The sequence below is a fragment of the Rahnella contaminans genome, assembly GCF_011065485.1.
Classification (GTDB): domain Bacteria; phylum Pseudomonadota; class Gammaproteobacteria; order Enterobacterales; family Enterobacteriaceae; genus Rahnella; species Rahnella contaminans.
The window spans coordinates 57,672-173,014 of the sequence record NZ_JAADJS010000002.1 but is presented as its reverse complement, the minus strand read 5'-3'; the positions used below and the strand labels follow the sequence as shown (position 1 = coordinate 173,014).

At 53.1% G+C, this 115,343-nt stretch carries 102 protein-coding genes and 2 tRNA genes (1 of these 104 only partly in view); 47 read left to right on the top strand and 57 right to left on the bottom strand.

Annotation, left to right across the window (positions count from 1 at the left end; translation table 11 throughout):
• Positions 1 to 505: 505 nt before the first annotated feature.
• Together malQ and malP are read right to left on the bottom strand one after the other, a co-directional pair.
• Complete coding sequence (malQ, locus tag GW579_RS10005) at positions 506 to 2,593, bottom strand: 4-alpha-glucanotransferase (RefSeq protein WP_165058897.1); 2,088 nt, start codon at positions 2,591 to 2,593, stop codon at positions 506 to 508.
• Between the two features lie 9 nt (positions 2,594 to 2,602).
• Positions 2,603 to 5,005, bottom strand: coding sequence for a maltodextrin phosphorylase (malP, locus tag GW579_RS10000; protein ID WP_165058895.1), 2,403 nt, complete (start codon positions 5,003 to 5,005; stop codon positions 2,603 to 2,605).
• Positions 5,006 to 5,325: 320 nt separating this feature from the next.
• On the opposite strand from malP, the gene malT reads away from it, so the two are divergent.
• The 4 genes from malT (at position 5,326) to pdeR (ending at position 13,564) form a co-directional block, all read left to right on the top strand.
• Positions 5,326 to 8,052 (top strand): HTH-type transcriptional regulator MalT, encoded by a 2,727-nt coding sequence (gene malT, locus GW579_RS09995; protein WP_152325241.1) that lies wholly within the window; start codon positions 5,326 to 5,328, stop codon positions 8,050 to 8,052.
• 243 nt (positions 8,053 to 8,295) lie between these two features.
• Positions 8,296 to 8,580: a YjcB family protein gene (locus GW579_RS09990; RefSeq protein ID WP_152325242.1), complete on the top strand. Its 285-nt coding sequence runs from the start codon at positions 8,296 to 8,298 to the stop codon at positions 8,578 to 8,580.
• Between the two features lie 381 nt (positions 8,581 to 8,961).
• Positions 8,962 to 11,259 (top strand): beta-glucosidase BglX, encoded by a 2,298-nt coding sequence (gene bglX, locus GW579_RS09985; protein WP_152325243.1) that lies wholly within the window; start codon positions 8,962 to 8,964, stop codon positions 11,257 to 11,259.
• A gap of 286 nt (positions 11,260 to 11,545) precedes the next feature.
• The gene (pdeR, locus tag GW579_RS09980; protein WP_152325244.1) at positions 11,546 to 13,564 is read left to right on the top strand and encodes a cyclic di-GMP phosphodiesterase; all 2,019 of its coding nucleotides are present in this window, start codon (positions 11,546 to 11,548) and stop codon (positions 13,562 to 13,564) included.
• Between the two features lie 29 nt (positions 13,565 to 13,593).
• Here the strand turns inward: pdeR and GW579_RS09975 are convergent, their stop codons facing one another.
• Positions 13,594 to 14,460, bottom strand: a complete 867-nt coding sequence (locus tag GW579_RS09975) for a crotonase/enoyl-CoA hydratase family protein (protein WP_152325245.1) — start codon at positions 14,458 to 14,460, stop codon at positions 13,594 to 13,596.
• Between the two features lie 395 nt (positions 14,461 to 14,855).
• Between GW579_RS09975 and GW579_RS09970 the strand changes: the two genes are divergently transcribed.
• Positions 14,856 to 16,892 (top strand): oxidoreductase, encoded by a 2,037-nt coding sequence (locus tag GW579_RS09970; RefSeq protein ID WP_165058893.1) that lies wholly within the window; start codon positions 14,856 to 14,858, stop codon positions 16,890 to 16,892.
• A gap of 60 nt (positions 16,893 to 16,952) precedes the next feature.
• Here the strand turns inward: GW579_RS09970 and rlmG are convergent, their stop codons facing one another.
• On the bottom strand, positions 16,953 to 18,104 hold the full coding sequence (gene rlmG, locus GW579_RS09965) for a 23S rRNA (guanine(1835)-N(2))-methyltransferase RlmG (protein WP_152325247.1): 1,152 nt from the start codon (positions 18,102 to 18,104) through the stop codon (positions 16,953 to 16,955).
• Between the two features lie 171 nt (positions 18,105 to 18,275).
• Between rlmG and GW579_RS09960 the strand changes: the two genes are divergently transcribed.
• From GW579_RS09960 to GW579_RS09945, 4 genes are all read left to right on the top strand, one after another.
• On the top strand, positions 18,276 to 18,782 hold the full coding sequence (locus GW579_RS09960; protein WP_165058892.1) for a M48 metallopeptidase family protein: 507 nt from the start codon (positions 18,276 to 18,278) through the stop codon (positions 18,780 to 18,782).
• A gap of 31 nt (positions 18,783 to 18,813) precedes the next feature.
• Entirely contained in the window at positions 18,814 to 19,800 is a 987-nt protein-coding gene (locus GW579_RS09955; protein ID WP_165058890.1) for a Gfo/Idh/MocA family protein, read from the top strand.
• A 26-nt stretch (positions 19,801 to 19,826) separates the two neighbouring features.
• A complete protein-coding gene (locus GW579_RS09950) occupies positions 19,827 to 20,573 on the top strand; it encodes a glutamine amidotransferase (RefSeq protein WP_152325249.1) in 747 nt (248 codons plus the stop codon).
• A 294-nt stretch (positions 20,574 to 20,867) separates the two neighbouring features.
• Positions 20,868 to 21,839: a TerC family protein gene (locus GW579_RS09945; RefSeq protein WP_152325366.1), complete on the top strand. Its 972-nt coding sequence runs from the start codon at positions 20,868 to 20,870 to the stop codon at positions 21,837 to 21,839.
• Between the two features lie 60 nt (positions 21,840 to 21,899).
• Here the strand turns inward: GW579_RS09945 and GW579_RS09940 are convergent, their stop codons facing one another.
• Positions 21,900 to 24,302 (bottom strand): beta-N-acetylhexosaminidase, encoded by a 2,403-nt coding sequence (locus tag GW579_RS09940; RefSeq protein ID WP_165058888.1) that lies wholly within the window; start codon positions 24,300 to 24,302, stop codon positions 21,900 to 21,902.
• Positions 24,303 to 24,433: 131 nt separating this feature from the next.
• Positions 24,434 to 27,136 carry a magnesium-translocating P-type ATPase gene (gene mgtA, locus GW579_RS09935; RefSeq protein ID WP_206738855.1) on the bottom strand — a complete coding sequence of 901 codons (2,703 nt, stop codon included), beginning with the start codon at positions 27,134 to 27,136 and terminating at the stop codon, positions 24,434 to 24,436.
• Positions 27,137 to 27,501: 365 nt separating this feature from the next.
• On the opposite strand from mgtA, the gene treR reads away from it, so the two are divergent.
• The 5 genes from treR (at position 27,502) to nrdG (ending at position 34,647) form a co-directional block, all read left to right on the top strand.
• Positions 27,502 to 28,452 carry a trehalose operon repressor TreR gene (gene treR, locus GW579_RS09930; protein ID WP_165058887.1) on the top strand — a complete coding sequence of 317 codons (951 nt, stop codon included), beginning with the start codon at positions 27,502 to 27,504 and terminating at the stop codon, positions 28,450 to 28,452.
• Between the two features lie 155 nt (positions 28,453 to 28,607).
• Positions 28,608 to 30,026 carry a PTS trehalose transporter subunit IIBC gene (treB, locus tag GW579_RS09925; RefSeq protein WP_165058885.1) on the top strand — a complete coding sequence of 473 codons (1,419 nt, stop codon included), beginning with the start codon at positions 28,608 to 28,610 and terminating at the stop codon, positions 30,024 to 30,026.
• 22 nt (positions 30,027 to 30,048) lie between these two features.
• The gene (treC, locus tag GW579_RS09920) at positions 30,049 to 31,692 is read left to right on the top strand and encodes an alpha,alpha-phosphotrehalase (protein ID WP_165058883.1); all 1,644 of its coding nucleotides are present in this window, start codon (positions 30,049 to 30,051) and stop codon (positions 31,690 to 31,692) included.
• Positions 31,693 to 32,039: 347 nt separating this feature from the next.
• The gene (gene nrdD, locus GW579_RS09915; protein ID WP_152325367.1) at positions 32,040 to 34,178 is read left to right on the top strand and encodes an anaerobic ribonucleoside-triphosphate reductase; all 2,139 of its coding nucleotides are present in this window, start codon (positions 32,040 to 32,042) and stop codon (positions 34,176 to 34,178) included.
• A gap of 4 nt (positions 34,179 to 34,182) precedes the next feature.
• The gene (gene nrdG, locus GW579_RS09910) at positions 34,183 to 34,647 is read left to right on the top strand and encodes an anaerobic ribonucleoside-triphosphate reductase-activating protein (protein WP_165058881.1); all 465 of its coding nucleotides are present in this window, start codon (positions 34,183 to 34,185) and stop codon (positions 34,645 to 34,647) included.
• Between the two features lie 36 nt (positions 34,648 to 34,683).
• On the opposite strand, the gene GW579_RS09905 is transcribed toward nrdG, so the two are convergent.
• Together GW579_RS09905 and GW579_RS09900 are read right to left on the bottom strand one after the other, a co-directional pair.
• The gene (locus tag GW579_RS09905; protein ID WP_165058879.1) at positions 34,684 to 34,998 is read right to left on the bottom strand and encodes a CcdB family protein; all 315 of its coding nucleotides are present in this window, start codon (positions 34,996 to 34,998) and stop codon (positions 34,684 to 34,686) included.
• Positions 34,999 to 35,160: a type II toxin-antitoxin system CcdA family antitoxin gene (locus GW579_RS09900; protein WP_165058878.1), complete on the bottom strand. Its 162-nt coding sequence runs from the start codon at positions 35,158 to 35,160 to the stop codon at positions 34,999 to 35,001.
• A gap of 269 nt (positions 35,161 to 35,429) precedes the next feature.
• Here GW579_RS09900 and phnF point away from each other — a divergent pair, with 269 nt between their 5' ends.
• Genes phnF through GW579_RS09850 form a run of 10 tightly spaced genes read left to right on the top strand, consistent with a single transcriptional unit; the run spans position 35,430 to position 43,024 of the window.
• Complete coding sequence (gene phnF / locus GW579_RS09895; protein ID WP_152325259.1) at positions 35,430 to 36,155, top strand: phosphonate metabolism transcriptional regulator PhnF; 726 nt, start codon at positions 35,430 to 35,432, stop codon at positions 36,153 to 36,155.
• Entirely contained in the window at positions 36,156 to 36,599 is a 444-nt protein-coding gene (gene phnG, locus GW579_RS09890; protein ID WP_152325260.1) for a phosphonate C-P lyase system protein PhnG, read from the top strand.
• A 3-nt stretch (positions 36,600 to 36,602) separates the two neighbouring features.
• The gene (gene phnH / locus GW579_RS09885) at positions 36,603 to 37,184 is read left to right on the top strand and encodes a phosphonate C-P lyase system protein PhnH (RefSeq protein WP_165058876.1); all 582 of its coding nucleotides are present in this window, start codon (positions 36,603 to 36,605) and stop codon (positions 37,182 to 37,184) included.
• Positions 37,184 to 38,266 (top strand): carbon-phosphorus lyase complex subunit, encoded by a 1,083-nt coding sequence (locus tag GW579_RS09880; protein WP_165058875.1) that lies wholly within the window; start codon positions 37,184 to 37,186, stop codon positions 38,264 to 38,266. The genes phnH and GW579_RS09880 overlap by 1 nt, the downstream gene beginning before the upstream one ends.
• Positions 38,256 to 39,131, top strand: coding sequence for an alpha-D-ribose 1-methylphosphonate 5-phosphate C-P-lyase PhnJ (locus GW579_RS09875; protein WP_152325263.1), 876 nt, complete (start codon positions 38,256 to 38,258; stop codon positions 39,129 to 39,131). Before GW579_RS09880 ends, GW579_RS09875 begins: the two co-directional genes overlap by 11 nt.
• Positions 39,131 to 39,922: a phosphonate C-P lyase system protein PhnK gene (gene phnK, locus GW579_RS09870; RefSeq protein ID WP_152325264.1), complete on the top strand. Its 792-nt coding sequence runs from the start codon at positions 39,131 to 39,133 to the stop codon at positions 39,920 to 39,922. Before GW579_RS09875 ends, phnK begins: the two co-directional genes overlap by 1 nt.
• A gap of 27 nt (positions 39,923 to 39,949) precedes the next feature.
• Complete coding sequence (phnL, locus tag GW579_RS09865; protein ID WP_152325265.1) at positions 39,950 to 40,657, top strand: phosphonate C-P lyase system protein PhnL; 708 nt, start codon at positions 39,950 to 39,952, stop codon at positions 40,655 to 40,657.
• Positions 40,654 to 41,790, top strand: a complete 1,137-nt coding sequence (phnM, locus tag GW579_RS09860) for an alpha-D-ribose 1-methylphosphonate 5-triphosphate diphosphatase (protein WP_165058873.1) — start codon at positions 40,654 to 40,656, stop codon at positions 41,788 to 41,790. The genes phnL and phnM overlap by 4 nt, the downstream gene beginning before the upstream one ends.
• An 11-nt stretch (positions 41,791 to 41,801) precedes the next feature.
• Positions 41,802 to 42,377 (top strand): ribose 1,5-bisphosphokinase, encoded by a 576-nt coding sequence (phnN, locus tag GW579_RS09855; protein WP_165058871.1) that lies wholly within the window; start codon positions 41,802 to 41,804, stop codon positions 42,375 to 42,377.
• An 8-nt stretch (positions 42,378 to 42,385) separates the two neighbouring features.
• Positions 42,386 to 43,024, top strand: coding sequence for a DapH/DapD/GlmU-related protein (locus GW579_RS09850; protein WP_165058870.1), 639 nt, complete (start codon positions 42,386 to 42,388; stop codon positions 43,022 to 43,024).
• A gap of 84 nt (positions 43,025 to 43,108) precedes the next feature.
• On the opposite strand, the gene GW579_RS09845 is transcribed toward GW579_RS09850, so the two are convergent.
• Together GW579_RS09845 and GW579_RS09840 are read right to left on the bottom strand one after the other, a co-directional pair.
• On the bottom strand, positions 43,109 to 43,750 hold the full coding sequence (locus tag GW579_RS09845; protein ID WP_152325271.1) for a Rossmann-fold NAD(P)-binding domain-containing protein: 642 nt from the start codon (positions 43,748 to 43,750) through the stop codon (positions 43,109 to 43,111).
• Positions 43,751 to 43,849: 99 nt separating this feature from the next.
• Positions 43,850 to 44,302 carry a YhbP family protein gene (locus GW579_RS09840; RefSeq protein WP_152325273.1) on the bottom strand — a complete coding sequence of 151 codons (453 nt, stop codon included), beginning with the start codon at positions 44,300 to 44,302 and terminating at the stop codon, positions 43,850 to 43,852.
• Positions 44,303 to 44,415: 113 nt separating this feature from the next.
• Here GW579_RS09840 and GW579_RS09835 point away from each other — a divergent pair, with 113 nt between their 5' ends.
• Positions 44,416 to 44,745 carry a GIY-YIG nuclease family protein gene (locus tag GW579_RS09835; protein ID WP_165058868.1) on the top strand — a complete coding sequence of 110 codons (330 nt, stop codon included), beginning with the start codon at positions 44,416 to 44,418 and terminating at the stop codon, positions 44,743 to 44,745.
• A 43-nt stretch (positions 44,746 to 44,788) separates the two neighbouring features.
• On the opposite strand, the gene GW579_RS09830 is transcribed toward GW579_RS09835, so the two are convergent.
• The gene (locus GW579_RS09830) at positions 44,789 to 45,292 is read right to left on the bottom strand and encodes a GNAT family N-acetyltransferase (RefSeq protein WP_152325275.1); all 504 of its coding nucleotides are present in this window, start codon (positions 45,290 to 45,292) and stop codon (positions 44,789 to 44,791) included.
• On the bottom strand, positions 45,286 to 45,807 hold the full coding sequence (ubiT, locus tag GW579_RS09825; RefSeq protein ID WP_152325276.1) for a ubiquinone anaerobic biosynthesis accessory factor UbiT: 522 nt from the start codon (positions 45,805 to 45,807) through the stop codon (positions 45,286 to 45,288). The genes GW579_RS09830 and ubiT overlap by 7 nt, the downstream gene beginning before the upstream one ends.
• Before the next feature lie 314 nt (positions 45,808 to 46,121).
• Here ubiT and ubiU point away from each other — a divergent pair, with 314 nt between their 5' ends.
• Complete coding sequence (gene ubiU / locus GW579_RS09820) at positions 46,122 to 47,117, top strand: ubiquinone anaerobic biosynthesis protein UbiU (RefSeq protein ID WP_152325277.1); 996 nt, start codon at positions 46,122 to 46,124, stop codon at positions 47,115 to 47,117.
• A gap of 14 nt (positions 47,118 to 47,131) precedes the next feature.
• Complete coding sequence (locus GW579_RS09815; RefSeq protein WP_152325278.1) at positions 47,132 to 48,010, top strand: U32 family peptidase; 879 nt, start codon at positions 47,132 to 47,134, stop codon at positions 48,008 to 48,010.
• 58 nt (positions 48,011 to 48,068) lie between these two features.
• On the opposite strand, the gene GW579_RS09810 is transcribed toward GW579_RS09815, so the two are convergent.
• Genes GW579_RS09810 through GW579_RS09800 form a run of 3 tightly spaced genes read right to left on the bottom strand, consistent with a single transcriptional unit; the run spans position 48,069 to position 51,372 of the window.
• Positions 48,069 to 49,232, bottom strand: a complete 1,164-nt coding sequence (locus GW579_RS09810; RefSeq protein ID WP_152325279.1) for an ABC transporter permease — start codon at positions 49,230 to 49,232, stop codon at positions 48,069 to 48,071.
• Entirely contained in the window at positions 49,229 to 50,401 is a 1,173-nt protein-coding gene (locus tag GW579_RS09805; protein WP_101078331.1) for an ABC transporter permease, read from the bottom strand. The genes GW579_RS09810 and GW579_RS09805 overlap by 4 nt, the downstream gene beginning before the upstream one ends.
• On the bottom strand, positions 50,398 to 51,372 hold the full coding sequence (locus tag GW579_RS09800) for an HlyD family secretion protein (RefSeq protein WP_152325280.1): 975 nt from the start codon (positions 51,370 to 51,372) through the stop codon (positions 50,398 to 50,400). Before GW579_RS09800 ends, GW579_RS09805 begins: the two co-directional genes overlap by 4 nt.
• Before the next feature lie 326 nt (positions 51,373 to 51,698).
• On the opposite strand from GW579_RS09800, the gene GW579_RS09795 reads away from it, so the two are divergent.
• Positions 51,699 to 52,724 carry a luciferase-like monooxygenase gene (locus tag GW579_RS09795; RefSeq protein ID WP_152325281.1) on the top strand — a complete coding sequence of 342 codons (1,026 nt, stop codon included), beginning with the start codon at positions 51,699 to 51,701 and terminating at the stop codon, positions 52,722 to 52,724.
• Positions 52,725 to 52,814: 90 nt separating this feature from the next.
• Here the strand turns inward: GW579_RS09795 and GW579_RS09790 are convergent, their stop codons facing one another.
• The 17 genes from GW579_RS09790 to rlmE form a co-directional block, all read right to left on the bottom strand.
• On the bottom strand, positions 52,815 to 54,737 hold the full coding sequence (locus GW579_RS09790) for a DEAD/DEAH family ATP-dependent RNA helicase (RefSeq protein WP_152325282.1): 1,923 nt from the start codon (positions 54,735 to 54,737) through the stop codon (positions 52,815 to 52,817).
• Entirely contained in the window at positions 54,727 to 54,801 is a 75-nt protein-coding gene (gene yrbN / locus GW579_RS23955) for a protein YrbN (RefSeq protein ID WP_223499600.1), read from the bottom strand. Before yrbN ends, GW579_RS09790 begins: the two co-directional genes overlap by 11 nt.
• Positions 54,802 to 54,922: 121 nt before the next feature.
• Complete coding sequence (gene nlpI, locus GW579_RS09780) at positions 54,923 to 55,807, bottom strand: lipoprotein NlpI (protein ID WP_112286786.1); 885 nt, start codon at positions 55,805 to 55,807, stop codon at positions 54,923 to 54,925.
• A 129-nt stretch (positions 55,808 to 55,936) separates the two neighbouring features.
• On the bottom strand, positions 55,937 to 58,060 hold the full coding sequence (gene pnp / locus GW579_RS09775) for a polyribonucleotide nucleotidyltransferase (RefSeq protein WP_165058866.1): 2,124 nt from the start codon (positions 58,058 to 58,060) through the stop codon (positions 55,937 to 55,939).
• 273 nt (positions 58,061 to 58,333) lie between these two features.
• Entirely contained in the window at positions 58,334 to 58,603 is a 270-nt protein-coding gene (rpsO, locus tag GW579_RS09770; RefSeq protein WP_014333706.1) for a 30S ribosomal protein S15, read from the bottom strand.
• Between the two features lie 122 nt (positions 58,604 to 58,725).
• A complete protein-coding gene (gene truB / locus GW579_RS09765; RefSeq protein WP_165058864.1) occupies positions 58,726 to 59,670 on the bottom strand; it encodes a tRNA pseudouridine(55) synthase TruB in 945 nt (314 codons plus the stop codon).
• Positions 59,671 to 60,084, bottom strand: a complete 414-nt coding sequence (rbfA, locus tag GW579_RS09760) for a 30S ribosome-binding factor RbfA (RefSeq protein ID WP_101078324.1) — start codon at positions 60,082 to 60,084, stop codon at positions 59,671 to 59,673. It abuts the gene before it with no gap.
• Between the two features lie 78 nt (positions 60,085 to 60,162).
• Positions 60,163 to 62,856: a translation initiation factor IF-2 gene (gene infB / locus GW579_RS09755; protein WP_152325285.1), complete on the bottom strand. Its 2,694-nt coding sequence runs from the start codon at positions 62,854 to 62,856 to the stop codon at positions 60,163 to 60,165.
• 24 nt (positions 62,857 to 62,880) lie between these two features.
• Positions 62,881 to 64,389, bottom strand: a complete 1,509-nt coding sequence (gene nusA, locus GW579_RS09750; protein WP_152325286.1) for a transcription termination factor NusA — start codon at positions 64,387 to 64,389, stop codon at positions 62,881 to 62,883.
• 23 nt (positions 64,390 to 64,412) lie between these two features.
• Positions 64,413 to 64,865: a ribosome maturation factor RimP gene (gene rimP, locus GW579_RS09745; protein ID WP_147243271.1), complete on the bottom strand. Its 453-nt coding sequence runs from the start codon at positions 64,863 to 64,865 to the stop codon at positions 64,413 to 64,415.
• 231 nt (positions 64,866 to 65,096) lie between these two features.
• Positions 65,097 to 65,173 (bottom strand) — tRNA-Met (locus GW579_RS09740).
• Positions 65,174 to 65,232: 59 nt separating this feature from the next.
• Positions 65,233 to 65,319, bottom strand: a tRNA-Leu gene (locus tag GW579_RS09735).
• An 84-nt stretch (positions 65,320 to 65,403) separates the two neighbouring features.
• Entirely contained in the window at positions 65,404 to 65,739 is a 336-nt protein-coding gene (secG, locus tag GW579_RS09730; RefSeq protein WP_101078321.1) for a preprotein translocase subunit SecG, read from the bottom strand.
• Between the two features lie 258 nt (positions 65,740 to 65,997).
• Positions 65,998 to 67,338 (bottom strand): phosphoglucosamine mutase, encoded by a 1,341-nt coding sequence (gene glmM / locus GW579_RS09725; protein WP_152325287.1) that lies wholly within the window; start codon positions 67,336 to 67,338, stop codon positions 65,998 to 66,000.
• Positions 67,339 to 67,340: 2 nt separating this feature from the next.
• Positions 67,341 to 68,180, bottom strand: coding sequence for a dihydropteroate synthase (gene folP, locus GW579_RS09720; RefSeq protein WP_165058862.1), 840 nt, complete (start codon positions 68,178 to 68,180; stop codon positions 67,341 to 67,343).
• A 123-nt stretch (positions 68,181 to 68,303) separates the two neighbouring features.
• A complete protein-coding gene (gene ftsH, locus GW579_RS09715) occupies positions 68,304 to 70,247 on the bottom strand; it encodes an ATP-dependent zinc metalloprotease FtsH (RefSeq protein WP_165059684.1) in 1,944 nt (647 codons plus the stop codon).
• Between the two features lie 56 nt (positions 70,248 to 70,303).
• A complete protein-coding gene (gene rlmE, locus GW579_RS09710) occupies positions 70,304 to 70,933 on the bottom strand; it encodes a 23S rRNA (uridine(2552)-2'-O)-methyltransferase RlmE (protein ID WP_152325290.1) in 630 nt (209 codons plus the stop codon).
• 182 nt (positions 70,934 to 71,115) lie between these two features.
• Here rlmE and yhbY point away from each other — a divergent pair, with 182 nt between their 5' ends.
• The gene (gene yhbY, locus GW579_RS09705; RefSeq protein ID WP_095923662.1) at positions 71,116 to 71,412 is read left to right on the top strand and encodes a ribosome assembly RNA-binding protein YhbY; all 297 of its coding nucleotides are present in this window, start codon (positions 71,116 to 71,118) and stop codon (positions 71,410 to 71,412) included.
• Between the two features lie 181 nt (positions 71,413 to 71,593).
• Here the strand turns inward: yhbY and greA are convergent, their stop codons facing one another.
• On the bottom strand, positions 71,594 to 72,070 hold the full coding sequence (gene greA / locus GW579_RS09700; RefSeq protein WP_152325291.1) for a transcription elongation factor GreA: 477 nt from the start codon (positions 72,068 to 72,070) through the stop codon (positions 71,594 to 71,596).
• A 282-nt stretch (positions 72,071 to 72,352) separates the two neighbouring features.
• Between greA and dacB the strand changes: the two genes are divergently transcribed.
• Genes dacB through pmrB form a run of 3 tightly spaced genes read left to right on the top strand, consistent with a single transcriptional unit; the run spans position 72,353 to position 75,551 of the window.
• Positions 72,353 to 73,786: a serine-type D-Ala-D-Ala carboxypeptidase gene (gene dacB, locus GW579_RS09695; RefSeq protein WP_152325292.1), complete on the top strand. Its 1,434-nt coding sequence runs from the start codon at positions 72,353 to 72,355 to the stop codon at positions 73,784 to 73,786.
• 20 nt (positions 73,787 to 73,806) lie between these two features.
• Complete coding sequence (gene pmrA, locus GW579_RS09690) at positions 73,807 to 74,469, top strand: two-component system response regulator PmrA (protein ID WP_152325293.1); 663 nt, start codon at positions 73,807 to 73,809, stop codon at positions 74,467 to 74,469.
• A complete protein-coding gene (gene pmrB / locus GW579_RS09685; protein ID WP_165058860.1) occupies positions 74,466 to 75,551 on the top strand; it encodes a two-component system sensor histidine kinase PmrB in 1,086 nt (361 codons plus the stop codon). The genes pmrA and pmrB overlap by 4 nt, the downstream gene beginning before the upstream one ends.
• A 70-nt stretch (positions 75,552 to 75,621) precedes the next feature.
• On the opposite strand, the gene cgtA is transcribed toward pmrB, so the two are convergent.
• From cgtA to rplU, 4 genes are all read right to left on the bottom strand, one after another.
• Positions 75,622 to 76,794: an Obg family GTPase CgtA gene (gene cgtA / locus GW579_RS09680; RefSeq protein WP_152325295.1), complete on the bottom strand. Its 1,173-nt coding sequence runs from the start codon at positions 76,792 to 76,794 to the stop codon at positions 75,622 to 75,624.
• Between the two features lie 33 nt (positions 76,795 to 76,827).
• A complete protein-coding gene (locus GW579_RS09675) occupies positions 76,828 to 77,784 on the bottom strand; it encodes a DMT family transporter (protein ID WP_165058858.1) in 957 nt (318 codons plus the stop codon).
• 85 nt (positions 77,785 to 77,869) lie between these two features.
• Positions 77,870 to 78,127: a 50S ribosomal protein L27 gene (gene rpmA, locus GW579_RS09670; protein ID WP_013573805.1), complete on the bottom strand. Its 258-nt coding sequence runs from the start codon at positions 78,125 to 78,127 to the stop codon at positions 77,870 to 77,872.
• Positions 78,128 to 78,145: 18 nt separating this feature from the next.
• The gene (gene rplU, locus GW579_RS09665; RefSeq protein WP_013573804.1) at positions 78,146 to 78,457 is read right to left on the bottom strand and encodes a 50S ribosomal protein L21; all 312 of its coding nucleotides are present in this window, start codon (positions 78,455 to 78,457) and stop codon (positions 78,146 to 78,148) included.
• Between the two features lie 259 nt (positions 78,458 to 78,716).
• Between rplU and ispB the strand changes: the two genes are divergently transcribed.
• A complete protein-coding gene (ispB, locus tag GW579_RS09660) occupies positions 78,717 to 79,688 on the top strand; it encodes an octaprenyl diphosphate synthase (RefSeq protein WP_152325297.1) in 972 nt (323 codons plus the stop codon).
• A gap of 54 nt (positions 79,689 to 79,742) precedes the next feature.
• Here the strand turns inward: ispB and GW579_RS09655 are convergent, their stop codons facing one another.
• The gene (locus GW579_RS09655) at positions 79,743 to 80,102 is read right to left on the bottom strand and encodes a DNA-binding protein (protein ID WP_152325298.1); all 360 of its coding nucleotides are present in this window, start codon (positions 80,100 to 80,102) and stop codon (positions 79,743 to 79,745) included.
• Positions 80,103 to 80,780: 678 nt separating this feature from the next.
• On the opposite strand from GW579_RS09655, the gene GW579_RS09650 reads away from it, so the two are divergent.
• Positions 80,781 to 81,050, top strand: a complete 270-nt coding sequence (locus GW579_RS09650) for a helix-turn-helix domain-containing protein (RefSeq protein ID WP_152325299.1) — start codon at positions 80,781 to 80,783, stop codon at positions 81,048 to 81,050.
• Positions 81,051 to 81,100: 50 nt separating this feature from the next.
• On the opposite strand, the gene mdh is transcribed toward GW579_RS09650, so the two are convergent.
• Positions 81,101 to 82,039, bottom strand: a complete 939-nt coding sequence (gene mdh, locus GW579_RS09645) for a malate dehydrogenase (protein ID WP_165058856.1) — start codon at positions 82,037 to 82,039, stop codon at positions 81,101 to 81,103.
• 464 nt (positions 82,040 to 82,503) lie between these two features.
• Here mdh and argR point away from each other — a divergent pair, with 464 nt between their 5' ends.
• The 3 genes from argR to yhcN (GW579_RS09630) all read left to right on the top strand — a co-directional run bounded on the left by argR (position 82,504) and on the right by yhcN (GW579_RS09630) (position 84,172).
• Complete coding sequence (gene argR / locus GW579_RS09640) at positions 82,504 to 82,974, top strand: transcriptional regulator ArgR (RefSeq protein WP_152325301.1); 471 nt, start codon at positions 82,504 to 82,506, stop codon at positions 82,972 to 82,974.
• A 466-nt stretch (positions 82,975 to 83,440) separates the two neighbouring features.
• Entirely contained in the window at positions 83,441 to 83,704 is a 264-nt protein-coding gene (gene yhcN / locus GW579_RS09635; RefSeq protein ID WP_152325302.1) for a peroxide/acid stress response protein YhcN, read from the top strand.
• 204 nt (positions 83,705 to 83,908) lie between these two features.
• Positions 83,909 to 84,172, top strand: a complete 264-nt coding sequence (gene yhcN / locus GW579_RS09630; protein ID WP_152325303.1) for a peroxide/acid stress response protein YhcN — start codon at positions 83,909 to 83,911, stop codon at positions 84,170 to 84,172.
• 300 nt (positions 84,173 to 84,472) lie between these two features.
• Here yhcN (GW579_RS09630) and mpl read toward each other — a convergent pair whose 3' ends face one another.
• Positions 84,473 to 85,852: a UDP-N-acetylmuramate:L-alanyl-gamma-D-glutamyl-meso-diaminopimelate ligase gene (mpl, locus tag GW579_RS09625; RefSeq protein WP_152325304.1), complete on the bottom strand. Its 1,380-nt coding sequence runs from the start codon at positions 85,850 to 85,852 to the stop codon at positions 84,473 to 84,475.
• Between the two features lie 167 nt (positions 85,853 to 86,019).
• On the opposite strand from mpl, the gene fbp reads away from it, so the two are divergent.
• Entirely contained in the window at positions 86,020 to 87,024 is a 1,005-nt protein-coding gene (gene fbp, locus GW579_RS09620) for a class 1 fructose-bisphosphatase (protein ID WP_152325305.1), read from the top strand.
• Positions 87,025 to 87,150: 126 nt separating this feature from the next.
• Here fbp and GW579_RS09615 read toward each other — a convergent pair whose 3' ends face one another.
• Positions 87,151 to 88,722: a methyl-accepting chemotaxis protein gene (locus GW579_RS09615; RefSeq protein WP_165058854.1), complete on the bottom strand. Its 1,572-nt coding sequence runs from the start codon at positions 88,720 to 88,722 to the stop codon at positions 87,151 to 87,153.
• A gap of 316 nt (positions 88,723 to 89,038) precedes the next feature.
• Between GW579_RS09615 and ppa the strand changes: the two genes are divergently transcribed.
• Positions 89,039 to 89,569 carry an inorganic diphosphatase gene (ppa, locus tag GW579_RS09610; protein WP_152325307.1) on the top strand — a complete coding sequence of 177 codons (531 nt, stop codon included), beginning with the start codon at positions 89,039 to 89,041 and terminating at the stop codon, positions 89,567 to 89,569.
• Between the two features lie 101 nt (positions 89,570 to 89,670).
• On the opposite strand, the gene GW579_RS09605 is transcribed toward ppa, so the two are convergent.
• From GW579_RS09605 to tamA, 3 genes are read right to left on the bottom strand one after another with little or no spacing between them, the layout of a single operon-like run.
• Entirely contained in the window at positions 89,671 to 90,024 is a 354-nt protein-coding gene (locus GW579_RS09605; protein ID WP_104923512.1) for a gamma-glutamylcyclotransferase family protein, read from the bottom strand.
• 31 nt (positions 90,025 to 90,055) lie between these two features.
• On the bottom strand, positions 90,056 to 93,871 hold the full coding sequence (gene tamB / locus GW579_RS09600) for an autotransporter assembly complex protein TamB (RefSeq protein ID WP_165058853.1): 3,816 nt from the start codon (positions 93,869 to 93,871) through the stop codon (positions 90,056 to 90,058).
• Complete coding sequence (tamA, locus tag GW579_RS09595) at positions 93,868 to 95,547, bottom strand: autotransporter assembly complex protein TamA (protein WP_206738883.1); 1,680 nt, start codon at positions 95,545 to 95,547, stop codon at positions 93,868 to 93,870. The genes tamB and tamA overlap by 4 nt, the downstream gene beginning before the upstream one ends.
• A gap of 325 nt (positions 95,548 to 95,872) precedes the next feature.
• Between tamA and msrA the strand changes: the two genes are divergently transcribed.
• Together msrA and paeA are read left to right on the top strand one after the other, a co-directional pair.
• A complete protein-coding gene (msrA, locus tag GW579_RS09590; protein ID WP_165058849.1) occupies positions 95,873 to 96,511 on the top strand; it encodes a peptide-methionine (S)-S-oxide reductase MsrA in 639 nt (212 codons plus the stop codon).
• A gap of 228 nt (positions 96,512 to 96,739) precedes the next feature.
• Positions 96,740 to 98,089 (top strand): polyamine export protein PaeA, encoded by a 1,350-nt coding sequence (paeA, locus tag GW579_RS09585; RefSeq protein ID WP_152325310.1) that lies wholly within the window; start codon positions 96,740 to 96,742, stop codon positions 98,087 to 98,089.
• Between the two features lie 105 nt (positions 98,090 to 98,194).
• Here the strand turns inward: paeA and GW579_RS09580 are convergent, their stop codons facing one another.
• Entirely contained in the window at positions 98,195 to 98,401 is a 207-nt protein-coding gene (locus GW579_RS09580) for a DUF1107 domain-containing protein (RefSeq protein WP_013573785.1), read from the bottom strand.
• A 311-nt stretch (positions 98,402 to 98,712) separates the two neighbouring features.
• Between GW579_RS09580 and GW579_RS09575 the strand changes: the two genes are divergently transcribed.
• Positions 98,713 to 99,270, top strand: a complete 558-nt coding sequence (locus GW579_RS09575) for a YtfJ family protein (RefSeq protein WP_165058847.1) — start codon at positions 98,713 to 98,715, stop codon at positions 99,268 to 99,270.
• 36 nt (positions 99,271 to 99,306) lie between these two features.
• On the opposite strand, the gene cysQ is transcribed toward GW579_RS09575, so the two are convergent.
• Positions 99,307 to 100,053, bottom strand: coding sequence for a 3'(2'),5'-bisphosphate nucleotidase CysQ (gene cysQ / locus GW579_RS09570; protein WP_165058845.1), 747 nt, complete (start codon positions 100,051 to 100,053; stop codon positions 99,307 to 99,309).
• Between the two features lie 223 nt (positions 100,054 to 100,276).
• On the opposite strand from cysQ, the gene GW579_RS09565 reads away from it, so the two are divergent.
• Together GW579_RS09565 and ytfE are read left to right on the top strand one after the other, a co-directional pair.
• Positions 100,277 to 102,226, top strand: coding sequence for a bifunctional 2',3'-cyclic-nucleotide 2'-phosphodiesterase/3'-nucleotidase (locus GW579_RS09565; protein ID WP_165058843.1), 1,950 nt, complete (start codon positions 100,277 to 100,279; stop codon positions 102,224 to 102,226).
• Between the two features lie 123 nt (positions 102,227 to 102,349).
• Complete coding sequence (gene ytfE, locus GW579_RS09560) at positions 102,350 to 103,015, top strand: iron-sulfur cluster repair protein YtfE (protein ID WP_165058841.1); 666 nt, start codon at positions 102,350 to 102,352, stop codon at positions 103,013 to 103,015.
• Positions 103,016 to 103,104: 89 nt separating this feature from the next.
• Here the strand turns inward: ytfE and fklB are convergent, their stop codons facing one another.
• Positions 103,105 to 103,725, bottom strand: coding sequence for a BamJ family beta-barrel-assembly machinery protein (fklB, locus tag GW579_RS09555; RefSeq protein WP_095923686.1), 621 nt, complete (start codon positions 103,723 to 103,725; stop codon positions 103,105 to 103,107).
• A gap of 255 nt (positions 103,726 to 103,980) precedes the next feature.
• Here fklB and GW579_RS09550 point away from each other — a divergent pair, with 255 nt between their 5' ends.
• The gene (locus GW579_RS09550; protein WP_152325315.1) at positions 103,981 to 104,688 is read left to right on the top strand and encodes an OapA family protein; all 708 of its coding nucleotides are present in this window, start codon (positions 103,981 to 103,983) and stop codon (positions 104,686 to 104,688) included.
• Here GW579_RS09550 and GW579_RS09545 read toward each other — a convergent pair.
• The 6 genes from GW579_RS09545 to yjfP form a co-directional block, all read right to left on the bottom strand.
• Positions 104,685 to 105,056, bottom strand: coding sequence for a DUF488 domain-containing protein (locus tag GW579_RS09545; RefSeq protein ID WP_152325316.1), 372 nt, complete (start codon positions 105,054 to 105,056; stop codon positions 104,685 to 104,687). The genes GW579_RS09550 and GW579_RS09545 overlap by 4 nt on opposite strands.
• Positions 105,057 to 105,159: 103 nt before the next feature.
• A complete protein-coding gene (gene rplI, locus GW579_RS09540; protein ID WP_013573778.1) occupies positions 105,160 to 105,612 on the bottom strand; it encodes a 50S ribosomal protein L9 in 453 nt (150 codons plus the stop codon).
• Between the two features lie 39 nt (positions 105,613 to 105,651).
• Positions 105,652 to 105,879, bottom strand: a complete 228-nt coding sequence (gene rpsR, locus GW579_RS09535) for a 30S ribosomal protein S18 (protein WP_002210155.1) — start codon at positions 105,877 to 105,879, stop codon at positions 105,652 to 105,654.
• Positions 105,880 to 105,883: 4 nt separating this feature from the next.
• Positions 105,884 to 106,201 (bottom strand): primosomal replication protein N, encoded by a 318-nt coding sequence (gene priB, locus GW579_RS09530; RefSeq protein ID WP_152325318.1) that lies wholly within the window; start codon positions 106,199 to 106,201, stop codon positions 105,884 to 105,886.
• A 5-nt stretch (positions 106,202 to 106,206) separates the two neighbouring features.
• The gene (rpsF, locus tag GW579_RS09525) at positions 106,207 to 106,599 is read right to left on the bottom strand and encodes a 30S ribosomal protein S6 (RefSeq protein ID WP_013573776.1); all 393 of its coding nucleotides are present in this window, start codon (positions 106,597 to 106,599) and stop codon (positions 106,207 to 106,209) included.
• A gap of 151 nt (positions 106,600 to 106,750) precedes the next feature.
• Entirely contained in the window at positions 106,751 to 107,500 is a 750-nt protein-coding gene (gene yjfP / locus GW579_RS09520; protein ID WP_165058839.1) for an esterase, read from the bottom strand.
• Between the two features lie 281 nt (positions 107,501 to 107,781).
• Here yjfP and GW579_RS09515 point away from each other — a divergent pair, with 281 nt between their 5' ends.
• Together GW579_RS09515 and bsmA are read left to right on the top strand one after the other, a co-directional pair.
• On the top strand, positions 107,782 to 109,731 hold the full coding sequence (locus GW579_RS09515) for a methyl-accepting chemotaxis protein (protein WP_165058837.1): 1,950 nt from the start codon (positions 107,782 to 107,784) through the stop codon (positions 109,729 to 109,731).
• 95 nt (positions 109,732 to 109,826) lie between these two features.
• Positions 109,827 to 110,138 (top strand): biofilm peroxide resistance protein BsmA, encoded by a 312-nt coding sequence (bsmA, locus tag GW579_RS09510; protein ID WP_165058835.1) that lies wholly within the window; start codon positions 109,827 to 109,829, stop codon positions 110,136 to 110,138.
• Here the strand turns inward: bsmA and GW579_RS09505 are convergent, their stop codons facing one another.
• The 4 genes from GW579_RS09505 to nsrR form a co-directional block, all read right to left on the bottom strand.
• Positions 110,139 to 111,770, bottom strand: coding sequence for an isovaleryl-CoA dehydrogenase (locus tag GW579_RS09505; protein ID WP_152325322.1), 1,632 nt, complete (start codon positions 111,768 to 111,770; stop codon positions 110,139 to 110,141).
• A 136-nt stretch (positions 111,771 to 111,906) separates the two neighbouring features.
• Positions 111,907 to 112,650, bottom strand: coding sequence for a 23S rRNA (guanosine(2251)-2'-O)-methyltransferase RlmB (gene rlmB / locus GW579_RS09500; RefSeq protein WP_014411562.1), 744 nt, complete (start codon positions 112,648 to 112,650; stop codon positions 111,907 to 111,909).
• 92 nt (positions 112,651 to 112,742) lie between these two features.
• The gene (rnr, locus tag GW579_RS09495) at positions 112,743 to 115,241 is read right to left on the bottom strand and encodes a ribonuclease R (RefSeq protein WP_165058833.1); all 2,499 of its coding nucleotides are present in this window, start codon (positions 115,239 to 115,241) and stop codon (positions 112,743 to 112,745) included.
• A gap of 41 nt (positions 115,242 to 115,282) precedes the next feature.
• Positions 115,283 to 115,343, bottom strand: partial view of a nitric oxide-sensing transcriptional repressor NsrR gene (gene nsrR, locus GW579_RS09490; protein ID WP_165058831.1) — the end only. It continues 365 nt past the right edge of the window; the window shows 61 of its 426 coding nt (coding positions 366–426); its start codon lies off the right edge, out of view — the gene reads right to left on this strand; it ends in the stop codon at positions 115,283 to 115,285.

Here is a 115,343-nt window from a genome sequence, read left to right as displayed (position 1 = left end):
ATAATTAACATAGGTAAGACGGGCGACAAAGTGAAAATTCAGAAAGTTCCCTATAAGAAAAAGATATATACGGATTAATAATTCGACATTATTATTTTTAAATGTAACGCCAAAAAACAAAATGTATACTTTAGTGCAAATAACATCCGAATTGTTTGTAATACAACCAAATGTAAATTCAACGGTATTGAGATTCGAAATATTTAATAACAATTATCGGATAAAAATAGCACCTATAATTAAATCATGCCTGCGTGACAATTACATTACGTTATAACCACTTTATATCATTATTGCGATCACCGTTATAATCCCTGCTGACAGAATAATATTTTGCAAAGCCAGTTATTTATTAATCGATTTCATTTTTTATTTCTTTAATGCCTTTTTGATGAGGGGAAATGCACGGTTTGGTGGATTTCAGGCAGGTCTGATAAATGAGGTTCAAAGCCCAAAAAAGGGTTCCTCCGTACCGGCAGAAACCCTTTTCTCGCTTTCGGTGTTATCAGCTCACCGACACTTTCCGGCGGCGTTTATCGAGGTCTTTGATGAGTTTATTCACCTGATCGTCAGCAAACATTTCTTCAAGAGTGCAGGAAAGTTTGCGGCGCCAGTTCGGGTACTCATCGCTGGTGCCGGGGACGTTGACCGGCGCGTCCATGTCGAGCCAGTCTTCCGGTTGCAGGCCGAGTAGCGCACAGGCACTGTCGGCGACGTAGCGTTGCAGGCCGCGGTTGAGCACCGGCGTCATTTCCATTAATGCGGCTTTGTGTCCGGTTTTCTTCGGGATGCAGTCGTAATGATGCAACCCGTCGAGCAGCCCCTGACGCGCCCGCGCACGGTCGGCGTACAGTTCCTGTAAAACGTCTTCGTCACGGTAAAGTCCGAGCGTTTTACCGAGCGCCAGATCGTCGCTTTGCCAGTAACCGCGCAGCGTCGGCAGGTCGTGCGTGGTGATGGTTGCCATCGCCTGAACCGGGTACGACTGCGGCGCACGGAAGTTGTTTTCCTCATCGCGCTCGAAATACAGCACTTTGTAGGAATACACACCGCCCTCGCGCAGCTTGCTGACGATCTCCACCGGCACGGTGCCCAGATCTTCGCCGATAACCATGCAGCGGTGACGCTGACTTTCCAGCGCCAGAATCGCCAGCAGGTCGTCTACCGGATATTGCACATATGCGCCTTTATCCGCCGTTTCTCCGGCCGGGATCCACCACAATCGCAACAGCGTCATCACATGATCGATACGCAACGCGCCGCAGCTGGTCATGTTCGAACGCAGCAAATCGATAAACGGCTGATAACCGCGCTTCACCATCACATGCGGATCCATCGGGCGCAGATCCCAGTTCTGTCCGAGCGGCCCGAGAATGTCCGGCGGCGCGCCGACCGAGGCTTTCAGGCAATACAGCTCGCCGTCGCCCCAGGTTTCAGAACCGCCTTCGACGACACCCACCGCTAAATCGCGGTATAACCCCATCGGCATGTCCTGCTGCTGGCTGGTGCGATAACAGTTTTCGAACTGGATTTCAGCCAGCCATTGCAGCCACAGATAAAACTCCACATCTTCAGCGTGTTGCTCGCAGAATGCGCGAACAGCCGGGCCACGGGCATCGTGATATTTTTCCGGCCAGCGGTTCCAGCCGAGCGCAACATCCGTTTCTTTCGCCAGATGCTCATACAGCGCATCAAACGCCGCCTGCAAATACAGGCTTTCACCGCCCTGTTTCACGAAACTGGCCAGCGATTTCACCTGCGGATCCTGCGTTTTGCGGCCACGAAAATGCGTATACGCCAGCCGTAATCCTTCGAGTTTCAGCGGCATCACGTCGGCGTAATCCACCCATTCACTGGCGCGGACGGCCTGCAAACGCTGCTGCGTCAGCGGCTGGTTCCACCAGATTTGGGCTTCCTGACTCTGCTTAAAATCGTCTACCGCGCTGACGTCGATATAAATGACGTTCAGCCAGCGGCGCGAAGAAGGGCTGTACGGGCTGGCCGCCACCGGATTTGCCGGATACAGCGCGTGAATCGGATTGAGCCCGACAAAAGCGCCGCCGCGCCGGGCGACATTTTCGAGCATCAGGTTGAGATCGCCGAAATCGCCGATGCCCCAGTTATTTTCTGAGCGCAGCGTATAAAGCTGCACGCAGGCGCCCCACAGTTTTTTACCGGCCAGCAAGGCGTCCGGTTCATAGCAACGTTTCGGGGCGACAATCACCCGGCAATCCCACTGCTGCGCGTCCTGCGTCAGCGTCAGCTGGTGATAGCCAGCGGGAATTTTCCCCGGCAGCGCCAGCGTCATTTTGCCGCTGATACGCCCCTGCTGGGTTGCGCCGTTTTCCAGCTGCAACGTCCAGCCGAATTCACCTTCTCCGCTGACCGGCAGCGCCAGACGGCTGCCGGAGACAAAGACTTTGACCGGCGGAACCGGTGTTGCAGCCGGACGATGCCCGGCCTTCCAGCCCATAGCTGACAAGAGGTCGCGCTTGGTTTCCGGCGCGATGGCCTGCTGCTTGCCATGTGCATTAATGAAACCAGAGGAAATACCCGCCTCCCTGGCGGCCTGCTCCAGTACTTTGTTCTCCATGCGGGCTCCTTAACGTTTCGCCTGCCAGATCCGCTGCTGATAATCGCGAATCGATCGGTCGGAACTGAACATCCCGACGCGGGCAGTATTGAGTATAGTTTTGCGCGTCCACTCGTCCTGATCACGGTACAGTGCATCGACTTTTTGCTGTGCCGCGCAGTAATCCGCGAAGTCCGCCAGCACCAGATACGGATCACCGCCGCCGAGCAGGCTGTCGAGCATCAGGCTGAACGCCTGTTTGTCGCCGTTGCTGAAGAAGCCGTTTTCCAGCTCTTTCAGGATCTTATCCAGATGCTTGTCTTTCTTACGGATTTTGAGCGGATCGTAGCCTTTGGCCTGCAACGCTTTCACCTGATCGACGGTATTGCCGAAGATGAAGATATTCTCTTCGCCGACCTGTTCCGCAATCTCGACGTTTGCGCCATCGAGCGTGCCGACGGTCATCGCGCCATTCAGCGCCAGCTTCATGTTGCCGGTGCCGGAAGCTTCTTTCCCGGCAGTAGAAATCTGCTCAGAAACGTCTGCCGCCGGGATCATCAGCTCCGCCACCGACACGCGGTAATCCGGGATAAACACCACTTTGATGCGGTCGCGCACCAGCGGGTCGTTATTCACTTTTTCGGCCACCTGATTGATGGCGTAGATAATATTTTTCGCCAGGTAATAACCCGGTGCGGCTTTCGCGCCGAACAGGAACACACGAGGCACCATGTCCATTTCCGGGTTATCACGCAGCTGGCGGTACAGCGAAAGAATGTGCAGCAGGTTCAGGTGCTGACGTTTGTACTCGTGCAGGCGCTTGATCTGCACGTCGAAAATCGCGTCCGGGTTCAGCGTCAGGCCCATCGTGTGTTTGACGTACTCCGCCAGACGCACCTTGTTTGCGCGCTTAATCTGCTGATAACGCTGGCAGAACGCCGTATCTTCAGCGGAACTTTCCAGCCCTTTCAGCGCGTCCAGATTGTTCACCCATTCAGTTTTCAGAGTGTCATCGATCAGCGCGGACAGCGCCGGATTACACTGTTTTACCCAGCGGCGCGGCGTGATGCCGTTGGTGACGTTGTGGAATTTGTTTGGCCACAGCTGGTGATATTCCGGGAACAGATCTTTGACCACCAGCTCGGAATGCAGTGCTGCAACGCCGTTCACCGCAAAACCGCTGACCACGCACAGATTAGCCATGCGCACCTGTTTGTTCTGATGAACTGAAAGTTTTTCCCACACCGCTTTGTCGCCCGGCCACTGTTTTTCGACCACTTTTTTGAAGCGCGCGTTAATGGCTTTGATCAGCGAGAAGTGGCGAGGCAACAGGCTGCGGACCAGTTTTTCATCCCAGCATTCGAGCGCTTCCGGCATCAGAGTATGGTTGGTGTAAGCGAACGTCTGGCTGGTGATGGCCCATGCGGCGTCCCAGTCCAGCTGATGTTCATCCAGCAAAATGCGCAGCAGTTCAGGGATAGCGATCGTCGGATGCGTATCGTTTAGCTGAATCACTTCGAACTTCGGCAGATCCTGAATTTTGCGGCCCAGGAAATGGTGACGGCGCAGAACATCGGCCACCGAGCACGCGCACTGGAAATACTGCTGCATCAGGCGCAGGCGCTTACCCGCTTCGTGGTTGTCATTCGGATACAGCACTTTGGTCAGTTTAGCGGCATCGATGCCTTTCTGTTCCGCTTTAAGGAATTCGCCGTCGTTAAATAAGGTCAGGTCAAAAGGATGCACGTCGGTGGCCTGCCACAAACGCAGTGGCTGCGTAAGACCATTTTTATAGCCGACTACCGGCAAATCCCAGGCTTCGCCGCGCAGGGAAAACGCCGGATGCCATTGCTCGGTGCCCAGCTCATTTTTGACCAACTTGCCGCCAAACTGAACGTCCACGGATAACGCGCTGTTGTGGGTAAACCACGGGTAGCTTTCGCGGTGCCAGTTATCCGGCGCTTCCTGCTGCTGGCCTTCGCTGAATGACTGACGGAATAAGCCATACTGATAGTTCAGGCCGTAGCCGGTCGCCGGTTGCCCGACGGTCGCCATCGAATCGAGGAAACAGGCCGCCAGACGCCCTAATCCGCCATTACCCAGCGCCGGATCGGTTTCCTGTTCCAGCACATCGGCCAGTTCAACGCCCTGCTCTTTCAGTGCCTGGTTGACGGTTTCATACCAGCCGAGATTAATCAGGTTATTCGCGGTCAGACGCCCGATCAGGAATTCCATCGAAATGTAGTTAACGTGCCGTTGCGGCTGTTTCGTCGCTTTCGGCGCGGGTTGCGCGCTGAGTTGTTCTGACAGTGCGGCGCTGGTGGCCTGCCACCACTGATGTGGCGTCATGTCCTGCGCCTGCTGTAAACCGAATCCCTGCCACTGGCGTTTTAGCGCGGCTAAAAACTGCGTCTTATCCAAAGTCACCTGCATCACATGCCTCTTTATCCGGGAATTTGTGGGAAAAGTTTTAGGTTGATAATCACTATGCTGAAGCTTCTCCGGAAGAGCAGCATCATCCCGCCAAAGATTAGGCAGGGAGGAGAAACGGGGCGTAGCCGGATGAGACGGGCGCTCAGAGGGGAGGGCTGAAAATTTGTATTAAGAAGTGTGATGCAGAGCAACTTAACGACATGTAAAAACGTAACATTCTTGCAATCAATGTTTCAAAGGAGGACTTTAGAAAAAGTGATTAATTACACGCTGTGAAATAAAGATCGCCCCTCTGTTCACCGTCAAAAGAATCGTAAAAAATGCTGATCCCTTCGAAATTGAGCCGCCCGGTGCGGCAGCAAAATACAGTGGTTCGCGATCGTCTGCTGACGAAGCTGGCGACTGCGCCAAATTACCGTCTGACTCTGGTCGCCAGCCCGGCAGGCTATGGGAAAACGACGCTGGTGGCGCACTGGGCAGCGGGAAAAAGCGATCTCGGCTGGTACTCTCTTGATGAAAGCGATAATCAGCCAGAGCGTTTTGCCAGCTATCTGATTGCGGCCGTGCAGCACGCCTGCGGCGGCCATTGCGTGAAAAGTGAGGCACTGAGCCAGAAGCATCAGTACGCGAGTTTGTCCGCACTGTTCGCTCAGCTGTTCGTGGAACTTTCCGACTGGCACCGCCCGCTTTTGCTGGTGATCGACGATTATCACCTCATTTGCAACGATGCAATCCACGAAGGGATGCGTTTCTTCCTGCGTCATCAGCCGGAAAATATGTCTCTGGTGGTGCTTTCACGCACCCTGCCGCCGCTGGGCATCGCCAATATGCGTGTGCGCGAGCAACTGCTCGAACTCAATGCCTCGCATCTGGCGTTTACACACCCGGAAACGCAGCAGTTTTTCGATAACCGCCTTAAAGATCCGATTGATCAGGCTGACAGCAGCCGCCTGTGCGATGACGTCGCAGGCTGGGCCACGGCGTTGCAGCTGATTGCGCTCTCGGCGCGCCAGTCGGCCACCTCTTCGCAACAATCGACGCAGCAATCGGCGCGCAAACTGGCCGGCCTGAACGCCAGCCATTTATCCGAATATCTGGCGGACGAAGTGCTGGATCGCGTTGATGCGCCAACCCGTGATTTCCTGCTGCGCTGTTCGTTGCTGCGTTCGATGAACGACGCCCTGATTGTGCGGCTGACCGGAGGCGACAACGGTCAGCAACGGCTGGAAGAGCTGGAGCGTCAGGGGTTGTTTATTCACCGTATGGATGACACCGGCGAATGGTTTAACTTCCACCCGCTGTTTGCCACTTTTTTGCGTCAGCGCTGCCAGTGGGAACTGGCAACCGAGCTGCCGCAGATTCACCGCGCGGCCGCCGAAGGCTGGCTGGCTCAGGGTTTCCCGGCCGAAGCCATCCATCATGCGCTGGGCGCGGAAGACACCGATATGTTGCGCGATATTCTGCTGCAACATGCCTGGGCGTTGTTTAATCAGAGCGAACTGGCGCTGCTGGAAGAGTGCCTCGCCGCACTGCCTTACGACCGTCTGATTCAGAATCCAAAACTGGTTCTGTTGCAGGCCTGGCTGGCACAAAGTCAGCACCGTTATGCCGAAGTGGAAGCGCTTCTGGCGCGTGCTGAAAGCGAAATGCAGCAGCGCAATATCGTGATGGAACAGGATCTGACGGCAGAATTTGATGCCTTGCGTGCGCAGGTGGCGATCAACGATGGCCGTCAGGATGAGGCCGAAAAACTGGCCGCCGACGCCCTGCGTTTCCTACCGTATGAAAGCTACTACAGCCGCATTGTTGCCACGTCGGTGACGGGCGAAATCCAGCACTGCAAAGGTGATTTAACCCGTGCGCTGCCGCTGATGCAGCAAACCGAACAAATCGCGCGGCGCTACGAGGCCTATCACTACGCCTTATGGGCGCTGCTGCAACAGAGCGAAATTCTGATTGCTCAGGGCTTTTTGCAGGCCGCATTTGAAATGCAGGATCGTGCTTTTGAACTGGTGCGTGAACAGCATCTTGAACAGCTGCCGATGCATGAATTTTTACTGCGTCTGCGTTCGCAATTGTTGTGGTCGTGGTCCCGTCTCGATGATGCCGAAGACGCGGCGCGTCAGGGGCTGGACGTGCTGACCAACTTCCAGCCACAGCAGCAATTGCAGTGTCTGGCGATGCTGGCGAAATGCTCTCTGGCACGCGGTCAGCTCGACAATGCGCATCATCATTTGCAGCGTTGTGAAAGCCTGCTCAAAACCGGCCAGTATCACATCGACTGGATGACCAATACCGATAAGCCGCGGGTGATTTACTGGCAGATGATCGGAGATAAAACCGCCGCGCGGCAGTGGCTGCAACAGGCGCGTAAACCGGACATGGCGGACAACCATTTCCAGCAGGGTCAGTGGCGTAATATTGCCCGCGTGCAGATTTTGCTGGAACAGTTTGATGAAGCCGAAGTGGTGCTCGACGAGCTGAATCAGAACGCCCGTCAGCTGCGCCTGACCAGCGATCTGAACCGTAACCTGTTGCTGAGTAACCTGCTTTACTGGCACACCGGGCGCAAAAGTGATGCGCAGCGCGTATTGATTGAAGCGCTCGGGCTGGCAAACCGCACCGGATTTGTCAGCCATTTCGTGATTGAAGGGGAAATGATGGCGCAACAGCTGCGTCAGCTGATTCAGCTCAATCTGTTGCCGGAGCTGGAACAGCGCCGTGCGCAGCAAATCTTGCGGGAAATTAATCAGCACCATCGCCATAAATTTGCGCACTTCGACGAAGGTTTCGTGAATAAATTGCTGACCCATCCGCAGGTGCCGGAGCTCATCCGCACCAGCCCGCTGACCCAACGTGAATGGCAGGTGCTCGGGTTAATTTATTCCGGCTACAGCAATGATCAGATTGCCGGCGAGCTGGACGTTGCCTCCACCACCATCAAAACGCATATCCGCAATTTGTACCAAAAACTGGGCGTCGCCCACCGTCAGGAAGCCGTTCAGCAGGCTCAGCATCTGCTGCAAGTCATGGGCTACGGCGCCTGAAATCCCTTCATTCCCACTTTTCATAACACACCGACTATTTATGGCGGTGTGTTATGCCTATTTTGCATGAGTACAGGCGAACATTTTTTGCTCACGACGAAAAACCGGTGATATAATGTGACCGTCGTCACACTATTTAACTTCACCATTTTCTTCAGTAAAGCCCATTGCCAACCAGCGGTAGCAGCCTTCAGGCTGATTTGGCTTCGTGCAAACGGCTGTAGTGAGTAAGGATTTATATCGATGGGTACTTTAACTGCCGGATTCATCATGATGCGCTGGGAACTGCTGAGCGCCTTTTTAATGTTCTGCACCAGCCAGCTTAATATTGTTTGCCGCCAGTCCAGCCGGAATACCATGGCGTTTGTTTGCAGTGGTATCGGCCTCACCGTCACCTGTTTCTTCGTGATGAGCCTGATGGGAATGAGCTATAACGCCGTGGCGATTGCTCAGTTCTGGTCCACGACGAAAGAGGTGTTCTTTGACGTCATGAGCAAAACCCCTACCGATATGTCTTACTACTATTAATCTTATTCTCTGATCGGTATTTACGATTTAAAGAGGGCAGAACGTCATGTTCTGCCCTCTTTATTTCGCCTTTTCTTTCACCCTGCCGCGATTTTGTTGCTTATTTGCGCACCGCTCCCTCATCTAATCCTAAATTTTAAAATTTGCGGGATGCATCGACTGTCTTTTTGTACCTATCTGCATGATTACCTGTAAATTGCGCACTGTCCCGAAGGATAAAAAGATAATGTGCGAACGCCCTAAACTATTCATTGCTAATAGTTGAACGGTCGTATTAGATTCTCACACTATACTTTTCCCAGAATGATCATTGTTTTGTTTGCTTCAGGCTGCTGAATTTCCACTATTTTGGCACCCCTGCTTATGGCTGAAGGAATTCCGATGAATACGCATCACGTGCTTGGCGCGTTAGTGTTACTGGTAAGCTCTGCCTCGTCACTCGCCGTTGAAACAACGGGTATCCCGCAGGATCAGGTAAAAGAACGCAACGCGTTCATTGCCGATCTGATGAAGAAAATGACCCTTGATGAAAAAATTGGTCAGCTGAATCTGGTCACCGTTGGTCCGGATTATAAAAAAGAAGCCATCATGGCGGATATCCAGGCCGGTAAAGTCGGCGGGGTATTTAATACGGTCACGAAGCCAGACATCCGCCGTATGCAGGATGAAGTCAAAAACAGCCGTCTGAAAATTCCTCCTTTTTATGCCTATGACGTTGTCCACGGACAGCGCACGATTTTCCCGATAAGCCTTGGCCTCGCCGCCAGCTGGGATATGCAGGCCGTCTTCACCAGCGCACATATCGCTGCCGTGGAAACCGCCGCCGATGGCCTGAACATGACCTTCGCGCCGATGGTGGATATCACCCGTGATCCGCGCTGGGGCCGTGTGTCCGAAGGCTTTGGCGAGGACACTTATCTGACCTCACGCCTCGCGCATGAAATGGTCACCGGCTTCCAGGGCAAAGATCCCTCTGCACCCGATGCCGTCATGGCTAACGTGAAACACTACGCGCTCTACGGCGCGGTCGAAGGTGGCCGCGAGTACAACACCGTCGATATGAGCCTGACCCGCATGTTCAACGATTACATGCCGCCGTACAAAGCCGCAATTGATGCCGGTGCCGGTGGTGTGATGGTTGCGCTCAACAGCGTTAACGGGATCCCGGCGACGTCCAATACCTGGCTGCTGAAAGACATTCTGCGCGATGACTGGCAGTTTAAAGGCCTGACCGTCAGCGATCATGGCGCGATTGGCGGGCTGGTGAAACATGGCGTGGCCGAAGACGATCGCCAGGCCGCCGCGATGGCGCTGAAAGCGGGCGTGGATATGGACATGGCCGACAACATGTACGGTAAGTATCTGAAAGGATTACTCGCCGACGGTCTGGTCAGCCAGCAGGATATCGATCGCGCCGTGCGTGACGTGCTGGCCGCCAAATGGGACATGGGCCTGTTTGTCGATGAGTACCGCCATTTAGGGCCACAGTCGAGCGACCCGGCCGACACCAATGCCGAAAGCCGCCTGCACCGCAGCGAAGCGCGCGAAGTCGCACGCACTTCTCTGGTTCTGCTGAAAAATAACAACCAGACATTGCCGCTGGCGAAGAAAGGCACCATCGCCGTGGTCGGTGCGCTGGCTGACAGCAAACGTGACGTGATGGGTAGCTGGTCTGCCGCCGGTAAAGCCGATCAGGCCGTGACCGTATTGCAGGGCATGAAAGATGTGCTCGGCGATAAAGGCACCGTTCTCTACGCGCGCGGGGCAAATGTCACCGACGATCAGGCAATGGTCGATTTCCTCAATTCCTACGAAAAACAGGTGATCAACGACCCGAGAAAACCACAGGACATGATCGACGAAGCGGTGAAAACTGCTGAGAAAGCCGATGTCGTGGTGGCCGTGGTCGGCGAAGCACAGGGCATGGCGCACGAGGCTTCCAGCCGTTCTGAGCTGAACATTCCGCAAAGCCAGCGCGACCTGCTGAAAGCCCTGAAAGCCACCGGAAAACCGCTGGTTATCGTGCTGATGAACGGTCGCCCTCTGACGCTGACGTGGGAAAACGAAATCTCTGATGCGATGCTGGAAACCTGGTTCAGCGGTACCGAAGGCGGCCATGCGATCGCCGACGTTCTGTTTGGCGATTACAATCCATCCGGCAAACTGCCGATGACTTTCCCGCGCGCTGTCGGCCAAATTCCTTTGTATTACAGCTTCCTGAATACCGGGCGTCCGTTTAATCCGCAGCATCCGGACAAATACACCACCCGCTATTTTGATATCACCAATGGTCCGCTGTTCCCGTTTGGCTATGGCCTGAGCTACACCCGTTTCAGCGTGTCTGACGTGAGTTTGTCTTCTACCACCATGGATGCCAAACACCCGCTGACCGCCAGCGTGACGGTGAAAAACACCGGTAAAGTCAGCGGCGCAACGGTGGTTCAGCTGTATCTTCAGGACGTCGCAGCTTCAATCAGCCGCCCGGTTAAAGAGCTGAGGAATTTTGAAAAGATCACCCTGCAACCGGGTGAAGAGAAAATCGTTACATTTGCGATCAATGAAAAGGATTTACGTTTCTTCAACGACAAGTTGAAATGGGCTTCTGAACCCGGAAAGTTCAACGTATTCGTAGGTTTAGATTCTCAGGACGTGAAACAAACCAGCTTCCTGCTGAAATGATTTTCCGGGCTCTGTTTGGAGCCCGGCGTGAAGTCTGAAATTGAGTCTCGCACAGGCGGGTTACCGGTAACGGCACCCGCCTCTTCTGAGCAGTAATTTCTGCCTGGCGACTGGATATCTAACCGACAGTTGCTAACCTTAAATTCAATGTGTTACGCGCCCTCGCCCTTTATCCGTTCGTTACGGAGCGTTGCGAATGTGCTGAACAGAGTAAGCTCCGTCTGTGCTGACTGTTGCCCTGTCGCCACACTGGCGGCGTATAGCGTTCTTTGCGGAGAAACATTTCATGGTCGATTCTCAAGATGCCTCCATTTTGTACCTACATTTCGGCACACCCCGCCCCTACTGGCGGCTGGGTTCCGACAGCAATGCACTGGAGCTGTCCGCTGAGAAAGGCATCGTCAACGTCGCGATTTCCCTGACCCAATGGCAGGCGGGAAAAATCAGGCAACTGACCGGGATCACCTCAAGTTTCACACTCGATATCACGCTGTTCGGATCTCCCGTTCGCCTGTATCTGGTGGGCCGCAAAATTGACAGCAAAGCCTGGGCAGGCACCGCGTCGGCTTATCAGGATACTGAATCCGTCGCGCACGATCTGGAAGTCGGCCTGACATTTGCCGAGCAGGTGGTGTCTGAGGCCAACTCGGTCATCGTGATTATCGATCAGGAAGGAAAAATCCATCGTTTCAACCGCTTAAGCGAAGAATATACTGGCCTGCGCGAAGAAGATGTCATCGGGCGCAGCGCCTATGACCTGTTTATGTCGATGGAAGAAGGTCTGGCGTCGCGCCAGAACATCAACGGTTTTTTTCAGCATCAGCAATCCTATGAAGTCGAACGCTGGATCAATACGGTTAAAGGTCAGCGGCTGTTCCTGTTTCGCAATAAATTTGTCCACAGCGGCAGCGGCAAACAGCAAAAATATCTCATTTGCTCCGGTTCCGACATTACCGATGAACGCAAAGCGCAGGAGCGTTTACGCGTTCTGGCCAACACCGATTTAGTCACCGGTTTCGCTAACCGCAACGCCTTGCAGGAATCGCTGGCAAAGGCGCTGAAAGAGCGCGGTGAGGACAAAGTCGGCCTGATTTATCTGGATCTGGATAACTTCAAAAAGGTCAACGACGCCTACGGGCATATGTTTGGCGATCATCTGCTGCGCGCGGTTTCAGATGCGATTCAGGATTGCCTGTCGCCCAACGATAAGCTCGCGCGTTTAGGCGGCGATGAATTCATTATTCTCAGCACGCATGCCGAAATCGACACGCTCGAAGCACTGAGCCAGCGCGTGTTGCGCCGTCTGGGCTTACCCTTCCGCATCGGGCTGATTGAAGTCTACACCGGCTGTTCCGGCGGCATTGCGATTTGCCCGGAACACGGCACTGACGGCGATACGCTGTTGCAAAACGCCGATACCGCCATGTATGTGGCAAAGGAAAAAGGCAAAAACGCGCACTGCGTTTTCTCGCCGGACATGAATGAAAAAGCCTCAGAATACATGTGGCTGGATACCCATCTGCGTAAAGCGCTGGCCGTAAAGGATCAGCTGGTTTTGCACTATCAGCCGAAAGTCTCGCTTTATGGCACCGTGCAAAGCGTGGAAGCGCTGCTGCGCTGGAATTCGCCGGAACGCGGGCTGATCCAGCCGCAAAGCTTTATCCCTTACGCCGAAGAATCCGGCCTGATTACTCCCATCGGAAAATGGGTCATTGAAACGGCGACGCGTCAGGCGACAGAATGGCAAAAAAAAGGTCTGAATCTGCGCGTTGCGGTGAATCTTTCCGGACGCCAGCTTAACAACGGTTCCTTCATCACCACGCTGTCTGATGCGATGAAAAAAGCCGGAATGAAAGGCTGTATGCTTGATTTCGAGCTGACAGAAAGCTGCCTGGTGGAAGATGAAAGCGCTGCCGTCACCATGATTAATCAGCTGCATAAATTGGGTGCGCAAGTGCATCTGGATGATTTCGGTACAGGTTATTCCTCGCTGTCGCAACTGGCGCGTATTCCGCTCGACTGCATCAAGCTGGATCAGAGTTTTATTCGTGGAATCAATGACAATCCGGTTTCACAGGCACTGGTACGGGCTATTGTCGCGGTGGCAAAAACCCTGCAACTGACGGTGGTCGCGGAAGGTGTGGAAACGGCTGAAGAAGAAAAGCTGGTGGATGAAATCGGTGTGGACAGCAAACAGGGCTTTCTTTACGCCAAGCCAATGCCCGCGATTGAGCTGGAGCACTGGCTTGAGGAAAAAAGAGTTGCTTCACCCAATGTTTTTAAACATAAAGCAAAACAGAAATAGCGCCAGTGACGGGCTGCTTCTGTCTGTTATTAACCGGTTTTACGCAATGATGCGGTGTGCCGGTTTTGCAGCATGACCAGACGCTCCATATAACTCAGATCCTTCTCCTCCAGCGTAAATGCGGCATCCACCCAATCTTCCGTAATATCCATCAGCTCTGAACGGGACAGCTGCAACACGCGCTGACGCGCCCGGATCATCGCCCTGATCCCGTTGAGTTTTGGCCTCAGGACATCCATGAAAGTACGCGTGGCGTTGAAGCCTTCGCCGGGCTGGAACAAAACATCCACCAGACCGCGGCTTTCAAACCACTCCGCCGTATGCGATTCGCCGGTGGAAATCAGCTCCTCCGCCAGTTTCATTCCGGCCTTGCGCGATACAAGCGAGTAACCGCCCATTCCCGGAAACAGGTTGAACGCAATTTCCGGGAACCCCATGCGCGCGGTGTTCTGCGCAAGAACGTAATGATGCGCCAGCGCCGCCTCGAATCCGCCGCCCAGCGCGGTGCCTTCGATCATCGACAAGCTGATTGCACCAACATCAAAACCCCGCGCCGCCGCATGGACACAGTCAACACAAGCGCGGGCATACGAACGTAAGGCCTCACGTTTGTTATTGATGATGGCTTCAACAAAGAAACTCAGATCACCCCCCACGTTGTACATATTGGGCACAAGCGATCCGGTCACCCAAAAATCAAAACGCAGCCCCGATGCCTTCGCGGCGTAAGTCAGCGTCATGATGTCTTCAATAAGCTCCTGATTAAAACAAGGACGTGGATAAGACCTGAGCATCATCCACATGACATTACGGCCCTCTTCATAATAGGCTGCAATCTGGGACAAATGCCCGGCTTCGGTAAACGGGCGGCAGGCTGTATGGTCATTAAGATTCATAGTATATATCCAGGTTAGAAATGAATTTTTAGGGTGAAGCAGCTCCAGCCTAGTCCAGCTCTAACCCGAACTGAATCGATTCGAGATCCTTTTATAAAAATAATCCTAGTCGTAACGACTCAGGAAAAAAATGTTAAAAATAAACAACCTGCGCATAATCAATATTGTGTAAAAACAAAGAAATATTTATTTTATCTGCTACAACCTGGTGTTTACCGGTCGCCTTAATAACCCGGCTAATTAAAGAGCCCACCTTAATAATATACGTAATAGTTAATTAACTCTCAGCGAGAGCCTCAGAGTGACGCCTATCACAATCATCGCGCGCTAACTTTCCAATTGCCCTGCCAGACGCTAAATTGAAATTATCTCATCCGACCACTTAAGAGAATTCCATGACTGAACGCGCGTTGCCGTTTTATCCGCACCTGCTGGCGCCCCTGGATTTAGGTTTTACGCAGCTGAAAAACCGCGTGCTGATGGGGTCCATGCACACCGGCCTTGAAGAGCTGGAAGACGGGCCGGAGCGTCTGGCGGCCTTTTATGCCGAACGCGCGGCGGCGGGCGTCGGGCTGATTGTCACCGGCGGGATTTCGCCGAATGCCCGGGGCGTCGTTTATCACGGCGGTTCGGTTCTGGCGGAGCAGGAACACATCACGCATCACCGCGTGGTGACGCAGGCCGTTCACGACGCGGGCGGTAAAATTGCGCTGCAAATCCTGCACGCCGGCCGTTATAGCTATCAGCCTCACCCCGTCGCGCCGTCTGCCCTTCAGGCGCCGATTAACCGCTTTACGCCGCATGCCCTGAGCGAAGAAGAAATTGAATCGACGCTGGAGGATTTCGCCCGCTGCGCCAGTCTGGCGAAAGAATCTGGCTACGACGGCGTGGAAATCATGGGCTCAGAAGGCTATCTGATTAATCAGTTTCTCACCGTCCGCACCAATCAGCGCACCGACCGCTGGGGCGGCAGCGTGGAAAACAGAATGCGTTTCGCCACGGAAGCCGTCCGGCGTGTGCGTCAGATTTGCGGTGAGGAATTCATCATTATTTACCGCTTATCGATGCTGGATCTGGTGGAGGAAGGCTCGGACTGGCAGGAAGTCGAAATGCTTGCGCAGCGCATCGAACAGGCCGGGGCCAGCATTATCAATACCGGCATTGGCTGGCACGAGGCACGCATTCCGACCATCGCCACAATGGTGCCGCGCGGCGCATTCAGTTGGGTGACGCAAAAACTCATGGGCAGAGTCAGCATCCCGCTCATCACTACTAACCGCATCAACGACCCTGACGTCGCGGAGAAAATTCTCGCCGAAGGCTGCGCCGATATGGTCTCAATGGCGCGCCCGTTCCTCGCCGATCCGGCATTTGTTGAGAAAGCCGCGCAAGGCCGTGCGGACGAAATCAACACCTGCATCGGTTGTAATCAGGCCTGTCTGGATCAGATTTTTGCCGGCGAAGTAACGTCCTGCCTGGTGAATCCGCGTGCCTGCCACGAAACACAAATGCCGGTCGTACGTGCGCAGCATTTCAAACGCCTGGCTGTGGTCGGCTCTGGCCCGGCCGGTCTGGCCTTTGCGACAACTGCCGCCAGCCGCGGGCATCACGTCACGCTGTTTGACGCCAATACTGAAATCGGCGGCCAGTTTAACGTCGCCAAACAAATCCCCGGCAAAGAAGAGTTTTATCAGACGCTGCGCTACTACTCGCGCCAGCTGACACTGCTGGGCGTCACACTGCGCCTCGGTGAAACCGTGAATGCCAGCCAGCTAAACGGTTATGACGAAGTGATCCTCGCCTGCGGAATTTCGCCGCGCCTGCCGGACATACCGGGGATCAATCATCCGCGCGTACTGACTTATCTCGACGTCCTGCGCGATAAAAAACCGGTCGGCCAGCGGGTGGCGATTATCGGCGCAGGCGGGATTGGTTTTGATACCGCCGAGTACCTCATCCACAACGACCCTTCACCGAGCCTGAGCAGCAGCACGTTCAGCCAAGAATGGGGCATTGATCAGACACTGACGCATCGCGGCGGCCTTGCGCCACAAGGCCCGCAGCCGGAACCTGCCGCGCGCGATATTGTTTTGCTGCAACGTAAATCCACCAAAGTCGGCGCAGGACTGGGCAAAACCACCGGCTGGATCCACCGCGCCAGCCTGTTACAGCGCGGCGTAAAAATGCAAAGCGGCGTCAGTTACGAACGCATTGATGACGCGGGTTTGCACCTCATCATGAATGGCGAACCGGTGTGTCTGGAAGTGGATAACATCGTTATCTGCGCCGGACAGGAGCCGCAGCGCGCGCTGTATCAGCCGTTGGTGGACGCCGGAAAAACCGTGCATCTGATTGGCGGCGCGGACGTCGCGGTAGAGCTGGATGCGCGGCGCGCTATCGGCCAGGGAACGAAACTGGGACTCGAGATCTGAACGAATATTCAGGCGAAAAAAAAGCCGCGAGAGCGGCTTTTTCATAGGGGCTGACTTAAATCAGTGCTGAGCTGCCGTTTTCACCGCGCGCAGGATCACGAATTTCTGGTTGGTGGCGATAGTGGTGCAGTTGCCAAACAGACGACGCAGCTTCTGGTAGTAATCCAGATGACGGTTGCCCACGATACGCAGTTCACCGCCGGTTTGCAGACAACGTTTTGCGTCGCAGAACATGCGCCACGCGGTGTCATCGCTGATAACCGTGCCCTGATGGAACGGCGGGTTACACAATACGGCGTGAAGGGTTTCGCGTTCAACTCCCGCCAGCATGTTGTTCACTTCGAAATGACAACGGCTGACATCCTGCGGCAAATTGTTTTCGACGTTAATCCGGCTCGATTCCACCGCCATATAAGACTCATCGACGAACAGCATTTCAGCATCCGGGTTCAGCGCCAGCGCGGTCATGCCGATTACGCCGTTGCCGCAGCCCAGATCTGCCATGCGGCCTTCGATGCCTTCCGGCAAATGCTGCATGAAGAAGCGCGCGCCGATATCCAGCCCGCCGCGTGAGAACACGTTCGCATGGTTGGAGATACGGAATTCACTGTCATCCAGCGCCCATTCGGAAATCACCGGTTCAGCGGTTTGCGCAGGCAACGTTGCTTCGCAATGGATCAGACGGGCTTTTTTCCACGCCAGACTGGTTTTGGTCGGGCCGAGGATTTTCTCGAACAGCTGCAAGGTCGAGGTGTGAATATCACGGGCTTTGGCACCGGCGATAATCTGGGTGTCCGGCGTGACGACTTCACGCAGCGCCAGCAGTTGTTGTTCCAGCAGCGCCAGCGTTTTTGGCACTTTGATGATGACCAGACCCGGATTGATCGGCAACGGCACCAGACTGCTTTGCGCCGCCACGCTGTCTTCGTCAAAACCGTTAATGCGCAGGTTATGGCGCATCGCCAGCTGGCTCATGAAAGAATCATTGATGCTGGTCGGATTGTATGGCTGCAAGGCGCAGGCCAGCGTGCCAAACGCATCGTTAAAAATCAGCAGCGGACGGCCGTTGAGCGCGCCGGTGTTCAGGTTTTGCAGCAGATACTCATCAGCCGCTTCCCATGCCTGCAACTGCGTTGCCGCTTCTTCCAGCGGATAACGTTCCAGACGCAGTTGCAATAACTGACCACCTGTTTCGGTTTCAAATTGGCTCATTGGCCCTCCTCAATATTCAATTTGCGCTGTTTATCCCTTAATTTGGTCTATCAGTAAAACGTTTTTTCAGTTAAAAAGGGGTTTATCTGCCGGACTGGCGCGATCGTAACGAAAACCCCGCTTACCGGTATGGCATCTTTTCCCCGTCAATAAGAGACAAAGCAAACAGTTATGCCTGAATTGACCTATCTGCAAGGCTATCCCGAGAATCTTCAGGCTCAGGTGCGCCAGTTAATCGAACAGGAACGTTTAGGTAAAGTGTTGCTGACGCGATACCCCGAGCCGCACGAGCTGACCACTGACAAATCGCTCTATCAGTATACGATGGACCTGAAAAACCAGTTTTTGCGCAGTTCGTCGCCGTTAAGCAAAGTGGCTTATGACAATAAAATCCACGTGATGAAGCATGCGCTGGGCCTGCATACGGCGATTTCCCGCATTCAGGGCGGCAAACTGAAAGCCAAAGCGGAAATTCGCGTCGCCACCGTTTTTAAAAGCGCGCCGGAAGCTTTCCTCAAAATGATCGTGGTTCACGAACTCGCGCACCTGAAAGAAAAAGAACATAACAAAGCGTTCTACAGCCTTTGCTGCCACATGACGCCGGACTATCATCAGTTAGAATTTGATACGCGCATGTATCTGACGCATCTCGAAATATTCGGCAAGTTATATCAATAATGAATTATCCACTTATCTATAGGGAATACATATGATTCGCTTTGCAGTCGTCGGCACCAACTGGATCACCCAGCGTTTCATTGATGCCGCACACGAAAGCGGTAAGATGAAACTGACCGCGATTTACTCCCGCACGCTGGAAGGCGCGAAAAAACTTGGCGAGGATTATCCGGTCGAGCATTATTTTGATTCCCTTGAGGAAATGGCCGCGTCTGACTTAATTGATGCCGTCTACATCGCCAGCCCGAATTCCCTGCACTGTCCGCAATCCCTGCTGTTTCTCAGCCATAAAAAACACGTGATTTGCGAGAAACCGCTGGCCTCAAATCTGGCAGAAGCCGAAAGCCTGATTGCCTGCGCGAAAGAAAATAACGTGGTGCTGTTCGAAGCGTTTAAAACAGCCTATCTGCCGAATTTCCTGCACATGAAAGGCGCGCTCAGCCGTATCGGTACGCTGCGCAAAGCCATTCTGAATTACTGTCAGTATTCATCACGTTATCCGCGCTATCTGGCCGGTGAAAACCCGAATACTTTCAACCCGGCGTTTTCTAACGGGTCGATTATGGATATCGGTTATTACTGCCTGGCGAGCGCCATTTCGCTGTTTGGCGAGCCGGGATCCGTGAACGCCACCGCCGTCCTGCTGGAAAGCGGCGTCGACGGTCAGGGCACGGTGATTTTGTCTTATGCGGATGATTTCGAAGTGGTGATTAACCATTCCAAAATCAGTGATTCCCTTCTGCCGAGTGAAATTCAGGGCGAAGAAGGAACGTTGCAGATGGAGAAACTGTCTGAATGCCAGACGCTCAGCCTGACGCCACGCGGCGGCCAGAAGCTGGATCTGACGCAGCCACAACACATCAATACCATGCTGTATGAAGCAGAAACTTTTGCGATTCTGGTCGATAACCAGTTCGTCGCGCACCCGGGGCTGGAAGTCTCGCGCATCACCGCCAAAGTGCTGACGGAAATCCGTCGTCAGACCGGTGTGGTGTTTCCGGCCGATAATCAGCCTTAATGTTCCGCAGGTCACGGGAGTAACAGATGATAGCACCCGGTCAGAAACCGCTGTTGATTTTACAAACCGGCCACGCGCCGGAGCCCATCCGCCGCGCGCACGATAACTTCCCGCAGATGTTTATCCGCCAGGGGGATATCGATCCGCAGCAGGTAGTGATTGTGGATTTGCAGGCGGGCGAACGTCCGCTGCCGCCGGAAAACTATTGCGGAGCCATCATTACCGGTTCGCGCAGCATGGTGACGGAACATCTGGCGTGGAGCGAAGAAGCCGCCGACTGGGTGCGTCTGGGCATGTTGCAGGAATTACCGATGTTCGGTGCCTGCTACGGCCATCAGCTGATGGCATATGCACTGGGCGGCGAGGTGGATTACCATCCGCAGGGCATTGAAGTCGGCACGCACGAAGTCACGCTGACGCCTGCGGGACATCTCGATCCGCTGGTGTCGCAGCTTCCGGCGCAGTTCGCGGCCAATCTGATCCATCTGCAAACCGTTATTACGCCGCCCGCCACGGCGACGGTGCTGGCGAAAACGCAGCATGATCCGCATCAGATCCTGCGTTACGGCCCGAATGCAGTCAGCACCCAGTTCCATCCGGAGTTCAGTCTGGCGGTGATGAAAACGTATCTGTCATGGCTGGGTTCCATTGCAGAAGATGATCGCGTGGACTTTGCTCATCAGGCTCAGCAACTTAGCGAAACGCCGCTCAGTCAGGGGCTGCTGCTCTCCTTCGTGGGGGCGCTCGGTAAGCGTCAGGCACTGGCGGGATAATGACCCATAATGTTTCTGAATGTTTGACATTCGACACATTTTGCATTAATTTGCGAGCTGCAAAGGGGAGTAACTTCTTCGTCGGATAATCGTCATTACGGTGTCTGGACCCGCGCTTAGCGCCGTCTCAGCCACCCGGTTACCGGGCAACCAGATCTGTATTCTTCATGAATACATCTCGTTGTAAGTGAGACCTTGCCGGAAGGCGAGGTTTGCTTACAGCTCAGAGAGAGCGGCTAACGTCTTCCGACGCTGGCCGTTTTTTTTTGATGTTTTTTCGAGGATACCGCAATGATGAACTCCGTTGGCAACCCGATGTTATGGGGCTCTTTTGCCGTGGTCGTGATAATTATGCTCGCGTTCGACCTGCTGTTACAGGGTCGCAAAGGCGCGCAAACCATGAGCATGAAAAGTGCTGCGATGTGGTCGCTGGTGTGGATTGGCCTGTCATTACTGTTTAACTTCGGCTTCTGGTGGTATCTGAACGGCGAGTTTGGCCGCGAAGTGGCAGATGCCAAAGCAACAATGTTCCTGACCGGTTACCTGCTGGAAAAAGCGCTGGCAGTGGATAACGTCTTCGTCTGGCTGATCCTGTTCAGCTACTTCTCCATCCCGGCTAACCTGCAACGTCGTGTGCTGGTTTACGGCGTGCTCGGCGCCATCGTTCTGCGTACCGGTATGATATTCGCAGGCAGCTGGCTGGTGGGGCAATTCAGCTGGATTTTGTACGTGTTTGGCGCGTTCCTGTTGTTCACCGGTATCAAGATGGCGCTGGCGAAAGACGATGACGGCGAAGTGGGCGAGAAACCGATGATCCGCTGGCTGCGCAGTAAGATGCGTATGACCGACGATTTGCAGGGCGAGAAATTCTTCGTACGCCGCAACGGTATCTTGTTCGCCACACCGCTGTTGCTGGTGCTGATTATGGTTGAACTCAGCGACGTGATTTTCGCGGTCGACAGTATTCCGGCCATCTTCGCCGTGACCACTGACCCGTTCATCGTGCTGACGTCTAACCTGTTCGCGATCCTCGGCCTGCGTGCAATGTACTTCCTGCTGGCGGGCGTGGCGGAACGTTTCTCCATGCTGAAATACGGTCTGGCGGTGATCCTGATCTTCATCGGTATTAAAATGCTGCTGCTGGATGTGTTCCACATTCCGGTAGGGATTTCGCTCGGTGTGATCGCGTCGATTCTGATTATCACCCTGCTCATCAACACCTGGGTGAACCGTCGTAACGACCGTAAAAACAAAGCGCAGTCGTAAGATTCAGGCGGAATAAAACAAAAGCGCGGCCGCTTCACCGGTCGCGCTTTTTTTATGGGATTACTTCTGAACCGGTACCGTGCCCAGTAATTTCTCCAGCGGATAGACTACCGCCAGCACCAGTTCATCCTGCACTTTGGCGGCATCGTCCAGCGCGGCCTGCGCCTGCTGGCGTTCCTGCACACTCAGCGTTTCCCCTTTTTGCAGTTTCTCCAGCCAGATCAGCCCTTGCGAAGACAGCGCACCCAGCTGTTCCGCCACCGGCTGCAATGGTCTGAGCACAGAGTTTTGCACCAGCACCGGTTTTACCTGTTCCGCGCTGCGTTGCCAGTTCTCTAACTGCCCGCGCGCCGCGTGAGCTGCCTGCGGATTTTTCGGATCCGCCACCAGCGTTTCGATCTGCGCGGCGAACTCGCGTACCGCATTACTTTCCGCCGGTAATGCATCCGCCAGACGGTTCAGCGGTTCGGCCTGCGTGTAATGTCCGGCCTGGAATTTGATGTGCTGGCGGGTGTAATACTGCGCCGGTTCGAGCGCGGTCGAGAAACTCAGCAACGGTGCAATATCCGTACTGTCAGAAAGCCGCGTCATCAGCCGCGCCGCCTCGGCGTGCTGTTGCAGCCCGACCGACACCACCGACCAGGCGTCGATTTTCGCCAGACGCTGATACATGTTGCGGGTATCTTTGACGTCCTGCGCCGACCACAGGCGCTCTGCGACCACAAATCCGCGTGGCCAGAGTTTCAGATCGAGAATTTGCGACGTGATGTTTTCCTGCCACAGCGCCGCTTCACCGCCGAGAATATTTTTCATATTTTCAGCGTCTGGCACCACCGGCGGCTGGCCGTCCGGCACCGTGCTGAGCGGGCCACCGGTCACCGGATAACGCGCGTTACCAATAATGAAATAGCCGCTGAATTTACCGTCTTTCAGGGTCAGCACCGGGCGCGTGTCGCCCATCCAGGTATCGACGGCGAAACTGACTTTGCCGTCGTCCTGCCAGACAATATCGCGCACCTCACGGCGGGTTTTTCCGGTGAAATCGATGAATCCGCGCCAGCCGTTTTTACCTTCAATCAGCGTAAAGCTACCGTCCACCGGTTTGCCTTTCAGGCGCGGCATGTTGAATTTCCAGCTTTGCGCTTTTTCACCGTCAGCAACGTTCTGATCAACGCCAAGCGGCTGCGGCAGAATTTCATTGCGATAGTGATACGCGGCGCTGTGCGGCTGATCAAGATAGAAGCCGGTCGACAGAATGCCCTGATAACCTTTCTGCGCGCTGGCTCCGAGGGAATCCGGGCCCTGCCATGACTGGATCACAATGTCGTGCGGCAGATCAGGGTGGAAGATTTCGTCCCAGCCGACCATTTTGCGCTGATGCTGGTGCAGGATCGTCTGGAGCCGGGTGTTGAAATACGCCTGCAACGCGTGCGTATCAGCGATGCCTTTTTCTTTCATAAATGCCTGGATCGGTTTGGACGTTTTCCACTGCGTGGCGTCCACTTCATCACCGCCGATGTGCAAATACGGATCGGGGAAGATCTGCGTCAGTTCGCCGACGATGGCATCCGCAAAGGCATAGACTTTTTCATTGGACGGATCGAGTGTCGGTTCATGCACGCCCCAGGATCGTTCCATTTTGTACGGCCCCGGCGCGCTGAGCAGTTCCGGATACGCCACCGCAATTGCCGACGCGTGACCCGGCATGTCGATTTCCGGCACCACGCGGATCCCAAGCTGCGTGGCGTAAGCCACCACGTCTTTCATCTGCGCGACGGTATAAAACTGCCCGTCACTGGCCAGTTCCTGCAATTTTGGATACTTCTGCGATTCGAAGCGCCAGCCCTGATCGTCACTCAGATGCCAGTGCAGGACGTTAAATTTTGCCGCCGCCATGCCGTCGAGCTGGCGTTTGATATCCGCGACCGGCAGGAAATGACGGGCGGAATCGAGCAGAACGCCACGCCAGGCAAAGCGCGGCTGATCGTGAACGGTAACCAGCGGAATAAAGGTATTTTCACCGTCGTTCTGCACCAGCTGTAGCAACGTTTCCATGCCGCGCATCGCACCGAAACGGGTATTGGCGGTGAGCGTAGCGCCCTGCGGCGTCACGGTTAACTGGTAACTTTCGTCGCTGTCCGGCATGGGCTGCGCGGCAACTTTCTGTTTGATCTCAATGCTGATTGCGGGATGTTCGCCCGCGCTGCCGGTATTTTGCGGCAACAGATACCAGCCGGTTTGCTGCGCCAGACGCTCGCGCCAGTGGTTCACTTCCGGCATCAGTGCGTCGCCTTTAACCTGAAGTTGCAGCGCATCGTTTAGCACAAATTTGCCCGCAGGCGAGGTTATTTCTACCTGCTGCGGCCACGGCATCAGCGGCAGATCCCCTGCCGGAGCAGCGAAAGCGGAGGCGGTCAGAAATAATGAAGTCACGAGAAGGGTACGGCGAAAAGGCAATAACATCGGTGAAATTCCTCAAAGATAAAAGCTGGCCTTCATAGCCCGCTGAAACGTAAAGGAATAACTATAGACGACGGATAAAAAAAGACGGTGACTGTGTTAACAATCACCGTCTTCCGGTTACCGCTCAGTTTTTACTGCCAGCCGTAACGGCGCACAAACCAGCCTTTCACGCACTGTGTCAGCACCATGTAACCCGCCAGGATTGCGATAAGCCACGGGAAGTAGCTCAGCGGCAGCGCCTGCAGTTGCAGGAATCCGGCGACCGGCGAGTAGATCAGCGCGATACCGGTAATCACCACCATCAGCGTCATGATGCACAGCGACCAGGATGCGCGGCTCTGAATAAACGGCACTTTGCGCGTGCGGATCATATGCACAATCAGCGTCTGTGAAAGCAGCCCTTCAATGAACCAGCCGGACTGGAACAGCGTCTGCGCTTCAACGGTATTGGCTTTAAACACCCACCACATCAGGCTGAAGGTCAGAATGTCGAACACGGAGCTGATCGGCCCGAAGAACACCATAAAGCGGCCGATATCCCCGGCGTTCCAGCGCTGCGGTTTCGCCAGCTGCTCTTCATCGACGTTATCAAACGGGATCGCCACCTGAGACACATCGTAAATCAGGTTCTGAATTAACAGGTGCAGCGGCAACATCGGCAGGAACGGCAGGAAGGCGCTGGCAACCAGCACGCTGAACACGTTACCGAAATTAGAACTGGCGGTCATTTTTATGTATTTCAGCATGTTGGCGAACGTTCTGCGCCCTTCCGTCACGCCCTGTTCCAGCACCATCAGGCTTTTTTCCAGCAGGATAATGTCGGCGGCCTCTTTGGCGATATCCACCGCGGAATCCACAGAAATACCGATATCCGCCGCACGCAGCGCCGGTGCATCATTAATGCCATCGCCCATAAATCCGACCACATGCCCTTCACCGCGCAGCACGCGCACAATGCGCTCTTTGTGCATTGGTGTCAGTTTGGCAAACACCGTGGTCTGACGTGCCACGTGCAGCAGCTGTACGTCGTCGAGTTCGTCGATATCGCTGCCCGTCAGTACGTTATCCGCCTTTAAGCCGACATCTTTACAGACTTTACGTGCCACCAGCGGATTGTCGCCGGTAAGAATTTTCACGGTCACGCCTTTGCGTTGCAATGCTTCCAGCGCCGGTGCAGTGCTCTCTTTTGGCGGATCGAGGAACGCGATATATCCGGCCAGAATCAGGCTGGATTCGTCCGTCACGCCGTAACCCTGCGTGCGGGAAGGCATGACTTTATGAGCAACCGCGACCACACGCAGCCCCTGCTGATTGAGGTCGTCAGTAATACGGCGGATGCGCGCGAGCAGCACATCGGTCAGTGGCACAATCTCACCATTGAGCTGCACCAGGGTACAAATCGACAGCATTTCTTCCAGCGCGCCTTTACAAATCAGGCGGTGATTCTGGTCGTTTTCTGCCACTACCACGGACATGCGGCGGCGATCGAAATCAAACGGAATTTCATCAACTTTCAGGGAATTGTGTGCCTGGCTGGCATCACCGGCTTCCAGCACTGCCACGTCGAGCAGATTTTTCAGGCCGGTCTGGTAATGGCTGTTCAGCCACGCCAGGTGCAGCACGTCATCGCTGGTCACGCCAAGCACGTCGGTGTGGCGTTCGAGGACGATTTTATCCTGCGTCAGCGTGCCGGTTTTGTCGGTGCAGAGAATGTCCATCGCGCCGAAGTTCTGGATCGCGTCCAGACGTTTGACGATGACTTTCTGGCGCGACAGTTTCACCGCCCCTTTCGCCAGCGTGGACGTCACAATCATCGGCAGCATTTCAGGCGTCAGCCCGACCGCGACGGACAGCGCAAACAGCGCCGCTTCCCACCAGTCGCCTTTGGTGTAGCCGTTGATCACCAGAACGACGGGCGTCATCACCATCATAAAGCGGATCAGCAGCCAGCTGACTTTGCTGATACCCGCCTGAAAAGCGTTCGGCTGGGTATCTTCCTGCACCACGCGTTCGGCAAGCTGGCCGAACCAGGTTTTGTTGCCGGTCGCAATCACCATCGCGATTGCCGTGCCGCTCACCACGTTGGTGCCCATGAAGCACAGGGTATTCAGTTCAAGCGGATCGTTAGCAATGGGTTTCTTTTCGCAGGCGTGTTTTTCCACCGGCAGGGATTCACCGGTCAGTGCGGCCTGGCTGATAAACAAATCTTTGGCGGAGAGAATACGCAAATCCGCCGGGATCATATCGCCCGCCGACAGCTTAATCAGATCGCCCGGCACCAGGTGGCTGATGGCAATTTCGACCGTTTCACTGCGGCCGGTTTGCGCATCACTGCGCAGCACGGTCGCGGTGTTGCTGACCATCGCTTTCAGCGCATCGGCCGCTTTATTGGAACGCGCTTCCTGGATGAAGTGCATGAACGTCGAGATAAACACCATCGCGCCGATGACCAGCGCGGCGGTCAGATCGTCGGTGGCGTAAGACACCATGCCGAGGACGGTCAACAGCAAATTGAACGGGTTGCGGTAGCAGTGCCACAGGTGCAGCCACCACGGCGCAGGTTGCTGATCGCCGGTCTGATTCAGGCCGGAGACTTCGCGGATCGCCTCAGCTTCCTGCTCGGTCAGCCCTTCAGGATGGCTGTCAAACTGCAGGTAGAGCTGGTCTTCTGTCGCACGGGCACAGGCCTGACAATGCGCGGCCATCGCCGCAGGTACCGCCTGTGCGGCGCGGCCTGGAACGGTTTCAAGCATCGGGTCGCGACGAACTAAACGACGCGGAAGGTTGCGGCTGAGCGCATCGAGCAGCCGGGAAGTTATATTTTTGAACATCATTCGCACCTTTGTTGCGCCCACGGCTAAGCCGCCATAAGCATGGCAAAAGGATTTCTAAAAACAGGGCGAACGAAAAAACGTGCACCACTGCTCACCAGATAACGTCACGGCAAGCAGCAGCAAAAGGCGGGTGCTTACCGGATCACAACGGACTTACAGAGTTGGGGTCGGGTTCCATCAGGTTTTCACCTCCGGTAAGGAACAATTTGGAAATTCATAGCCGTCGGGCAGGAAAATCCGTTAGGGTAATCAGGAATAAGTGGATATACCTTCGATAATTCGCGCAGTATACGCTGGTGAACTGCAACCAAAATTAAACCTGATCAAGTTATTAATCATTCATCAAACAACCATACTAAATAACTATGCAAAATCGCCTGACCATCAATGACATTGCCCGCCTGAGCGGCGTCGGAAAATCCACGGTATCGCGCGTGCTGAATAATGAAGGCAATGTCAGCCCGCAAACCCGTGAGCGCGTTTTGCAGGTGATTGAGCAGGAGCATTTCAGCCCGTCAAAATCGGCACGCGCTATGCGCGGTTTCAGCGACAAAATTGTGGCAATTATCGTTTCGCGTCTGGATTCCCCTTCCGAGAATCAGGCGGTGCGCGCCATGCTGCCGTTGTTTTATCAGCAGGGCTACGACCCAATTGTGCTGGAAAGCCAGTTCAGCGCCGAACGCGTGAAAGAGCATTTGCAGGTGCTGAAGCAGCGTAATATCGACGGCGTGGTGTTGTTTGGTTTTACCGGATTGTCCGCGCAAATGCTGTCGCCGTGGAAAGATAAGCTGGTGATGCTGGCGCGCGATATGCCGGGGTTGTCTTCGGTCTGCTACGACGATGCGGGCGCGGTTCAGCTGCTGATGCAAAAATTGCTGGCGCAGGATATCCGGTCGGTTGGCTTTATCGGCGTTTCGCCGCACGACACCACCACCGGGCAACGGCGCAGCGAGGCGTACCGGGCTTTTTGTCAGGAACATCATCTCACGCCGCACATTGCGCTGGGTGAACTCACCTATCAGAGCGGTTTTGAGCTGATCTCGCAACTGCTCCGCCGCAATATTCAGGCGGTAATTTGCGCCTCCGACACCATTGCGATTGGTGCGCAGAAATACCTGCAACAACAGCAAATCCGCGACGTACAGGTTTGCGGTATCGGGAATAACCCGTTGCTGCATTTTCTGTTTCCGCAATCCCTGTCGGTTGAACTCGGCTATGGCGCGGGTGGAGAAGCCGCCGCGAAGCAGCTTCTGGCGCAGCTCGACGGTTCCGCGACGCTGCAACAGCTGATTATTCCCTGCCAGCTCGCCGTCTGATTTTCCCCTCTTTGATTTTCTGAATAACAGAAACTTTGTGATCGTCCCGGCAAAACCGGGAACGTTCCCGGACAAGTTCCCACCGGCTTCGCTATGCTTGAACCGTTCCCTATCTCAACAACAAATTTACGCATATCGATAAAAGGCCACCTCCTATGAGTAAGGTAAAACAACAGGATGTTGATCAGCTGATCGCCCTCGTGGGCGGCAGTGACAATATCGCCATGGTGACTCACTGCATCACGCGTCTTCGCTTTGTCCTCAATGATCCGTCCAAAGCTGATCCGAAGGGCCTCGAAACCCTGCCGATGGTGAAAGGTTGCTTCACCAACGCCGGTCAGTTTCAGGTCGTCATCGGCCCGGAAGTGGACGATTACTACAAAGTGCTGATCGCCAGCACCGGCAAAAGCGAAGCCGGCAAAGAACAGGCGAAAGTGGCCGCACGCCAGAATATGAGCTGGTTCGAACGCAGCATTTCGCATTTCGCTGAAATCTTCTTCCCGCTGTTACCGGCGCTGATCAGCGGCGGTCTGATCCTCGGTTTCCGTAACGTTATCGGCGATATTCCGATGAGCGGCGGGCAGACGCTGGCGCAGATGCACCCGCTCTGGCAATCCATTTACGACTTCCTGTGGTTGCTGGGCGAGGCGGTGTTTATGTTCCTGCCGGTGGCCGTATGCTGGTCAACCGTGAAGAAAATGGGCGGAACGGAAATTCTCGGCATCGTACTGGGGATCACGCTGGTTTCGCCGCAGCTGATGAACTCCTACAACCTCGGTCAGCAAATTCCTGAAGTGTGGAATTTCGGCTGGTTCACCATCGAAAAAGTCGGTTATCAGGCGCAGGTTATTCCTTCCGTTCTTGCCGGTATGGCGCTGGCGATGATTGAAAATGGCCTGAAACGCATCGTGCCAAATTACCTGTATCTGGTGATTGTGCCTGTTACATCGCTGATTATTGCCGTCTTCCTGGCGCATACGCTGATCGGACCGTTTGGCCGTATGATCGGCGACGGAGTGGCCTTTGCGGTGAAATTCGTGATGACCGGCAGCCTCGCGCCAGTCGGTGCCGCGCTGTTTGGTTTCCTGTATGCGCCGCTGGTGATCACCGGTGTACATCAGACCACGCTCGCCATCGACATGCAGATGGTACAAAGCACGGGCGGAACCCCGGTCTGGCCACTGATCGCGCTGTCCAACATTGCGCAGGCCGCGGCCGTTGTCGGCGTGATTATTGTCAGCCGTAAACACAACGAGCGTGAGATTTCCGTGCCTGCGGCGATTTCCGCCTTCCTTGGCGTGACCGAACCGGCGATGTACGGGATCAACCTGAAATACCGCTTCCCGATGCTCTGCGCGATGATCGGCTCGGCGTTTGCCGGTCTGATTTGCGGCCTGTTCCACGTGACCGCTAATGGCATTGGTGTCGGCGGATTGCCGGGCATTTTGTCCATCAAGCCACAGTTCTGGAGTATCTACGCGCTGGCGATGCTGGTGGCGATTGTGGTGCCGATTATCCTGACTGTGCTGGTTTATCAGCGCAAAGCCCGCCGTGGCGAACTGGCAGTGGTGTAAGACATTTAAGAAGGAAAATGGAATGAACAGCGAATTGCCGTGGTGGAAAAACGGCGTGATTTACCAGATTTATCCAAAGAGTTTTCAGGACACCACGGGCAGCGGTACCGGTGATATTAACGGCATCACGCAGCGTCTGGATTACCTGAAAACGCTGGGCGTCGATGCGATTTGGCTGACGCCAATGTACCTTTCACCGCAGATTGATAACGGTTACGACGTAGCAGATTATTGCGCGATTGACCCGGCTTACGGCACGCTGGACGATTTCGAGCGGCTGACCGCCGGGGCGCATCAGCGCGGGATCCGCATCGTAATGGATATGGTGTTTAACCATACGTCGACTCACCACGAGTGGTTCCGCCAGTCACAGGATCCGGGCAGCGCGTTCCGCCCGTTTTATATCTGGCGCGACAGCGCAGCCGAAGGCGGCCCGCCAAATAACTGGCGTTCTAAATTTGGTGGCGGCGCCTGGCAGTGGCATGAAACCAGCGGACAATATTATCTGCACCTTTTCGCCACCGAACAGGCCGATCTTAACTGGGAATACCCGCCGGTACGCGAGGCGCTGAAAAAAGTCTGCCAGTTCTGGGCAGATAAAGGCGTCGACGGTTTGCGTCTGGATGTGATCAATCTGGTTTCCAAACAGCAGGATTTTCCGGCTGACGACACCGGCGATGGCCGCCGTTTTTACACCGACGGCCCGCGCATTCATGAGTTTTTGCAGGAATTCAGCCGCGATGTGTTTACACCCCTCGGGCTGATGACAGTCGGTGAAATGTCATCGACAAAACTGGAACATTGCCGCCAGTACGCCGCCAATGACGGCAGCGAACTGTCGATGACGTTTAACTTCCATCACCTGAAAGTTGATTACCCTGACGGGCAAAAATGGACCGACGCGCCGCCGGATTTCGTGCAGCTCAAGCAGATTTTCCGCGAGTGGCAGCAGGGAATGCACGGCCACGCCTGGAACGCGTTGTTCTGGTGTAATCACGATCAGCCACGCATTGTCTCGCGCTTTGGCGATGAAGGCGCACTGCGCACGACGTCCGCAAAAATGCTGGCGATGGTGCTGCACGGTTTGCAGGGCACGCCGTACATCTATCAGGGTGAAGAAATCGGCATGACCAATCCGGGCTTTAAACACCTCGAGCAATACCGCGATGTGGAAAGCCTGAATATGTTTGCCGAACTGAAATCCGACGGGCGCAGCAACGAAGAGCTGCTGCGTATTCTGGCAAAGAAATCTCGCGATAACAGCCGCACACCGATGCAGTGGAACGCCGGGGAACAAGCCGGATTTACCACCGGCACGCCGTGGATTTCTGTCAGCCATAATGCGCAGGATATTAATACCGAACAGGCGCTGGCGGATAAAGATTCGGTGTTCTATCTCTATCAGCAACTGATCGCGCTGCGCAAAACCGTGCCGGTGCTGACGGAGGGCGATTATCAGGATTTGCTGCCTGAACACCCGCAGTTGTGGTGCTATAAGCGTGAGGCTGACGGCCAAACGTTGCAGGTGATGGCGAATCTGAGCGGTGAAAATCAGGTCGCCGGTCTGCCCGATTTCGGGGGCAAAACGCTGCTGAGCAACTATGGTGATGAACCGGTTTCCGGCAGCCTTCGTCCTTATGAATGCCGCTGGCAACTCCTCGAATAATCTGAATTTTCATCTTTGTCGGGTCAGTCACATCAGTGGCTGACCCGTTTGTTTTTTATGCATCTCCTTTAAAAACAACACGCAAAAAACAGGCCAGAATTAACATTTGTTCACCTATTCTTCCGACGAAAAAATTCTTTGTTTCAGGTCAATAAAATGACAATTAACGCTCGCGCAGATCCTACATCTAGTGTGTATAGTACACACCCAACCCAATATGTAGCGATTCCTCGCCTATCCCCCACAACCGGCCTGTAAGCCTTGCGGGGCGCGGGAATGAGCGTAAAAGGAGTGTCATTGTGAAGGCAGACAGACTGGAATCCGTACCCGCAAAATCCAATAACAAAATGCAACCCATCGTGATCAAGCGGGATGGTTGTCAGGTCCCTTTCGATGAAGTTCTGATTAAACAAGCCGTGCAACGCGCAGCCGCTGCCGCCGGTATCGACAGCGAGGATTATTGTGCGCAGGTTGCCCGCGTTGTGGCTGAAAGTCTGCAAGATCAGACGCGCGTCGATATTCATGACATACAGGATGCGGTCGAAAATCAGCTGATGGCCGGCCCGCATAAAAAACTGGCACGCGCCTATATCGAATACCGCCACGACCGTGATGTGAAACGCGAAATGCGGGGACGCCTGAATCAGGAAATCCGCGGCCTGGTTGAACAAAGCAACATGGCGTTGCTCAACGAGAATGCCAACAAAGACAGTAAAGTGATCCCGACCCAGCGTGATCTGCTGGCGGGGATTGTCGCCAAGCATTACGCCAAACAACATATTTTGCCGCGTGACGTGGTGCTGGCGCATGAGCGCGGTGAAATCCATTACCACGATCTGGATTACTCGCCGTTCTTCCCGATGTTCAACTGTATGCTGATCGACCTCAAAGGCATGCTGAATCACGGTTTCAAAATGGGGAATGCGGAAATTGACACCCCGAAGTCCATTTCGACCGCAACCGCCGTTACCGCCCAGATTATCGCGCAGGTCGCCAGCCATATTTACGGCGGCACCACCATTAACCGTATCGATGAAGTGCTGGCTCCGTTCGTCACCGCCAGTTTTAACAAACATCGCCAGACTGCCGGAGAATGGCAGATTGCCGATGCGGATGCTTTTGCCCGTAACCGCACCGAAAAAGAATGTTATGACGCTTTTCAGTCGCTGGAATATGAAGTCAACACGCTGCACACCGCCAATGGTCAGACCCCGTTCGTTACTTTCGGTTTTGGTCTCGGCACGTCGTGGGAATCGCGCCTGATCCAGCAATCCATTTTGCGCAACCGCATTGCCGGTTTGGGTAAAAACCGCAAAACGGCGGTGTTTCCAAAACTGGTGTTTGCCATCCGCGACGGCCTGAATCATAAAGCCGGTGATGCCAATTACGACATCAAGCAACTGGCTCTGGAATGCGCCAGCAAGCGTATGTATCCGGACATCCTCAATTATGATCAGGTGGTGAAAGTCACGGGTTCGTTCAAAACGCCGATGGGCTGCCGCAGCTTCCTGGGCGTGTATGAAGAAAACGGGGAAATGATCCACGAAGGCCGCAATAACATCGGCGTGATCAGCCTGAACCTGCCGCGTATTGCGCTGGAAGCGAACCGCGATGAAGCCGCATTCTGGACGCTGCTCGACGAACGTCTGCTGCTGGCCAAGAAAGCGCTGATGACCCGTATTGCGCGTCTCGAAGGCATCAAAGCCCGCGTCGCCCCCATCCTGTATATGGAAGGCGCGTGCGGTGTGCGCCTGAAAGCCGACGATGATATTTCCGGCATCTTCAGGAATGGCCGCGCCTCGATTTCGCTCGGCTACATTGGCGTGCATGAAACCATTAACGCGCTGTTCGGCGACGAGACGCATGTGTTCGATGCCAGCCAGTTACGCGAAAAAGCCGAGGCGATTGTTGCCCGTCTGAAAGCCGCCACGGAAAGCTGGAAAGACGAAACCGGCTACGGCTTCAGCCTGTACAGTACGCCAAGCGAAAACCTGTGCGACCGTTTCTGCCGTCTGGATAAAGCCGAATTCGGGCTGGTGGCAGGTGTGACCGATAAAGGTTATTACACCAACAGCTTCCATCTGGACGTCGAGAAGAAGGTGAATCCTTATGAAAAACTCGACTTCGAAGCGCCGTATCCGCCACTAAGCAACGGCGGTTTTATTTGCTACGGCGAGTATCCGAACCTGCAACACAACCTGAAAGCGCTGGAAGATGTGTGGGATTACAGTTACACCCGCGTGCCGTATTACGGCACCAATACGCCGATTGATGAGTGCTACGATTGCGGCTATACCGGCGAATTCGAGTGCACCAGCAAAGGTTTCACCTGCCCGAAATGCGGCAATCACGAACCTTCACGCGTGTCAGTCACCCGCCGCGTCTGTGGCTATCTCGGCAGCCCGGATGCGCGTCCGTTTAACGCTGGCAAGCAGGAAGAAGTGAAGCGCCGGATTAAACATCTGGGTAACGGACAGCTGGGATAATGCAGTGAATTTTCATCAGTATTACCCGATAGATGTGGTCAACGGGCCGGGAACACGCTGCGTGCTGTTCGTTTCCGGCTGCGTCCATGAATGCCGCGGGTGCTATAACAAAAGCACCTGGCGGCTGGATTCCGGCAAGCATTTTACGCAGGAAGACGAAGACCGCATCATCGCCGATCTGCAAAACACGGTGATCCCGCGTCAGGGTTTGACGCTTTCCGGCGGCGACCCGCTGCATCCGCAGAATCTGTCTGCGGTGCGTCAGCTTTTGTTACGCGTACAGGCGCAATGTCCGGGTAAAGACGTGTGGATGTGGACCGGTTATACGCTCGGCGAACTGAGTGCTGAACAGCAGGAAGTGACGGCATTGATCAACGTGCTGGTCGACGGGAAATTCGTGCAGGAACTGAAAGACCCGTCGCTCATCTGGCGTGGCAGCGGCAATCAGGTGATTCATTATTTACGATAGACGCTTTTAAGAGGGGAAATCATTCCCCTCTTTTCTCTAAATTCCATTCAGCAAAAAATCAAATGCGTTTTTCACTTCATAGATTTCACCGTCGAGCTGCATGACGTGATCGCCAATTTCCCGTGGCGGGATCCCGCCGGGAATGTGTGTCATCAGCACATAATGTTTGTGCTGAACCTTGAGTAACGGGCACAGTTTTTTAGGTGGAGAGTTCGTCATCCTCGCCAGGGGAACCAGTGGCACCATGACGCTATTTCCAAAGCCACTTGCCGCCGGATGGAGAACATTAAGCAGATAAGGGTAAGCCGCTTTCTTAACACCTATATTTTTATAAATAGCGTATTGCTCCATTTATAATTTCCGTGGCGGATGAGTCAGAGTCCCATGTTTTTCCACATATTTCTTTATAGCCTCAAGCCCGGCCCGGTTTTCACGTCGCCATTGCTCAACGGCTGTTTCCTGAACGGGTTGCTGCGCAGACATTTTAAAATCCCTCTTATTTTCTACTGACATAACAGTTCCTTTTACGAGTTTTAGTATAAAAAACAATCAACTAAAACAAAGTGTATTCCTTCTCACTCATTGCGTAAATAACCGCTGTTAATTCCTGCGAGACATCTTCCAACTCTTCACTTTCCTGCAACCAGACCTTCACCCAATTGTCACTTAGCACGCCCAAGATGATGCCAACGCCACACTGAGGTTTGCATCATGACCCTTTCAGACTGCTATCAATTTTCCCCTGCCACTGCCCGTTTATCCCGTGCGAGGTATTCATTGTGATGAACTTATCTAGACATCCGACCAGTCACACCACGGTTTATCAACAAATCGCTGCTGAACTGGAACAGGAACTGCGCAACGGTTACCGCTGCGGCGATTATCTGCCGCCGGAACAGCAGCTTGCCGAGCGCTTTAAGGTCAACCGCCACACGCTGCGCCGTGCGGTGGATGAGCTGGTTGATCGCGGATGGCTGCAACGCCGTCAGGGCATTGGCACGCTGGTGCTGATGCGCCCTTACGATTACCCGCTGCATTCACAGGCACGTTTCAGCCAGAACCTGCTGGATCAGGGCAGTCACCCGACCAGCGAACGTCTGCTGGCGGTGCTGCGTCCGGCGACCGATCACGTGGCGGCGGCGTTGTCCCGTCAGGAAGGCGACACCGTTATTCACCTGCGCACGCTGCGCCGCGTTAACGGTGTACCGGTCTGTGTGATTGACCACTATTTACCTGATCTCGACTGGTGGCCTGCGTTGCAAAACTTCCATAACGGCTCGCTGCACGATTTTATCCGCGAAGAGATTAAGCAAAAGCTCAGCCGCCGCACCACCCGCATCAATGCCCGCCGCGCGCTGGCAAAAGAGAGCAAATTGCTCGAAATCGTCCCGCAGGCACCGCTGCTGTGTGTCCGCACCCTGAACATTTGTGAAGGCAGCGAGTCGGTGGCGGAATATTCCGTTAGCCTGACGCGCGCCGACATGATCGAACTGACCATGGAGCACTGAATGGATCACCTGCAAACCCGCCAGCGCTGGATGTCGGTGCTGGCTCACAGCCGCCCGGATGAACTGCTCGCGCACTGGCAACCGCTGAATCTGTCTCCGCAATTTGAACGCATCCGCGCCGCCGAAACCGGCCTGACGCAACTTCAGGGTCGCATGGGCGGCACCGGAAAACGTTTTGTGATGGGCGATATGACTGTCACCCGCGCCGTCATTCAGCTGGAAGGCGGTATCTATGGCTATAGCTACGTCAGCGGACGCAATAAAGCCCACGCTGAACTGTGCGCCGTTATCGATGGTTTATTGCAAATGCAGGGCATGGACGAACTGCTGCATAAACGCGTGATAGCCCCGCTGGCTGCACTGCAACAGGAACGTCGTCAGCAGCGCGCACGTGAAGTGGCTGCCAGTCGCGTCGATTTCTTTACTCTGGTTCGCGGAGAATAATTCATGTCACTTGTTGCCAGTTTTCAAAATCCGGTTGCCGATGCACAGTACAGCTTCCGTCGTATTCTCAAAGCATTAAGCGAACCCGGTGTCAGCGTGCAGTTGCCTGCCATGCCCGGCTTCGGGGCGTTAGGTTCCGCCAGCGCCTGCGTGCTGCTGACGCTTATCGACAGCGACCCCCCTCTTTGGCTTAGCGCTTCACTCAACGATGAAATCCTGCGGAAAAATCTGCGCTTTCATACCGGCGCGGTGCTGACCGATGACCCTTCCGCTGTCAGTTTTGCCCTGGCGGATCCGGCCCTCGACAGCGCGACGTTACTGGCTTTCCCGTGCGGTGATGAAATGTCGCCGGAACTGGCGACCAGCGTGATTGTTCAGCTTGATGCTCTGACCGGCGGCACGCCGCTGCGTCTTCGCGGGCCGGGCATTGAAAGCAGCCGCATGATCTCCCCGCAGCTGCCTGATTGTGTCCGGGATTATCTGCTCAACCGCCCTCACCGTTTCCCGCTCGGCCTGGACTTTATGTTCACCTGCGGCGAAGAACTGATTGCCGTACCGCGCACCACGCGCGTGGAGGTGTTCTGATGTACGTCGCCGTTAAAGGGGGTGAGAAGGCCATTGCCGCCGCCCATCAGCTGCTGGCGCACGAACGCCGTGGCAATACGCAAGTGAATGAACTGGGCTGCGAACAGATTGAGCAACAGCTGGGTCTGGCAGTCGATCGCGTGATGAGCGAAGGCGGAATTTACGACCGTGAACTGGCTGCGCTGGCGATTAAGCAGTCCGGCGGCGATCTGGTGGAAGCCATTTTCCTGCTGCGCGCTTACCGCACAACCTTGCCGCGTCTGGCAACCAGCGAGCCGCTGAACACTCAGGCGATGCGCCTTGAGCGCCGTATTTCCGCCATCTATAAGGATTTGCCGGGCGGACAGGTACTCGGCCCGACTTACGATTACACCCACCGTCTGCTGGATTTTGCACTGCTGGCCGAAGGCGAAGCGCCGTTCACGCCGATTGCCGATGAACCGCAGCCGGAGAATTGTGGCCATGTGTTTGATTTACTGGCAAATCAACAGCTGGCAGTGCGTGAAGAAGATGACGGCGCTGAGCCGGAAGATATCACCCGCACACCGCCGGTGTTTCCGGCTTCCCGCGCGGCACGCCTGCAACAACTGGTGCGCGGTGACGAAGGTTTTCTGCTGTCGCTGAGTTATTCCACCCAGCGTGGCTACGGGCGTAATCATCCGTTCGCCGGGGAAATTCGTACCGGCTGGCTGACCGTCGAAATCGTGCCTGAAGAGCTGGGCTTTGCGATTGATATCGGCGAAATCCTGCTGACCGAATGCGAAATGGTGAACGGTTTTGTCGATCCGCAGGACAGGCCGCCGCACTTTACCCGGGGTTACGGACTGGTGTTTGGCCGCGCCGAGCGCAAGGCGATGTCGATGTCGCTGGTCGATCGTGCACTGCAAACCCGCGAATACAACGAGCAGATCAGCAGTCCGGCGCAGGATGAAGAATTTGTCCTGTCCCACGCCGATAACGTCGAAGCTGCCGGTTTTGTCTCGCATCTCAAACTGCCGCACTACGTCGATTTCCAGGCCGAACTGGAATTGCTCAAACGCCTGCGCGCCGCGAAAGAACAGGATTCCGCCAATGAACAATAATGCCGCCCGAACCCTGACTGGTTACAACCACGGTTATCTTGACGAGCAAACCAAACGCATGATCCGCCGCGGGATCCTCAAAGCTGTCGCGATCCCCGGTTATCAGGTTCCGTTCGCGGGCCGTGAAATGCCGATGCCGTACGGCTGGGGCACCGGTGGGATCCAGCTGACCGCCAGCGTAATCGGCGAAAAAGATGTGCTGAAAGTGATCGACCAGGGAGCGGATGACACCACCAATGCCGTGTCGATCCGTAAATTCTTCCAGAGCGTTGCGGGGGTGAAAACCACCGAGAAAACGGCAGATGCCAGCCTGATCCAGACCCGTCACCGCATTCCGGAAACGCCGTTACAGGAAGATCAGATCCTGATTTTCCAGGTGCCGATCCCTGAACCGCTGCGCTTTATCGAACCACGCGAAACCGAGACCCGAAAAATGCACGCGCTGGAGGAGTATGGCGTGATGCAGGTGAAGCTTTACGAGGACATCGCGCGCTTCGGGCATATCGCCACGACTTATGCCTACCCGGTAAAAGTGAATGATCGCTACGTAATGGATCCGTCGCCGATCCCGAAATTTGATAACCCGAAAATGAACATGATGCCCGCTTTACAACTGTTCGGTGCCGGACGCGAAAAACGCATTTACGCCCTGCCGCCATTCACCAAAGTCGAAAGTCTGGATTTTGACGATCATCCTTTCACCGTCCAGCAATGGGATGAACCTTGCGCGATCTGCGGTTCGCACCAAAGCTATCTTGATGAAGTGGTGCTCGACGATCAGGGCAACCGCATGTTCGTGTGCTCCGACACCGATTTTTGTGCTCAGCAGGTAGAGCAACAGGCTTCCAACGAGGTTAACCGCTGATGAACACTCCCTTAAATCTCGCCGCCGAACCGCTGCTGTCGGTGAATAACCTGACTCATCTTTATGCGCCGGGCAAAGGTTTTAGCGATGTGTCTTTCAACCTGTATCCGGGTGAAGTGCTGGGCATTGTCGGGGAATCTGGTTCGGGTAAAACCACGCTGTTGCAGTCAATTTCTGCCCGCCTCGCGCCTCAGCAAGGGCAGGTGATTTACAACAACGGGCAGGTCGGCGCGCAGTCGCTGTATGACATGGCCGAAAGCGACCGCCGTCGTCTGCTGCGCACCGACTGGGGCGTGGTGCATCAGCATCCGATGGACGGTTTACGCCGTCAGGTTTCTGCCGGTGGCAATATCGGCGAACGTCTGATGGCGGTCGGCGAGCGGCATTACGGCGATATCCGCAAGAAAGCCGGTCAGTGGCTGGAAGATGTCGAAATTCCGGTTTCGCGCATCGATGACCTGCCGACCACGTTTTCCGGCGGTATGCAGCAGCGTCTGCAAATCGCCCGCAATCTGGTGACACATCCGCGGCTGGTGTTTATGGATGAGCCGACTGGCGGCCTCGACGTTTCGGTTCAGGCGCGGTTGCTGGACTTGCTGCGCACGCTGGTGGTGGAAATGCAGCTGGCAGTGGTGATCGTCACCCATGATCTGGGTGTCGCCCGCCTGCTGGCGCACCGTCTGCTGGTGATGAAGCAAGGTCAGGTAGTGGAAAGTGGTTTAACAGACCGCGTGCTCGACGATCCGCATCATCCGTATACGCAGTTGCTCGTTTCTTCCGTGCTGTCCTAACCTAATTTCAGAGAAAGAGTGACCAAAATGACGACGAAGCTCAGGGTCGAAAATCTCAGTAAAACTTTCGTTCTGCATAACCAGAACAGCGCCAGATTACCGGTTTTCAGCAACGCCAGCCTGACAGTGAATGCCGGAGAATGCGTAGTGCTGCACGGGCATTCCGGCAGCGGAAAATCTACCCTTCTGCGCTCGCTGTACGGTAACTATCTGCCGGACAGCGGCAAAATTTGGGTGGAACACCAGGGCCAGCAGATTGATATGGTCAGCGCCGAGGCGCGTGAAATTCTGGCCGTACGCCGTCATACCGTCGGCTGGGTCAGCCAGTTTCTGCGCGTGATCCCGCGTATCAGTGCGCTGAATCTGGTGATGCAGCCGCTGCTGGAGCTGGGCGTGGATAAAGCACAAAGCGAAGCCCGTGCCAGTGCCCTGCTGCGCCATCTGAATGTGCCGGAACGTCTGTGGCATCTCGCGCCTTCCACGTTTTCCGGCGGTGAACAGCAACGCGTCAATATCGCGCGCGGTTTCGTGGTCGATTATCCGGTGCTGTTGCTCGATGAGCCGACCGCCTCGCTGGACGCCACTAACCGTGCCGCCGTCGTCACGCTGATTGAGCAGGCGAAAGCCCGCGGAGCCGCCGTGGTCGGCATTTTCCATGATGGAGATGTGCGCGAACGCGTTGCCGACAGGCTGTATGAAATGAGTCCAGAAACTGCTCCGGAGATGTCCGCATGATCATAAATAACGTCAGACTGGTCCTCGACGATCAGGTTGTTGAAGGATCGCTTGAAATGCAAGACGGCGTGATCAGCGCCTTTGCCGACAGCCGCAGTCAGTTGCCGCAGGCGCTGGATGCTCGAGGCGGCTGGCTGCTGCCGGGGTTCATCGAGCTGCATACGGATAATCTGGATAAGTTTTTCACGCCGCGCCCGAAAGTGGACTGGCCGGCGCATTCCGCCATGAGCAGCCACGACGCGCTGATGGTCGCCAGCGGGATCACCACGGTGCTTGACGCCGTGGCCGTGGGCGATGTGCGCGACGGCGGCCATCGTCTGGAGAATTTGCAAAAGATGATCGACGCCATCGTCAACAGTCAGAACGCCGGGCTGAACCGCGCTGAACACCGTCTGCATCTGCGCTGCGAACTGCCGCACGACACCACGTTGCCGCTGTTTGAAAAGCTGATGGATACGTCAGTTCTCTCGCTGGTTTCCCTGATGGATCACTCGCCGGGCCAGCGCCAGTTCGCCACTCCACAGAAATACCGCGAGTATTATCAGGGCAAATATCACATGAACGATGAGCAGATGGACGCGTATCAGGAAGAGCAAATCGCCCTGTCGCGCCGCTGGGCACAGCCAAACCGCGAAGCGATTGCCGCCCATTGCCGCGCCAGGAATATTTCGCTGGCCAGCCACGATGACGCCACGGCGGCACACGTTGAGGAATCTCTGGCGCTCGGCAGCGTGATTGCAGAATTCCCGACTACCGAAGAAGCGGCACGCGCCTCACACGCCAGCGGGCTGGCGGTACTGATGGGTGCACCGAATATCGTGCGCGGCGGTTCGCATTCGGGCAACGTCGCGGCGCATAAACTGGCATCACTGGGCCTGCTGGATATCTTGTCCTCCGACTATTATCCCGCCAGCCTGATGGACGCCGTTTTCCGCATCGCCAATGATGAAACAAATGCCTTCAGTTTGCCGCAGGCGGTGAAACTGGTAACGCGCAATCCGGCGAACGCGCTGGGCTTGCAGGATCGCGGTGAAATTGCTGAAGGCAAACGCGCCGATCTGGTTCTGGCACGTGCGCATGGCGATCATCACTATGTGCAAAACGTCTGGCGTCAGGGCATTCAGGTGTTTTAAACGGAGAGAAAATGAGTCGTTTACTTTATCTGATGGGCGCTTCAGGTTCGGGAAAGGACAGTCTTCTGGACGCGCTGCGCCAGCATTTACCGGCGGATGTCGCCGTGGCGCATCGCTACATTACGCGCCCCGCTGACGCAGGATCTGAGAATCATATTGCACTGAGCGATGCCGAATTTATTCAGCGCCGCCAGCACGGATTATTTGCGCTGGAATGGCACGCGCATCAGTGCCGGTACGGCGTGGGAATCGAAATCGACACCTGGATGCAGCTCGGTTGCCACGTGGTGGTCAACGGTTCGCGGGCGCATCTGGAGAAAGCGCAACAGCGTTACGGCCAGCGGCTGGTGCCGGTGTGTTTGCAGGTTTCAGACGAAGTGCTGGCTGCGCGTTTATTGCGGCGCGGACGTGAAGACGCCGGGCAAATTGCCTGCCGTCTGGCGCGTGCCCGTGAGTATGACAGCGCCTTGCCCGCGAGCTGCCACCGGCTGCATAACGACGGTGCGTTACAGGACACGTTACGGCATTTGCTGGCCATTCTTTCTCTGCCGGTCAGCGCCTCTTTTTATTCCGTCACTTCAACATGAGCGAGATTATGACAGACATCATTTCCCCGTTTTCTTTAGCTGACGAACAGGATTATTCACGTCCGAAAATCGGCCAGCAGGTCGAATTGAACCGTTCGCAGCTCGGGCAATACGTGCATATTGCCGATAACGCGATCATCGAAGAAACGCAGATCGGCGATTATTCGTATACGGCGGGCAACAATCAGATCTTCTACGCGACCATCGGCAAGTTTGTGTCGATCGCCACCTATGTCCGGATCAATCCGGGTAATCACCCGACGTATCAGCGCGTTGCGCAGCATCATTTCACCTACCGCAGCTCGGTTTACGGGCTGGGTGAAGACGATCAGGACTTTTTCGACTGGCGTCGTGAACATCACGTCACCGTCGGCAACGACGTGTGGATCGGCCATAACGCCGTGATTATGCCGGGGGTCAGCGTCGGGAACGGCGCGGTGATTGGGACATCGGCCGTGGTAACTAAAGACGTTGAGCCGTATTCCATCGTGGCGGGCGTGGCCGCGAAAAAGATCGGCATGCGTTTTGATGATTCAATGATCGAAAAGATCGAGAACAGCCAGTGGTGGAACTGGGATCACGATACGCTGAAAGAGAGAATGCCGGATTTTCGAAATCTGGATGTGTTTGCGGAGAAATATCTGTAAGGATCGGGACGATCCTTGCGGGGCAAAATTCGCGTTTTTTGCTGATACCTTATCATAAGGATCCCTGTCAGCAGAGAACGCGGATTAAAGTTCTTCAATGCTGGCGGCGATTTGATCGGATTCCAGCACGGTGACGCCGCCCAGTCCTGCGTTAAACGCCTGTTCCTGCAACGCTTTGGCGACAACGTCCGAATCGATGGCTTTCCATTTTCCCGGCAACAGTTTAAACAGCGGCGCACTGAGTTGTTCAAGCAGGCGCGGCGGATGGCGTTTCCCGACCAGCAGCGACGGCCTGACCAGCGTGAGCAAAGTCCAGCCCTGGTGCATCAGCGCCTGTTCCATGTCCCCTTTCGTCCGGTTATAGAGAAATCGTGAGTGCGCATCCGCACCGTTGGCGCTGACCGCCAGACAATGACGCGCACCGAGTTCCTTCGCGGCTTTGGCGCAATCCACCACCAGATCGTAATCTACAGCGCGAAACGCTTCCGCGCTGCCCGCCTCTTTACGCGTGGTGCCAAGGCAGCAGAACAGCAGGTCGATCGGCTCATCCAGCGCGACCACCAGCGACGTGAGATTCGCCCCGAGCGGGTTGATCAGTTTATTACCCGGCGGCAGCGGGCGGCGGCTCGGCGCAACAATCCGGCTAACGCGCGGATCCAGCTGCAACAGACGCAAAAGCTCACGCCCAATCAGACCACTTCCGCCCAGAAGAAGAACTTTTGCCATATCACTTCCTTTTAAAAAACGGCCTTTACATGGAATTTCAGAAACAGATAAGTTCAAGTGTTACCCGATTGTAAATTCCCCGCTATAAGACAGTTCCTGTTACTCAGGCTTATCAGAAAGCGCGCGATCCCACAGCAGCTTTTTGCCAAATCCCAGGGCGTTATCCGTCATCTTGATGCTGTTAAGTTTCAGCGCCCAGACCGGCGCTTTCATGGCGATCGCCACCGGGAAGTGTTTGCAGTACAGACGGCGCGCGTGGCTCTCTTCTTCACCGGAAAGGATCGTCGCCTCACCGCGATACTGAATGCCTTTGATCAGCGCAATGGTTTTCGGATGCGGCGCGATCGTGCCCACCACCTGCGGCGATTTTGCCATCAGCGTGCCGTGCAACGTTTTCAGTTCGGTCATGAAATATAAAGACAGGGTTTCAGCATCGGTGACGTAAAAGCAATTAGCGCTCCACATCTCGCCGTCGGCGGCGGCACACAGCGCCAGCACATGATTTTTGGTCAGGAATTTAAGAATGTGTTTCAGGTCTTCGGGGTTATTCATCGGAGGATCCTTGTCGTCTTTGCCCCAGTGTACCGTGACACACCGATGTTTTACGTCATTCTGCCGTGCGGTTCAGGTAAACTTACGCAAACTTTTCCAAATACGATGCCTCTATGTCCACTTCTCCCGTCTGGTTTTTATACATGTTGAGAACGCCCACCGGCATGCTTTATACCGGCATCACGACCGACGTGACGCGGCGTCTTGCACAGCATCAGACCGGTAAAGGGGCGAAAGCATTACGCGGAAAAGGTGCACTGGAGCTGGTGTTCCACTGCGTGGCGGGGGATCGTTCTCTGGCCTCAAAGCTGGAAATCCGGGTGAAAAAGCTGAGTAAGCCTCAGAAGGAATTGCTGGTGAAATCCGCACCGGTATCCCTGCAACGTTATTTTGGATTGCCGGAAAGCGGGAGTCAGGAACACAAGGCGCGGGAAGAAAACTAACGGGCCTGAAATCAGACCCGTTAGAAGTCAGACCCGCTGAAAATCAGAACCGGTCAAACGGCGGGGAGAATTCCACCTGCCCGCTGGCGTCGATGAGGGCATCGTCGGACAAGGTAAAGAGCTGGAATGCCGCTTCGGTGTCCGGCCAGCGGCACTGCAAATTATGAACTGCCGCTGGTTTAAAACCAAAACGCCCGTAATACGCCGGGTCGCCAAGCACCACGACGGCGGCGTAGCCAAATTCGTTCAGGGAATCGAGCCCTTCGTACACCAGCTTTTCGCCCAATCCCTGACGACGCAAAGACTCGTCAACCGCCAGCGGTGCCAGCGCGACCCAGTTGCGATCTTCGCCCTGAATATCAACCGGGCTGAAGGCGACATAACCGACCACGCCACCTTCGTCATCGGTGGCAACAACGCCCAGCGTCAGCAGGCCGTCTTCGCGCAATTGCTGCACCAGGTCGGCTTCGGCACCACCGGGAAACGCGCGGCGCAACAGACGGTCAATGCCCGCGGCATCTACCGGAATTTCAGTGCGAATTAGCATGGCTCAGCTACCGGAGCTTTCGGCTCACGGTCCTCTTGCAGTCCCGCTTCGACAAAATCGGCCAGGCGCAGCAGCCCATTTTTCAGCAGCAGCGGCATAGTATCGAGATCGATAGAATCCATCAGATTCTTCACGTACAGACCGAGTTCCGTGTCACCCTCAATACGCAGACGACGTTGGAAGAACAGCGTATCCGGATCTTCTTTGCGCGCAGCAATCAAAATCAGATCGTTGGCGTTACCACTAAAGCTGACATCCGCGTCGCCTTTTTCTGCAACGATCAACTTGCCTTCGTCCACTGACATCAGCCAGCTCAGGCTGAGATCACTGACGTCAATTTTCAGCCAGCGGCCTTCGAGGAAATCCAGTTCGCCATCGGCCAGCGCCTGACGAAGCTGCCCGCTCAGTACCTGTTGCAAGACCTGACGCTGTAGCGCAAAAGGCGTGAATTTCAAAGGCACACTCAACAGGGATGGTCCCTGACGAACCAAACGTGCACGTAGTTTTTGCAACACTGGCACTACTCCTTTCGGTAACATTTTCGGCAATTTATTGGCAACTATTTGTACTATTTTGCCACATCGCCCGTAACGTTCAGCGGTCTACATCAATAAATACTGCAACAGAAAAACCTCCCGTACAACCTCCCCGACGGTTGCTGCGCCTTCAACACCCCAGAAACTGCCTCAAATCAAAATATTGCATCTATAGCTTCTCTAAAATAGTTCGCCAATCAAAGCCCTGACTGATGAATGAATAACGTCGGCAACTGGCTTTTCATCACCCACAACCCTTTCGCCACGGCGTGCGGTTGCAGTAAGGAACGAGAATGGAGCTACTTTGCCCGGCAGGGAATTTACCTGCGCTAAAAGCGGCCATCGATAACGGTGCTGATGCGGTATATATCGGCCTGAAAGATGACACCAATGCACGCCACTTTGCAGGCCTGAACTTCACGGAGAAGAAATTGCAGGAGGCGGCAAATTACGTTCACCGCCACCGCCGTAAGTTGCATATCGCCATCAATACATTTGCGCACCCTGACGGCTATCAGCGCTGGGAACGCGCCGTGGATATGGCCGCGCAGCTCGGTGCCGATGCGCTGATCCTCGCCGATATTGCCATGCTGGATTACGCCGCAACGAAATATCCGCACGTCGAGCGCCACGTCTCCGTTCAGGCTTCCGCCACCAACGACGAAGCAATCCGTTTCTACAAAAACAATTTTGACGTCGCCCGCGTGGTGCTGCCGCGCGTGCTTTCGATGCATCAGGTACGCCAGTTGTCTCGCACCACCGTCGTGCCGCTGGAAGTATTCGCGTTCGGCAGCCTGTGCATTATGGCCGAAGGCCGCTGTTACCTTTCTTCCTATCTCACCGGCGAATCGCCCAATACCGTGGGTGCCTGTTCTCCGGCGCGTTTTGTGCGCTGGCAACAAACCGCACAGGGCATGGAATCACGGCTGAATGATGTGCTGATTGACCGCTATGACGAAGGCGAAAACGCCGGTTATCCGACGCTGTGCAAAGGCCGGTATCTGGTGGATGGCGCGAAATACCACGCGCTGGAAGAACCGACCAGCCTGAATACGCTGGAATTACTGCCGGAGCTGTTCGCCGCCAATATTGCTTCGGTGAAAATCGAAGGGCGCCAGCGCAGCCCGGCGTATGTCAGCCAGGTGGCACGCGTGTGGCGCATGGCTATAGACCGCTGCATGGCCGATCCGCAAAACTACAAAACCGACGAAGCCTGGATGAAAGCGCTGGGCGCGATGTCTGAGGGTACGCAAACGACGCTCGGTGCCTATCACCGTAAATGGCAGTAATTAAAGAGATCATCATGAAATATTCATTAGGAGCCATCCTTTATTACTGGCCGAAAGCGCAGGTTGAAGACTTTTATCAGGCAGCGGCAAACAGCAGCGCCGACATCATTTACCTCGGCGAGAATGTGTGTACCAAACGGCGCGAAATGAAGGTCAGTGACTGGATGGATGTCGCCCGTGAACTGGCGTCAGCCGGAAAGCAGGTGGTGATTTCCACACTGGCGTTGTTGCAGGCGCCGTCCGAACTTAATGAGCTGAAACGCTACGTCGAGAACGGTGAGTTCCTGCTGGAAGCCAACGATTTTGGCGCGGTCAATATGGCGTCTGAGCGCAGGCTCCCGTTTGTCGTCGGCCACGCGCTGAACTGCTACAACGCCGTCACGCTGAAACTGCTGCAAAAACAGGGGATGGTGCGCTGGTGTATGCCGGTTGAGCTTTCCCGCGACTGGCTGGTGAATCTGCTGAATCAGTGCCAGGAGCTGGGCATCCGGGATAAATTCGAAGTGGAAGTGCTGTCTTACGGGCATCTGCCACTGGCCTATTCCGCGCGCTGTTTCACGGCTCGTTCTGAAAACCGTGGGAAAGATGAATGCGAAACCTGCTGCATCAATTATCCGCAGGGCCGGAAAATGCTGTCGCAGGAAAATCAGCAGGTGTTTATCCTCAACGGCATCCAGACACAAAGTGGCTATTGCTACAATCTGGGCAATGAACTGACGTCGATGCAGGGGCTGGTTGATATCGTGCGGCTGTCGCCGGAAACTCACGAGACGCTTTCCACTCTCGAGGAATTCCGCGCCAATGAACGGGGTTTGCATCCGTTAATGCTGACAGACAAAGCCGACTGCAACGGTTACTGGCAGCGCATTGCCGGGTTGGAACTGCGTCGCTGAGCGCTAAAATGACACCATGAAAAAGGGATATTACTTTTCGGTAATATCCCTTTTTTTATCAGACGCCTTTGCGCCGCGGCCTGAAAATCGCCCGCAGACGCACGCCGTCGCGCAGCATCCCCACGGCGATACCAATGAACGTATAAAACGCGCATAAAAGCAGAAGCATCAGGATGTCGCCGCCAACATCTTTAAACGGCAGCCCCATCTGATTTACCCCCGCAATCGCTTTGGTCGCCCAGGTCGAGGGCAGCATCGAAGATACCGCCCTGACCCACGCGGGCATCGCCTGCAACGGCCAGATGGTGCCGGAAATGTAAAAGACCGGCGTCGTCACAAAGGCCAGCGTCAGGTAAATCAGTTCCACGCTGCGCAGGCATTCCGTGACCAGTTTGCCTAATCCGAGCACGGCCAGTAAAAACGGGAACGTCAGCAGCAGAATTTCAGGAATGCTGGCCGTCTGCCGGTATCCCAACACCCAAGGCCATAGCACGAACAGGACAATCGACAGGAATAACCAGACCGGGATCAACGCTGAAATCCCGCCAAGAAAGGCCGGTATCGCCGGTTTTCCGGAAGGCCCGCTGTTGAGCACAATGCTGACACGCACGCTGGCGATCAGCAGTGAGTGCTGCAATAACATGACCAGAAGACCGGGAAAGATAATCGCCGCGAAGCTGATGCCGGGGTTAAAGACATCCAGCGACTGCCCGATTATCGGCGACAACACCACGCTGGCCTGGCGCTCGCTGAAGCCGTTGCTGAGCAGTAAATCCGTGTTGTATTGCGTGAGGATCGCCTGATACGCCGCCAGCACATCCTGCTGGATCTGCCCGTTCGCCAGCCGGTTGGTCGCATCGCCGTACACCGGGATCACAATGTTTTGCCCGGCGAGGATCTTCTTCTCAAGATCCACCGGCATGATGATCACCGCGAACAATTTACGCAACGCCAGATCGCGTTCGGCATCGGCGAGATTATCGTAGTGGTTAGTTTCAACTTTCGACGTGGCATCCAGCTGACGGGTCAGCATGCGGCTGGCGGTGCTGTGATCCTGATCGATAACAGCGACTGGCAGATCCCAGACTGTGCGGTTAGCGTAAACCAGGCTCATCACACATAGCGAAAGCAGCAACATCATCCACATCGGTTTATCAAGCAAACCGGTAAGCACTTTGCTGAAGGTTCCCCACCAGGTTTTGAACCACTCGCGACGGGTCATTGCCCTGGCTCCTGTTGTTTCATGCGCATATACAGACGCTTGCGCACCAGCACACCGGTTAGCAACGGATAAATCAGCAGAATGCAGCACACCATCAGAATGCCGCGCAGCGATACCTGACGCAGGAAAACATCAAACATTGCCGCCAGCGCGTAACTCAGGGGTTCGATGCCGGAAATAATACGCGCCGGCAGCGGCATTGATAACACCGGAACGGCCATCCCGGAGAAGGTGAGCGCAATACTGACGAAAATCCCCATCATGGTATAAGCGGTGATGGTCGTTTTCGTGAAGGTAAATAACAGCAGCCCCAGGCTTTGCGCGGCAATCACATAAAAGAAGCCGATCACCAGCATATACAATGGATTACCGCTCACCCGTGCGTCGAAAAAGCCCACGAGCATGGCGATTTCCACCATCAGCAAGGTGGTGAAACACAGCGTGTACGGCGCGAGTTTCCCGAGCAGCGCGAGTGTAAATGACGGCGCACTGAGCAGCGCCTGACTGCGCGCCATCACGTAAATCATACAGGTGACGGTGAAAAGTTGCAGAAGGTGGATGGTGGCGGCAAATTGCTGATAATAAATGTAGCTGCCGCTGGCGTTGAACAGGCTACCGTAAGAGAGATCGACGCTGGCCAGTGACGGCAACGTTTTGCCGATTTCTGTCGCGATAATCGACCGGTAGCTGGTGTTCAGCTCAGTGATAAGCCCGCTGAAATCTTGCGTGGAATACAACCCGGCACCGTAAAACAGAGCGTTGTAATACAGAACCGCGCTCGGCTGTTTACCGGCCAGTACGTCCGCTTCGAAGTTCACCGGAATATACAATAATGCGTAATCCTGCGCGGTTCGCAGACGGTATTCCGCTTCCGGCAATCCGCCTTCAAAGGCCTGAACGTGCGCATGAGAACCCGCGTCGAGTTTACGGGTCAGCGTTTTGGATAGCGTGCTGTGATCGTTATCCACCACCGAAACGGGCAAATCAAGCAAGGTGCCTTCTGAGAAGTTGCTGCTGATCAGGCCAAACAGAAGTAAAGGGAAAATCCAGCACAGCCAGTGGATCACCGGCTTACGAAAGGCGTAATTTGCCTCGCGGGTAAAAGCACGACTGAAACAGCGCCATGCGGCTTTTATCCTTTCACTGCGCGGCGCTTTGACCGGCTTCACTTCGCCTTCCACTGCCAAAGTGCGCTCATGCCCTGACGTAATCCGGGAACCGGTTTGGCAGGATAAAGGCGCACTTCAAAGGTTTTTAAATCGAAGTCACCGGTCGCGCGCGTAGCACGTTTGGTGGCGTAATCACCGAGCGGCGCGATATAACGCACTTCGGCTTCAATCATTTCATTATTCAGCGCAGGCACGCGCATCTGCACTTTGTCGCCTTTGCGCACGCCCGCCAGAATGTCTTCACGCAGGTTAAAAACGAAATAGGCATCAGGCAGACGGACTAACGTCAGCAACGGGCTGGACGCACTTTGCAGCTCGCCAACTTCCACCGGGATCGGCCCGACTTCGCCGTCTACCGGCGCTTTCACCTGTAAATCATCGGTCTGAGCTTTCACTTCCAGTAAGTCTTCTTCCGCCTGACGCAGCTGCGCGGCGTAACTCTCGCGTTGTTCCACGCGGTCGCCGTTGATGCCTTCATCAAGATTGGCTTTAGCAACGAGAACTTGTGCATACGCGCTGTCACGCGCGCGGCGGGAATCTTCTAAGTCGGAGGCGGAGATAAAGCCTTTCCCGGCGATTTTCGCATTGCGGTTGTATTCATCGCGGGCGTTGACGTATTCGGCCTGAGATTGCGCCAGTGTCGCTTTCAGGTTGCGGATGCTTTCTTCACGCGTCCCGTTAACAGAAAGTTCGAGCTGGGCTTTGGCCTGATCGCGTGCGGCTTCCAGCGCGCGGAGCTGCGCCATCATTTCCGGGCTGTCGAGGGTAATCAGCAACTGGCCCGCTTTTACGTCATCGCCACGTTCGACATGACGTTCAATCACGCGGCCTTTGGCTTTCGACGCGACAATGACTTCAGGCGCATCGACTTCGCCCTGAAGCAGGAGATCTTCGTTATGCGCACGAAATAAAACAGCCAAAGAAACCGCAACCGCCACCAGCAGCAGGGTTAATAACATTCGTTTACTCATTGATACCACGTCCTTTTTGTTCGCCTGAATTATTTACCGGCATTGGTTTTCCCTTCCATCATTTTCCCTGCCTGCTTTCGCAGCCTTTTCAGGCGCATTTTTTACTTCAATGAAATCATAGCGGGATGAGCAGAGACTTTTTAACACAAAACAACATATTGGCTAAAATTATAGTTTAGGCGATTCCAATCTATTTTAAGCATGTTCAAACGGAAATTAAGGGCACAAATGCCGTATTCAATGAACGCGTAATGGGTAATACTCGGTTTAATTATGAGCGGAATGCACCCTTTCCCCTCCTCTTCATCAACGAGTGAGCCGTGATTATGTCTGATAAAAACACCGTTCCCCTTTCCGTGCTCGATCTGGCACCCGTCCCGCAAGGTGCTGATCCGGCGAAGGCTTTTCAATGTTCTCTGAGTCTGGCGCAAAACGCCGAGAAATGGGGCTATCAGCGCTACTGGATGGCAGAACACCACAACATGACCGGCATCGCGAGCGCAGCGACGTCCGTTTTACTGGGTTATATTGCGGGCGGGACGAAAACAATACGCGTGGGTTCCGGTGGCGTGATGCTGCCAAACCATTCGCCCTTGGTGATTGCTGAACAATTCGGAACGCTGGCGACGCTGTATCCGAACCGTGTCGATCTCGGCCTGGGCCGCGCACCGGGAACCGATCAGCGCACGATGATTGCGCTGCGCCGTCATCTTTCCGGGGAGATTGATAATTTCCCGCAGGATGTTCAGGAATTGCAGATGTATTTCGGCGACGTTCAGCCGCAGCAGGCCGTTCAGGCCGTGCCGGGACAAGGTTTGCATGTGCCAATCTGGCTGCTGGGTTCCAGCCTGTACAGCGCGCAACTGGCGGCGGCGTTAGGCCTGCCATTTGCCTTCGCCTCACATTTTGCCCCAGACATGCTCTATCAGGCACTGGCGATTTATCGCAGCAAATTCCAGCCTTCCGCGCAGCTCGAAAAGCCGCACGCGATGGTGTGCATCAACGCGATTGCGGCCGATACCGATGAAGAGGCGCGCCGGATGTTTACCTCCAATCAGCAGCAGTTCATTAATCTGCGCCGCGGGATGCCGGGTAAACTCCCTGCGCCGGTCGATAACATTGAAAGCCTGTGGTCAGCACAGGAACGCTTTGGCGTCGACAACGCACTGCGCATGTCAGTGGTCGGTAATAAAGAGACGGTGCGTCAGGGGCTGCAAAATATTCTGCGTGAAACTGAGGCCGATGAGCTGATGATCAACGGTCAGATTTTTGATCACCAGGCGCGTCTGCATTCGTTCGAGATTGTTTCTCAGCTTCAGGGGGATTTGGTGAAAGAACAGCGCATCGGATAAACGTTGCGGTAAATGGCAGACGAAAAAAAACCAGCCTGTTAAAAGGCTGGTTTTTTATTATCTGAAATTCAGCGAACTGAAATCAGAATATTATGCGTCGGTAGTACGACGTGGTGCGCGGCTTGGCGGACGACGGTCGCCAGCGGCTGAAGAACCTTCACGACGGTCGCCGTTGAAAGAACGTGGAGCACCGTTACCACGGCCACCTTCACGACGTTCGCCATTGAACGGACGCGGAGCACCGTTACCACGACGCTCACCACCAGCACCTGCCGGACGGTCGCGACGCGGAGCTTGTGGCTGCGCATCACCGATCAACTGCATGTTCATCGGTTTGTTCAGGATACGGGTACGGGTGAAGTGAGACAGAATCTCGCCCGGCATCCCCTTCGGCAACTCGATAGTAGAGTGCGTACCGAACAGTTTGATGTTACCGATGTAACGGCTGCTGATATCGCCTTCGTTAGCGATAGCGCCAACGATGTGACGAACTTCAACACCATCATCGCGGCCCACTTCGATACGATACAGTTCCATATCGCCAGCATCACGACGCTCACGACGTGGGCTGTCGCCATCACGTGCAGGGCGGTCGCTGTTACGCGCCGGGCGGTCACGACGATCGCCACGGTCACCGCGGTCGCCACGATCTTCGAATTCGCGACGTGGTGGACGGCTTTTGAACGGCTGATCAGCAGGAACGATCAGAGGGCGTTCGCCCTGTGCCATTTTCAGCAGTGCAGCGGCCAGCGTTTCGATGTCCAGCTCTTCTGCAGGTTGCAGTTTTGCCAGCAAGCCACGGTATTGATCCAGATCGCTGCTTTCCAGTTGCTGTTGAACTTTGGCTGCGAATTTAGCCAGGCGACGTTCGCCCAGCACTTCTGCAGTTGGGATTTCAACTTCTGGAATGGTCAGCTTCATGGTGCGTTCAATGTTACGCAGCAGGCGACGCTCACGGTTCTCAACGAACAGCAATGCGCGACCTGCACGGCCAGCACGACCGGTACGACCGATACGGTGAACGTAAGATTCTGAATCCATCGGGATGTCGTAGTTAACAACCAGGCTGATACGTTCTACGTCGAGACCACGTGCTGCCACGTCGGTTGCGATCAGAATATCCAGACGGCCATCCTTCAGACGTTCCAGAGTCTGCTCACGCAGGGCCTGGTTCATGTCACCGTTCAGTGCAGCGCTGCTGTAGCCGCTACGTTCCAGTGCTTCTGCCACTTCCAGCGTTGCGTTTTTGGTACGAACGAAGATGATCGCCGCATCAAAATCTTCTGCTTCCAGGAAACGAACCAGCGCTTCGTTTTTACGCAGGCCGTATACAGACCAGTAGCTCTGGCTGATGTCTGGACGCGTTGTCACGCTTGACTGGATGCGCACTTCCTGAGGCTCTTTCATGAAGCGACGGGTAATGCGACGGATAGCTTCTGGCATGGTTGCAGAGAACAACGCGGTCTGATGTTCAGCCGGGATCTGCGCCATGATAGTTTCGACGTCTTCGATGAAGCCCATACGCAGCATTTCATCAGCTTCGTCCAGCACCAGGCCGCTCAGGTTAGAGAGGTTCAGGGTGCCGCGTTTCAGGTGATCCAGCAGACGGCCCGGGGTACCGACAACAACTTGTGGTCCCTGACGCAGTGCGCGCAGCTGAACGTCATAGCGCTGGCCGCCGTAAAGGGCAACCACATTCACGCCATGCATGTGTTTAGAGAAATCAGTCATTGCTTCAGCAACCTGAACCGCCAGTTCGCGGGTTGGTGCCAGAACAAGAATTTGTGGTGCTTTCAGAGAAGCATCAATGTTGTGCAGCAAAGGTAAAGAGAATGCTGCTGTTTTACCGGAACCTGTCTGAGCCATGCCCAGAACGTCGCGGCCATTTAACAGGTGAGGAATACACTCAGCCTGGATTGGTGAAGGTTTTTCGTAGCCCAAATCAGTCAGGGCAGAAATGATCGGAGCAGACAGCCCCAGGTCAGCAAAAGAGGTTTCAAGCTCAGTAGTCATGTACACGTGCCTCATTAATAATGGCAGCCAGTCTACATAACTCGTCGAGAAAATTTTCAGTCATTTTCATTGAAAAGTGTGAACCGGCTCAAATTAGATTATAAAACGAACAAAGCAACCCTCGCCCGTTAAGGCGCTTAAAAATGGCAGATACCATGATTAAAAAGGCTGATTGGTGTCGTCAGCTATTGCTGGTCCGATTCTGATAGGTCGTCTTGCTCATGGCCCAAAAGCGCCAATTCCAACAATGCATAGCGGTGCTCAACGAAGTTATGGACGTTGTTAGCTACCGTCAGTTTGAACAGTGCCGCGGCGCTGTTCTTGTCCCCCAGACTTAGGTAATGCTTACCTAAATAGAAGTCAGTTTCACTGAGATGCTCAGCGAGCGAAGTGTTATCCGTTGCTTCTGCCTTGAGGCGTTCCATCAGCGTAGATTCGCTGATTTTGCCCAGGTAGAATTCGACGATATTCCATCCCCATTGCCCTCTGTCCGCTTTGTCATAACGCTCCTGGAGCGCTACTTCGGCATTCTTCGGATTGATTTCTCGCTCCGCAAGATAAAGCCATAACGAACGGAAGGGATCATTTGGATCGTCTCGATAAAACGCCTGCAGATCATCCTGCGCTAACGAGAATCGGCCACCGTAATACAGTGCGATACCTCGGTTCAAACGCGCGTAGTTGTAAGTTGGATCAAGCTCTAGTACAGAATCAAACGCTTCATAGGCAGCATCGAAATTGCCTGCCTGCGTTAGGTAAATCCCCAGGTAGTTAAAAACTTCTGGCATATCAGGACGAATAGACAGCGCTTGTGAAAAATCATTTCGCGCCAGTGCTCTTAGCCCGAGACTATCATACAGCACACCGCGCTCATATAATAGCTGTGCTCTCTCATCGTCAGTCAATGACCGGCTGGCAAGTATTTGTTCCATGCGTGCCAGAATGACTTCCTGCTGCAACGTCGGCTGCAACGGAATCGCCAGAACTTCATTTTTACGCCAATCATGGTTGCTGCATCCTGCCAACATAAGTGCTGTCGCAACATAACACCAGCGCAAGAAAGGCTTCATTTCTACTCCCGGAGACAAACATTGGATGAACATCCTGTCATCCGCTTGCTTAACACAAACGCATCCTACGTTCGTGAGACGAACAGCCCCCTTCCAGCTGGAAAGGAGCTGTAAAACTTCTGTTACAGATTATTCTGCTGCAGGTTGCTCAGTTGTATCGTCCTGAGTTGGTGCGGTAGCTTCTTTGATGCTCAGACGCACACGACCCTGACGGTCAACTTCCAGAACTTTAACCGGAACTTCCTGGCCCATCTGCAGGTAATCAGTCACTTTCTCAACGCGCTTATCAGCGATTTGAGAGATGTGAACCAGACCTTCTTTACCGCCGCCAATGGCAACAAACGCACCAAAGTCAACGATACGGGTCACTTTACCCTGATAGATACGACCCACTTCGATTTCTGCAGTGATCTCTTCGATACGACGGATAGCGTATTTCGCTTTCTCGCCGTCGGTTGCTGCGATTTTAACAGTACCGTCATCTTCGATTTCGATAGTGGTGCCAGTTTCTTCAGTCAGAGCACGGATCACAGAACCACCTTTACCGATCACGTCTTTAATTTTGTCTGGACTGATCTTGATGGTGTGGATGCGTGGAGCAAACTGAGAGATATCGCCACGTGGTGTGCTGATAGCCTGTTCCATTACGCCCAGAATGTGCAGACGCGCACCCTTAGCCTGGTTCAGAGCCACCTGCATGATTTCGCGGGTGATACCTTCGATTTTAATGTCCATCTGCAGCGCGGTGATACCGTCGCGGCTACCGGCCACTTTGAAGTCCATGTCGCCCAGGTGATCTTCGTCACCCAGAATGTCGGACAGAACGACAAAGCTGTCGTCTTCTTTAACCAGACCCATTGCGATACCCGCAACAGCGGCTTTAATCGGAACACCTGCATCCATCAGGGCCAGAGAAGCACCACAAACAGAAGCCATTGAAGATGAACCGTTAGATTCGGTGATTTCAGAAACTACACGTACGGTGTACGGGAAGTCTTCTGGTTTTGGCATCATTGCCAGCACGCCACGTTTAGCAAGACGGCCATGGCCAATCTCACGACGTTTTGGCGAGCCAACCATACCTGTTTCACCAACAGAGTACGGAGGGAAGTTGTAGTGGAACAGGAAGCTATCAGTCTTCTCGCCCATCAGCTCATCCAGATTCTGCGCATCACGTGCAGTACCCAGAGTTGCGGTAACCAAAGCCTGAGTTTCACCACGGGTGAACAGCGCAGAACCGTGGGTACGTGGCAGAACGCCAGTACGCACGTCCAGACCGCGGATCATGTCTTTTTCACGGCCATCGATACGCGGTTCGCCACGCAGAACACGGCTACGAACCACGTTCTTCTCGATGCTGCCCAGGATGTCGGAGATTTCGCCCGCATCCAGAGAGTCGTCTTCAGCTTGCAGAGCCTGAACAACGTCAGATTTGATGACGTTGATCTGCGCGTAACGATCTTGTTTATCAGTGATCAGGTACGCATCACCCAGACGGGATTCAGACAGTGCAGCCACGCGAGCGTGCAGCTCGGCGTTAACCGCTTCTGGCTGCCAGTCCCATTTTGGCTTACCGGCTTCAGCAACCAGTGAGTTGATGTTGTCGATAACGATTTGTTGTTGTTCGTGGCCAAATACGACCGCGCCCAGCATCTGATCTTCGCTCAGCACTTCAGCTTCAGACTCAACCATCAGCACCGCGCCCTGAGTACCGGCAACAACCAGGTCCAGACGGCTTGTTTTCAGCTCATCTGCGGTTGGGTTCAGAACGTACTGGTCGTTGATGTAACCAACGCGTGCAGCACCGATTGGGCCGTTGAATGGAATACCAGACAGGCTCAGGGCAGCAGACGCACCGATCATCGCAACGATGTCAGGGTTAACTTGTGGGTTCAGGGAAACCACAGTCGCGATAACCTGAACTTCATTCAGGAAAGAGTCCGGGAAAAGAGGACGGATCGGACGGTCAATCAGACGCGAAGTCAGCGTTTCGCCTTCACTTGGACGGCCTTCACGACGGAAGAAGCTACCCGGGATACGACCAGCAGCGTAAGTACGCTCCTGATAGTTAACTGTCAGCGGGAAGAAGCTCTGACCTGGTTTCGCTTTTTTCTGGCCAACAACGGTAACGAATACCGCGGTGTCGTCCATGCTAACCATAACAGCTGCAGTAGCCTGACGAGCCATCATGCCGGTTTCCAGCGTAACGGTGTGCTGGCCGTATTGGAACTTACGAATAGTCGGATTAAGCAATGTAATATCCTTGTTTGTGGCGCGCAGCTGTTATGACAGCAGTTCACACCGATAAATATCCGAGCTTCTCACTACATTCTCGCGACTAATGACAATCCTTATTGGCCTGACGTTGTGGCAATAAAGTCTCTCATTAGCCGCGCGAAAACATCTGTAACGGAAGTTCATGTTCTTAGAATAACAATAGAAACAGCAGCCATACAGTAACCTGATTTGCTGATGCTTCCTAGAATAAAGGGGCCTATTGGCCCCTTTACACTGAAACTCGCTTGATTAGCGACGCAGACCCAGACGTTCGATCAGGCTGGTGTAACGTGCTACATCTTTACGCTTCAGGTAGTCCAGCAGTTTACGACGCTGAGAAACCATACGCAGCAGACCACGACGGCTGTGGTGATCTTTTTTGTGCTCTGCAAAGTGACCTTGCAGATGGTTAATTTGAGCAGTCAGCAGAGCAACCTGAACTTCGGTAGAACCACTGTCGTTAGTGCCACGACCGAAGTCGGAAACGATTTGAGCTTTAGCTTCAACGCTTAGAGACATAATCTTACTCCAAAATATTATAGATAATTAAACGGGAGCCGATCTCTAATTCAGCTACCCAATGCATAAGCTGCGCTATTCTACCCTTTGCTATATGTGATCGCAAGGTGAGCAGAAAGCGCTTAATCCGTGTATTCGACGACTAAACGACGCGGCGCAATGCGCCCATCATCATCTATTTCGCCCACACCGATAAACTTACGTTCTTCGCCTTCGGTTATGCGAACCATGCCACTCGCCGGCGCGCCAGATGCCTGAACAGGTTGGCCCTGCTTAACATATCCGGCCACCACAGGCAGCAGATTCACTTCCGGGAAGTCTTCACATGCACTGTCCATCGGCAACAACAACGGATCCAGCAAAAGACGAGGCTCTATGCCCTGCTCTTCAGCCTGAGCAATCAACTCATGGAGTTTTTCCATGGTGACCATACGCTCAGAAGGATAGGTTGCGACCTGCAAACGACGTAGATAAGTCACGTGCGCACCACACCCCAACTTCTCGCCGAGATCATCGACAATCGTACGGATGTAAGTACCTTTTGAGCAGTGAATTTCCAGCTCAACTTCAAAACCTTCCCAGCGGATGAACTTGAGTTCATACACTGTAATACTGCGCGATTCTCGCGGAACTTCGATGCCCTGGCGCGCGTACTCATACAGCTTTTTCCCTTCGTATTTCAGTGCAGAATACATGGAAGGAATTTGCCGGGTTTCCCCGCGGAAGCTGTTGAGTGCGTCATCCAGTTGCTGCTGACTGAAGGTCACTTCACGTTCAGAAATGATCGCGCCTTCAGCATCAGATGTGTCCGTGCGCTGTCCCATACGGGCGATAACACGATAACGCTTATCGGAATCGAGCAGGAATCGGGAAAACTTGGTGGCTTCACCTAAGCACAACGGCAACATGCCGGTAGCCAGAGGATCCAGCGCACCGGTATGCCCTGCGCGGTTAGCGTTATAAAGACGTTTAACCTTTTGCAGAGCATCGTTGGACGACAAGCCAATCGATTTGTCCAGTAGCAGAACGCCGTGAATGTCACGGCCGCGGCGACGTGGGCGACTCATTTATACTTCCTCGTCATCGCCTGCAGCTGAACGACGTTCAGCATCGTTCTTCACAACGTTGGTCACCAGGTTAGACATGCGCATACCTTCAACCAAAGAGTTGTCGTAAGCGAAAGTCAGTTCCGGCACGACGCGCAAACGCATTGCTTTACCGATCAGCGTGCGGATGAAACCGGATGCGTCCTGCAAAGCTTTGATGCCATTTTTGACACGATCAGGATCGTGATTGTCAGTCGTCAGAACGTCCAGGAAGGTCACGAATACTTTGGCATAAGCCAGATCGCGTGAAACTTCAACGCCTGAAACTGTCGCCATTCCTACGCGCGGGTCTTTGACTTCGCGCTGTAAGATAATAGCGATTTCTTTTTGCATCTCCTGAGAGACGCGCTGAGTACGGCTAAATTCTTTTGCCATGATGCTTTTCTCCTCACTTGATCCAGACAAATAAGGGGGCGCAAGGCCCCCATCTGGATATCAGCTACTTCGCAAACGTTAAGCGATAGTACGTTTGATCTCGATGATTTCGAAGACTTCGATCACATCGCCAGCACGCACATCGTTGTAGTTCTTAACGCCGATACCACATTCCATGCCGTTACGAACTTCAGCAACGTCATCTTTGAAGCGACGCAGGGATTCCAGCTCGCCTTCATAGATCACCACGTTATCACGCAGTACACGGATTGGGTTGTTACGCTTGATCATACCCTCAGTAACCATACAACCTGCAATTGCGCCGAATTTAGGTGACTTGAACACGTCACGAACTTCAGCCAGGCCGATGATTTGCTGTTTGTACTCTGGCGCCAACATACCGCTCATCGCCTGCTTAACTTCGTCAATCAGGTTATAGATAACGGAATAGTAACGCAGATCCAGGCTTTCGCTTTCTACGACACGGCGGGCAGAAGCATCTGCACGGACGTTGAAGCCGAGGATGATCGCGTTGGAAGCAGCAGCCAGCGTTGCATCAGTTTCGGTGATACCACCTACACCCATGCCTACGATTTTGACTTTCACTTCGTCGGTAGACAAGCTCTGCAATGCATCGGAAATCGCTTCGCAAGAACCCTGTACGTCAGATTTCAGAACGATGTTCAGTTCAGAAACTTCACCTTCGGTCATGTTCGCGAACATGTTCTCCAGTTTAGATTTCTGCTGACGAGCCAGTTTAACTTCGCGGAATTTACCCTGACGATACAGAGCAACTTCACGAGCTTTCTTCTCGTCACGAACAACGGTCACTTCATCACCCGCAGCAGGAACGCTGGACAGACCCAGCACTTCGACAGGGATTGAAGGACCTGCTGACAGAATGTCACGACCCATTTCGTCACGCATCGCACGGACACGGCCGTATTCGAAGCCACACAGAATGATGTCGCCTTTATTCAGCGTACCTTCCTGAACCAGAACGGTAGCAACCGGGCCGCGACCTTTATCCAGGAAGGACTCGATCACAACACCACTCGCCATACCGGTACGAACAGCTTTCAGTTCCAGAACTTCAGCTTGCAGCAAGATGGCTTGCAGCAGATCGTCGATACCAGTACCGACTTTAGCAGAAACGTGGATGAACTGAGACTCACCGCCCCACTCTTCTGGCATAACGCCGTACTGAGACAGTTCGGTACGAACGCGATCAGGATCAGAGTCTGGCTTATCAATTTTGTTGACTGCAACGACGATTGGCACACCAGCAGCTTTCGCATGCTGAACTGCTTCGATCGTTTGTGGCATCACGCCATCATCAGCAGAAACAACCAGAACAACGATGTCCGTAGCCTGAGCACCACGCGCACGCATTGAAGTAAATGCGGCGTGTCCCGGTGTATCCAGGAAGGTGATCATGCCATTTTCGGTTTCAACGTGATAAGCACCGATGTGCTGGGTAATACCACCGGCCTCGCCTGCTGCCACTTTCGTAGAACGAATGTAGTCAAGCAAAGAGGTTTTACCGTGGTCAACGTGGCCCATGATGGTCACAACCGGAGCACGTGGCTCAGCGGCAGCAGAAGAAGCTGTATCACGATCGCTCATCAGCGCTTCTTCCAGCTCGTTCTCACGACGCAGAATAACTTTGTGGCCCATTTCTTCCGCAACCAGCTGAGCAGTTTCCTGATCAATAACCTGGTTGATGGTGGCCATGGCGCCCAGTTTCATCATGGTTTTGATGACCTGAGAACCTTTCACTGCCATTTTGTTTGCCAGTTCGGCAACAGTAATGGTTTCGCCAATCACGACATCACGGTTAACCGCGATAACAGGCTTGTTGAAGCTCTGTTGCAGGGTGCTTGGTTTGCGTTTGCCTTTACCATTACGGCCAACAGCACGGGCTTCTTCGCGATCCGCTTTAGATTCGGACAGCTTGTTGCCTTTCTTCTGTTTGGTCGCTTTGCCACCGCGGGTACGGCTACGACGTTCGCCTTCAACTTTGGCGTCATTCTCGTCTTCAGCAGCACGGGCGTGGGTAGAAGTGGTGACATGGTAGTCAGCAGATTCTGATTCGCTTGGCGCGGCAGTTTCAGTCCAGACACCAGAGTCAGCCATTTTACGGGCTTCTTCTGCAATGCGCTTGGCGTTTTCTTCAAGCTTACGCTGGGCTTCTTCTTCCGTTTTGCGTTTCAGCTCTGCGGCTTCAGCTTCACGGCGTGCTTTCTCTGCCTGAGCTGGTTTGGTTACTTCATCGGTATGTTGATTCGTCACTTTATCTTTTTCCGCTGCGTCACGCTTAGCTTTATCAGCGGCCTCACGTTTAGCTTGCTCTTCGGCGGCGCGCTTGGCTTTTTCCTGAGCTTCGCGCTGGGCTTGCTCTGCTGCTACACGCTGTGCCTGTTCTTCCGCGTCACGCTTCGCCTGCTCTTCCGCTTCGGCCTGGGCAATCTCTGCCTCGGTCATATCACGTTTAACATAAGTGCGTTTCTTGCGGACCTCGATTTGCACCGATTTACTCTTCCCGCCGGTGCTCGGAATATTCAGTGTACTACGCGTTTTGCGTTGTAACGTCAGTTTGTTTGTCGCACCTGAGTTTCCACCATTCAGATGCGCCAACAATGTTTCTTTTTCTTGCTGGGTCACAGAGTCAGCTTCGGACTTCGAGATCCCTGCATCAGCAAATTGCTGTACCAGGCGATCTACCGGTGTCTGAATCTCTGCCGCCAGCGATTTTACAGTTACATCTGTCATGCTGTTCCTTCCTGCTACAGTTTATTACGCGTTGTCGCCAAACCAGCAGATATTGCGCGCAGCCATGATAAGTTCACCAGCCCGCTCGTCAGTAAGACCTTCAATATCAGCCAGATCGTCGACACCCTGCTCGGCAAGATCTTCCAGCGTACAAACCCCTTGGGCAGCCAGTTTAAATGCCATGCTACGTTCCAGACCCGCCAGGTTCAGCAGATCATCAGCAGGCTTTTTATCACCGAGACTTTCTTCCTGGGCTAAAGCAATAGTGGTCAGCGCTTCTTTTGCACGTTCGCGCAGCGCGTCCACGGTGTCTTCATCCAGGCCGTCGATTTCAAGCAGTTCGTTGACTGGCACGTAAGCCAGTTCTTCAAGCGTAGAGAAACCTTCTTCGACCAGAACCGTGGCAAAATCTTCATCAATGGCCAGGTATTTCGTGAAGGTATCAATCGCAGCGTGTGCCTCAGCCTGATGCTTGGCTTGCAGGTCGTCTGCTGTCATCACGTTCAGTTCCCACTTGTCATCACCACGATGCTGTTTCAACAATTGGGAGGCCAAACGCACGTTCTGACCATTACGGCCAATCGCCTGTGCCAGGTTGCTGGCTTCGACGGCGATATCCATGGTGCATTTATCTTCATCAACAACGATGGAAGCGACGTCTGCCGGCGCCATAGCGTTGATCACGAATTGCGCAGGATTATCATCCCAAAGGATGATATCGATACGTTCACCGCCCAGTTCACTGGATACGGCCTGAACGCGTGCGCCACGCATACCGACACAGGCACCTACCGGGTCGATACGTTTATCGTTGGTTTTCACTGCGATTTTTGCACGGGAACCGGGATCACGGGCTGCCGCTTTAATCTCAATCAGCTCTTCACCAATTTCTGGTACTTCGATGCGGAACAGTTCGATCAGCATCTCATTACGTGAACGGCTGACAAACAACTGGGCGCCACGTGCTTCCGGACGAACATCATACAGCACGCCACGGATACGGTCGCCAGAGCGGAAGTTTTCACGCGGAAGCATGTCTTCACGCAGGATAACGGCTTCAGCGTTGCTGCCTAAATCCAGTGCGATGCTGTCGCGGTTTACTTTTTTAACGACACCAGTGACGATTTCGCCCTGTTGTTCGCGGAATTGCTCAACCACCATTGCACGTTCTGCTTCACGTACTTTTTGTACGATAACTTGTTTAGCAGTCTGTGTGGTGATGCGGTCGAAAGTGACCGACTCAATTTGGTCTTCGATGTATCCGCCAAGCTCGATGGACGGATCTTCGTATTGTGCGGCCTCGAGGGTGATCTCGCGGGTAGGCTGAGTCACTTCGTCGACTGCAACCCAACGACGGAAGGTATCAAAGTCACCGGTTTTGCGGTCAATGCTGACGCGGACTTCGATTTCCTGCTCGTATTTTTTCTTGGTCGCTGTTGATAATGCAATTTCCAGCGCTTCAAAAATCTTCTCGCGCGGGAGGGATTTTTCATTAGAAACTGCTTCTACAACAGCCAGAATCTCTTTGTTCATCCTAGTTGCCTCTTCCAAACTCTTTAAAAGTGGGGTACCAGGTTCGCTTTCTGGATGTTGCTCAGTGCGAACACTTCATCTTTCCCTTCCACTGTCACCGTGATCATTTCGCCTTCGACAGCCTTAATAATGCCCTGCCATTTGCGACGGTTCTGCACAGCCATTCGCAGGACAATGCTAACTTCGTCACCGAGGAAACGTTGATAATGTTCAGCGGTGAACATAGGACGATCAAGGCCTGGAGAGGAAACTTCCAGGTTATAGGCGACGGTGACTGGATCTTCTACGTCCAGCACAGCGCTCACCTGGTGGCTGACATCAGCACAATCATCAACATTGATCCCGGCGTCACTATCAATATAGATGCGCAACGTCGATTGGCGAGCCCGAACGAACTCGATGCCCACCAGCTCAAAGCCAAGTGCCTCGACTGGTGCTGTAATCAGCTCTGTTAATTTTTGTTCTAATGTGGACAAGCCCACCCCCAAGACATAAAAAAAGGGCTAAATAGCCCAGTGATTCTGTTGCCAAATAACAAAAAACCCCGATAAATCGGGGCTTTATGCAACTGGACCCTATTTGCCGCACAGGCGGCTTCGGTGCAACTTTCGCAAAGTATTATTTTCAAATTGAAGCTTTCAAATTGGAACTGCAGAACATCACAGGAAGATACTGAAAGTCTATTTGAAATAAACACTTAGGGAAAGTGGTTGCGGGGGCCGGATTTGAACCGACGACCTTCGGGTTATGAGCCCGACGAGCTACCAGGCTGCTCCACCCCGCGTCCGAAAACGTGGCAAATACTACGCCGATAACCGCTTAAAAGCAAGTTATCATAAAGATTGGTACCGAGGACGGGACTTGAACCCGTAAGCCCATTCGGGCACTACCACCTCAAGGTAGCGTGTCTACCAATTCCACCACCTCGGCACTCTTTTTTTTCACAATCGCTCATACTGTCCAAGCACAAGCCACTGTTTAAAACTCTGCTTCTTTTGATAAGAAGTTTACTGCTTAGTGAGGAACGTCACTGTTAGGCGCTGCTGGAGCGGCCGGTGCAGTTGTCTGCTCAGTTTGTGCTGGCTGACTTAAGTTTTCCCACTCACTACCTTTTTGGCCTTTATTGGTGCTCATGTTCCCAAGAATCAAACTAATGATAAAGAACAGTGCGGCCAAAATGCCTGTCATGCGGGTCATGAAGTTACCGGAACCACTCGAACCGAACAATGTGCCAGAAGCACCTGCTCCGAAAGAGGCTCCCATATCAGCGCCTTTACCCTGTTGCAGCATAACCAGAGCCACAAGGCCGATTGCTACGATAAGGAAAATCACCAGAAGAGCGTCGTACATAGTAGTACCTGTATCCTCGCGGGTTCACCGCATGCCAATTGCTTCTCACCAATTTAGCAGGTCATTCAAGGACCCACTGAAGCGGGTGTGAATACTAACCAAAGCCGTATTACCGCGCAAGGCCAATTTTCATCAGATTGTTCGTTTGCGGAAAAAATCGTCAAATATCCGTCAAAACAACCAAAGTGATTCATTTTACGCCGCTCCCCAGAAATAAAGCGGCGGCGAAAAAATGAAAATTCACCGTTTTTTATCGGCTTACGGCTTCACGGCTTTTACGGCATCGGCGATACGGTTCGCCAGTTTTTCGACCAGTGCCGCGTCTTCGCCTTCAACCATCACGCGCAGCAACGGTTCGGTGCCTGATTTGCGTAACAGCACACGGCCGCGACCACCCAGCTCTTTTTCCACTTCAGCAGTCACTTTTTTGACGTCGTCGGATTCCAGCGGATCGTGTTCCCCGGCAAAGCGAACATTCACCAAAATCTGCGGCAACAATTTCATGCCGCTGCAAAGATCGTGAAGGCTCATATGGTTGCGAACCATCGCAGTGAGCACTTGCAAACCGGCCACGATGCCATCTCCTGTGGTGGTTTTGTCCAGCAGGATAATGTGACCTGAGTTTTCTGCACCGATACGCCAGCCTTTCTCCTGCATTTTCTCCAGCACGTAGCGGTCGCCGACTTTAGCGCGGGTGAAAGGAATGCCCAGCTGTTTGAGCGCTAGTTCCAGCCCCATATTACTCATCAGCGTGCCCACGGCGCCGCCTTTCAGCTGCCCCTGGCGCAAACCTTCACGCGCAATGATATAAAGGATCTGGTCGCCATCGACCTTGTTGCCTTCGTGGTCAACCATGATCAAACGGTCACCGTCGCCATCAAATGCCAGACCGAGGTCAGCTTTTTCTGCCAGAACGCGTTTTTGCAACTGACGTACATCTGTCGCACCGCATTCTTCATTGATGTTCATGCCGTCAGGCTCGCAGCCTATCGCAATCACTTTAGCACCCAGTTCGCGCAGCACGCTTGGGGCAATGTGATAGGTTGCACCATTGGCACAGTCGACCACAATTTTGAGGCTATTCAGGCTCAGTTCGCTCGGGAATGTACCTTTGCAAAATTCGATATAACGGCCTGCTGCGTCAACGATCCGGCTGGCTTTGCCCAGTTCGGCAGACTCTACGCAGGTCAGCGGTTTTTCCAGCTCAGCTTCAATAGCCTCTTCAACTTCATCAGGCAGTTTCGTACCGTCGATGGTGAAAAACTTGATGCCGTTGTCGTAGTAAGGGTTATGCGATGCAGAGATAACAATCCCCGCTTCTGCCCGGAATGTTCTTGTAAGGTAAGCAACCGCTGGCGTTGGCATAGGCCCGGTGAAAGAAGCCGACAGACCGGCCGCAGCCAGCCCGGCTTCCAGTGCAGATTCCAGCATATAACCGGAAATGCGGGTGTCTTTGCCGATAATAACTTTGCGCGAACCGTGTCGTGCCAGCACTTTGCCGGCAGCCCAGCCGAGTTTCAGAACAAAATCAGGTGTAATCGGGCTATCGCCTACTTTTCCGCGGATGCCATCTGTCCCAAAGTATTTACGGTTGCTCATAGTTATTTTTTATTCCTTGCAGAAAGTGTGGCTTCGACGATACGCATCGCTTCAACGGTTTCTTTGACATCATGTACCCGGATTATCTGAGCGCCTTGCATAGCCGCGATGACTGCACAGGCGACACTCCCGGTAACCCGCTTTTCAGGTGACACATGCAGCAGTTGCCCCACCATAGATTTTCGCGACATACCCACCAGAAGCGGCAATCCCAGATGATGGAATTCTGCCAGTCGGGCGAGCATCTGGTAATTGTGTTCCAGATTTTTACCGAAACCGAAGCCGGGGTCGAGTAACAATTTATTTTTAGGAATACCGGCGTTCACACAACGCGAAATTTGCCCGGCAAGATACTGCTCAACTTCGGCAACTACATCCCCGTAATGCGGAGAATACTGCATTGTTTTCGGGTCTCCTTGCATGTGCATCAGACAAACGGGTAACCCGGTTTCTGCCGCAGCCTGCAATGCTCCCGGCTCCTGAAGCGAACGAATGTCGTTAATCAAATGCATGCCCGCATTCGCGGATTCGCGGATCACTGAAGCCTTCGAGGTATCGACAGAAATCCAGACATCAAAACGCCGGGCTATCGCCTCAACGATCGGTACCACGCGGGCCAGTTCTTCATCTTCGCTCACTTCAGCTGCGCCCGGACGCGTTGATTCGCCCCCGATATCAAGGATTGTCGCGCCAGCATCAACCATCGCCTGAGCGTGTCGAAGCGCAAGATCCAGCGTGTTGTGTCGCCCGCCATCGGAAAAAGAATCCGGGGTAACATTCAGGATCCCCATCACCTGGGGATAAGTGAGATCCAGTATCGACTCTCTGGCTGTGAGGTGCATAAATCATGTCCCTTCTGGTCTTTCGTGAGGCAGTTTCAAATTCCGAGACAAAGAATGCACGCATAAAAAACCCCGGGCAAGCCCGGGGTTGAGTGTTATCTGCGTTATTTTCCAACCAGCTGCTTATTTGCCGCTGAATTGCTCAAACATCGTGTTGCCAGGATTTGGTGTACGAGGTTCGTCAACTGGCGTTGGGGCTTTAGGCGCGCCACCGTCGTTAGAATTGCCGTTACCGTTTTTACCGTTTGCATCGTCCCAGCCTGCTGGCGGGCGAACTTCTGTACGGTTCATCAGGTCGTCAATTTGTGGTGCATCGATGGTTTCATATTTCATCAGGGCATCTTTCATTGAATGAAGGATATCCATGTTTTCCATCAGCAAAGTGCGTGCACGCACATAGTTACGCTCAACCAGTGATTTTACTTCCTGGTCGATGATGCGGGCTGTTTCATCAGACATATGCTTAGCTTTCGCCACTGAACGACCGAGGAAGACTTCGCCTTCTTCTTCTGCATACAGCAACGGACCTAATTTCTCTGAGAAGCCCCATTGCGTCACCATGTTACGGGCAATCGACGTTGCAACTTTAATGTCGTTAGACGCGCCGGTAGACACTTTTTCCACGCCGTAGATGATTTCTTCAGCAAGACGGCCACCGTACAAGGTAGAAATCTGGCTTTCGAGTTTCTGACGGCTGGCGCTAATGGCATCGCCTTCAGGCAGGAAGAAGGTCACACCTAATGCACGACCGCGAGGAATAATCGTCACTTTATGCACAGGGTCGTGTTCAGGAACCAGACGGCCAATGATGGCGTGGCCTGCTTCATGATACGCGGTCGATTCTTTCTGCGATTCTGTCATCACCATGGAACGACGTTCTGCACCCATCATGATTTTGTCTTTGGCTTTTTCGAACTCAACCATAGACACCACGCGTTTGTTACCACGTGCGGAGAATAGCGCAGCTTCGTTGACCAGGTTTGCCAGGTCAGCACCGGAGAAACCAGGTGTACCACGGGCAATCACAGAAGCATCAACGTCAGTGGCCAAAGGAACACGACGCATGTGAACTTTCAGAATCTGTTCACGGCCACGAACGTCCGGCAAGCCAACCACAACCTGACGGTCGAAACGGCCTGGACGCAGCAATGCCGGGTCAAGAACGTCCGGACGGTTAGTCGCGGCAATAACGATGATTCCTTCGTTACCTTCGAAGCCATCCATCTCAACCAACATCTGATTCAGCGTTTGTTCACGTTCATCGTGACCACCGCCTAAACCTGCGCCACGCTGACGGCCAACGGCGTCAATTTCATCGATGAAAATGATACATGGAGCGGCTTTCTTCGCCTGTTCGAACATGTCACGCACACGAGATGCCCCCACACCCACGAACATTTCAACGAAGTCAGAACCGGAAATAGTAAAGAATGGAACTTTAGCTTCACCTGCAATGGCTTTAGCCAGCAAGGTTTTACCGGTACCCGGAGGACCGACCATCAGAACGCCTTTAGGAATTTTACCGCCCAATTTCTGGAAACGGCTCGGCTCGCGCAGATAATCTACCAGTTCGCTCACTTCTTCCTTCGCTTCGTCGCAACCTGCAACATCAGCGAATGTGGTTTTGATTTGGTCTTCCGTCAGCATGCGGGCTTTGCTTTTGCCAAATGACATTGCGCCTTTGCCACCGCCACCCTGCATTTGTCGCATAAAGAATATCCAGACGCCAATCAGGAGCAGCATCGGGAACCATGAAATAAAGATAGTTGCGAGGAAGCTCTGCTGTTCAGGCGGTTCGCCAACAACTTTCACGTTTTTGCTCAGCAGCGTATCCAGTAATTTAGGGTCATTTACCGGGATATAGGTTGTGTATTTGCTGCTGTCTTTTTTGGTTACGTCAATCGCACGTCCATTGATACGTACTTCACGAACCTGGTCTTGGGCCACTTCGGTAGTAAAGGTAGTGTAATCCACCTTACTGCCATTCGACTCGCTGGGCCCAAAACTCTGAAATACAGACATCAATACAACCGCGATGACTAACCAGAGGATCAGGTTCTTCGCCATGTCACTCAAGGGATTAACCTCATATTACAACTGTGTTAACAAACAGCGTTAGGGTACTACTCTTTCCGCCCTGTCGCTACGATGTACACTTCTCGCGAACGTGCTCGGGAAGCGTCTGGCTTACGAATCTTCACCTTCGTAAACAGGGAGCGAATTTCCCGCAGGTATTCATCAAAGCCATCTCCCTGAAACACCTTCACCAGGAAACTTCCGCCTGGTGCTAATACATCCCGACACATATCCAGCGCTAACTCAACCAGATACATCGATTTTGGAATATCGACTGCCGGAGTACCGCTCATATTCGGGGCCATATCGGACATGACCACCTGAACTTTGTTTTCTCCCACGCGTTCGAGCAGCGCTTTGAGAACTAATTCATCACGAAAATCCCCCTGAAGGAAATCGACTCCTACAATAGGATCCATAGGTAAAAGGTCCAGAGCAATAATTCGCCCTTTGTTGCCGATTTGGGTCGCCGCAAACTGCGACCAACCGCCCGGTGCGGCACCTAAATCGACGACTGTCATACCCGGTTTAAACAGCTTATCGCCTTGCTGGATTTCATCAAGTTTAAACCAGGCACGGGAACGTAGGCCTTTTTTCTGTGCTTGTAGCACATATTTATCGCTAAAGTGTTCCTGCAACCAGCGACTGGAACTTGCAGAACGCTTCTTATTAGACATTATTTAATAACCATATAGTTTTCCAACCACCCTGAGTTAGAGCTTTTGGAACAAGCTGTTAGCATCATGACGTCTATGGCTAAGTCAGTATAATTCCCTTCCCGGAGCAGTCCGGGTTGGTGATATACATGAGATGGCGGTAGAATGACCCGTTTTCAATCCCAACTTAAGCAAAAAAGACGATGAATCTTAACAATAAACAAAAACAGTACCTGAAAGGTCTGGCACATCCACTAAAACCGGTTGTCATGCTGGGTAACAACGGCCTGACTGAAGGCGTGCTGGCCGAAATTGAACAGGCGCTGCAGCATCACGAGCTGATCAAGGTAAAAGTCGCGGCAGAAGAACGCGAAACGAAGACCTTGATCGTAGACGCAATCGTGCGTGAAACCAAGGCGTGTAATGTGCAAGTCATCGGCAATATGCTGGTACTTTATCGCCCTTCTACCGAAGACCGCAAAATTATCTTACCGCGTTAATCTGTTAAGGTTTAACGAAAAGCGCTTTAGATTTTCGGAAAGGTGCCACGAAATCACGTTCAGGGAAAGGCCTCAGGTGGCCTTTTTACTTTAGTTTTCAATTTACTGTGAAGCAATTCACTGCATGAATGTGAGAATTACAGGGCGAAACAACGTGTTTCGCCCTTTTTAATGCAGATTTTTAGAGATATTCGACCTTCAGTACTTCGAACTCAACATCACCGCCAGGCGTTTTGATAACGACCACATCATCCTGTTCTTTACCGATTAAACCCCGTGCAATCGGTGAGTTCACAGAAATCAGATTCTGCTTAAAATCAGCTTCGTCATCACCCACAATGCGGTAAGACTGTTCTTCTTCTGTGTCCAGATTCAGCACTTTCACTGTTGCGCCAAAAATGACACGACCAGTTGCCGGCATTTTAGTGACATCAATAACCTGAGCATTTGAAAGCTTGGCTTCAATTTCCTGGATGCGACCTTCACAAAAACCCTGCTGCTCGCGGGCGGCGTGGTATTCAGCATTTTCTTTCAGGTCGCCATGCTCACGTGCAGTGGCAATATCTGCGATGATTTTCGGACGACGGACACCTTTCAGATGGTCCAGTTCTTCACGTAATCTTTCTGCGCCACGCAACGTCATCGGAATCGGTTTCATATATTATTACCTCTAACTTTGTCCTTTCGGTAAACACCGTCCTGATTGAATCAGGTAAGAAATTAAGCCAGCTCTTCTGACCGACTCTCTCTGGCGAAAAACAAAAAAAACCTCACCCGGGGTTGCCACCAGGCCAGGATTCATTTTGCATTATGATTCGTATTTTAACGTAGAGTTCCTTGAGGATCATTGTTTACTTTCAGCCACGTTGCGCCTTGGTTCGTAGCATCGTAGTATGGCACCACTTTATCCTGCCGTTACCCAGAGCCTTTACTCAAAATAATGCGTTTTTTACGAATTGTCAGTGGATTAGCATGCGCGTTTGTACTGAATACAAATGCGGCCCAGATCGAGAATTACACAGAATATCTGCCGGACGGCACGAATCTGGCTGTGCTGGTACAGAAAATCGGTGCCCCTGCACCCGTGCTTGATTATCACGGTTCGCAGATGGCTCTGCCTGCCAGTACAATGAAAATTCTCACCGCGTTGGCGGCTCTTTTGCAGCTCGGCCCCGATTTCCGCTTCACTACCACGCTCGAAACTCCGGGTTCCGTTTCTGATGGCGTGCTGAAAGGTGATTTGGTTGCTCGTTTTTCCGGCGATCCGACACTGAAACGTCAGAATATTCGGAATATGGTCGCGGTGCTAAAAAAACAGGGCATCAAAGAGATCAGTGGCGATGTGGTTATTAACACATCTGTATTTGCCAGCCACGATAAAGCGCCCGGCTGGCCCTGGAACGACATCACCCAGTGCTTCAGCGCACCACCGGCGGCGGCAATAGTCGACAGGAACTGTTTCTCCGTGTCCCTCTACAGCGCCCCGAAACCGGACGAAAATGCCTTTATCCGCGTGGCATCTTATTACCCTGTTCATATGTTTAGCGAAGTACGCACTCTGGCAAAAGGCTCGCCAGATGCCCAGTACTGTGAGCTGGACGTAGTGCCGGGTGAGTTTAACCGTTATACCCTGACAGGTTGTCTGACCCAGCGCAGCGAGCCTTTGCCTTTGGCATTCGCCATTCAGGATGGGGCCAGTTATGCGGGCGCAATTCTGAAAGACGAATTGCTGCAAGCGGATATCCAGATTGATGGCACGTTAAAACGCCAGACTCAGCAAACGCCTGCCGGAACTGTGCTCGCTCAAACGCAGTCCGTTCCGTTGCATGATTTACTGCATCAGATGTTGAAAAAATCTGACAACATGATCGCCGATACTGTTTTCCGTACAATCGGTCATCAGCGTTTTGGCGTTCCGGGAACCTGGCGTGCGGGTTCGGATGCAGTTCGTCAGATTCTGCGTCAGAAAGCAGGCGTGGATTTGGGCAACTCAATTCAGGTTGATGGCTCCGGTCTCTCCCGTCATGACTTATTGTCTCCGGCTACCATGATGCAGGTGCTGCAATACATCGCGCAGCACGATAAAGAGTTAGACTTTATTTCTATGCTGCCTTTAGCGGGCCATGACGGAACCTTGCAATATCGCGGCGGTCTTCATGAAGCGGGCGTAGATGGCAAAGTGTCAGCGAAAACCGGTTCACTTGCTGGCGTTTATAATCTGGCGGGCTTTATCACCACGGCCAGCGGACAACGCATGGCATTTGTCCAGTTCCTCTCCGGTTACGCGGTTCCGCCTGAAGACCAGCGCACACGGCGTGCTCCGCTGGTGCGCTTTGAGAGCCGTCTCTACAGGGACATCTACCAAAATAATTAACCACGGAGCCGTGCCAGACGATGAAACTGCTGATAGTTGAAGATGATGAACTTTTACGGCAGGGATTATCTCTGGCACTTACCAGTGATAATTATGTTTGCGACTGCGCTTCTACAGCCGCTGAAGCGCAAAGTCTGATTCAAACCAGCCAGTACAGCCTGGTGATCCTGGATTTAGGATTGCCGGATAAAGATGGCGCAACGCTGTTGCGTCAGTGGCGACGTCAAAATATTTCCCTCCCCGTGCTGATTCTCACTGCCCGCGATGCGCTGGAAGACCGCGTTGATGGCCTCGATGCCGGTGCGGATGATTATCTGATCAAACCTTTTGCTCTGGTGGAATTGCAGGCCCGCGTCCGGGCACTCATTCGTCGTTATCAGGGGCAAAGTGACAATCAGATATCTGTCGGAAACCTGACCATTAACCTTTCGTCTCAGCAGGCCTATCTGGGCGATTCTCCGGTAGAAGTCACACCTAAAGAATTCGCCATTTTATCCCGTCTGATGATGCGAGCCGGGCAGACCGTCAATCGCGAATTGCTTCAGCAAGATCTCTACACCTGGCAGGACGATTTGGGATCCAATACGCTGGAAGTTCATGTGCATAATCTGCGGCGGAAGTTGGGTAAAGAGCTTATTCGCACAGTTCGCGGTATTGGCTATCGGTTGGAAGTTTTACCATGACCAGTATGCGCCGCCGCCTGCTTGTTATGCTGGCTCTGATCCTCTTCGTCACCCAGCTCACCAGCGTTTTCTGGCTCTGGCATGAAAGTCAGGAGCAGATAAACCTGCTGGTGAATGACACGCTTTCCGCAAAAGTCCGCAATGCTCACGTTGAGAAAGAGATTGCGGAAGCTATCGCGTCCCTCATTGCGCCCTCTTTGCTGATGATGACGATTACCCTGGTTTTATCTTTCTGGGCCATCAGTTGGATCATCCGGCCACTTAATCAGTTGCAAAAGCGCCTGGAAACCCGTTCTGCGGATAACCTGACGCCCCTGCCACTCAATACAGAAATCCGTGAAGTGGTGGCGGTGACCAACACACTCAACCAACTATTTTCCCGTCTTTCCAATACCATCCAGCAGGAAAGGCTGTTCACCGCCGATGCTGCACATGAGCTGAGAACTCCCCTGGCCGGCGTCCGACTGCACCTTGAAATCATGCAAAAAAATGGTGTGGATGGCAGCGATACGCTTATAAGCCGCATCGATCTGTTAATGCACACCATCGAACAATTGCTGATGCTTTCGCGCGCTGGGCAAAATTTTGCAAAAGGTGAATACCAGCAGGTTGATCTGGTGAGTAACGTCGTCGAACCTCTCCGGGAAGAGCTGAGTGAGATGCTTGCCGATCGTCAGCAGCAGCTGATCATACAGATGCCTGCCCGTGCTGAGATTCAGGGTGACGCGGTACTGCTCCGGCTTATGGTGCGAAATCTGGTGGAAAATGCTTACCGGTACGGGCCGGAGAACAGCGAAATTGCCATCGTGATTGAGCCTCAGAACAACGGCTTTCTGGTACAGATTAATGATGAAGGTCCGGGGATCGATGAAGCCAAAGCCAGTGAACTGACGCAAGCCTTCAAACGAGGCGATCAGCGGTATGGCGGCAGTGGATTAGGACTAAATATCGTTATACGCATTGCGAATTTACATGGCGGAACCCTGGCGCTCCGCAATCGCTTGGGGGCAAAAGGGCTCAGCGCCCAATGCTGGTTGCCACATGTGGCAATACAGAATTCGCTTACTCTCCCTTCTCTTTGAAAAAAAACCATTAAAAAAGCTGCCATAACAGGCAGCTTTTTCGCTATACGCACAACGCCAGTGCAGGGGATTAACGTTCGTAAATGATTTCGACGCCTTCGTCGTCATCTTCATCCCAGTCATCATCCCAGTCGTCGTCGGCTTCAGATTCCACTTCAGCCAGCTGTTCACGATGATAATCATCCCACATGAACTCAACTTTCTCTGGCACAGCAGCTTCAACGGCCATGTGCTTAGGATTTTCATTGATGAATTTCATCACATCCCAGCACAGTGCGTTAACGCCTTCGCGGTTCGCGGCGGAAATCAGGTAGTAATTACCTTCCCAGCCTAAAGCCTCAGCGATCGTTTTAGCACGTGCTTCTGCTTCTTCTTTTTCGATCAGATCAACTTTGTTGAATACTAACCAACGCGGCTTTTCAGCCAGTTTAGCGTTGTATTGCTTCAGTTCGTTGATAATAACTTTAGCATTTTCGATCGGATCAGATTCGTCGATTGGCGCAATGTCAATCAGGTGCAACAAAACGCGGCAACGCTCAAGGTGCTTCAGGAAGCGGATACCGAGGCCGGCACCTTCAGAAGCGCCTTCGATCAAACCCGGAATGTCGGCAACCACGAAGCTTTGTTCGTGATCCATACGCACAACGCCCAGGCTTGGAACCAAAGTCGTAAACGGATAGTCAGCAACTTTCGGTTTTGCGGCAGACACTGAACGAATAAATGTAGATTTACCCGCGTTCGGAAGACCCAGCATCCCCACGTCGGCTAACAACATCAGCTCGAGCGCGATATCACGCTCCTCACCTTTGGTGCCCATTGTTTTCTGGCGCGGAGAACGGTTCACGGAAGACTTGAAACGGGTGTTACCCAAACCGTGGAAACCGCCTTTGGCGACCATGTTGATCTGACCATTCTGAGTCATATCGGCCAGCACTTCACCGGTGCTCTGGTCCAGAACGCGTGTTCCGACAGGCACTTTAATGGTGATATCTTTACCGCGTTTCCCCGTACAGTCGCTGCTTTGACCGTTGGTGCCGCGCTCAGCACGATAAGATTTCACAAAGCGGAAATCGATCAGCGTATTAAGGTTTTCATCAGCAAGCAGGTAAACGTCACCGCCGTCGCCGCCGTCGCCGCCATCAGGGCCGCCACGAGGGATATATTTTTCGCGACGGAAGCTGACGCATCCGTTACCGCCATCACCGGCCACAACCAGAATCGTGGCTTCATCAACAAACTTCATTTGTACCGTCTCCGTAAATCATTCACCGGGCAGCTAGTGTTTAGCTACCAGGTTTTGCCCTGTCCGACGCGGCCACCAGCGATGGCCAACTGCGGAAAACATTGCCCCCGCCACCACCACAATTGCCCCGATATAACCAATAAAATTGAGCACGGGTGCAGCAAAAAAATCGGGCCAGGCAAGTGCCAGTAAATCTGAAAATAGCAGGGTAAACAGCGGAGTCAGCGTCACAATTGCACTGACCTGGGCCGCCTGCCATCTCGCCATCGCTTCCGCTAAGGCGCCATATCCTACTAAGGTATTCGCGCCGCAAAACAACAGACAGGCAAACTGCCAGCCGCTGAGCTGTGAAAGCACCGCCGGGCTGGCCAGCGGGAGCAATGCGATAGAACATAAAGTGTACAGCAAAAACAGGATCTGCGGTGAGGCGAGTTGACGCAGCAATACTTTCTGTGCCACACCATAAATCACCCAAACCGAGGCTGCCCCGACACCAAAAATCACACCCAAAGTGTAATCTGTCAGCCGGGTAAAAATCTCAATCAGGCTGGTATTAAAGAATAATACCAGCCCGAAAATCAGCATAATGGCGCCAATAACCTGCGTGATCCGCATCTTTTCTTTCAGGATAATCACACTCGCAAACATCATACCGACCGGCGAAAGCTGGCCGATAACCTGCGAGGCTGTCGGGCTTAGGAATTGCAAGGAGGAACTAAAAAGTACGAAGTTCCCCAGCAACCCGCACGTTGCGATCAACACTAAAATCAGCCAGCGTGGGCGGCTAAAAATCGCTCTGGGCGGCAATCTGCGTTTAACTGCCAGAATGCACCCCAGCACAATTGCAGCCAGAGAAAACCGATACCAAACCACAGTAAAAGGATCCATTACCACCAGGACCTGCTTCATGGCGATGGGTAAAGAACCCCAGCTCATAGCAGTAATTAGTGCTAACAGAATACCAACAGATGCCTGTGATTTTGTGTCCATATCCCGCCAGAATGGGCTAACCAGAATGTAAAAAGCCCCGCAACGAATTGCGGGGCTTACATCTATTTACTAAGACGCGAAAAACTTATTCAGCTTCGATGCTGATGTACTTACGGTTTTTCGGGCCTTTAACTTCGAACTTGACTTTACCGTCAGCCAAAGCAAACAGAGTGTGGTCCTTGCCGCAACCCACGTTGATACCAGCGTGGAATTTGGTGCCGCGCTGACGAACGATGATGCTGCCTGCCAGTACTGCTTCGCCGCCAAAGCGTTTTACGCCCAGACGTTTAGCTTCTGAATCGCGACCGTTACGTGTGGAGCCGCCAGCCTTTTTGTGTGCCATTGTTCCGCTCTCCTAATCTTAAGCGCTGATGCCGGTGATTTTAACGTCAGTGAACCACTGACGGTGGCCCTGCTGCTTACGATAGTGTTTACGACGACGAAACTTAACGATTTTGACCTTTTCGCCACGACCGTGAGCAACGACTTCAGCTTTGATTACACCGCCAGCAACTAATGGCAGGCCGATGTTAATTTCTTCACCGTTTGCAATCATCAGAACCTGATCGAATTCGATAGCTTCGCCAGTTGCAACGTCCAGCTTCTCGAGACGAATAGTCTGCCCTTCGCTGACACGGTGTTGTTTACCACCACTTTGGAAAACCGCGTACATATAAAACTCCGCTTTCCGCGCACTCAACTTTGTATAGTCCAGAGGGCGCTATAAATATTCACAATAGGGCGCGAATTCTACGCAAAAAATCAGCATAAGACAAGAGCACAATGACGACAAAAGAAGAAAAAAAGCGCAGTTCTTTCGATATCATTTATCTACACTGTTTTTCAAGTACAATCCCCATTACAGTTAGCGCCATGTGCCAATGTGAGCCAGACCTCATTGCGGCGAAGAGAAAAACAGCCGAAAAAACACAATGAACCTAGAACAGATTATCGATCTTACCCAGGATGACATGGCTGCGGTCAACGCATCCATCCTTGAGCAGTTGAATTCAGAGGTTTCTCTCATCAATCAGCTGGGATACTACATCATCAGTGGCGGCGGCAAACGTATCCGTCCGATGATAGCAGTACTGGCAGCCAAAGCACTATCCTACGACGGTGATAAACACATTAAAGTCGCCGCTCTGATTGAGTTCATTCACACCGCGACATTACTGCACGATGACGTAGTTGATGAGTCCGATATGCGCCGTGGAAAAGCCACGGCCAACGCCGCTTTCGGAAACGCCGCCAGCGTGCTGGTCGGTGATTTTATCTACACCCGCGCTTTCCAGATGATGACAGATTTGGAATCACTGCCGGTTCTGGCTCTGATGGCCAAAGCGGTGAATGTGATTGCAGAAGGTGAAGTGCAGCAGCTCATTAACTGCAATGACCCCGACATCACCGAAGAAAGCTACATGCAGGTCATTTATAGCAAAACCGCCCGCCTGTTCGAAGCGGCATCACAATCTTCTGCCATGCTGGCTGGCGGGAACACCGAACAAATCACGGCGTTGCAGGATTATGGTCGCTATTTGGGCACGGCATTCCAGCTGATAGATGATCTGCTCGATTATGACGCCGATGGCGAAACGCTGGGCAAAAATACCGGTGATGACCTCGATGAAGGCAAACCGACTCTGCCTCTGCTGCATGCAATGCAACACGGCGACGCTGAGCAGTCAGCAATGATCCGCAAAGCTATCGAAGAAGGCAACGGACGCCATTTGCTGGAGCCCGTTTTGGCCGCCATGCATCAGTGGGGTTCTCTGGCTTATACTCGTCAGCGTGCTGAAGAAGAAGCTGACAAAGCGATTCAGGCTCTTCAAGTACTGCCTGAATCTGAATATCGCTCCGCGCTTGAAGGTTTGGCGCATCTGGCCGTTAAACGCGATTTCTGATGTTTCATGTTTCCTGACGTGCCTGTCTGCACAGGCGCGTCAGTTCTGGCAAATCTATGAATCGTCAGACTTACGCAGCCTGTTTAGTATTTCCGATACCCCTTCCCTCACGATAAAAGAGATCATCGTTTCCCGCTCAGGCTCCTTGAGTTGCTTATAACTTTCGATCCAGATCGCCAGCGGATCCTGATGTGACGTGTAAACATATTCAGCAGAATGTTCATTCATCGCGAGACTGGCGACGGTATTACCCGGCAGGCTGTCAATGTGATATTCCACTGCACGTCCCTGGACACCACGTCTGCGCCGTTTGATCCAACATAATCTGCGCGCCATGCCGTGCACGCCCTGTGTTGAGGTAGGAAGGCCATCTTTTCCGGTCAGTTCCTTTGCTGCAAACCACTCTTTTTTCATAACGATCCTTGTCTTTCTCATATAATCCAATAAGAAAGGTTGCTGTTATAAATCCATGAGAATTCTGCGGATGCTTTCCCTTTTCGCTGCAAGCCCATTTTAGAGAAGATATTAAAACAGACTATTTAGGAAAACGCCTATTTAACGGAAAGAAGATATTCAATTTTTCGGAATGAGTCTACTGTTGCCGCACAATGTTTCCATGAAATATGTTTATCAACAACAGAATATCTCCCTTGAAAGTCTTTTTTAGAAAGTTATGTAATCAAATTGACAGGCCGCATGCGCAATAAAACGAAAACCCTATAATAAACAATCAATAATGTCACATTAACCTTATGTGAAGCGCATATCATCTTCATCATTCATTAACCCAAATCGTTATTTCCTTCTCTTAAATCATTCAGATCTATAATTGCGTTCAAATTATCAACACTTCAATAACGCGTTCGTATTAAATGAACTCGAAAAATAGGATAAAAAAAGAGTATCAGGCAAAAAAGCAAACTGAATTTACTTGTTTGTTTTAATTCTAATAAGAATGTATTTTCTTAATCCGAGCAGAAAATATTTTTTAGGAAACATTGATAGGATTGAACTGGACGCAACTAAGCAATCATTGAATATATGTTTTCAAAGAAAGTCTTATAAAAGCGATTTAAAAATAAGGAAAATACCATGATGACAAGGAATGATGACTGGCATCAGGCTGATATTATCGCAGCCCTGAGAAAGAAAGGGACGACACTCGCAGCGGTGTCACGATCCGCCGGATTGAGCTCTTCAACGCTTTCTAATGCACTCTCCCGGCCCTGGCCAAAAGGAGAATTGCTCATCGCCGGGGCGCTGGGCGTTCACCCGTCAATTATCTGGCCAAGCCGTTACTTTGATGCCACCACGTTTCAGATCATCGAACGCCGGTGCCGCATTCCCAATGAGCATAAATGATGCCAATAGAGAATGCCGCCGGAGATACCGGCGGCTTCACTTGAGGCTTATCAGTGATTGATAAACTGTTCTCCCAATTCGATATCTTTACGCAGGATATTCAGCATCGAATCCAGTGATTGCTGTTCGAAAGCGCTGAGCTTGCCAATATCAATGAGCTCAGTGATGCCCTTTTTACCCAACAGAACAGGCTGTGCGAAGAAACGGGCATAATCGCCCTTTCCTTCTACATAGGCGCATTCAACAACGTTACTTTCACCTTGCAGGGCACGAACCAGTGAAAGCCCGAAGCGTGCTGCCGCCTGCCCCATAGACAAAGTAGCAGAACCGCCACCCGCTTTAGCTTCGACCACTTCGGTTCCTGCATTCTGAATACGCTTGGTCAGCGCAGCGATTTCACTATCGCTAAATACCACACCGGGCACCTGAGACAATAAAGGAAGAATTGTCACCCCAGAGTGTCCGCCAATCACGGGCACGTCAATTTCCTCAGGCTGCTTACCTTTAAGTTCAGCCACGAATGTGTTCGAGCGGATTGCATCGAGCGTGGTGACGCCGAACAGTTTGTTTTTGTCGTACACACCTGCATTTTTCAAAACTTCGGCAGCAATAGCAACCGTGGTATTGACCGGGTTGGTGATAATACCGATTAATGCGTGCGGACAGGTTTTCGCAACCTGCTGAATCAGATTACGCACAATACCGGCGTTAACATTAAAGAGGTCGGAACGATCCATACCCGGTTTGCGCGCCACACCGGCAGAGATCAAAACGATATCCGCGCCTTCAAGCGCTGGCGTTGCGTCTTCGCCACAGAAGCCTTTAATTTTTACTGCAGTAGGGATATGGCTCAGATCGACGGCGACACCCGGAGTAACAGGTGCGATATCGTATAATGACAGTTCGGAACCGGAAGGTAGCTGGGTCTTGAGCAGAAGCGCGAGGGCCTGACCGATACCGCCCGCAGCACCTAGAACTGCAACTTTCATCCTATACTCCTTTTTTATCACTAACTTATAAGTGTCGTGGAATTATTTTGGGTGTGACCTTAATCACTTATACAGCTAAAAACAATCGCTCAACTGCTGGGAAACTGAGCTTGGTCGTTAAGAAAGTAAAAAAACACCGCTTAGCGCCATTTTTCCGGTCTTTTATGACTTTTTATCGGAAAGCTACACCTTAAAAGTAGCACCACAAAACCCGCCAGGTTAAAAAATGGTTAAATTCAATTCAATGTGAGAGCTGAATCGAGATCATCTGATTAACAGCAATCCGGCGAATCATTCCCCGCGATGCACTATTTCGGCATATTCATGACGTCCAGATGTATACTTCGCCGCTGTCATACCCGTCTGAGTGCACAATTCTTATGTTACGTGCCGACCCCGTGTTGCATAAAAATTCAAATATCTGCATAATCAACAAAACGATGATACAGAGACCAGGGTGCAAAATGCGTAATCCTGCTAAACAGGAAGATTTGATCAAAGCCTTCAAAGCACTGTTGAAGGAAGAGAAATTCAGCTCTCAGGGCGAAATTGTCGTCGCACTTCAGGAAGACGGTTTCGATAATATCAATCAGTCAAAAGTCTCACGGATGCTGACAAAATTCGGCGCGGTGCGGACCCGCAACGCAAAAATGGAGATGGTTTATTGCCTGCCTGCCGAAATCGGCGTGCCGACAACGACCAGCCCACTGAAGAATTTGGTCTTAGATATTGACCATAACGACGCCGTCGTCGTTATCCGCACCAGTCCGGGCGCGGCACAGCTGATCGCGCGCCTGCTTGATTCTCTGGGCAAATCCGAAGGGATACTGGGCACCATTGCCGGCGATGACACAATTTTTACCACGCCCGCACGGGGTTTCAGCGTCAGACAACTTCACGACGCAATCCTCAGTTTGTTTGAACAGGAACTCTGATACGGCGATATATTGCGCTGTTTCCTGCTTCAGTTCTGTGCCTGAGGTCAGAAGAAAATAATTTCTGGCCTCAGCCTTCCTTGCCTTATCCAACTATCAGTTACCCTTCTCTAACGTTATATCGTCGTTTTAAAATACACGCCTCACGTCGTTATCCCTGTTAATTCTGTTCACACGAAGCACTTTCCCGTCACATAAACATTTCCATGGTGTGATTGACTGCAAAATTAAGCACAAATAGTCAAATTCACTCAATCCGTTGATTTTACGAAAAATTAACACCAAAAGATCGATTTTCAAGCAATTTTTATTCCTTTTTGTTATTAAAAATTCAAATAGCCCACACATAACCACCAAAATAACTATTAGCAAACTATTAATATTCCGAGTGACTAGATGTATACTCATTTCCGTGGTGTGAAACACCAGTTGTTGAAAACATAATAAAATCGACGAGGTCAAAATCATGAACGTTAAAACTAAAATTGCAACATTAAGCATTCTATCTGCTCTGTCATTCGGTGCTTTTGCAGCACAACCTGTTTCTCAGGATCAGGCCGCTCATCTTCAGTCACACGGGATGATCAGCGTAAGCGGCGTTGCCGGTGCACCTTCTGATATCCGTCAGGCATTGTCTGATAAAGCGGATGCCAAAGGGGCTAAAGCATTTCGTGTTATCGAAGTGCGTGAAGAAGGTAACTACCACGCTACCGCAGAAATTTACCAATAAACCTGGGTAAATGAAGCGAAGGGGCCTGAATGATTCAGGCCCGCGCAAAGCGCATCAAGACGGATTTGTCTCTGCCATCATCAATGTTCCTCCACGCTTTTCGCGTTGCCGGACTCAGATATTCCAGAACTGATGAATCCAAATCTCAACCGGCGTTGCTCTCTCATTTTTTAACATCAACGTCTATGAAATTAGGAAATTATCATGAAAATCATGACCACTATTGCCGCTCTTAGCCTGCTGTCTGCTGTTTCTTTCGGCGCGTCTGCCGCACAACTGGTTTCTAATCAGCAGGCAGAGAATCTTCAGCCTATGGGCACTATCAGCGTCAGCGGCGTCAATGGCGTCCCGACAGACATTCGCCAGGAGCTGTCCGATAAAGCCGACAGCAAGGGCGCAAAATCTTATCGTGTGATCGAAGCACATAACGACGGTGCTTATCACGCAACCGCAGAAATCTATCAATAAGATTTCTGAGTCAGTCCCTGATACAAAACCACTGCCTGAGTATTTGAATTAGCGTTACCGGGTTTCAACAGCCACATACCAGCGAAAATTAATGCGCTGTTGAGGCTGGGAAGAGAGAAGACACTGCCACTGCCGCTCTCTTGCTAACGTAACCCTCGTCGTCCTGTCCGACGACACCCTTTGGCCCTCAAACTTTTTGAGGGCCTTTTTTTGTCTGCAAATCGCCGCATAGCCAAATCCCAGGCAAAAAAAAGCACAGCCATCGCTGTGCTTTCAGTTTATACGCTGCGGGTATAACTGTTACTGAGCGGCTTCCGCTTTGGCAGCCAGCGCCGTCAATAACTTCCCGTGAATGCCACCAAAACCGCCATTACTCATCACCAGAATATGATCGCCCGGCTGTGAAGCCTTGATCACCATATCGACCAGTGAATCGACGTCCGCACTCCAGTGCGCAGGCTGGATACAGCGCTCTGCCACTTCAGCAACCTGCCATGGAATATGCTGCGGCTGAAGCAGGAACACTTCATCGGCGCGACCGAGAGAAGGCGCCAGCTCATTTTTGCTCATGCCCATTTTCATGGTATTTGAACGCGGTTCGAGAACAGCCAGAATACGTGCCGTCCCGCCCACTTTGCTGCGCAATGCAGAAAGAGTTGCCAGAATAGCCGTCGGGTGATGCGCAAAATCGTCATACACGCTGACGCCATTTTCAACGCCACGCAGTTCAAGACGGCGACGGGCATTGATAAAATCACCCAGTGCCTTGCAGGCATCTTCAGGTTTCACACCAACATGACGCGCAGCCGCAATCGCCATCAGCGCATTATGCATATTGTGTTCGCCCACCAGATTCCAGTTCACCTGACCGACCACTTCGCCATGAAGATAAACCTCGAAAGCGCTGGCATCTGGTGTCAGTTTTTTTGCATCCCAGGCGCAATTTTCTGCTTCACCGGCAAATTCCTGTTCGCTCCAGCAGCCCATCGCCATCACTTGTTTCAGCGGCGTGTCATGCTCAGGAAGGATAATTTTACCTTTACCTGGCACCAGACGAACAAGGTGGTGGAACTGTTTCTGGATCGCTTTCAGATCATCGAAAATATCCGCGTGATCGAATTCGAGATTGTTCAGGATCAACGTCCGCGGGCTGTAGTGAACGAATTTGGAGCGCTTATCAAAGAACGCGCAGTCATATTCGTCCGCTTCCAGAACCATAAACGGGCTGTTTCCAAGACGAGCAGAAACCTCGAAGTTGCCCGGCACGCCGCCAATGACGTAGCCCGGCTCGTAGCCGCAGGCTTCAAGGATCCACGTAACCATTCCCGCCGTTGTGGTTTTGCCGTGCGTACCCGCGACAGCAATAACCCAGCGCTCCGGCAGAACATGATCGTGCAGCCACTGCGGGCCGGAGACATACGGGATCCCCAGTTCGAGCACGGCTTCGACACACGGGTTTCCGCGCGTCATCGCGTTGCCGATAATTACCAGATCCGGTTGAGGATCTAACTGAGCCGGATCGTAACCCTGGATCAGCGCGATCCCTTGTTTTTCCAACAGCGTACTCATCGGTGGATAAACGTTGTCGTCCGAACCGGTTACCTGATGCCCTTGTGCACGTGCCAGCATCGCCAGCCCGCCCATAAACGTGCCGCAAATCCCAAGAATATGAATGCGCATATATTTTCCATTAATGCCTTTAAGTCAGCCGCTATTCTACCGCTCAGAATCGCCCAGAAGAAATGGATTTGCCTATGATTCGTCCATATATTTGGGCTAAACTGCCCATGCTCTTGTGAAGGTTTTATTAACGAACCGTTATCCATCCTAGATTCAGGGAACGTGTTATGAAAACGTTAGGCGAATTTATTGTTGAAAAACAGCAAGACTTTCCTCATGCAACCGGTGAGCTCACCGCCTTGCTGTCAGCAATAAAACTCGGCGCTAAAATCATTCACCGCGATATCAACAAAGCGGGTCTGGTTGACATTCTCGGCACCAGCGGTGCAGAAAATGTGCAGGGTGAAGTACAGATGAAACTCGATCTGTACGCAAATGAAAAATTGAAAGCGGCGATGAAAGCACGTGGAGAAATTGCCGGTATCGCGTCTGAAGAAGAAGATGAAATTGTCATTTTCGATGGCGAACGTGCTGAAAATGCGAAATACGTTATTTTGATGGATCCGTTAGACGGCTCTTCAAACATTGACGTGAACGTTTCAGTCGGAACCATCTTCTCGATCTACCGCCGGACTTCTCCGCTCGGCCAGCCCGTAACGGAAGCTGACTTCCTGCAACCGGGGAACCGTCAGGTTGCCGCAGGTTACGTGGTTTACGGCTCTTCCACCATGCTGGTTTACACCACCGGCGCAGGCGTTCATGCCTTTACTTATGATCCTTCACTCGGTGTATTCTGCCTCTCTCACGAAAAAGTCCGTTTCCCTGCAAAGGGCAACATGTACTCCATTAATGAAGGCAACTACATCAAATTCCCTCTCGGCGTTAAAAAATACATCAAGTATTGCCAGGAGCAGGATGAAGCGACGCAACGCCCTTACACCTCACGTTATATCGGTTCACTGGTTGCAGATTTCCACCGCAACCTGCTGAAAGGTGGCATCTATATTTATCCGAGCACAGCCAGCCATCCGAACGGAAAACTGCGTTTGTTGTATGAATGCAACCCGATGGCATTCCTGGCCGAACAAGCTGGTGGTAAAGCCAGTGACGGTAAAAACCGCATTCTGGATATCATTCCGCAAAAACTGCACGAACGCGCGCCGTTCTTCGTCGGTAACAGCTCAATGGTTGAAGATGCAGAACGCTTTATCGCTGAATTCCCCGATGAATAAACCAGTACCCGACTCAAAAATCATCTAAGAATGAACGTGATACCTCTGTAACCTAGCGTTTCTCAAACGCAAAAAGGTGGCTTTTAAAGCCACCTTTTTATTGTCTTCAACGTCACATTCAACGTATTAGTAATGCTCAGCGCGGTTTAGCTTAAACACCGCCATGCTTTCCGCCAGCAGTTGCGCCTGCTCTTCCAGAGAACGCGTGGCCGCCGTGGCCTGCTCGACCAGTGCCGCGTTCTGCTGCGCAACCTGATCCATCTGCGTAATCGCCACATTCACCTGTTCGATGCCGTGCGTCTGTTCAATAGTTGCGATGGAAATTTCGCGCATCAGGCTGGTCACCCGCGTTACTTCGCTGGAAATCTCAACCATCGTATCCGCCGCAGATTTCACCATCGCCGAACCTTCGGACACGCGGCTTTCTGAATCTCCGATCAGCTCTTTGATTTCACGGGCGGATTGCGCACTGCGCTGCGCCAGACTGCGAACTTCACCGGCCACCACCGCGAAACCCCGCCCCTGCTCACCGGCGCGGGCGGCTTCCACTGCGGCGTTCAGCGCCAGAATATTGGTCTGGAATGCAATGCCGTCAATCACGCTGATAATGTCACCGATACGTTTCGAACTGTCGGTAATTCCCTGCATTTTATCCATCACCTGATGGACAACTTCGCTGCCCTTATCGGCAATGACGGAGACGCTTTGCGCCAGCTGATTAGCCTGCTCGGAATTCGCCGCGTTCATGCGCACCGTTGATGTCAGCTGTTCCATACTGGCGGCGGTTTCTTCCAGAGAAGCGGCGGATTCTTCCGTACGTTGCGCCAGATGAACGTTACCAGCGGCCAGTTCGCGGGAGCCTACATCAATCTGATTCCCGGCATCGCGGACGCGCCCGACTGAGAGCACCAGCGAATCCTGCATTTGTTTCATGGCCTTGAGCAGGCGTCCCATTTCATTATTACGTGAATCATCGATTTCATGCGTCAGATCGCCTTTGGCAATGAATTCGAGCTGCGCTATAGAGAAATTCAGCGGATGCATAATAATTTTTTGCAGAGCAAACCAGGCGATCAGCGCAATCGCCAGTGCGATTAGAAAACCGATCACAATCACGGTCACCTGAATGCGGGCATTAGTACGTGCCTGTTCGATTCTCCGGGCCGTATTATCGGTGGCGTACGCCCGGAAATCTGCCAGCGCTTTGTCGTAAGCATTGCTGTACGGCGTGATTTTATTTTCCAGTACGTCGTAATAACCGTCGGCGCTTTGCGCCTGAAGTGCGGCCAGAAGTGGCACCAGGCCGTTAGCCTTATAAGCTTCGTAGCTTTTACTGACCGCCGCCGATAATTCACGGCCCCGCTCGGTGTCATCCTGAATGCTGTTGAATTTCGCCAGATCTGCATTAGCCTGTTTGATGTAACCGGCAATCCGGTCGGTGGTGGATTTGGCGTCGTCCATCATGCCAATTTCAAGCTGACGCACCGCAACACCACTGGCAACACGCGTGCGCAGCGAGAAACTGTAGCTGTCTGCCAGCGATCCCAGTTCATCTCCCTGAAGCTGGTTAATTTTCTGTAGTGAAGTGGCACTTTGCCGGATGGCATTGGCGCCAAGGACACTAACCAGCAACAAAATCAACGTCATCACGACCAGTAAGCCAATCAGACCGGCTTTTACGCTCAACTTATTCAACATACGGTGTTATCCAGCTATTCAGGTGAAAAGGAGAAACTGCGAATGAGGTAGGGATCAGGTTTGCCTGAATTTTTGTATGAATATTGTTATCGGCAATCCACTGAATCTCTTGATAAGAAAAGCAAAAACAGCCAGTTACACGGTAAAGAGGTACATGCGTAATGTTTACTGCCGATTCTGAAGATTTTGCCAATCCTCAGCAGCAGGTCATGCCGGAAAATTGGCAAAGGCGATACGACGAAAAGGGCGGGAAATCACGGGAGAGTTGGCTATAATGTGCGGCACTCTATTCCTGGTTCAATGAAGGAAACCAACAATGAGCTTACTGAACGTGCCGGCAGGCAAAGAACTGCCAGAAGATATCTACGTTGTTATCGAAATCCCGGCAAACGCGGATCCTATCAAATACGAAGTTGATAAAGACACGGGTGCACTGTTCGTAGACCGTTTCATGTCTACCGCAATGTTCTACCCTGCGAACTACGGTTACATCAACCATACCCTGTCTCTGGACGGCGACCCGGTTGACGTACTGGTTCCAACGCCATACCCGCTGCAACCAGGTTCTGTGATCCGCTGCCGTCCTGTTGGCGTTCTGAAAATGACTGACGAATCTGGTGAAGATGCGAAAGTTGTTGCGGTTCCGCACACCAAACTGAGCAAAGAATACGATCACATCAAAGATGTGAACGACCTGCCAGAGCTGCTGCGCGGCCAGATCACTCACTTCTTCGAGCAATACAAAGCGCTGGAAAAAGGCAAATGGGTGAAAGTTGAAGGTTGGGCTGATGCCGCTGCTGCAAAAGCTGAAATCGTGAGCTCCTTCGAGCGCGCTAAAAACAAGTAATTGTTTTCTGCGACACGAAAAAAAACACCGTCCACTGGGCGGTGTTTTTTTATGTATAACGCGTTGGCTAGCAACGACTATTTCTGACGACCTTGCTCAGATTACTCGCTGACCGGTTCGTTACGCTTCACCCAGTCGCCACCCTCAATTCTCGGCACACCATCCAGTGAGCGAATGTAGAGGTAAATCCAGGCACTGCCGTAAGGCGTCGAGATCAGCTCGCGACGATAATCTTTCGTATTGCTTTTCAGCTCATCCAACTCAGCCATGATTGACGAGTTAATGCGGTAAACTTCGCAATAGACCTTCCCGTCCCCTGGAATGACTGCCGGATAGTGCCCCAGATTATAAAGCGCATACCCTTCCAGCTCATGGTCACCCAACCATTGAGCATTCGTCATCCAATGACTGTTGCCTTGCTTGCGTCGCAGACTACCGTAAACAATTATTCGCATGTTTATATTCGTATAGTAAAAGTCACATGAATTAAAACTCAAACTGATAGAGCAAATCCAATGCCTGATCGATGCCCGATACCGCCTGCAGGTAAAGCTTCGGCATCAACCGATAGCGCAATGTCAGGGTTGCCAGCGAGTCAAATATCCCGACACCATATTTCACCTGTAAACCCGGTAAAACATAGCCACTGACCACGACCTGAGAACTGTCTCCCACGCCCTGAGTATCCAGCGCCAGATTGCTGACGCCAAATGCCTCGCCGATTTTACCCACAAGTTTACCACTTTGCGCAACCCCTAACCCGATAAGAGCTGAGGTCATAGCACCGCTGTCACCTCCAGAATTGTCTAATCCTTGCCCGCGAAGCAGGTAGGACAAGGCTTCCTGCTGCGACATCGCCGGATCTGAGAATATTTCAAGTTTAGGTGCATCTGCCTCGCCGGTAACGCGTAAACCGGCTACAACGTCATTTTCTGTCGCTTCAGGGTTACGGATGGCTTCCAGATTCAGCAGTGGCTGGTCCGCCGGACCGGAGAATAACAGCTGACCTTTGCGCACAATTAAGTCCTGACCGTACGCATGGAAACGCCCGGACGGAATATTAATTTGTCCGTTCAGACCCAACCCGCGGCTGTCCTGAGCCACTTTCAACGCACCTTCCAGACGGGCTTTCAGACCAAACGCGTCCAGACGCACATCCGGGCCGATATTGACCATCAGGTTGCTATTGATCGGAATCGAAGCCGAAACGGGTGCGATCGGCTGACGCTGATCGTTAAGCATCACTTCATCCGACGAAATGCCCACAGCGCTTTCCGGCAGTTCCTGCACGGTAATGCGCGCCCAAGGAATATCGACGGTGCCGTTGAGGGAGAACAATTGCGGCGTGGCATCAAACACCAGGTCCGGCGAAACATCCAGCCGCACCATCGGCGGCACCGAAACGCGGACTTTATTCCCGCGCGCGGCAATACGGGCGCGCCAGGCGTTGATTTCGCTCCAGTCGGCGTTGCCGTTCAGCTCCAGCTGACCCTGAGCGGTTTTGATGACGCCTTCCATAATCGACGACATGCCGTTGAAGTTGATGTTGATATTGGCATCCGTGATATCAAACGGCATAAATTGCCCGTCGAAATCGACGCCTGTCAGCGCCAGTTTGCCGAAGACCTGCGGTTTTTGCGCATCACCGCCCAACCGCAGATTCGCATTAAGGATGCCGGAGGCTTTCTCACCATCCATCAGTGCGGGTTGCAGCAATGCCATAGAAACACGGGCGATATTCACGTTCCCGCTGAGATTACGTTTCCCTTGCGGATCGGCGATCTGGATATTGCCGTCGAGCTGGCCGTTGTGGGTAATTTTGATCAGCCAGTCGAGATTTGCCCGACCATTGTTCAGCCCGGCGTTCAGATTCAGCGTATCGAACGCGACCGGCAGCGGATTCCCCTGCACCAGTTGCTGTACTTTCACGCCTTTACCCACCAGCGAAACGCTGGCCTGTGGCAGACCGCCTTCGGCTTTCCAGCTCACGTCGGCTTTGCCGCTGAATGTCCCGCTCAGCTGCGTATCGTCAGTGAGGAAAGGTTTGATCATCGCCAGATCAAAACGGTTCAGCACCACGCTTGCCTGCCCGCTGGCACCGGCATCAATGGTTTTCGGTACGCACAGATCTGCATTCGGATTTTGCCAGCAGTGTGGCCCGACGGTGATCCGCTGCTCTTTATTGAAATAATCCAGCGCGATAGAACGGTTGAGACGCCACTGCCCGACCGGCGTATCAAACGACGTATTGTTGATAGTGCCTTTCCATTCTTCGGTTGCGCGGTCAAAACTGCCGGTCAGCGCCAGGCGCCCCGAGACCGGTTTGCCCTCCACTTTCAGCGTCAGCTGATGCTGCTTTTCATTGCCTTTGGCTTCCAGATTGATATCTGAAATATCCAGCGCATCCTGCTTAAGTTGCTGGACGCGCACGGCAAGATTGCCCTGAATCTGATCGGTGGAACTGACGTCGCCCTTCACATCCACGCGACGCACCGTCAGCGCCTGCCATTTTAGGCCGGTGGCAGTCAGGTCGGCCAGCAACTTCGGCGCTTTCAGATCACCGCGCAGTTGCAGCATCCCTTTCACCACGCCGCCCAGCCCCGGCAATGCGCCATCAAGATGCGGCGCATCCACTTTAGCGTCCAGATTCCAGGTGTCGCTGAGCTTGCCTTTCACGTCCAGATTATTGCGCCCCAGCTCAAGGTGCAGCTGTGGAATATCCCACTGCCCGTAGCTGTTTCCGCGTACGTTGCCCTGCGCTTTGACCGCGTTTTGTTTGACGTTACCGGTCAGATCCAGCACCGGAACCTGCATCTGCCACGTGCCGCCATACAGGCTGCCGCGCGTGGTAATTTTACCCTGCAACTTCGCAGGCCAGTCCGGCCACTGTCTGGTGGTGTTAATCCCCGTCAGTTTCAGTTCGCTGTTCCAGCTTATTGCTTTGCTCCAGTCGACCACGCCGGTCAGGTCTGTATTGCCTTCCAGCGCCGCCAGGCGCAGCAACGTCAGTTTGAATTGCTCCACGTTCCCTTTACCGTCAACGGTCAGCGTGGCGGGCGGGATCTGATCGCCTTTGAAATCAGAACGCAGCGAAAGCGCATAATCCGTCGCTTTACCGCTGAAATTCAGTTTGAAGCCTTTCACCTGATACTGAGGCGTGCCGGTCAGCGGCCACTGCAATGCATCGCTGCTGAGTTTCAGATCCAGCGGCAGTCCGGCTTCCGCCAGCTGAGTCTGCAACGCCAGTTGGGCACGCACCGGGCCGGAAAGGTTCAGCCCCACATCAAGCTTGTCGCGCAGCCCCCCGGCAATTTTAAGTTTGATCTTCTCGCCTTTGAGCGGATCGAGATTCACGGCGGTATTAACCGTCATATCCACCGGCCAGTTTTGATTCAGCGTTGCCTGCCCGATGCCGTCCAGCGAACCCTGTGGCGAACGCACCTGCAATTTATCGAGCTTAACGATCTGATTTTGCGTACTGGCTTTCAGTTCGAAACGGGTGATGAGCACATCGGTGTCACCGGTCAGACGCAGGTTTTCACCGAGAATTTGCTGAATATCGAGATCGACCGGCAGACGGAAATCCGGTAATTCAGGCAGCAGCGGTTTGGCAAAAAGCTCCTGTAAAGTCTCACCCAGTGGTTTTTCAGGCACCATAACGGCCGGTTCTGCCGGTTTTCCGGTAGCCTTTTCGACCGCTTTGTCCTGCGCCGCCTGAACAACTTCCGGTAACGGATTGACCGGCGTTTTCGGCAAGGCAATCAGCAACCCGCCGATATGCGTTGGCATCAGCTGAATCGCCCGACCTTCCCAGTGCGCGCCGGTGCGGAATGACGCCAGAGAAATCGCCCGGTCATCGAGCGTCACGTTGATATTATCCAGCGTCAGCACGCGCAGCGTAATCGGATAGGGCGTGCTGAGATTGGTCAGCGGCTCGCTGTTTTCTGGCTGAGGTTGCTCCGCCGCCGGTGTCATTTCTTTGGTGTTCACCACCACATTGACGTCCTTCACGCGGAGCGCGTTAACGCACAGCGCGCTGTTTTTCAGGCACGAAAAATCGAGCGAAAGATGGAATTCTCCCGCTTTCACGTCAACGCCCGGCATTTCGTAATGCACACCTTTAAGGGTCAGATCGCGCCATCCGCCTTCGGTGCTGGCGATATTCAGCCCCGGCACGAAGCGGTTCGCGCCATTGATCATCAGATGCAGACCGGTTTGCGTACCGACTAAAAACGCCACCAGACTGATGATCAGCAGCAGGAAGATCAGGAAACCCAGGCAGATTTTCTTAAATACACTCATAATTCCGGACCTAAACCGATGTAGAACTGCAATCCATGCTCATCTTTGTCGCCAACGGGGGCGGCAACGTCTAATTTCACCGGGCCGATCGGTGAAGCCCAGCGCACGCCTACGCCCGCACCGGTTTTAAAATCATTTTGCGTGATGTCGTTCACCGCTTCGCCGGAATCTACAAACACCGCACCCCACCATTTTCCGGTCACGTTGTACTGATATTCCACCGAACCGGTGCCCAGGTAGGAGGCACCCGTCAGTTTGCCGTCATCATCGCGCGGGGAAATGGATTTGTATTTGTAACCACGAATGCTGCGGTCACCACCGGCAAAGAATCGCAGGGACGGCGGCACGCGCTCGAAGTCATTGGTTTCAATCCAGCCCAGATTGCCGCGGAATACGAAACGATGTTTTTCAGCCAGCGTGCGGATCCAGACGTTCTGCGCCTGAATCACGGCGAAATCGACGTCCGAGCCCCAGGTCGTATCCGAGACATCCAGAGAATAACGTTGGGAATCGCCCCAGGTCGGCATCAGTCCGCCGCGCTGACGCGTACGGTTCAGGCTCACACCCGGATAAATCAGCATCGTCGTGTTAGTGACGCTGCCTTGGGTAAAGTGGTCGAGGCTCCAGCGCAGGTTAACAGCGTGCTGCCAGCCGCTGGACAAATCCCAGTAACGGGCCAGATTCACCGTGGTGGAATCGGAGTTGGTGTCGTTCAGGTCTTCACGTTTGAAGCCGCCCTGAACCAGGTAATACTGTTCGAGCGGCGATTTCAGCAGCGGAATTTTATAGCTGAGATCCAGCGATTGTTCAGGGCCGGAGAGCGTCGTGGAAGTTTCAAAGCTCTGACCGCGATCGTTAACCCACGGTTTTTTCCAGTTAGCCGTCAGACGCGGACCGATATCCGTGGAAAAACCGACACCGGTTTCGATCGTATTTTCGGTACGCGGTGACACCAGCGCATTCAGCGGCAGCGTTTTTGTGGCTTTGGCATCAGTAAAATCTGGTGACACAACGACCGAGTTAAACCATCCCGTGGCGGACAGGCGGCGGTTAAGCTCAGCCAGTTGCGCAGACGTGTAATAATCACCCTGCTTAAATGGCACCAGATTTTGCAAATATTCATCGCGGATTTGCGAGCCCTGATAATGAACGCCGCCAAAGCGATAGCGGTCACCGCTGTCGAACTGGATATCCCAGAACGCTTTGTGTTCATCTTCAATCACGCCCAGCTGGCTTTTGCGCATATTGGCATCGAAGTACCCTTTGCGCACGGCCTCGCCGGTCAGAGAACTTTTAAAACTGTCGTAGGTGCCGTGGTTCAGAATGGTGCCTACCGCAGGAACCTGCTCTTTCTTCAGTTTCTCAAACTCATCATCTTTGGCCGCCTGACCTTCAATAACGACATTCGTGCCAGCGATTTTTACCGGCGTACCCGGCGTCACTTTGGCAATCAATACCGGGCGGCCCGGCGGAGGGGTTTCGCGGTAATCGAAATCGATTGTTGGCGAATAATAGCCTAATGGCCGCAACCCCTGCTCAATGGCGGCGCTGACACGCGCGCGAAACCGCCCGTTAGCCCCGACTTCATCACTTTGAATTGAAGATAAGCGAACGCGAACGTTCCTTTCCAAATCGCCATCCAGGCCTTCCAGCTGCAAACGCACTTTCGCTGCCATGGAGAGTGAGGGGGCCAGCAGTACACATAACAAACCCAGTTCACGATATCGTGGCACACGCACTCCTGCTAATTTTGCTGTCCTGTTAAAAAATTCGTTACCCGCCGGGGCGTATCTGTTCGTTTCTGGCAGATTCATCTTTCCAAAGTCAGATGACAGCATTTTAGTGCTAATACCCTGAAAATGTTCAACGACGAAGCAACGTTCCCCGTATTGTGTGCAAAGACGCAATCAGATACAACTAAGAGTGGCCTGTTGGTCACTGATATTCACTAAGACCTTTAGTTACAAACCTTGTTCATTAAAGCAACAACTGGAGTTTTCCGTGGTGCAACTTTCCGATAAAGCGCAACCCGTCAGTCATGAGGATGCGTTACCTGGCCGTACAACCCCGATGCCGGTTGCAACGATTCACGCAGTAAACGGCCATTCAATGACGCATGTGCCTGATAATATGGAAGTCGCCATCTTTGCGATGGGCTGCTTCTGGGGCGTTGAGCGTTTATTCTGGCAGCAGAATGGGGTTTACAGCACAGCCTCCGGTTACAGCGGCGGTTTCACACCGAACCCGACTTACCGCGAAGTATGTACCGGCCAGACTGGCCACGCCGAAGTCGTCCGCGTGGTGTTTGATCCGGCAGTTATCAGCTACGCGAAGTTGCTGCAAATCTTCTGGGAGAATCACGATCCGGCTCAGGGGATGCGTCAGGGCGGCGATATCGGGACACAATATCGCTCTGCCTTGTATGTGCTGAGCGCAGACCAGCAGGATCAGGCGCTGGCCAGCCTGGCGAGTTTCCAGCAGGCGATGGATGAAGCGAACGATAAGCGCACCATCACCACAGAAATTGCTGAAGCCCTGCCGTTCTATTATGCAGAAGACGATCATCAGCAATATCTGTATAAAAACCCGGAAGGCTATTGCGGATTAGGCGGCATCGGCGTCTGTTTACCGCCGCAATAATGCGGGATTTTTAAGCGCTGGCGGCAGTCTCAGTGCTGCTGCTATACTATGCGGGTCACAAATGTGGCCCTTTAAAACTATTTCTGGCAATTATCTTTGTTTTTCATCCTTACGCTTTTTTCTTATGAACTGCTTTTTACGGCTTCATTTAAAAAGATGTTCTTTTAAGCAACAAAAATAATGAGAGCCTTTCCCTGCCGGCTTACCCCGGTGTTAAACGGATAGATTATGTTAAACAGTATTTTACTGATTCTTTTACTCATCGCGATCAGTGCATTTTTCTCGCTGTCAGAGATATCGCTGGCAGCTTCCCGCAAAATCAAACTTAAACAGTTGGCAGACGAAGGAGACGTCAATGCCGCACGCGTAATGAAATTACAGGAAACCCCTGGCCTGTTCTTTACGGTGGTTCAGATTGGCCTGAATGCCGTCGCCATCCTCGGTGGTATCGTCGGTGATGCCGCGTTCTCCCCCGCTTTCCAGACTTTCTTTGTTCGCTTTATGTCGCCTGAACTGGCGGATCAAATCAGTTTCATCTGCTCATTCGCACTGGTCACCAGCCTGTTTATTCTGTTTGCTGACCTTACGCCGAAGCGCATCGGTATGATTTCACCTGAGTCGGTTGCCGTCCGTATAGTCAACCCGATGCGTTTCTGTCTGATGATTTGCCGCCCGATGGTCTGGTTCTTTAACGGCATGGCAAACATGATTTTCCGTTTGTTCAAACTGCCGATGGTTCGTAATGACGATATTACGACAGACGACATTTATGCCGTGTTTGAAGCCGGTGCTCTGGCTGGCGTGCTGCGTAAACAGGAACATGAGTTGATTGAAAACGTGTTTGAACTCGAATCGCGTACCGTTCCGTCGTCCATGACCTCGCGTGAAAGCGTGATCTATTTTGACCTTCGCGAAAGCGAAGAAAGTATTAAAGAGAAAATCGCCACGCATCCACATTCCAAATTCCTGGTTTGCGATGGTCATATCGATCAGGTCGTGGGCTATGTCGATTCCAAAGATTTACTGAACCGCGTGCTGGGCAATCAGAGCCTGATGCTGAGCAGCGGCGTGCAAATCCGTAATGCGCTGATTGTGCCGGATACCCTGACGCTTTCCGAAGCGCTGGAAAGCTTCAAAGCGGCAGGCGAAGATTTCGCGGTGATCCTCAACGAATACGCGCTGGTCGTGGGTATTATCACGCTCAATGACGTGATGACGACGCTGATGGGCGACCTTGTCGGTCAGGGCATGGAAGAGCAGATTGTGGCCCGTGACGAGCATTCATGGCTGATTGAAGGCGGTACGCCAATTGAAGATGTCATGCGCGTGCTGCATATCGAAGAATTCCCGCAGTCCGGCAACTATGAAACCATTGGCGGCTTCATGATGTTCATGCTGCGTAAAATTCCAAAGCGTACGGATTTCGTGAAATTCGCTGGTTATAAATTTGAAGTCGTGGATATCGACAGCTACAAAATTGATCAGCTGCTGGTGACCCGGATTATCGATCAGCCTGCTGCTCCTTTGCTGCCAAAAACACCGCAGGAAATTAAAGACGAGAAGAAGGCACAGGCGTAACGCCATCCGTTCTTTGTTTTCCGGAAAGACAAACGGCCCCAAAAGGGGCCGTTATTGTTTGCGCAAGCTGCTCGCAAAAGGCGGCAGCGACAACGCGCAGGGCTGTCAGCCCATTTCCGCCTGCAGGTGCGTCACCTGGCGGTTAACTTCAGACATCACGCTGAAATGGCGCTTATCCCGGACCTTTGGCAACAGGATTTTGCCTTGGTCAAACTCGAACGCGCCGACGTCTTTAATATACAAACGCCCACGAAACAGTGTCTTGACGTACTTTGCGACTTTCATCGGATTGTAACGCTGGAAGATTCTCATTTTTCTACTTTTCTCCGTTAAATCACTGCATGCACCAGCCACGTCGCAAGGCGACAGATACTGGGGCAGAAAAAGGTCGATTGCAGTGAAGAGACCTATAACATAGCAGGGCAGTCAGGTATTGCCAGTGTATTTAACTGCTTTTACATTGCTTTTCAGTATTGTCCTAAGTCTTGACGCTAAATGGCAGTATAACCCTGCTTTATGTGGCAATTTTGTAACCTGCAACACAAATTTAACAACCCAACAGGACAGACCACTTGGGCGATCCTATGATGGAGTGGACTGTTCATTTGCGCCCCGGAGAATCTATGCTTTTAAGAAGTCTTTTTGTGATCACTTTTATGACATTTTCGCTTTTTGCTTCCGCTCATAATTTTACCGTCGGCCAGCGCGTGGCTCCTGTCGGCGTAGACAATAAAGGCGAGCTTAGTGACGTCAATGACCAGTTCAGCTATAGCAAATGGAACAGCGCGAAATTGCCGGGCAAAGTCCGCATCGTGCAGCACATGGCGGGCAGAAGCAGCGCCAAAGCGCTCAATGAACCGCTGATCACCGCCATCCGCGCCGCAAATTTGCCGCACGATCGTTACCAGACCACCACTATCGTTAACACTGACGACGCAATCATCGGCACAGGCCTGTTCGTGCGTAAAAGCATTGAAAGCGGCAAGCGTGAATTCCCGTGGTCACAGGTGATTGTCGACAGCAACGGAGCAGTGAAAAAAGCATGGGAACTGCAACCGGAAAGTTCGGCGGTCGTCGTGCTGGATAAAAATGGCGTGATCAAATTTGCCAAAGACGGGCAACTGACGTCGCAGGAAGTGCAGCAGGTGATTACGCTGGTAGATCAGCTGGTGAAAGAGTAATGAAGAAAACCCCGGCGTGAAACCGGAGTTTTTGTATCAGAAGAGAGAAACCCGGAAGCCCGGATTCAGGAAAGACTCACGCGGCGTATACGTCAGCGTCTGCCCTTTCCAGTCATGCACCTGCGCACCGGCGGCCAGCGCCACGGCGTGTCCGGCGCCAGTATCCCAGATATTGGTCGGCCCGAAGCGTGGATAAAGCTGCGCAGAACCTTCGGCCACCAGACAGAATTTCAGCGATGAGCCGATAGCCACGGTCTGATGTTCGCCCAGCTGCGCCAGATAATCCTGCAATTCCGGGTCATTACTGAAATGTGAGCGACTCACAACCACCAGCGGCGGATGCGCTTCGAGCACCTGAATATGCCGGCGCTCGCCCTGGTCTTCCTTCCACGCCTTGCCTTCGGCTGCGCTGTACATCACTCGGGTTACCGGCACATACACCACGCCCAGCACCGGAACACCGTCTTCGATCAGCGCGATATTCACAGTGAATTCACCGTTACGCTTCAGGAATTCTTTGGTGCCATCCAGCGGATCGACCAGCCAGTAGCGCGTCCATGTCTGACGCTCGCTCCAGCTTTGCGGATCCTCTTCCGACAACATCGGCGTTTGCGGATCCAGCTTTTGCAAACCGGCCTTAATCACGTTATGCGCCGCAATATCGGCCGCCGTGACCGGTGAATCGTCTTTTTTATGACGCGCATCGAGCGGCTGCTCGCCGTCATAGACCGCCATAATGGCGTCGCCCGCCTCGCGCGCTAACTGACAAATTTGTTCTAACATCTTTTACCTCAATGCTTTGATTCTCATTTCTCAAGCCTAGTTTTTTTTACCGTGAATAGCCATCCCGTAATGTTACCGGGCCAGCGTAATGACGGTTTAAAGACGTCATAAAGTTGTTACAACTCACATTTATTTATGGCAACTGGTTACAGTCTCAGCAAATTTTGAGATACATATCCGGTTTTTCTTTTCCGGGCGTCGCCCGTTCTCTGGAGGCAAGGCAATGAATAAGCGTCATCTGACGTTATCCCTGTTGGCTACGGTGATCGCAACATCTGCGGGCGCGGCACAGGTGGATCTGCGCATCATGGAAACCACGGATCTGCACAGCAACATGATGGACTTCGATTACTACAAAGATAAACCGACGGACAAATTCGGGCTGGTGCGCACCGCCAGCCTGATCCACGCGGCGCGTAACGAAGTGACCAACTCTGTGTTAGTCGATAATGGCGACATCATTCAGGGCAGCCCGCTGGGCGACTACATGGCATCAAAAGGGCTGAAACAGGGCGATGTTCATCCCGTTTATCTGGCCATGAACACGCTGGATTACGCGGTCGGTAACCTGGGGAATCACGAATTCAACTATGGTCTGGATTACCTGAAAAAAGCGCTGGCCGGGGCGAAATTCCCGTACGTGAATGCCAATGTGATTGATGATAAAACCGGAAAACCACTGTTCACACCTTTCCTGATAACCGATAACGCAGTCAAAGACCGCGACGGCAAAACGCATAATCTGCGCATCGGTTATATCGGTTTCGTACCTCCGCAAATCATGGTCTGGGACAAGGCTAATTTGCAAGGCAAAGTGACGGTCGCCGATATCACCGAAACCGCGAAAAAGTGGATCCCGGAGATGCGTAAACAGGGCGCAGACATCATTGTCGCCATCCCCCACTCCGGCCTGTCGGGCGATCCGTATAAAACGATGGCCGAGAACTCGGTGTATTACCTGAGCCAGGTGAAAGGCATCGACGCCATTATGTTCGGTCACGCGCATGCTGTTTTCCCCAGCGAAGAGTTTGCCAATATCAAAGGCGCTGACATCAAACAGGGGACGCTGAATGGCATTCCTGCGGTGATGCCGGGCATGTGGGGCGACCATCTGGGTGTGGTGGATATGGTTTTAAATAACGACGGCAACGGCTGGAAAGTTGAAACCGCGAAGGCCGAAGCGCGCCCGATTTATGATAAGGTGCAGAAGAAATCGCTGGCCGCTGAAGATCAGGAGCTGGTGAAAGTCCTCGCGCATTCTCACGATGCCACACGCGAATTTGTCAGCAAGCCGATCGGCAAATCTAATGACAACATGTACAGCTATCTGGCCCTGGTTCAGGATGACCCGACCGTGCAAATCGTCAATAATGCGCAGAAGGCCTATACCGAGCATTTCATTCAGGGTGATCCGGATTTAGCGAATCTGCCGGTATTATCCGCTGCAGCACCGTTCAAAGTGGGCGGGCGTAAAAACGATCCGGCCAGCTATGTTGAAGTGGAAAAAGGTGAGCTGACCTTCCGTAATGCGGCTGATTTATACCTGTATCCGAATACGCTGGTGGTGATGAAAGTCACCGGTCAGGAAGTGAAAGACTGGCTGGAATGCTCTGCGGGTCAGTTTAATCAGATTGACGTGAACAGCACTAAACCGCAGTCGCTGATCAACTGGGACGGATTCCGTACCTATAACTTCGACGTGATCGATGGCGTGAATTATCAGATTGATGTCAGCCAGCCGGCGAAATATGACGGCGAATGTACGCTCATCAACAAAGATGCTGAGCGCATTAAAAACCTGACGTTTAACGGTAAGCCTATCAATCTGAAAGCGACATTCCTGGTTGCCACAAACAACTACCGTGCCTACGGCGGAAAATTTGCGGGCACCGGCGATAAACATATTGCCTTCGCTTCGCCGGATGAGAACCGTTCTGTAGTGGCTGCATACATCGGCGCAGAAACCAAAAAGCACGGTGCCGTTACGCCAACGGCGGACAACAACTGGAAGCTGGCAACGATTAAAGCGCCGCAGCCGCTGGATATCCGCTTCGAGACATCGCCGGGCGACAAAGCCGCAGCCTTCATCAAATCTCACGCGCAATATCCGGTCACCGCCAAAGGCACGGACGATATTGGCTTCGAGGTTTATCAGGTCGATTTGCAAAAATAGCCCTTCACTCAACGCTCCTCCGGGGGCGTTTTTTCTTTCTGTACTTCTTTTGAGCTATAGCCTTGCCTTAAAGATGCATTTATAATGCATGTTATAAATTAATTCATTTAATGAGGCTTCATCATGGACTATCGCGACCAACCTCTTGGCGCTCTGGCAGTTGCCATTCCGCGCGCAACCCGTCTTTTTCGTCAGTATGATTTAGATTTCTGCTGTGGTGGCAAACAAACGCTTCTGCGCGCCATAACCAAAAAAGAGCTGGATATTGATGCGATAGAACAGCAACTTGCTGAAATTGCACAGCAACCGGACACTTCGACGGACTGGAAAACCGCGCCGCTGGCAGAGATCATCGATTTCATTATTCCGCTTTATCACGATCGTCACCGTCAGGAGTTGCCGGAACTGGTACTGATGGCGGATAAAGTCGAACGCGTTCACGGTGACAAACTGCCCTGCCCGCACGGTCTGGCGATCCAGCTGCAACTAATCCTCGACGAACTGACCCAACATATGATGAAAGAAGAACAGATCCTGTTCCCGATGATCCGCAGCGGAATGGGACGTCAAGCCGCCGGTCCGATTTCAGTGATGGAACGTGAACATGATGATGCGGGCGTTATTCTGGAAGAGATCAAACGACTGACCAATAACGTGACGCCGCCGGAAGGCGCCTGTGTCACCTGGCGTGCGCTGTATGCCGGGATTAATGAGTTCATTACCGACCTGATGGAACATATCCATCTGGAAAATAATCTGCTGTTCCCGCGGGCATTACGCGGCGAGTAATTTCGCTATCCGTAAGTGACACGCCCTAAAAGACAAAGATGAAAAAAGGGCGCAAATGCGCCCTTTTGGTTTCTGGTTTCCGCGCGGAATTACAGAATTTCTAACAGCTCAACTTCGAAGACCAGCGCGCTGTATGGAGGGATGGAAGCACCCGCACCACGTTCGCCGTAAGCCAGGTTATGAGGGATGTACAGTTCCCATTTAGAACCCACTGGCATCAGAGTCAGTGCCTCAATCCAGCCAGCAATCACGCCGTTAACCGGGAATTCAGCCGGCTCACCACGTTGTACGGAGCTGTCGAACACAGTGCCGTCGATCAGTTTACCGGTGTAATGAACACGTACGCGGTCCTGACGGCCCGGGATAGTGCCTTCACCCTGAGTGATAACAGAGAATTGCAGACCAGATTCGGTGCTGCTCACGCCTTCGCGCTGTGCATTTGCAGCCAGGAATTCCTGGCCCTGAACAGCCAAGGCTTCCTGACGTTCACGACGAACAGCATCAGCACGTTCGTGGACTTCACGCAGTGCGCGGTGAACCACATCAACAGGAACGGCTGGCGTATTCCCTTCCAGCGCGTCACGTAAGCCTGCCAGCAGTGCGTCAGGCTCTAAGCCTTGCAAACCTGATTCCTGCAACTGTTGACCGACCTGCAGGCCGATGCCGTAACTTGCCTGCGCTTCTACGCTGTCAAATGAAGGGGTAGTCATGAATTTTCCTTAGCTCTTAAAAATGTCGAACGCGCAGCATAGCAGCGCAACGCTTTTGGGTAAAATTCTCTGTGAGGCAACTTGACGCCTGACGCAGTTCCTTCCACTTTTCGATAAATTTTTCGTATTTGCCGCTATTTAACACATCGTTTGAGTGATATTTATGCTTTGCCCCTTTCCGCATCAAGCAGTTAAACAGCTATACTAGGCAGCAACAGGCAGTCGAAATTGTGACAGTGAAAAAGAGAGGTTGTCATGGGCAGAATCCCGCCCAGGAGAAGGAAAGCCGTCCGTATTTATCAACCCATGTTGAGATCCTGGATTGCCATTATGAAAAGGCCGATGCAAGACACGACAGCGCAAACTGAAAACGAAGAGGAAGAAAACGTCGGGCAAACCGGTCGCGCTTCTTCTGCGGTGACGAAAAGCAAAACGCTGCTCAGCAAAATCTGGCATATGAGCGACGATTTCCACTGGATGTCGCCCCTGCCATATGCGCACCGCCGTGGCATGATTATCAGTGTACTGGTGATCCTTCTGGCACTGCTCTGGCCTTATACGCCGGAAAATACCTACGCGCCTTCACAACCGCAGCAGCCGACCAGCATTCCGATGCAGGCCGATTTGCGTAACGATCAGGGCCGGACCACGCAAATGGCTGAACCGGACCCGGTACAGCCGCAGGTGAACGACAGCACCGGCACCTGGCGCAATTATCAGGTTCAGTCAGGGCAAACGCTGGCTCAGCTGTTCCGCGATAATAATATGGCCGTGAATGATGTGTTCGCGATGGCGCGCGTTGAAGGTGCTGACAAGCCGCTGAGCACGCTCAAAACGGGTCAGCAGGTGAAGATTCAGCGTGATGCGCAGGGCGTGGTCACCGCATTACAGGTGACGACGGATCAGAATGTGACGGTGACGTTTACGCGCCAGCCGGACGGCAGTTTCCAGCGCGGCGGTTAAGCATTGAGCTTTTTATGCAGTTTTTCCAGTAGAAACTCGCGCAGCACGACGGCCTGATTATGGTGTACGTCTTTGCTGCCAAACAGCAGGGTCAGCGAATGGCCTTGCTGCACTATCTCCAGTAATCCCTTCCAGTGCTCACTGACTTCTAGCTGCTGACGATAACGTGCGGTGAACGCATCCCACTGATCGGTGTGATGATGAAACCACTGACGTAGCTCAGTTTTCGGTGCTACCTCTTTGAGCCAGACGACGCCCTGCAATCTTTCTTTGCTGATACCACGCGGCCATAAACGATCCGTCAGATAGCAATGTTGTTGTGCCGGACCGTGGAAATCGTAAACGCGCTGAAGAGTAATGTCTGCCATCGAATCGCTCCATGAATGCCTTTTCAGACTAGCGTATTTTGCCGGACGCAGAAAAGCAAAACGCCGGCACAAGGCCGGCGTTTTACAGGTTAACTGCAGCGTATTACGCTTCAGCAACCACAACTACGTTCAGTTTAGCGAATACGTCGCTGTGTACCTGGAACTCAACTTCGTGTTCACCAGTGGTACGCAGAACGCCATTCGGCAAACGAACTTCGCTTTTAGCAACTTCAACACCAGCAGCAGTTACTGCATCAGCGATATCGCGAGTACCGATAGAGCCGAACAGTTTGCCTTCGTCGCCTGATTTAGACGCGATGGTTACTGAACCCAGTTCGTTGATTTTAGTTGCGCGAGCTTCAGCAGCGTTCAGAACGTCAGCCAGTTTGGCTTCCAGTTCTGCACGACGTGCTTCGAAGAACTCAACGTTTTTCTTGGTAGCAGGAACAGCTTTGCCCTGTGGTACCAGGAAGTTACGAGCGTAGCCCGCTTTAACGTTAACTTGATCACCCAGGCTGCCCAGGTTTGCTACTTTATCAAGCAGAATAACTTGCATTACCTTATCCTCTCAGAGTCGTTAATTGACAGTTGCCGATTACTGATGACGATCAGTGTATGGCAACAGAGAAAGGTAGCGTGCGCGCTTGATGCAACGAGCGAGCTGACGCTGGTATTTTGCACGAGTACCGGTAATACGGCTCGGGACAATTTTACCGCTTTCGGTAATGTAGTTTTTCAGCGTAGCGATGTCTTTGTAATCAATCTCTACAACGCCTTCCGCGGTGAAACGGCAGAACTTGCGACGACGGAAATAACGTGCCATTAGGCTAGTCTCCAGAATCTATCAAATCAATCTGCTCGGCATGTAACACCACTTTATTCAGTCCATTGCGCCCTTGATGGCAACTAATGAATCCGGAAACAGTGAGTTGCGTGCCGACCGTTATGCTGTGAGTTAATGCTTGTGACGCTTGTCCGCTGACAACGATGGGCATTCTGCACCATGCTTGTCGGCTAAATCCGGCTTCCTGCTGCTGCGAGCGGTGCTCAAGCACAAACTGGCAGTGAGGAATGCCCGAAGGACTGACTTTACGAATGGGGGTCTTGCACACAGTGCCTGACAACACCAGACGATTCGCCGTCACGGCAATTACTCTTCAGAATCCCCAGCTTCAGCATCATCGTTAGCTTCAGCAAAGTCTTCACGGCGATCACGACGCTCGTCTTTTGCTTTAACCATTGGAGATGCTTCAGTTACCGCGTGTTTAGTACGCATAACCATGCTACGGATAACGGCGTCGTTGAAGCGGAAGTTAGTTTCCAGCTCATCGATCGCTTCCTGCGGAGCTTCAACGTTCAGCAGAACGTAGTGAGCTTTGTGCAGTTTGTTGATCGGGTAAGCCAGTTGACGGCGGCCCCAGTCTTCCAGACGGTGAATCTGACCAGCAGCGTTAGTGATTACTGCACTGTAACGCTCGATCATGCCCGGAACCTGTTCGCTTTGGTCAGGGTGAACCATAAAAACGATTTCGTAATGACGCATCGAATTGCTCCTTACGGATTATTCAGCCTCCTGTCAGGGTCAACCGCGGCCCATGGAAGCAAGGAACGTGTTTGTTGTGCGGTCGAAAAAATGACGCGCAATTATATGTACAGCCTGTGGGAAACTCAAGGAGAAAGGCAGATTAATTTCTCTACAGCTTTGCGGCGAAGAATGCCGTAGTTTTCGCCAGCGCATTCACCGACACTTTATGCTTCGCATCCGCTTCTGAAATAAACGTCAGGTTTGCATCCGCGCTATTCTCGGCGAGTTCCTGCCGCAGGCGCTGACTTTCGCCGAACGGGACGACATCATCCTGTTCACCATGCCAGACAAACAACGGCTTACCGGCAATTAAAGCCGCTTTCCCGCTGAAATCAAGGCTGAGTAACGGTGCAAATTCACGTTCAAACGCGTCGCGTTGCGCGGTGTCTTGCGTGTCGTAAGCCGGAAAAAGATGGTGCGATAATTTTGAAAAATAACCGGAACCCATCAAATTAGCCGCCACTTTTACCCACGGGAATTTTACCAGCGCGGCCATCGTCGTCATTCCGCCCATCGACACGCCGCCGACGCCCAATCTTTCAGAATCAGCCAGACCTTTGCCGACGAAGTGATCTTTCAGGACCGGTAACTCTTCGACGTTACCCTGCAAAATGCTCCAAAAATTCGCCAGCAGCCGGGCTTCATCCCCGTCCGCGCGTGCGCCATGCAGGCGGGCGTCGGGTAAAATAACGCGAAAACCGGCCTTCGCCAGCGTGTAACCAAAATAGGAGTAAATTTCTTTCGAAGAGGTAAAACCGTGATAGAAAAATATCGTCGGGAGCTGCTGCTGATATTGCCCGGCAGGAACGGCGTGAACAACCTGGATCCCGTCAATATTTTCTTCGTACATCTCAACCATCGGATACTCCCTTTACGCTTTCTGGCAAATGAATTTGGCTTCAGTCTGGTTTTCATTTTACCGGCCTGCAGCCAGCCGACCACAACCTTTTTCGTATGATTTATAACCATTTACTGAAGTGAAAGGAAAATCAGCTATTTTCATAAAATGAAAATTCACACATCGAGAATTATTTCATTGATTCAGATCAATTTTTTATGAAATAACCGGTTACATTTGAACGTTAATCCTTTCCCGTTTGCCGCCGTTAGTGCGCTATCAGAAGCAAACGGAAAAACACCATGAAAACGGCATCAAAACGCTCATTTCGCCGCTGGAGCATAGGCGCAAAACTGGCCAGTATCGCTTCGCTGCTGGTCGGCACCCTGTTTATTATTTTCACTTTGTCACTGACACACTCTGCGGGCAGACAGGTTAATGCACTGGCCGTTAACGCCATTTCAGAACAGGTGACCGGCGTCGTTGACATGATTGAGATGTATAACGCCAGCCTGAATGCCGAAGTGGACAGCTACACGCGCCTGTTCAGCCATTTTCTGCCTGAGAATTTCGAGCTGGATACCGCCAGCCCGGTGATGATCGGCAGTGAGTCTGCCCCTGTCATTAAAGCAGGCGGCAATCCCCTGAATCTTGATACGCGTATACCCGATGATTTTCTGGCACGCACCGGCGCGATCTCTACGGTTTTCGCCCGCCGTGGCGATGATTTTATCCGCGTGACCACTTCGCTGAAAAAGCAGGACGGCAACCGCGCCATCGGCACTTTGCTCGACAATACCAGCCCCGCTTACGCACAAATTATGGCAGGACAATCTTTTAGCGGTCTGGCGACGCTATTCGGCAAAAAATACATCACCAAATATCAGCCGGTTCGCGACGCGCAAGGCAGCGTGATTGGCATCCTGTTTGTCGGGGTAGATATCACCAAAGAATATGCAAACATGCGGGAAAAAATTCTTTCCAAACGCATTGGTGACCATGGGTATTTCTTTGTGCTCAATAGCGCGCCCGGTAAAGATCTCGGTAAATATCTGGTGCATTCCACTGATGAAGGCAAAACACCGGCCTGGCCTGAAGGCGAACTGCAACAGGTGATGGCGCAGCCAAAAGGCCAGCGCGAGTACACAGACACTGCCAGCCAGCACCAGCAATTCATGGTGTATGCCAGTGTTCCGGCATGGCACTGGGTCGTGGTCGGCAGCACGGATAAAGACAGCCTGATGGAGCAGGTGAACAGCACCCGTAATCACTTCCTGCTGATAAGCCTGCTGGCGCTGGCGTGCTTTGCCGCATTTTTCATCTGGCTGACGCGCAAACTGGTCAGCCGCCCGCTCAGTGACGTGGTCCATATCGCCCAGCAATATGCCAGCGGCGATCTGCGCGCCCGGGCACAAACGCAGCGTGTGGACGAAATCGGCGCGCTGATGCACGCCATCGACGGCATCGGTCATGGTCTGGAGAAGATTGTCGGTGAGGTACGGCAGGTTTCGTCCGAAGTCATGCTCAACACGCAGGGGCTGGCGCACGACAGCCAGCAGATTAATCAGCAGATCGGCACGCAGGCCAGCAGTCTGGAAGAAACGTCCGCCAGCATGGAGCAAATTACCGCCACCGTGCAGAACACCGCAGACAACGCCTCACAGGCAACACAACTGGTGCAACAAACCGATAAAGCCGCCACGGTCGGCGCAGATGCGGTGAATCAGTCCGTCGAAAGCATGGAAGCCATCAGACATGCCTCAACGCGCATTGCGGATATCACCACGGTGATTGAAGGCATCGCCTTCCAGACCAATATTCTGGCGCTGAACGCCGCTGTAGAAGCCGCCAGAGCGGGTGAGCATGGTCGTGGCTTCGCCGTTGTCGCCTCGGAAGTGCGGGCACTGGCACAGCGCAGTTCGAATGCGGTGAAAGAAATCGAAATGCTGGTGGCCGATTCCCTGAGTAAAGTGGAAGATGGCCATCAGAGCGCGGCAAAAACACAGGCGAATATGAGCAATATCTTGCAAGGGATCCGCCAGGTGAAAGTGCTGATGAGCGATATCGATGTGGCTTCGCACGAGCAGTCTTCCGGCATTTCGCAGGTGAACATTGCCATCATGCAGATTGGTAAAGCGACGCAGGAAAATGCCACGCTGGTGGAAAACTCACAGCAAACCGCGGCGGCGCTCAGCGAACAAGGGCGTCATCTCTCACAACTGGTGAGCGTCTTTAAAATTTCCGAACGGTAAGACGTGAAATGCGCGGCAATAAACGCCGCGCAGACTCGCCAGCAGACCGGTGTAAGGACTACACTTCAGGCATCGCCCTTTTACCGGATATCACAATGAAATCCCTCCGAATCTCCGCTGCGCTGCTGTTACTGGTTGCGCTGAGCGGTTGCAGTAATCTGATGCAAACCACGCCGGTTGCGCCGCCTGCCATAACAGCTAAAGCGCAGGAAATTACCCGTGCGCAGACCTCCACTCTCACCAAAATTGGCAGCATCACCGTCGATGTGATTGGCAGCCCGATGGATGCAGAAGCAGAAGTTCAGCGCCGCGCCGATGCGGCGGGGGCGCACTTTTACGTCATCATGTTTAACAGCGAAACCATTATTCCCGGCCGCTGGTATTCGCAGGCCACACTCTACCGCTGATTATTCAGCGCCGATCGCGCGGTTGAGCAACAGCTGGCACAAACGTTCCGGCAACAGCGTTTCACCGCGCGGATCGAGCACCATTCTGCACCAGGCGTCCGCCACCGGTGGCGAAGCAAATTCCAGCATCTGAGTTGCTGTCATCAGGTTAAACAACTGACTTGTCAGCCAGCGGCCATGCGCTTCTTCCGATGAGCGCAGGCGCTGTAAAAACTGGCGGGATGCCCGGTCAAATATGCGGTTTTGGCCGCGCACCTGATACAAGACCTGTTGCAGCATTTCTCCGCTGGCGGGTAATTTTTTGAGCGTGCGCAGAACATCCAGACACATCACATTCCCCGACCCTTCCCAGATGCTGTTGACCGGCATTTCACGGTACAAACGCGGTAACTCGCTGTCTTCGCAATAACCCAGACCGCCCAGCGCTTCCATCGCCTCAGCAACAAAAGGCATCCCCTGACGGCATACTTCAAACTTAGCGGCGGGTGTCAGCAACCGGCACAGTAAGATTTCCGCAGGAGTATCCTGTGCGCCGGACGCCGCCGCCAGTCGCATCAGCACCATCGTCTGACCTTCCAGCATCAGCGCCATGCGGCTCAGCGTCTGACGCATCAGCGGTTGTTCGATGAGGGGCTTTCCAAAAACCTGCCGCTGGAAGGCGTGATACAGCGCAACCGACAACGCCCGGCGCATCATGGCGTGGCTGCCCAGCGCACAGTCAAAGCGCGTATGGCCGCCCATTTTCAGGATATGTCGGATGCCTTCGCCCTCTTCGCCCAGCAGCCAGCCGGTGGCATTCTGAAACTCCACTTCGCTGCTGGCGTTCGACCGGTTGCCCAGTTTGTCTTTCAGGCGCTCAATGCGGACCGCATTGCGGGTTCCATCGGGCAGAATTCGGGGCAGGAAGAAGCAGGACAGCCCGCCGTCAGTCTGCGCCAGTACCAGATGCGCATCGCTTTGCGGTACGGAGAAAAACCATTTATGACCGACCAGATGATAAGGCTTTCCGCTGCCACGCCCTTCCAGCGCTGTCGCCCGTGTGGTGTTACTGAGCACATCGGATCCGCCCTGCTTTTCCGTCATGCCCATGCCGATCAGCACGCCTTTCTTCTGGTCGCCGGATTGCAGATGCGGATCATAGCGATCGGATAACAGGGGTTTAAGCCAGCCGCTGAATTCCGCTGGCAGCGTTTTTTGCAGTAAAGGGATCGCCCCAAAGGTCATGGTCACCGGGCATAACGTTCCCGCTTCAACCTGGCCGTGAAGAATAAAGCGCGCTGCACGGGCGACCGCCGAGCCGATGCGTGCATCCTCCTGCCACGGCAAATTATGCACGCGGTTGGCAATCAGCCCCTGCATCAGCAAGTGCCAGGCCGGATGAAAACGCACATCGTCGAGGCGTTCACCGCAAGGATCATAACGTAAAAGTTCTGGCGGATGAGTATTCGCCAGCCTTCCGAGCTCCAGCGATTCGGCAGAACCTAACTGTTGCCCGAGCGACGCCAGTACATCAGCATCCCAGCCAGCCTGCTGACGGGAAACCGCCTCGCGAAGCGGAGTGTCGGAAAGGAATAAATTGCTGTTACTCAGTGGTTTGGGCTGATTAAAAACCCGGTGTGTTTCCCAGTTCATCGCCTGCTCCCTGTTCAAAGGACATTGCGTAAGTATGGTAAAAATCGGGGAATTAACAGGCGGGCAGATCACAAAGGCAGAAATGCAAACGGGAGCCCTGAGGCTCCCGTTTCATCAGCAACAAAGAAAGCAGTAATCAGCTTTTCTTCAGGCCACGCTGACGTACCGCTTCGAACAGACAAACACCGGTTGCAACTGAAACGTTCAGTGAAGACACGCTGCCCGCCATCGGGATGCTGATCAGTTCGTCGCAATGTTCGCGGGTCAGACGGCGCATACCTTCACCTTCTGCGCCCATCACCAGCGCCATCGGGCCGGTCATTTTGCTCTGGAACAGGTCATGATCGGCTTCACCGGCAGTGCCGACGATCCAGACATTGTGTTCCTGCAATACACGCAAGGTGCGCGCCAGATTGGTCACGTTGATCAGCGGCACGTTTTCAGCCGCGCCGCTGGCAACTTTTTTGGCGGTCGCATTCAGTTTGGCAGAACGGTCACGAGGCACGATCACCGCGTGAACACCGGCCGCATCCGCGGTACGCAGGCAAGCACCGAGGTTATGCGGGTCAGTGACGCCGTCCAGCACCAACAGGAACGGGCAATCGAGGCTTTCCAGCAATGCCGGCAAGTCATTTTCCTGATACTGACGGCCTTCGCGCACGCGCGCGATAATGCCCTGATGCACTGCGCCTTCGGATTTTTCATCCAGCCACTGGCGGCTCGCCACCTGGATCACGATCCCGCTGGCTTCCAGTTCGTCGATCAGCGGTTTCAGGCGTTTATCGTCGCGGCCTTTCAGAATAAAAACTTCCAGAAAGCGTTGCGGATCGTTGTCGAGTAAGGCTTTAACGGAATGGATACCGTAGATAATTTCGCTCATGATGCTCTTTAAAATAGACTTGCGGACAGCAAGCTGTCCGCAATTTAATAAGGTTACAGGCGATTCTACCATAGAAGAATCGCCGGAAAGGATTAGCTGTCAGTCGACTTTTTCTTCGCGCGCTTGGCTTTGGTGGCCGCCGCAATTTTTGCCGTTTTATCAGAAGGCTTTTTGGCTTTCTTCGGCTTGCCGTCTTTACCGACTGCGCCGACCGCTTTCTCTTTCTTCGGTTTGGCCGGTTTCGCGTCATCTTTACGGAAGGCGCTGTCCGGCTCAAAGTTCACGTTTTTCTTACCGGTGCGACGACGCCCCGCATTGGCAGGCGCAGTGGAACGCATGGAACGCTCACCGCCTTTTTTGGCGCGGTCACGTGCGGTTTTGCCTTCACCACGCGCTTTACGGGTGCTGGAAACCAGTGCGAAATCGATTTTACGTTCGTCCATATGCACGGCTTCAACGCGGATTTCAACAGTATCGCCCAGGCGGTAAACTGCGCCGGAAGATTCGCCGACCAGACGCTGACCGATGTTGTCGTACCGGTAATAATCGTTGTCGAGCGAGGACACATGCACCAGACCGTCGATGAACAAATCGTTAAGGCGCACGAAGAAACCGAAACCGGTCACGCTGGCGATAATGCCGGTGAAGACTTCGCCGACGTGATCCTGCATGAAGTCACATTTCAGCCAGTCAGCCACGTTACGCGTCGCTTCATCCGCACGACGTTCTGCCATCGAACAATGCTCACCGAGCTGCAACATATCTTCGTAATCGCTGTGCCAGCCGCCGGTTGGCGTCCAGCGCTCTTTCAGCGTGCCGTGCTCTTTCGCCAGCAGGTATTTTATCGCACGGTGCAGGGCCAGATCCGGATAACGACGGATTGGTGACGTGAAGTGCCCGTAGGACTGCAACGCCAGACCAAAGTGACCACGGTTTTCCGGGTCATAAATCGCCTGTTTCATCGAACGCAGCAGCATAGTCTGCAGCATTTCGCGGTCAGGACGATCCGCCAGTTCATCCATGATCTGCGCATAATCTTTCGGCTCAGGCTTCAGACCGCCGCCCATGACCAGACCCAGTTCACCCAGCACGCTTCGCAGCGCGGAAATATGATCATCGCTTGGACGGTCATGTACACGGAACAACGCAGGTTCGTTATGTTTTTCAACAAAACGTGCGGCAGCGATATTCGCCAGGATCATGCACTCTTCAATCAGCTTGTGGGCGTCGTTACGCACGGTCGGTTCGACACGTTCGATGCGGCGCTCGGCGTTAAAAATGAATTTGGCTTCTTCAGTTTCGAATGCGATACCACCCCGTTCCGCACGTGCCTGATCCAACACTTTGTACATGGTATGCAGTTCAAGCAGATGCTTAACCAGCGGGCTGTACTGCTCACGCAGCTCAGGATCGCCTTCAATGATGCGCCAGACTTTGTTGTACGTCAGACGTGCATGGGAGCTCATCACCGCTTCGTAGAATTTAGAGCTGGTCAGCTTGCCCTGCGCGGAGATCGTCATCTCACAGACCATACACAGTCGGTCTACCTGAGGGTTCAGGGAACACAGGCCGTTGGACAGCACTTCCGGCAGCATCGGGACAACCTGCGACGGGAAGTAGACTGAAGTGGCGCGGCTGCGTGCTTCGTCGTCCAGCGCCGTGCCGTGACGGACGTAATAACTCACGTCAGCGATAGCCACCCACAGGCGCCAGCCGCCACCGCGTTTTTTCTCGCAATACACGGCATCATCGAAGTCGCGCGCATCTTCACCATCAATGGTGACCAGCGGCAGGCTCCGTAAATCCACCCGCCCTTTTTTGGCTTCTTCCGGCACCTGCTCACTCAGGTCTTCGACCTGTTTCAGAACCTGTGGTGGCCAGACGTGCGGGATCTCGTGAGTACGCAGCGCGATATCCACCGCCATGCTGGTGCCCATTTTATCGCCGAGGACTTCAACGATTTTACCGACCGCTTTAGTGCGGCGCGTCGGACGTTGTGTCAGCTCGACCACCACCATATAACCCATGCGCGCGCCGTTAATGGCGTCGGCCGGGATCAGAATGTCAAAACTCAGACGACTGTCGTCAGGCACCACAAAACCGGCACCGGCGTCAGTAAAGTAACGGCCCACGATCTGGCTGGTTTTCGGCACCAGAACGCGCACGATACGCGCTTCGCGGCGGCCTTTACGGTCGGTGCCAACCGGTTGTGCCAGTACTACGTCGCCGTGGATGCACATTTTCATTTGTTCAGCAGAAAGGTATACGTCGTCTTTCTTAACGCCTTCAAGACGCAGGAAACCGTAACCATCGCGATGGCCAATAACCGTACCTTTCAGCAGGTCCAGACGCTCCGGTAGCGCATAGCACTGGCGGCGGGTGAAGACCAGCTGTCCGTCACGCTCCATCGCGCGCAGACGACGACGCAGCGCTTCGAGCGCTTCTTCTCCGGACAGATTCAGTTCATTACCGATTTCTTCCCGGCTGGCCGGGGTTTCACGTTTCGCGAGATGTTCCAGAATAAATTCACGGCTGGGAATAGGTGATTCGTATTTTTCTGCTTCTCGTTCCAGGAATGGATCTTGTGACATAGCGGTTCCTCCGTTGTCATCAGCAGTTTGTTGAAAGTCTTTCATTCAACAAGCAATAATTTGTAGAGCGTTGAGTTATCTTTGACCATATCGGCCAGAGTG

Bases quoted from the DNA above. Each gene is read 5' to 3' on its own strand.
- GW579_RS09970 (WP_165058893.1), top strand. From the start codon at position 14,856: ATGACTGAACGCGCGTTGCCGTTTTATCCGCACCTGCTGGCGCCCCTG.
- truB (WP_165058864.1), bottom strand. From the start codon at position 59,670: ATGAGTCGCCCACGTCGCCGCGGCCGTGACATTCACGGCGTTCTGCTA.
- bglX (WP_152325243.1), top strand. From the start codon at position 8,962: ATGAATACGCATCACGTGCTTGGCGCGTTAGTGTTACTGGTAAGCTCT.
- pmrA (WP_152325293.1), top strand. From the start codon at position 73,807: ATGAAACTGCTGATAGTTGAAGATGATGAACTTTTACGGCAGGGATTA.
- dacB (WP_152325292.1), top strand. From the start codon at position 72,353: ATGCGTTTTTTACGAATTGTCAGTGGATTAGCATGCGCGTTTGTACTG.
- greA (WP_152325291.1), bottom strand. From the start codon at position 72,070: ATGAAACCGATTCCGATGACGTTGCGTGGCGCAGAAAGATTACGTGAA.
- GW579_RS09790 (WP_152325282.1), bottom strand. From the start codon at position 54,737: ATGACTACTGAGCTTGAAACCTCTTTTGCTGACCTGGGGCTGTCTGCT.
- rpsF (WP_013573776.1), bottom strand. From the start codon at position 106,599: ATGCGTCATTACGAAATCGTTTTTATGGTTCACCCTGACCAAAGCGAA.
- fbp (WP_152325305.1), top strand. From the start codon at position 86,020: ATGAAAACGTTAGGCGAATTTATTGTTGAAAAACAGCAAGACTTTCCT.
- GW579_RS09515 (WP_165058837.1), top strand. From the start codon at position 107,782: ATGAAAACGGCATCAAAACGCTCATTTCGCCGCTGGAGCATAGGCGCA.
- GW579_RS09880 (WP_165058875.1), top strand. From the start codon at position 37,184: ATGTACGTCGCCGTTAAAGGGGGTGAGAAGGCCATTGCCGCCGCCCAT.
- ytfE (WP_165058841.1), top strand. From the start codon at position 102,350: ATGGACTATCGCGACCAACCTCTTGGCGCTCTGGCAGTTGCCATTCCG.
- phnF (WP_152325259.1), top strand. From the start codon at position 35,430: ATGAACTTATCTAGACATCCGACCAGTCACACCACGGTTTATCAACAA.
- ftsH (WP_165059684.1), bottom strand. From the start codon at position 70,247: ATGGCGAAGAACCTGATCCTCTGGTTAGTCATCGCGGTTGTATTGATG.
- GW579_RS09580 (WP_013573785.1), bottom strand. From the start codon at position 98,401: ATGAGAATCTTCCAGCGTTACAATCCGATGAAAGTCGCAAAGTACGTC.
- GW579_RS09830 (WP_152325275.1), bottom strand. From the start codon at position 45,292: ATGCTAATTCGCACTGAAATTCCGGTAGATGCCGCGGGCATTGACCGT.
- secG (WP_101078321.1), bottom strand. From the start codon at position 65,739: ATGTACGACGCTCTTCTGGTGATTTTCCTTATCGTAGCAATCGGCCTT.
- treB (WP_165058885.1), top strand. From the start codon at position 28,608: ATGAGTAAGGTAAAACAACAGGATGTTGATCAGCTGATCGCCCTCGTG.
- GW579_RS09545 (WP_152325316.1), bottom strand. From the start codon at position 105,056: ATGGCAGACATTACTCTTCAGCGCGTTTACGATTTCCACGGTCCGGCA.
- GW579_RS09900 (WP_165058878.1), bottom strand. From the start codon at position 35,160: ATGTCAGTAGAAAATAAGAGGGATTTTAAAATGTCTGCGCAGCAACCC.
- folP (WP_165058862.1), bottom strand. From the start codon at position 68,180: ATGCACCTCACAGCCAGAGAGTCGATACTGGATCTCACTTATCCCCAG.
- nrdD (WP_152325367.1), top strand. From the start codon at position 32,040: ATGCAACCCATCGTGATCAAGCGGGATGGTTGTCAGGTCCCTTTCGAT.
- rpsO (WP_014333706.1), bottom strand. From the start codon at position 58,603: ATGTCTCTAAGCGTTGAAGCTAAAGCTCAAATCGTTTCCGACTTCGGT.
- GW579_RS09940 (WP_165058888.1), bottom strand. From the start codon at position 24,302: ATGTTATTGCCTTTTCGCCGTACCCTTCTCGTGACTTCATTATTTCTG.
- argR (WP_152325301.1), top strand. From the start codon at position 82,504: ATGCGTAATCCTGCTAAACAGGAAGATTTGATCAAAGCCTTCAAAGCA.
- yhcN (WP_152325303.1), top strand. From the start codon at position 83,909: ATGAAAATCATGACCACTATTGCCGCTCTTAGCCTGCTGTCTGCTGTT.
- rnr (WP_165058833.1), bottom strand. From the start codon at position 115,241: ATGTCACAAGATCCATTCCTGGAACGAGAAGCAGAAAAATACGAATCA.
- treC (WP_165058883.1), top strand. From the start codon at position 30,049: ATGAACAGCGAATTGCCGTGGTGGAAAAACGGCGTGATTTACCAGATT.
- phnG (WP_152325260.1), top strand. From the start codon at position 36,156: ATGGATCACCTGCAAACCCGCCAGCGCTGGATGTCGGTGCTGGCTCAC.
- yhbY (WP_095923662.1), top strand. From the start codon at position 71,116: ATGAATCTTAACAATAAACAAAAACAGTACCTGAAAGGTCTGGCACAT.
- GW579_RS09565 (WP_165058843.1), top strand. From the start codon at position 100,277: ATGAATAAGCGTCATCTGACGTTATCCCTGTTGGCTACGGTGATCGCA.
- GW579_RS09905 (WP_165058879.1), bottom strand. From the start codon at position 34,998: ATGGAGCAATACGCTATTTATAAAAATATAGGTGTTAAGAAAGCGGCT.
- mpl (WP_152325304.1), bottom strand. From the start codon at position 85,852: ATGCGCATTCATATTCTTGGGATTTGCGGCACGTTTATGGGCGGGCTG.
- GW579_RS09990 (WP_152325242.1), top strand. From the start codon at position 8,296: ATGGGTACTTTAACTGCCGGATTCATCATGATGCGCTGGGAACTGCTG.
- GW579_RS09960 (WP_165058892.1), top strand. From the start codon at position 18,276: ATGCCTGAATTGACCTATCTGCAAGGCTATCCCGAGAATCTTCAGGCT.
- mdh (WP_165058856.1), bottom strand. From the start codon at position 82,039: ATGAAAGTTGCAGTTCTAGGTGCTGCGGGCGGTATCGGTCAGGCCCTC.
- malQ (WP_165058897.1), bottom strand. From the start codon at position 2,593: ATGGAGAACAAAGTACTGGAGCAGGCCGCCAGGGAGGCGGGTATTTCC.
- fklB (WP_095923686.1), bottom strand. From the start codon at position 103,725: ATGACTACCCCTTCATTTGACAGCGTAGAAGCGCAGGCAAGTTACGGC.
- GW579_RS09655 (WP_152325298.1), bottom strand. From the start codon at position 80,102: ATGAAAAAAGAGTGGTTTGCAGCAAAGGAACTGACCGGAAAAGATGGC.
- GW579_RS09845 (WP_152325271.1), bottom strand. From the start codon at position 43,750: ATGGCAAAAGTTCTTCTTCTGGGCGGAAGTGGTCTGATTGGGCGTGAG.
- treR (WP_165058887.1), top strand. From the start codon at position 27,502: ATGCAAAATCGCCTGACCATCAATGACATTGCCCGCCTGAGCGGCGTC.
- rplU (WP_013573804.1), bottom strand. From the start codon at position 78,457: ATGTACGCGGTTTTCCAAAGTGGTGGTAAACAACACCGTGTCAGCGAA.
- GW579_RS09650 (WP_152325299.1), top strand. From the start codon at position 80,781: ATGATGACAAGGAATGATGACTGGCATCAGGCTGATATTATCGCAGCC.
- phnL (WP_152325265.1), top strand. From the start codon at position 39,950: ATGACGACGAAGCTCAGGGTCGAAAATCTCAGTAAAACTTTCGTTCTG.
- pdeR (WP_152325244.1), top strand. From the start codon at position 11,546: ATGGTCGATTCTCAAGATGCCTCCATTTTGTACCTACATTTCGGCACA.
- rbfA (WP_101078324.1), bottom strand. From the start codon at position 60,084: ATGGCAAAAGAATTTAGCCGTACTCAGCGCGTCTCTCAGGAGATGCAA.
- GW579_RS09800 (WP_152325280.1), bottom strand. From the start codon at position 51,372: ATGAGTAAACGAATGTTATTAACCCTGCTGCTGGTGGCGGTTGCGGTT.
- GW579_RS09975 (WP_152325245.1), bottom strand. From the start codon at position 14,460: ATGAATCTTAATGACCATACAGCCTGCCGCCCGTTTACCGAAGCCGGG.
- GW579_RS09950 (WP_152325249.1), top strand. From the start codon at position 19,827: ATGATAGCACCCGGTCAGAAACCGCTGTTGATTTTACAAACCGGCCAC.
- ubiU (WP_152325277.1), top strand. From the start codon at position 46,122: ATGGAGCTACTTTGCCCGGCAGGGAATTTACCTGCGCTAAAAGCGGCC.
- GW579_RS09675 (WP_165058858.1), bottom strand. From the start codon at position 77,784: ATGGACACAAAATCACAGGCATCTGTTGGTATTCTGTTAGCACTAATT.
- rpsR (WP_002210155.1), bottom strand. From the start codon at position 105,879: ATGGCACGTTATTTCCGTCGTCGCAAGTTCTGCCGTTTCACCGCGGAA.
- GW579_RS09850 (WP_165058870.1), top strand. From the start codon at position 42,386: ATGACAGACATCATTTCCCCGTTTTCTTTAGCTGACGAACAGGATTAT.
- GW579_RS09840 (WP_152325273.1), bottom strand. From the start codon at position 44,302: ATGAATAACCCCGAAGACCTGAAACACATTCTTAAATTCCTGACCAAA.
- GW579_RS09810 (WP_152325279.1), bottom strand. From the start codon at position 49,232: ATGACCCGTCGCGAGTGGTTCAAAACCTGGTGGGGAACCTTCAGCAAA.
- GW579_RS09835 (WP_165058868.1), top strand. From the start codon at position 44,416: ATGTCCACTTCTCCCGTCTGGTTTTTATACATGTTGAGAACGCCCACC.
- GW579_RS09815 (WP_152325278.1), top strand. From the start codon at position 47,132: ATGAAATATTCATTAGGAGCCATCCTTTATTACTGGCCGAAAGCGCAG.
- GW579_RS09605 (WP_104923512.1), bottom strand. From the start codon at position 90,024: ATGCGAATAATTGTTTACGGTAGTCTGCGACGCAAGCAAGGCAACAGT.
- cgtA (WP_152325295.1), bottom strand. From the start codon at position 76,794: ATGAAGTTTGTTGATGAAGCCACGATTCTGGTTGTGGCCGGTGATGGC.
- nlpI (WP_112286786.1), bottom strand. From the start codon at position 55,807: ATGAAGCCTTTCTTGCGCTGGTGTTATGTTGCGACAGCACTTATGTTG.
- malT (WP_152325241.1), top strand. From the start codon at position 5,326: ATGCTGATCCCTTCGAAATTGAGCCGCCCGGTGCGGCAGCAAAATACA.
- pmrB (WP_165058860.1), top strand. From the start codon at position 74,466: ATGACCAGTATGCGCCGCCGCCTGCTTGTTATGCTGGCTCTGATCCTC.
- rlmG (WP_152325247.1), bottom strand. From the start codon at position 18,104: ATGAGCCAATTTGAAACCGAAACAGGTGGTCAGTTATTGCAACTGCGT.
- phnM (WP_165058873.1), top strand. From the start codon at position 40,654: ATGATCATAAATAACGTCAGACTGGTCCTCGACGATCAGGTTGTTGAA.
- GW579_RS09550 (WP_152325315.1), top strand. From the start codon at position 103,981: ATGGGCAGAATCCCGCCCAGGAGAAGGAAAGCCGTCCGTATTTATCAA.
- rpmA (WP_013573805.1), bottom strand. From the start codon at position 78,127: ATGGCACACAAAAAGGCTGGCGGCTCCACACGTAACGGTCGCGATTCA.
- phnN (WP_165058871.1), top strand. From the start codon at position 41,802: ATGAGTCGTTTACTTTATCTGATGGGCGCTTCAGGTTCGGGAAAGGAC.
- paeA (WP_152325310.1), top strand. From the start codon at position 96,740: ATGTTAAACAGTATTTTACTGATTCTTTTACTCATCGCGATCAGTGCA.
- yjfP (WP_165058839.1), bottom strand. From the start codon at position 107,500: ATGGTTGAGATGTACGAAGAAAATATTGACGGGATCCAGGTTGTTCAC.
- rlmB (WP_014411562.1), bottom strand. From the start codon at position 112,650: ATGAGCGAAATTATCTACGGTATCCATTCCGTTAAAGCCTTACTCGAC.
- GW579_RS09575 (WP_165058847.1), top strand. From the start codon at position 98,713: ATGCTTTTAAGAAGTCTTTTTGTGATCACTTTTATGACATTTTCGCTT.
- nusA (WP_152325286.1), bottom strand. From the start codon at position 64,389: ATGAACAAAGAGATTCTGGCTGTTGTAGAAGCAGTTTCTAATGAAAAA.
- phnK (WP_152325264.1), top strand. From the start codon at position 39,131: ATGAACACTCCCTTAAATCTCGCCGCCGAACCGCTGCTGTCGGTGAAT.
- bsmA (WP_165058835.1), top strand. From the start codon at position 109,827: ATGAAATCCCTCCGAATCTCCGCTGCGCTGCTGTTACTGGTTGCGCTG.
- GW579_RS09945 (WP_152325366.1), top strand. From the start codon at position 20,868: ATGAACTCCGTTGGCAACCCGATGTTATGGGGCTCTTTTGCCGTGGTC.
- ppa (WP_152325307.1), top strand. From the start codon at position 89,039: ATGAGCTTACTGAACGTGCCGGCAGGCAAAGAACTGCCAGAAGATATC.
- cysQ (WP_165058845.1), bottom strand. From the start codon at position 100,053: ATGTTAGAACAAATTTGTCAGTTAGCGCGCGAGGCGGGCGACGCCATT.
- tamA (WP_206738883.1), bottom strand. From the start codon at position 95,547: ATGGCAGCGAAAGTGCGTTTGCAGCTGGAAGGCCTGGATGGCGATTTG.
- GW579_RS09795 (WP_152325281.1), top strand. From the start codon at position 51,699: ATGTCTGATAAAAACACCGTTCCCCTTTCCGTGCTCGATCTGGCACCC.
- phnH (WP_165058876.1), top strand. From the start codon at position 36,603: ATGTCACTTGTTGCCAGTTTTCAAAATCCGGTTGCCGATGCACAGTAC.
- glmM (WP_152325287.1), bottom strand. From the start codon at position 67,338: ATGAGCAACCGTAAATACTTTGGGACAGATGGCATCCGCGGAAAAGTA.
- GW579_RS09955 (WP_165058890.1), top strand. From the start codon at position 18,814: ATGATTCGCTTTGCAGTCGTCGGCACCAACTGGATCACCCAGCGTTTC.
- malP (WP_165058895.1), bottom strand. From the start codon at position 5,005: ATGCAGGTGACTTTGGATAAGACGCAGTTTTTAGCCGCGCTAAAACGC.
- rlmE (WP_152325290.1), bottom strand. From the start codon at position 70,933: ATGTCTAATAAGAAGCGTTCTGCAAGTTCCAGTCGCTGGTTGCAGGAA.
- yhcN (WP_152325302.1), top strand. From the start codon at position 83,441: ATGAACGTTAAAACTAAAATTGCAACATTAAGCATTCTATCTGCTCTG.
- GW579_RS09875 (WP_152325263.1), top strand. From the start codon at position 38,256: ATGAACAATAATGCCGCCCGAACCCTGACTGGTTACAACCACGGTTAT.
- tamB (WP_165058853.1), bottom strand. From the start codon at position 93,871: ATGAGTGTATTTAAGAAAATCTGCCTGGGTTTCCTGATCTTCCTGCTG.
- mgtA (WP_206738855.1), bottom strand. From the start codon at position 27,136: ATGATGTTCAAAAATATAACTTCCCGGCTGCTCGATGCGCTCAGCCGC.
- rplI (WP_013573778.1), bottom strand. From the start codon at position 105,612: ATGCAAGTTATTCTGCTTGATAAAGTAGCAAACCTGGGCAGCCTGGGT.
- infB (WP_152325285.1), bottom strand. From the start codon at position 62,856: ATGACAGATGTAACTGTAAAATCGCTGGCGGCAGAGATTCAGACACCG.
- GW579_RS09615 (WP_165058854.1), bottom strand. From the start codon at position 88,722: ATGTTGAATAAGTTGAGCGTAAAAGCCGGTCTGATTGGCTTACTGGTC.
- GW579_RS09505 (WP_152325322.1), bottom strand. From the start codon at position 111,770: ATGAACTGGGAAACACACCGGGTTTTTAATCAGCCCAAACCACTGAGT.
- ispB (WP_152325297.1), top strand. From the start codon at position 78,717: ATGAACCTAGAACAGATTATCGATCTTACCCAGGATGACATGGCTGCG.